This window comes from Promicromonospora sp. NPDC059942 (genome assembly GCF_042731755.1).
In the GTDB taxonomy this organism is placed as follows: Bacteria; Actinomycetota; Actinomycetes; order Actinomycetales; family Cellulomonadaceae; genus Promicromonospora.
This window is the reverse complement of sequence record NZ_JBHWLR010000006.1, coordinates 1593-91170: the sequence shown is the minus strand read 5'-3', so window position 1 is coordinate 91170 and position 89578 is coordinate 1593. Positions and strand designations below refer to the sequence as shown.

The following is an 89578-nucleotide window of genomic DNA, read 5'->3' as shown; positions in this document are numbered from 1 at the left end:
GGGGGGGGGGGGGGGGGGAGGGTCGAGCGCGCTTCGTGGATCACTTTGGAGTCTTGTTTTTTTTCGTTGAGAGGGAACCAAAAGAGAAGAAACCCGGGCCTCAAAGGGAATCGGGTTACTCCGGGACGGCGGAACGCTCCGGGATCAGGATGAGGGCGCCCAGTGGCGGGATCCGCATGGGCGCCGACCACGCGCGGCCGTGGTGCGGGACCGGCTCGGCCTGGACGCTGCCCATGTTGCCCACGCCCGAGCCGCCGTACACCGTGGCGTCGGTGTTCAGCACCTCGCGCCAGACGGGTCCGGTGCCGCGCTTGACGGCGTCGACCAGCGGTCCCGTCGCGGCGAGGCCCGGCCGGAGCGCCGTCTCGACCGGCTCGGCGGGCGGCAGGGTCTCGACCGCGCCTCCGGCCCCGCCCGCCGGAGCGGCCCCTCCCGCCTCAGCGGCCCCGTCCGCCCACGGCACCTCCGGCAGCGGCAGGCGGTACCCCTCGTGCGGCACCCCCGCGAAGTTCACGACCACGACCACCGGGTCCCCGGAGCGCGACCGGCGCACGTAGGCGAGCACGTTGTGGTCGGCGTCGTCGGACTCGAGCCACTCGAAGCCCGCCGGGTCGAAGTCGAGCTCCCAGAGCGCGGGCGTCGCGCGGTAGAGCGCGTTCAGGTCCCGGACGAGGTGTTGCACGCCGGAGTGCCCGGAGTCGCCGAGCAGGTCCCAGCGCAGGCCCTCGGACTCGGCCCACTCCGTGTCCTGCGCGAACTCGCACCCCATGAACAGCAGCTGCTTGCCGGGGTGGCTCCACTGGTAGGCCAGGAACGAGCGGACGCCGGCGAGCTGCTGCCACCGGTCGCCGGGCATCTTGCGCAGCAGCGACCCCTTGCCGTGCACCACCTCGTCGTGGCTGATCGGCAGCACGAACTGCTCCGTGAACGCGTACACCAGCGAGAACGTCAGCTCGCCGTGGTGGTAGCGCCGGTTGTACGGGTCCTCCGCGAGGTAGCGCAGGGTGTCGTTCATCCAGCCCATGTTCCACTTCAGGCCGAAGCCCAGCCCGCCGCTCGACGTCGGTCCGGTGACCTGCGGGAACGCCGTGGACTCCTCGGCGATCATCATCACGCCGGGCGTGCGCCGGTACGCGGTCGCGTTCGCCTCCTGGAGGAACGCGATGGCCTCCAGGTTCTCCCGCCCGCCGTGCACGTTGGGCGACCACTCGCCCTCCTTGCGCGAGTAGTCGAGGTAGAGCATCGAGGCGACGGCGTCCACGCGCAGCGCGTCGACGTGGAACTCCTCGAACCAGTACGTGGCGTTGGCGACCAGGAAGTTGCGCACCTCGCGGCGGCCGAAGTCGAAGATCAGCGTGCCCCAGTCCTGCTGCTCGCCGCGCCGCGGGTCGGGGTGCTCGTACAGGGGCGTCCCGTCGAACCGGGCCAGGGCGAACTCGTCGCGCGGGAAGTGCGCGGGCACCCAGTCCAGCACGATGCCGACGCCGGCCTGGTGCAGCCGGTCGACCAGGTACCGGAAGTCGTCGGGCGAGCCGAACCGCGACGTCGGCGCGTAGTAGCTGGTGACCTGGTAGCCCCACGACCCGCCGTACGGGTGCTCGGCGACGGGCAGCAGCTCCACGTGCGTGAAGCCCTGCTCCACGACGTACGCGGTGAGCTGCTCCGCGAGCTCCCGGTAGCCCAGACCCGGGCGCCACGAGCCCAGGTGCACCTCGTACACGCTCAGCGGCGCGGAGTGCGGGTCGGTGGCCGACCGGGCGGCGAGCCAGGCGTCGTCCTGCCACTCGTACGTCGAGGTGGTCACGACGCTCGCGGTCGCGGGCGGCTGCTCCGTCGCCTTGGCGAGCGGGTCGGCCTTGGCGCGCCAGACGCCGTCGGCGCCCAGGATCTCGAACTTGTACCGCAGGCCGGGGCCGACGTCGGGGACGAACAGCTCCCAGACGCCCGTGGCGCCGAGCGACCGCATGGGGTGCGTGCCGCCCCAGCCGTTGTGGTCGCCCACGAGCCGCACGCCGCGCGCGTTCGGCGCCCACACCGCGAAGGCGACGCCGGCGATGTCGCCGGCCGAGCTCGGGTACCGGTGCACGTTGGCGCCGAGCACCTGCCAGAGCTGCTCGTGCCGGCCCTCGCCGATCAGGTGCAGGTCCACCTCGCCGAGGGTGGGCAGGAACCGGTACGGGTCGTCGGACTCCCAGGTGTCCGTGCCGGAGCGGGTGCGGATCCGGTAGTCGGGGGCGTGCCGGGAGCCGTCCTCCTCCTCGGCGGCGGGGACGACGGCGGCCCACACGCCCGCACCCTGGTGCGTGGCGGACACCTCGGCGCTCGCCGTGACGACGACCACCTCGTCGGCGAGCGGGCGCAGGGCGCGCACCACGGTCCAGGGCCCGTCCAGCAGGTGCGGGCCGAGCACGGTGTGCGGGTCGTGGTGGGTTCCGGACGCGACAGCGGTCAGGACCTCGAGGTCGACGTCGGGCAGGTCAGCCATGGGTTTACCTTTCCACGTCGGGCGCGTGACGTGCGACACGTACCCGGCGCGTACCGATGCCCAGGTCACGAGCCGAGCACGCGCTCCACGGCGGCGAGCGGGATGTGCGTCCACGCCGGGCGGTGCCGGAACTCGTAGACCACCTCGTACAGCGCCTTGTCCACGGTCAGGGAACGCAGCAGGAGCTCGGCGGTGCCGACGTCGAGCGGGCTGCCCGTCGACGTCGCGCCGTCGACCGGGCGCACGGTCTCGCCCGGCGCCTCGCCGCTGGCCTGCCGGTACCCCTCTGTAACTTCTGGTCGGGGCACCGCTGCGTTCCGTTCCGGGCGGGTGCCTCGTTCCTCGGCCCCCACCCTGCTCTGCACTTCGCGGTACCCCTCTGTAACTTCTGGTCGGGGCACCGCTGCGTTCCGTTCCGGGCGGGTGCCTCGTTCCTCGGCCCCCACCCTGCTCTGCACTTCGCGGTACCCCTCGAGGAAACTCACCTGCGCGTGCGACACCCAGTGCGGGTCCGTGGCCTGCCCGACGGCGGCGGCGTAGTCCAGCGACCGGAGCAGCCCGGCGACGTCACGCAGCGGCAGGTCGGGCGCCGTGCGCTCGGACACGGGACGCTGCGGCTCGCCCTCGAAGTCGAGGACCTTCCAGCCGTCCGGCGACCAGAGCGCCTGCCCGAGGTGCAGGTCGCCGTGGATCGGCTGCAGCGGCACGACGTCGCCGCGCTCGACGACCGTCGCCAGCCGTGCGCTCAGCGCGTCGTACAGGGCGGCGACGCCCGCGCGGTGCGGGGCCAAGGCAGGGACGTCCGCGAAGGCCTCGGCGGCCCGGCGGCGCAGCACGCCCATGAACCCGGCCGGTTCGAGCGCCGGCCCGGGGCCCAGGGCCTCGCGCAGGGCGGCGTGCAGGTGCGCGACGACGGCACCCAGCTCGGCGGCCCGCTCCCCGAAGTCCTCGTCCCGGGCGGCGTACCCGCAGGCCAGCTCGAACCCGTCGGTCCCCTCGTGCACGAGCTCGGAGAGCACCGCGAGGTGCGCCACGGGCCCGGCGTCGCCGTCGCGCGCCGCACCGCGCGGGCCGGCCTGCCCGGCGCCAGGGGCGGGCAGCTCCACCGCGCCGAGGAAGCGGGGCACGCCGTCCCAGCCGGCCCGCGTCAGGGCCTCCGGGATCACGACGTCGGGGTGCGGCCCCAGGGCGACCGTCCGCAGGATCTTGAGCATCCCGCCGCGCCCGGTCGCGTGCGGCAGGGCCGGGAGCACCACCGACGTGTTCGACTGCTCCCCGGAGATGCGCCGCGCGTCGCGGAGCTCGGCGCAGTCCTCCGGCTCGCACGCGGCGGGCAGGGCGGCGGTGAAGTAGGCGTGCCAGGCCGCGGGGTGGACCCCGCCGTCGTGCACGGTCGCGGTGCCCGACGCCGTGGTGACCGTCCCGATGAGGCCGGCCGCCTCGGTGTCGGCGGTGTCCGCCTCCGGCTCCGCCGTGGGGGTCAGGACCAGCGGGACCTGGATCACCAGCGACTCGTCGCCCGCCGCCAGTCCCGGGCCGACCAGCCGCAGGAGTGCGACCACGACGTCGGCCACGCCGCCGAACGTGACCGTGAGCCACGGCTCGTGCGTCACGCCCTCGGCGGGCACCGGGTACCAGCGCTGCGCGGGCAGCCACGTGTCCAGGAGCCGCAGCACCTCCGGTGGGAGGTGTGCGGCGCCTGGGGAGACGTGGACGGGACGCGCCGGGCTCACCCCTCTCGCGCCTGCCCGACGGGTTCGCTCGTGCCCGTGGAGCTGTTCGTCCCGGCCGGCACGGGCGGGGCCAGCACCAGCCAGTAGAAGTCGCGGGCGCCCCACGTCATCGTCAGGATGCCGTCGTCGCCGACGCCCGGGAACGCGGCGCCGCCGAACACGTCCGTCAGCGTCCAGCCGGCGTACCCCGGCAGCTTGATCGTGGACGAGCGCGCCGTGGCCGACAGGTTCGCGGCGATCAGCAGCGTCTCCTCGGCGGACGACCGGGTGAACGCGATGACCGACTCGTCGTTGCAGTCGAGCGCCGTGAAGTCGCCCGTCCCGAACGTGGGGTGCAGGCGCCGGAACGCCAGCATGTTGTGCATCCAGTGCAGCAGCGACGTCGGCTGCGCGAGCTGGGCCTCCACGTTGGTGTGCTGGTAGTGGTGCACGAGCGACTGCACGAGCGGCAGGTACAGCTTGCCCGGGTCGGCCGTGGAGAAGCCCGCGTTGCGGTCCGGCGTCCACTGCATCGGGGTGCGCACCGCGTCGCGGTCGGGCAGCCAGATGTTGTCGCCCATGCCGATCTCGTCGCCGTAGTAGAGGCACGGCGTGCCGGGCATCGACAGCAGGAGCGCGTTGGCCAGCTCGATCTCCTTGCGGGCGTTGTCCAGCAGCGGCGCCAGCCGCCGCCGGATGCCCACGTTGGCCCGCATCCGCGGGTCGGGCGCGTACCAGCCGTACATGCTGGCGCGCTCCTCGGTCGAGACCATCTCCAGCGTGAGCTCGTCGTGGTTGCGCAGGAACGTGCTCCACTGCCCGCTCGCTGGGATCGCGGGGGTGTCCGCGAGGATCTCCAGGAGCTGGCGGGCCCGCTGGTCGCGGATCGCGTAGAAGATGCGGGGCATCACGGGGAAGTGGAAGCACATGTGGCACTCGGGGTCGTCGTCCGTGCCGAAGTACTCCACGACGTCCGCCGGCCACTGGTTGGCCTCGGCCAGCATGATGCGGCCCGGGAACTCGGTGTCCAGCATGCGGCGCACCTTGCGCAGGAACCCGTGCGTCTCGGGCAGGTTCTCGCAGTTGGTGCCCTCGGCCTCGAACAGGTACGGCACGGCGTCGAGCCGGAACCCGTCCACGCCGAGCTGCAGCCAGAACCGGGCGACGTCGAGCATGGCCTCCACGACGCGCGGGTTCTCGAAGTTGAGGTCGGGCTGGTGGCTGAAGAACCGGTGCCAGAAGTACTGGCGCCGCACCGGGTCGAACGTCCAGTTCGACGTCTCGGTGTCCACGAAGATGATGCGCGCGTCCTGGTACTGCGTGGCGTCGTCGCTCCACACGTAGAAGTCGCCGTACGGGCCGTCCGGGTCGGCGCGCGACGCCTGGAACCAGGGGTGCGCGTCGCTCGTGTGGTTCATGACCAGGTCGATCACCACGCGGATGCCGCGCTCGTGCGCGGCGGCGACCAGGTCGCTGAAGTCCGACATCGTGCCGAACTGCGGCGAGACGGCGGTGAAGTCGGCCACGTCGTACCCGCCGTCGCGCAGCGGCGACGGGAAGAACGGCGGCAGCCACAGGCAGTCGATGCCGAGCCACTCCAGGTAGTCGAGCCGCTCCACGAGGCCGCGCAGGTCGCCCGACCCGCCGTCGCCCGAGTCGGAGAACGACCGGATCATCACCTCGTAGAAGACGGCCTTCTTGTACCACTCCGGGTCGTCCGACAGCCCCTTGCGGCGGGCGTCCAGGCGCGGCTGCCGACGCGGCGGCAGGGCCTGGACGGGCACCGGCACCGACGGCGGGTTGGGCACGTTCACGGACGGACGGGCCGGCGTCGGCTCCGGCCCGGCCGGCGGCGTCGGCTGTGCGGGGTATCCCTCGGGCGGCCCGACGGCGGGGCCACCCGGCCCGAACGTCGTCATGCCGGACCCACCTGGAGGACGTGGGCCACCCGGACCTGGGGGTCGAGCCGCACCCAGGGATGAGCTCCCCAGCCGTAGGTCTCACCGGACAGCAGGTCGTGTGCCACGTAGAACGGGGCGTTGTCGTCGCCGTCGGGGGCACTGAGGCCGAGGGCGGAGAGATCCAGGTGCACTACAGACTCCTGCACGTTCCGGGGGTCCAGGTTCAGCACGACCACGATCACGTCGTCGTGCCGCGGGGCACGCCGATCGTTACCCCCTGCTCTCATGGTGCGGCCCGGTGGCGTCGGTGTCGCGCGCGACGCGTGATCGGCGCCGATCCGGCGCGAGTACGCGACCACCTGGTCGTTCGTCGTGGGGTGCACGGTCAGGTTGCGCAGCTGCTGCAGGGCCGGGTGCGCGCGGCGGATCGCGTTCAGCTCGCCCAGCAGCAGGGCGATCCCGTAGTCGTCCGCCCGCGACCAGTCCCGCGGCCGGTACTCGTACTTCTCGTTGTCGATCTGCTCCTCGACGCCGGGGCGGGGGACGTTCTCCACCAGCTCGTAGCCGGAGTAGATGCCCCACGTCGGCGAGCCCGTGGCGGCCAGCACGGCCCGCACCGCGAACGCCGAGACGCCGCCCTCGATGAGGTAGGGCGGGAGGATGTCGTGCGTGGTGGGCCAGAACGACGGGCGGAGCACCGAGCCCTGCGGCCCGCTCACCTCGGCCAGGTACTCCTCGACCTCCTCCTTGGTGTTGCGCCAGGTGAAGTAGGTGTACGACTGGTGGAAGCCGATCCGGGCCAGCGTCAGCATCATCGCGGGCTTGGTGAACGCCTCCGACAGGAAGATGACCTCCGGGTTCGTCGCGTGGACCTCCGCCAGCAGCCACTCCCAGAAGTCCAGGGGCTTGGTGTGCGGGTTGTCCACGCGGAACAGGGTGACGCCCCGGTCGATCCACGTGCGGATCACCCCGAGCACGGCCTCGTACAGCCCGTCGGGGTCGGTGTCGAAGCTGAGCGGGTAGATGTCCTGGTACTTCTTGGGCGGGTTCTCCGCGTACGCGATCGAACCGTCCGCGCGCACCACGAACCACTCGGGGTGCTCCGTGACCCAGGGGTGGTCCGGCGAGCACTGCAGGGCGATGTCGAGCGCGACCTCCAGCCCTTCAGCCCGGGCGGCGGCGACGAAGTCCCGGAAGTCCGCCTCCGTGCCCAGGTCGGGGTGGATCGCGTCGTGCCCGCCGTCCGCCGACCCGATGGCGTACGGGCTGCCCGGGTCGCCGGGCGCCGCCTCCAGCGTGTTGTTGCGGCCCTTGCGGAACGTCGTCCCGATGGGGGAGACCGGCGTCAGGTAGACGACGTCGAACCCCATCGCCGCGATGCCCGGCAGGCGCTTCGCCGCCGTCGCGAACGTGCCCGACACCCAGGTGCCGTCCTTCTTCTGGTACGCGCCCTCCGACCGGGGGAACATCTCGTACCAGGACCCCGCCAGCGCGAGCTTCCGCGAGACCCGGAGCGGGTACGTGTCCGACGCCGAGACCAGCTCGCGCAGCGGCGCGCGGCGCAGGGCCTCGACCACCTCGGGCGACGTCGCCGCCGCGAACCGCGCCGGGGCCGGACGGCGGGTGTCGGCCAGCGCCTTGGCGGCCGCCGTCAGCACCCGCGCGTCGCGCGCCGTCCGGCCGGCGGCGACCAGCGGGTCGCCCGGCACCAGGCGGCAGATCTTGTCGAAGAGGCGCACCCCCTCGGCGAGCATGAGCTCGGTGTCGATGTCCGCGGCGATCTTGATCCCCGCGTCGTGCGTCCACGTGGCGTACGGGTCCGACCACCCCTCGACACGGAAGGACCAGTCGCCCTCGGCGTCGGGCTGCAGCTCGCCGCGGAAGTGGTCCAGGCCGGGCGCGACGTCGACCATGGGCGCCCACGAGTGGTCCGTCCCGTCCGGGGCGACGAGCACGGCCGTCGCGCCCACGGCGTCGTGCCCCTCGCGGAAGACCGTGGCCTCGACGGGCACGACCTCGCCGACCACCGCCTTCGCAGGCCAGCGGCCGCCCTCGACGACGGGAGCGACCTCGAGGACGGGGATGCGGCCGATCCGGCCGGGACTCGTGTGCGGGCTCACCGGAACACGCTATCGACCCTCGTGGGGGACTCGCCTGTGGGGCGCGCCGAGGTCCGGTGAACGTCGTCGGACGGGTCCGTGAAGCCGCGGGCAACAGGTGTGCTCGCCCCCACATGTGCGTAGTGTTCTGCCGGTGAGAGCGATCCGCAGATTCACCGTCCGCACGGTCCTCCCCGAGCAGCTCGCGGCGCTCGACGAGCTGGCCCAGAACCTCCGCTGGTCCTGGCACGCGCCGACGCGCGAGCTGTTCGCGAGCATCGACCCCGACCTCTGGTCCGACGTCCGGGGCGACCCCGTCGCCCTGCTCGCGGCGCTCGGCTCCGACCGCCTCGCGGCGCTCGCGGCCGACGAGGAGTTCACGGGCCGCGTGCGGGCGGCGTCCGACGACCTGCACCGCTACCTGCGGGACCCGCAGTGGTACCAGGGCCAGACCACGACGTCGGGCGGCGAGCTGCCGCACGCGATCGCCTACTTCTCGCCGGAGTTCGGCATCACCTCGGTGCTGCCGCAGTACTCGGGCGGCCTCGGCATCCTGGCGGGCGACCACCTCAAGAGCGCGTCCGACATGGGCGTGCCCATCGTGGGCGTGGGCCTGCTGTACGGCGCCGGCTACTTCCGGCAGTCCCTGACGCGGGACGCCTGGCAGGTCGAGACCTACCCGCTGCTCGACCCGGACGGCCTGCCGCTGGCGGTCCTGCGCGAGGAGGACGGCACGCCCGCCGTCATCTCGCTGGCCCTGCCGGGCGGGCGCAGCCTGCACGCGCACGTGTGGGTCGCCGCCGTCGGCCGGGTGCCGCTGCTGCTGCTCGACTCGAACGTGCCGGAGAACGACGACGCGGCCCGCAAGGTCACGGACCGCCTGTACGGCGGCGGGGGTGAGCACCGCCTGCAGCAGGAGCTGCTGCTCGGCGTGGGCGGCGTGCGCGCGCTGCGCGCCTGGTCGCGCCTCACCGGCGCGCCGGAGCCCGAGGTCTACCACACCAACGAGGGCCACGCGGGCTTCCTCGGCGTGGAGCGCATCCGCGAGCTCGTGGGGTCGGGGCTCAGCGTGGGCGAGGCCCACGAGGCCGTGCGCGCGGCCACCGTCTTCACCACGCACACGCCGGTGCCCGCGGGCATCGACCGGTTCCCGAAGGAGCTGGTCAGCGCCTACTTCGGCGGCGACAACACGATGCCCGGCGTGCCGGTCGAGACCGTGCTCGCGCTCGGCGCGGAGGACTACGACGGCGGCGACCCCACCGTGTTCAACATGGCGGTGATGGGCCTGCGGCTCGGCGGCCGGGCGAACGGTGTCTCGCTGCTGCACGGCCAGGTCTCCCGCGAGATGTTCGAGGGCCTGTGGCCCGGGTTCGACTCGCGCGAGGTGCCGATCACGTCGGTCACCAACGGCGTGCACTCGCCCACCTGGGTGGCGCCGCGGCTGGCCGCCGTCGAGGCGGAGCGCATGGGCCTGGACGAGATCACGGCGCCCGAGGCGTCGGCCGGCTGGCTGGACGCGAGCAAGGTGTCGGACGCCGAGCTGTGGGCCCTGCGCGGCGAGATGCGCGGCGAGCTGGTGGCCGAGGCCCGGCGCCGGGTGCGCAAGTCCTGGCGCGAGCGCGGGGCGTCCCCGGCGGAGCTCGGCTGGGTGGACGACGTGCTGTCGCCCGACGTGCTCACCATCGGCTTCGCGCGGCGCGTGCCCACCTACAAGCGGCTCACGCTCATGCTGCGCGACCAGGAGCGGCTCAAGGCGCTCCTGCTGCACCCCGAGCGGCCCGTGCAGCTCATCGTGGCCGGCAAGTCGCACCCGGCCGACGACTCCGGCAAGCGGCTCATCCAGCAGCTCGTCCGGTTCGCCGACGACCCCGAGGTGCGGCACCGCATCGTGTTCCTGCCGAACTACGACATCGGCATGGCGCAGTCGCTGTACCCGGGCTGCGACGTCTGGCTGAACAACCCGCTGCGGCCCCTGGAGGCGTCCGGCACCTCCGGGATGAAGAGCGCGCTCAACGGCGGCCTGAACCTCTCGATCGAGGACGGCTGGTGGGCCGAGTGGTACGACGGCGAGAACGGCTGGGGCATCCCCACGGCCGACGGCGTCGAGGACGCCGACCGCCGTGACGACCTGGAGGCCGCCGCACTCTACGACCTGGTGGAGTCCCAGGTGGCGCCCGCCTTCTACAACCGGTCCGCCGACGGCGTGCCGAGCCGCTGGCTGGAGCTGGTGCGGCACACGCTGGCCACGCTCGGCCCCAAGGTGCAGGCCACGCGGATGGTCTCCGAGTACGTGCACGGGCTGTACGCGCCCGCGGCGCAGGCCGGGCGCGTGCTCGCCGCCGACGGGTTCGCCGCGGCCAAGGACCTCGCGGGCTGGAAGGCCCACGTGCGCGGCTCGTGGCCGCAGGTGCGCGTGGACCACGTCGAGTCGGCGGGCATCGGCGAGGCGGTGCGGGTCGGGGACCGGTTGACGGTGCGCGCCTACGTCTCGCTCGGGCCGCTGTCGCCGGACGACGTGGACGTGCAGGTGGTGCACGGGCGGGTCACCGAGGCCGACGTCATCGACGAGTTCACCGCCGAGTCCCTCGCGCTGGTGGAGTCCTACGAGGCGGGGCGGCACGCGTTCGGCGGGGAGGTGGGCCTGGACACCTCCGGGCCGTTCGGTTACACCGTCCGGATCGTGCCGCGCCACCAGCACCTGGCGAGCGTGGCGGAGCTGGGCCTGGTCGCCAACGCCTGAGTAACCGGACACCCTTGTCCGATTCACCCGGACCGGTATTGGATGGGCGGGACACAACCCCCTCAGCCAACCGGAGGACAACATGTCTGACCTGCTCGATTACCCCATCCCGTCGGATCGAGCGATCGAGCCGCCACCGGAGTGGGCCGAGCTGCGCCAGCAGTGCCCCGTGGCCAGGGTGCGCCTCGCCAGCGGCGGCGAGGCCACCCTGCTGACCCGGTACGACGACGTCCGCGCCATGCTCACCGACGGCCGGTTCGGCCGCGTCATCCCGGCGGGCGGCACGGGCGTGGGCTCCCAGGACGACGGCGGCACGTTCAGCAACGACCCGACCGGGGTCATGGCGGACGAGGAGCAGCACCAGGCCTGGCGGCGGCTCGTCAACGCGACGTTCACTGCCAAGCGGGTGCAGGCGATGGCTCCCGGCATCGAGGCGAAGGCCGAGCAGCTCATCGACGACATGCTGGCCGCCGGCACGAGCGCGGACCTGGTCCCGTCCGTCGCCTTCCCGCTGCCCGTGTGGGCGATCTGCGAGCTGCTGGGCGTGCCGGAGGACGAGCGGGAGCGGTTCCCGTACTGGTCGGACACCGCGCTGAGCACCACGCGGTACACGCAGGAGGAGATCTCGGCGGCGCGCCAGGAGTTCGGCGCGTACATGGCCGGCCTGGTCGAGGCCAAGCGGGCGGACCCGGGCCAGGACCTGATCTCCGAGCTCATCGCGCTCGTGGACCAGAACGACCCGCGGCTGACGGCGCAGACCGTGATCGGCACCAGCATGGCGCTGCTCGTGGCCGGCCACGAGACCACCGCGAGCCACATCGCCAAGATGATGGCGCTGTTCCTGGGCGACCGCTCCCGGTGGGAGCAGCTCGTCGCCGACCCGTCGCTGGTCCGCAGCGCGGTCGAGGAGTCGCTGCGGTTCGACCCGAACGCGGGCTTCGGCATGGTGCGCTGGGTGGACGAGGAGATCGAGATCGCGGGCGAGACCGTGCCCGCGGGCACGACCGTGGTGTGCAGCCTCGCGGCGGCGAACCGGGACGAGGGCACGTTCGAGGGCGCGGACGAGATGGACCTCGGACGACGTCCGAACCCCCACCTCTCGTTCGGCGCGGGCTCCTACTCGTGCCTCGGCCAGTCGCTGGCGCGCACCGAGCTGCAGATCGTGCTCGCCGCCCTGGTGCGCAAGGTGCCGGGCCTCCGGCTGGCGGTACCCGTCGAGACGGTGCCGCGCAAGGAGGGCCTGCTCGTGGCCGGATTCGACGAACTACCCGTCGAGTGGGGAGAGTGACCCCCATGAAGATCAACGTGGACCGCGACGCCTGCTGCGGCGCCGGCCAGTGCGTCCTGCTCGCACCCGACGTGTTCGACCAGGACGAGGAGGGCATCGTCGTGCTGCTCGACGAGCGGCCCTCGGCCGAGCACGACTTCGCGGTGCAGGAGGCCGTGAGCATGTGCCCGACCGGCGTCATCTGGGTGGACCAGAAGGCCTGACGGGTCGCGGGGGGATCGGCTTGGCGGCCTCGATGTCGGCGGCCGCCACGTCGACCTCCTGCGGCTCGCCGCGGCCCGGGACGGGGTCGGTGCGCAGCCGCAGGCCGGCGTCGGACACCTCGACGACGAAGCCGATCAGGTCCGTCCAGCGGTGCTCCGTGCCGCCGTCCGACACCACGCGGCCGGCGGGCGCCAGGCGGCGCCGGACCACCACCCGGGTGCCGGGGCGCAGGCCCCGCCACCCTCCGGGCGCGGCCGGTGTAGCGAATGTCACGTCGGTTCTCCTTCCGCTGCGTGAGACCGGTGGGGATCAGGGGGCGTCCCGAGAGATACTAGGATCGCCCCGCCGGGTCGTACCGCGGTCGGCATCGTGCATGATCCTCAGTCCGGAAGTGGAAGGACACCCTCCAAGTGACCTACGTGATCGCTCAGCCGTGCGTCGACGTCAAGGACCGGGCGTGCATCGAGGAGTGTCCCGTGGACTGCATCTACGAGGGCAGCCGCTCCCTGTACATCCACCCGGACGAGTGCGTGGACTGCGGCGCCTGCGAGCCGGTCTGCCCGGTCGAGGCCATCTACTACGAGGACGACGTCCCCGACGAGTGGAAGGACTACTACCGCGCGAACGTGGAGTTCTTCGACGACCTGGGCTCGCCCGGCGGCGCCGCGAAGATGGGCGTCATCCAGAAGGACGACCCGATGATCGCGGCCCTTCCGCCCCAGGCCTGACGTGGGGTTGCACGACCTCTCGGACCTCCCCTTCGCCTGGGACTCGATCGACGGCATCACCGCCACGGCGAAGGCCCACCCGGGCGGGCTGATCGATCTCTCCATGGGCACGCCCGTGGACCCGACGCCCGAGGTCGTGCGGCGGGCGCTCGAGGCCGCGTCGAACGCGCCGGGCTACCCGATGACCGCGGGCACGCCCGCGCTGCGCCGGGCCGTCTCCGACTGGTTCGCCCGGCGCCGCGGGGTGCCGGGCCTCGACCCGGCGGCCGTGGTCCCGACCGTCGGCTCCAAGGAGCTGGTGGGCCTGCTGCCCTCCCTGCTGCACCTGGGCCCCGGCGACGTGGTGGTGCACCCCGCCGTCGCCTACCCCACCTACCTCGCGGGCATCCGCGCGGCCGGTGCCACGCCGCTCGCGACGGACGACGTCGCCGACTGGGCCGGCCGCGACGACGTGAAGATGGTCTGGGTCAACAGCCCCGGCAACCCGACGGGACGGGTGCTGGGCGTCGAGGCGCTGCGCGCCGTGGTCGACGCCGCCCGCGCGATCGGCGCCGTCGTCGTCTCCGACGAGTGCTACGCCGAGCTGGTGTGGGATTCCCCCTACGACGCCGCGACGGGCACGGGCGGCGTCCCCTCGATCCTCGACCCGCGCGTGTGCGGCGGGTCGCACGAGGGCCTGCTCGCCGCGTACTCCCTCTCCAAGCAGTCCAGCATCGCGGGCTACCGCGCCGCCTTCCTCGCGGGCGACGGCGCCCTGGTCGCCGGCCTCACGCAGACCCGCAAGCACCTGGGCCTCATCGTGCCCGCGCCGGTGCAGGCCGCCATGACGGCGGCCCTGTCGGACGACGCGCACGTCGCCGCCCAGCGTGCGGCCTACGGCGCGCGGCGCCGGGCGCTGGCCGCCGCGGTCGTCGAGGCCGGGTTCGTCATCGACGGGTCGGAGGCCGGGCTGTACCTCTGGGTGGCGGCGCCGGACGGCCGCCCGGGCCTGGCGGTCGCGGAGTGGTTCGCGGCCCGGGGCATCCTGACCGCGCCGGGGCACCTGTACGGCGACGGCACGCACACGCGGGTGGCGCTGACCTCGACTGACGCGCAGATTGCCGATGCTGTGACACGCATCACGCAGCCTTGACCGATGGATTGGAAAAACTAAAGCAGGGCGCGATACTGTCGTGCCCCAGGTCGACGCTGTCCCGACACCTTTCTTTCACAGCAGCGTCCCTCGTGCGCCACTCAGGAAGGAAGACATGACCTCCACACCGCTGGACGGCTCGAGCCGCGTCGAGCTCGCCGTCGACGGAACCACTCACACCCTGCCTGTCGTCGCCGCCAGCGAGGGCAACGACGGCATCGTCGTGTCGTCGCTGCTCAAGGACACGGGTCTGGTCACGGTCGACCCCGGTTTCATGAACACGGCGTCGTGCGAGTCCTCGATCACCTACATCGACGGCGACGCCGGCATCCTGCGCTACCGCGGTTACCCCATCGACCAGCTCGCCGAGTCCTCCGGCTTCCTCGAGGTGGCCTACCTCCTCATCTACGGCGAGCTGCCGAGCCCCACGGAGCTGGACGCGTTCACGGAGCGTGTCAACCGGCACACGCTGGTGCACGAGGACTTCCGCACGTTCATGGGAACGTTCCCGCGCAACGCGCACCCGATGGCGGTGCTCGCCTCCGCGGTGAACGCGCTGTCCACGTTCTACCCGGAGTCGCTCGACCCGGCGGACGACGAGCAGGTCGACCTGGCCACCGTGCTGCTGCTCGCCAAGACGCGCACCATCACGTCCTACCTGCACCGGCGTCGGGTGGGCGAGCCCCTGCTGTACCCGGACTACTCGCGCGGCTACGTCGAGGACTTCCTGCGCATGACGTTCGCGACGCCGTACGAGGCATACGAGGCCGACCCGGTGATCGTGGACGCGCTGGAGAAGCTGCTCGTGCTGCACGCGGACCACGAGCAGAACTGCTCCACGTCCACGGTGCGGGTGGTCGGCTCGTCCAACGCGACCCTGTACGCCTCGGTGGCCGCGGGCGTGAACGCGCTCTCGGGCCCGGCGCACGGCGGGGCCAACGAGGCCGTGCTGACCATGCTGGAGAAGATCCGCTCGGGCGGCGAGACCGTCGAGACCTTCATGGAGAAGGTCAAGAACAAGCAGGACGGCGTGCGCCTGATGGGCTTCGGCCACCGCGTGTACAAGTCCTACGACCCGCGCGCCGCGATCGTGAAGAAGTCCGCGGACGAGGTGCTCGACAAGCTCGGCGCCAAGGACGAGCTGCTCGACATCGCGCGCGGCCTGGAGGAGATCGCCCTCTCGGACGACTACTTCGTGGAGCGCAAGCTCTACCCGAACGTCGACTTCTACACCGGCCTCATCTACAAGGCCATGGGCTTCGAGCCGGCCATGTTCACGCCGCTGTTCGCGCTGGGCCGGATGCCCGGCTGGATCGCCCAGTGGCGCGAGATGATCAAGGACCCGCAGACCAAGATCGGGCGCCCGCGCCAGGTCTACACGGGCGCCACGGAGCGCCCGTACGTCCCCGCGAACCAGCGCTGAGTCTGAGGCTGGCCTTCCAGTTCGGTCGGTTGTTCTGAGATCGGTCGGTCGACCGACCGGTCTCAGAGCAACCGACCGAACTCGTTGACAGGACCGCAGGGCGGCGTGACCGGATCGTTGCCCGGGGCGCCCCTAGTTTCGTCGTGCGTGTCACAGGGCCGGGCTACCTTGGCCCCGTGAGTCGAGCCACCCTCCTTGCCCGCCGGTCCACGGCGCACCGTGGGCTGCTCGCGCTCGTCTGGCTGCTGGTGGCCGTGCTGACCGGCGCCCTCGGCGTGACGGTCGGCTGGACGCAGGCCGCGGCGACCGCGGGAGCGCGCGACGGTCTGGCCGCGGCCGAGCCCTCGGGGCGGGCGGTACAGCTCGCCACCCGGCTCGCGGACGGCGCCGCGGCCGACGCCCAGGACGCGCGCGTGCAGGAGGTGCTCGCCGACCTGCTCGACGGCGTGCCGCACCGGGTCACCTACGACGTGCGGACCGAGGCGCAGTACACGACGGACGCCGACGGGCAGGACCTCGGCCGCTGGTCGGTGGCGCTCCTGCCCGCGCCCTCGCGGCAGGAGGCCCTGTCGGGCGCGGGCGCGAGCGGCGTCACCCTGGTCGACGGCGCCTGGCCGGCCGCCACGGACGAGGCGGCGGTCCAGGCGGACGCCGCCGAGGCCGCCGGGCTGGCGGTCGGCGACCGGGTCCGGCTCGGCGTCGACCCCGAGGACCCCGCGGGCACCGGTACGGCGGTCACGATCGCCGCGACCTGGCGCGTCACCGACCCCGACGACGCGGGCTGGCTCGGTGACCCGAGCGTGCTCACCGGGTCGGACGGCGCGTACCTCGGCCCCGTCGTGGTGAGCCAGGAGGTGCTCGCCGGGCTGGACACCGACCCGTTCGCGCGCTGGACGGTGGTGCCCGACGGCGCCGCGCTCACCCCCGAGGACCTCCCCGCCCTGGCGGCGCTGACGCCCGCGGTCGACCGCATCCTCGGCGAGGACCCGGACGTCGCGCCCCGCGGGCTGACCGTCACCGGGACGCTCGACGTGATCGCCGCCGACCTGGCGGCCGCGCTGCGTGCCGCGGACGCCGTCGCGCTCGTCCCGCTGTGCCTGCTGGCCCTCGTCGGCCTGGTCGCGCTGGTCCAGGTGGCCCGGCTGCTGGCGGCCACCCGGGAGGGCGAGGTCGCCCTCCTGGTCTCCCGCGGCGCCGCGCCCGGCACCGTGACGGCCGCGGCCGCCGTGGAGGGCGCGCTGCTCGCGCTGACCGCCGCCGCGGCGGGCGGGGCCGCCGCGTGGGGCGCCCTGCGCGCGGTCGTCGGCTCCGAGGCGGGCGCGGCGGTCTCCGTCGGGACGCCGCTGGCCGTGGCCCTCGCGGTCGCCGTGGCGGCCACCGCGACGCTCGTGCTGGTGGCGGCGCTGCAGGTGCAGGCAGCGGTGCGGCGCCAGGTGACCGACCGCTCGGGGCGCGTGCGCCAGGTCGCCGCGCTCGGCACCGTGGTGCTGACCGTGGCTGCCGCCGCGGTCAGCGTGACCCAGCTGCTGCGCTACGGGTCGCCGCTCGTGGCCACGCCCGGCGGCCTGCGCACCGACCCGGCCGCGGCCGCCGCACCCGCGCTCGCGCTGGCGGCGCTCGCCGTCGCGGCGATGGCGGTGCTCGGCCCGGCCACGCGGCTGTGGGCGGGGCTGGCCGGGCGGTCGCGCGGCGTCGTCGGGCCGCTGGCCGCCCGGCAGGTGGCCCGCCGGATCGTCGTCTACGTGGTGCCCGTGGTCCTGCTCGTGCTCGCGGGCGGGGCCGCGACCCTCGCCGGCGGCTACACGGGCACCGCGGAGCGCCTGCGCGCCGACGTCGACGTGCTCGCCAACGGCGCCGACGTGCGCGTCAAGCCACCCGAGAGCGGGCGCCTCGACCCGGCGCCGTTCCTGCCGGGCGCGACGGGTCCGGGCAGCACCGCCCGCGCCGCGGCGCCCGTGCTGTCCGGGACGGCCTACTCCGACGGCCTGCCCGTCGCGATGCTGGCGCTGCCCGCCGCGGCAGTCCCGAAGGTGGTGCGCGCGCCCGAGGAGGTGCTCGACACCGCGGCGCTCGCCGACGACCTGGCGAACGACGCCTTCGCCGACGCGCCCGCCCTGGCGGGCGACGCCCGCGACCTCGGCGTCACCGTGCGCGGCCGGATCCACGAGACCGTCGAGACCAACCTGGAGAGCTGGGCGCCGCGGCACCAGCTCGACCTGTCGGTCGTGCTCGCCGCCGCCGACGGGACCCTGGCCACCGTCGACCTCGGGCGGCTCACGGAGGGGGACGGCAGCGACGGCACCCTCGGCGAGCACGAGGTCGCGCAGGAGCTGCGGGGCGAGGTCCCCGCGCCGCCGCCCGGCCAGACGTGGCGGATCGCGGCCCTGGACGTGGACACCCGGCCCGGCTGGTCCATGGCGGAGGTGACGCTGGCCGTCGACGGCATCACGGCGGGCGGGCTGCGCGTCGACCAGCCGGTGTGGACGCCGTCCGAGACCTTCGACGGCCCGACGGGCCTGGAGCTGACCGAGGGGGAGGCCGCGTTCAGCATGACCCTCGGTGACGGCGTCTCCGGCGCGAACCGGCTGCGTCTCCTGACCACGCCGGCCGCCGGACCCGTCCCGCTGCTGGCCTCGTCCTCGCTGGCCGACTCGCTCGGCGTCACCACGGGTGACACCTTCGAGCTCACCCTCGGCGCGACGCGCCTGCCCGTCGAGGTCGTGGCGTCGTCCGGCACCGTGCCCGGCGCGCTCGAACCGTACGCCGTCCTGGTCGACCGCGCGGCGCTCGCCGCCGTGCTCGTGCGCGACGTCAACGACCCCGCGCTCACGAACGAGGTCTGGCTCGCCGCCGGGCCGCCCGGCGCCGCCGCGCCGGCGGGGGCCGTGGCAGATCTCGCCCGGCAGGCGACGGAGGCCGCGGAGGCCGCCGGCCTCAGCAGCCAGGAACGGCCCACCGTGACGACGCCGGGCTACGGCTCCACCGACACGGCCGTGCCGGTGCGCGTCTCGTTCTGGCTCGCCGCGGCCGGCGCGACCGTGCTCGCGCTGGCGGGCGTGCTCGCCGTCGCCGTGGCCACCCTCCGGGAGCGGCGCGGCGAGGTCATCGTCCTGCGCGCCGTAGGGCTCGGCCCCGCAGCACAGGGCCGGGCCCGGGCCGCGGAGCTCGTCACCGTCGGGATCGTGGCGCTCGCCGTCGGCGCGGTCGCCGGCTGGGGCGTGGCGCGTCTGGCCGCGGGCGGCCTGGCCGCCGCGACCCTGACGGGGATCGACGCGGCGCCGCCCGCGCAGTTCCTCCTCGCCACCGGGGCCACCGGCCTGGTGCTCGCCGCCGCCGTGGCGGGGCTGGTCCTGGTCGCGATCGGGGTGGGCGGGCGAGTCACCGCGCAGGCCCGCGACACCACCTACCGCGAGGAGGTCCGCTGATGGGGGCACTGTCCGGGCTGGGCCTGCTGGCGCGGCGACAGCTGCGCACCTCCTGGGGCGCGACGGCCGCGCTGGGCGTGGTCGCGTTCCTCGCCGCCGGCGTGCTGTCGACCGCGCCGCGCGCCGTCGCGACCATGCACGCGGACCAGGTGGTCTACGAGACCGCCACGGCCTCGGGCCCGGCCCGGGACGTGATCTCGGTGGTGGATTCGATCCCCGGCCGGGCACCGAACGGGGGCTTCTACGACCCGGGCAGCGTCGGGAGCGGCGTGCCGGACGAGCCGGACTGGGCCCCGTTCGTCGAGAACCTGGACGCCGTGCGCGCCGAGTCCCCCGAGCCGCTGCGCTCCGTGATGGGTGCTCCGCTCTTCCACGTGACCTCGACGGACCCCGCGTACACCGCGCCGGAACGCAGCTCCGACCTGGCCGAGGCCAAGGTCTTGCTCCGGACGGCGCCTGACCTGGCCGAGCACGCCGAGCTGGTCGAGGGGCGCTGGCCCACCGCGACCGCCGGGCCCGTGTTCGTGGGGGACGAGCAGTCGATCAGCCAGCCCGCGGAACGGGCGCCGGCGTTCGAGGTCGCCGTGTCGCGCGCCGTCGCCGAGACGTACGGGTGGGAGCTCGGCGGCCGGTACGACAACCTCTCCGGCTCGGGCATCATCGCCCTGGCCGGCCGGTACCCGTCCCTCGTCGTGACCGGGATCTTCGAGACCGGCGACCCCGACGCCGACTACTGGCTGCACCACGCCCTGGGGGCCAGGGCCTCCGTGATCGCCGACCCGAACCGCGGCCTGCTCGGCACCGCGACGGCCTACGTGGACCCGGCCATGATCACGCCGCTGACCCTCGGCGTGGCCGAGACCCGCATCTGGTACCCGGTGAGCACCGACGGCCTGACCGCCGCCGACGTGCCCCTGCTGCTGGCCCAGATGAACGGCCAGTCGGCGCGGACCTTCCTCGTCCCGGCCGGCCCCGACGACCCCACGCCGCTCCAGCTGCGGCCCACCAGCCGGCTCACCGAGATCCTGGAGAGCCTGCTCGCGCAGCGCACCGGGGTCGACGCGATCGTCGCCGTCCTCGCCGTCGGACCGCTCGGCGCCACCGTCGCCGTGCTGGCCCTGGGCGCGCGGCTCGTCGTCGACCGGCGGCGGTCCGCGCTCGCGCTCCTGCGCGCCCGTGGCGCGTCCGGCACCCAGGTGCGCCTGCTCATGGGCGGCGAGGGCCTCGTCGTCGGGCTCGGCTCGGCGGCCGTCGGGTTCGCCGCGGGCCTCGTGCTCTCGGCCGCCGTCGGCGTCGACGCCCCGGTCACCCTCGCCCAGGTGCTGCTCGCCGTGGCCGCGGGCCTCGCCCCGGCGGTCGCCCTCGCGCTCGCCACGTCGCCCGCCGGCCTGCGGACCACACGCTCGGACCTCGCGCCCCGCTCACGGAGCCGGGTGCGCTGGGTGCTGGAGGTGCTCGTCGTCGCGGGCGCCGCGCTCGCCGCCTGGCTGCTGCTGTCGCGCGGGGTCGTCGCCGGCTCGGGCGCCGGCTCCGGTAGCGGCGTCGACCCGCTCGTCGCCGCGGCACCCCTGCTGGTCTCCCTGGCGCTCACGCTGCTCGCCGTCCGCGCCTACCCCTGGCTCGCGCTCGCGGCCGAGCGGGCGCTCGCACCGCGGCGCGACCTCGTCCCGTTCCTCGGGGCGGCCCGCGCCACGCGCGACCCCGCCGGCGGCCCCGTCCCGGCGGTCGCGCTCGTGCTCGCGGTCGCCGTCGCGGCGACGTCGGCCGTGCTGTACTCCACGGTCTCCGGCGGCGTGGTCCGCGAGGCCTGGCGGGCGACCGGCGCGGACCTGCGCGTCTCCGGCCCCGTCGTCGACGAGCCGGTCGCGGACCAGATCGCCGCGTTCGACGGCGTCGCCGCCGTGTCGCCGGTGGGCGACGTCGGCGACGGCCTGCTGCAGGGCGTGGGTTCCTCACCCCGGGTCGAGGTGTGGACGGCGGACGCGGCGGAGCTGGTCCTGGCGCAGCAGGACGTCGAGGGCGCGCCCGAGACGCTGGACGGCCTGGCCGGGCCGGGCGGCGCGGGCGACGGGGCGCTGCCCGTGATCCTCACGCCTGGCGCGGCGGGCCCGGGGGTCGGGCCGGGCACCACCGGGATCACGCTCACGACGCAGGAGGGCGACGTGCCCGTCCGGGTCGTCGACGTGGTCGACGAGCTCCCTGGCCTGCCCGCGGGCCGCTCGCTCGTGCTCGCCGACGCCGACCGCCTCGCCGAGGCCACGGGCGACGTCAGCTACCCGCGCCTCGCGCTCGTGGGCCTGACCGACGACGCCGACCGCGCCGCCGTGACGGCCGAGATCTCGCGGCTGCTGCCGTCGTCCGTCGTGGAGGACCCGGACCAGGAGGCCGACGCCGTGCTGGCGGCGCCCGTCTCCGGGGGGCTGGCCGTCGCGTTCGTGCTGGCCGTGCTCCTCGCAGGGCTGCTGTGCGCGGGGGCCGTGGTGATGACGCTGATGCTCGCCGCCCCCGCGCGGGCCCGGCTGCTCGCCGTGCTGCAGACCCTCGGCCTCTCGCCCCGCCTCGGCCGCGGGCTGGTCGGCTGGGAGATCGGACCCTGGGCGGTGGTCGCGCTCGTGGTGGGCGCCGTCCTCGGCGTGGTGGTGCCGGAGCTGGTGCTGGCCGCGGTGGACGTCACCGCCCTGACCGGCGGTCCCACCCAGCCCGACGCGAGGTACGACCCGCTGCTGCTGGGCGCGGCCGCCGCCGGGTTCGTGGTGGTGGTGCTGGCCGCGGTCGGCGTGGCGGCGGCGCTGAGCCGCCGCGGCGAGGTGGCGGCCCAGCTCCGGATGGGGAGCAACGACTGACATGAGGGAGACCCGATGAGCACGACCATCGAGCTGACGGACGGCGGCGCGCCGGCCTCGGCGGGGCCCGCCGGCGGCGGCGAGATCCGCTGCGCCGACCTGGTGCGCATCTTCGCCACCGACGGCGTGGAGGTGCAGGCGCTGCAGGGCCTCACGCTGACCGTCGAGCCGGGTGAGATCGTCGCCGTCGTGGGCGCGTCCGGGTCGGGCAAGTCCACGCTGCTGACCATTCTCTCGGGCCTGGACACGCCGACCGGCGGGTCCGCCGTGGTGGCAGGCACCGACCTGCTGACGATGGGCCACGCCGAGCGGGTGCGGTACCAGCGCTCCACGGTCGGCTTCGTGTGGCAGCAGACGTCGCGCAACCTGCTGCCGTACCTCACGGCGAGCGAGAACGTGCGCCTCCCGCTGGAGCTGGCCGGCGCGCTCCCACGGCGGGAGCGCGCGCGCCGCGTGTCTGACCTGCTCGACCTGCTGGAGGTCGGCCACGTGGCCGGGCGGCGGCCCGGTGAGATGTCCGGCGGCGAGCAGCAGCGCACCGCCATCGCGGTGGCCGTGGCGAACAACCCGCGCGTGCTGCTGGCCGACGAGCCCACCGGCGAGCTCGACGAGACCACTTCGGTCGAGGTGCTGGAGGCGCTGCGGGGCGTGAACCGGGAGACGGGCGTGACGACGCTGATCGTGACGCACGACCCGACGGTGTCCGAGCACGTCGCGCGCACCGTCCAGATCCGGGACGGCCGCACGTCGACGGAGACGCTGCGGCGTACGGAGGTCGACGAGCACGGCGCCGAGCGGCACGTCGCGGAGGAGTTCGCGGTGGTCGACCGGGTCGGCCGGCTGCAGCTACCCCAGGACTTCGTGCACGCGCTCGACCTGCGCGACCGCGTGCGGCTGGCGCTGGAGCCGGACCACGTGGGCGTGTGGCCGGCGGCACCCGGCCAGGCCGCGGAGCCGGCCGAGCCCACCGGGCCGGCCGCGCCCGCCGCCCCGTCGGCCCAACCGCAGGCCCCCACCGAGGAGGACCGATGACCACCACGACCCCGGCCCGCACCGTGCTGCGCGCCCAGGCCCTCACCCGGGTGTTCGGCACCGGCGCCGGCGAGGTGCGCGCCCTGTCGGACGCGACCCTGGAGGTCGCGGCGGGCGAGCTGCTGGTGGTGCGCGGCCCCTCCGGTTCGGGCAAGACGACGCTGCTGAACCTGCTCGGCGGGCTGGACCGGCCGACGTCGGGCAGCGTGTGGCTCGGCGACGCCGAGCTGACCGCGCTGGGGGAGCGGGCGGTGCTCGCGGCCCGGCGCGACCGGATCGGCTACGTGTTCCAGTCGTTCGGGCTGGTGCCCGTGCTGTCCGCGGCCGAGAACGTCGAGGTACCCCTGCGCCTGCGGCGCACCCCGCAGGGCGAGCGGTCACGGCGGGTGGCGGAGGCGCTGGACGCCGTCGGCCTGAGCGGGCACGCGAAGCAGCGGCCGTACGAGCTCTCGGGCGGGCAGCAGCAGCGGGTGGGTATCGCCCGCGCGCTCGTGGCCGACCCGGAGGTGCTGCTCGCGGACGAGCCCACGGGGCAGCTCGACTCGGGCACGGCGGCCGTGGTGATGGACCTGCTGGCCCGGGTGGTGCACGAGCGCGGCGTGGCCGCCGTCGTCTCCACCCACGACCCGGAGCTCATGGCCCGCGCGGACCGCGTGGTGGAGCTGCGCGACGGACAGGTCGTCGCCCAGGCGTCCTAGCGACGATGTACAGGTTCTCGCGCGGCGGTGCTCGGCCCCTCGGGCGGCCGGGCACCGCTTCGTCCCGCGTCGGGCAGGTTCGTCCCGAGACGTGCTCCGCGAGGCGTCTCGGGCGCAAGGCCTGGTCGAGCGGGTCATCGCCCCGGGCAACGGGTGAATTTCCTGCTCCGGGCCCTCACGCAGGTCGTGTTACGGCTGTGAGAACCACCTGGTCAGAACTGTTACTCGGTGTTACCCGTGTATACCGAGATGGTCACAACTCGGTGGAGTTTCTCGGGTGGTGGTCATCGGCACGTCCAGGGAGCGGTTACGTTATTCCGTGATACCACGGGGCGCAACGAAGCGTCCGCATCGCTCCGGACGGCACCCGCCGTGCCGGGGTGTACTGCTACCCAGGAGGACACGTGACACCTCGTAAGCGACTTGTGGGGCTGGGCGCTTTCGCGCTCGCCTCGTCGCTCGTGCTGACCGCTTGTGGCGGTGGCAACAGCGGCGACGACGCGACCGGCGATGGCGCCAGCACCGGGATCGTGACGATCAGCAACGGTGAGCCCCAGAACCCGCTCGTCGGGTCGATGACCAACGAGACCGAGGGTGGGCTCGTCGTCCAGCAGCTCTACTCGGGCCTCGTCTACTACGACGCCGAGGGTGTCGTGCACAACGAGATCGCCGACTCGATCGAGTCGGATGACAACCAGACCTGGAACATCACCATCCAGGACGGCTGGGAGTGGTCCGACGGCACGCCGGTCACCGCGGCCAACTTCGTGGACGCGTGGAACTGGGCGGGCTACGGCCCCAACGGTGCCAAGGGCGCCGGCTTCTTCGAGCCCATCGAGGGCTTCGCCGAGGCGCAGGGTGTCCCCGAGTTCGACGAGGAGGGCAACGTCTCCGGCATGGCCGAGGAGCCGACCGCGGAGACGCTGTCCGGCCTCGAGGTCGTCAGCGACACCGAGTTCACGGTCAAGCTGACCCAGCCGGAGTCCGACTTCCCGATCCGCCTGGGCTACTCGGCGTACTTCCCGCTGCCCGACGCGTACTACGACGACCCCGCGGCGTTCGGCGAGCAGCCGATCACCAACGGTCCGTACGTGCTGGAGAGCTGGGAGCACGAGTCCGAGATCAACCTGGTCCCGAACGAGGCCTACAACGGCCCGCGCAAGGCCCAGAACGGTGGCCTGGACTTCATCGTCTACACCGACGAGAACACCTCGTACGCCGACCTGCAGGGCGGGAACCTCGACATCCTCGAGAACGTCCCGACCTCGGCGATGAGCACCTTCGAGGAGGACCTGGGCGACGGCGCCATCAGCCAGCCGTCGGCCAGCTTCGCGGCCATGACCGTGCCCGAGTGGCTCCCCGAGTTCCAGGGCGACGCCGGCCTCAAGCGCCGTCAGGCCCTCTCCATGGCGATCAACCGTGAGCAGATCACGGAGACGATCTTCGCCGGCACGCGTATCCCGGCCACCGACTTCACGTCGCCGGTCATCGCCGGCTGGACCGGTGAGATCCCGGGCAACGAGGTCACCACGTACAACGCGGAAGAGGCCAAGAAGCTCTGGGACGAGGCCAACGCCGAGGACCCGCTGCCGGACGACTACGTCCTGACGATCAGCACCAACACCGACTCCGACCACCAGACGTGGGTCGAGGCCGTGTGCAACGGGTACATCAACGACCTCGGCATCAAGTGCGAGATGACCGGTTACCCGACGTTCGACGAGGTCCTCAACGAGCGCGACAAGGGCCCGGACGGCAAGGTCGACGGTCTGTTCCGTGCCGGCTGGTCGGCTGACTACCCGTCGCTGCAGAACTACCTCGGCCCGCTCTACAGCAAGGCCGCGCTGGCCGGCTCGAACGACGGCCGGTACGAGAGCGACGAGTTCGACGCCGCCCTCAAGGAGGCCGCGGCCGCGCCCTCGCTGGACGAGGCCAACGTGCTCTACAACAAGGCGCAGGAGATCCTGTTCAAGGACCTTCCGGGCATTCCGCTGTGGTACTACTCCACGACGGCCGGGCACTCCGAGAACGTGGACAACGTGGAGTTCGGCTGGGACAGCATGCCGCTGCTGTACGAGGTCACCAAGTCGGAGTGACTGTGATCACGTCCGGTCTGCCGGCGTGACTCATCACCCCAGGTGACGGGCGGGGCGCGTGAACCACGCGCCCCGCCCTCCACTGTGCGGAGCCAGAACACCGGGTGATGTCCGGGAGAATGTTCCGCAGCCATCAACCAAGGAGACCTACGAATGCTCTGGTACATCGGACGCCGGCTGCTGCAGGTGATCCCCGTGTTCCTCGGCGCCACGCTGTTGCTGTACGGGCTGGTGTTCCTGCGCCCCGGCGATCCCGTGGCCGCGCTGGGCGGCGAACGTGGCCTGTCACCAGCTGCCGAGCTCGCCATCCGCGAGGCGTACCACCTGGATCAGCCGTTCTTCATGCAGTACCTCTACTTCCTCAAGGGTGTCTTCACCTTCGACATGGGCGTCACGTTCACCGGCCGTCCGGTCGTCGACGTGATCGCCCAGGCTTTCCCGGTGACCTTCCAGCTCGCCCTCATGGCGATCGTCATCGAGACGGTCTTCGGCATCGGCTTCGGGCTCTGGGCCGGCGTCCGCAAGGGCAAGCTGTTCGACTCGACCGTGCTGCTCTGGAGCCTCGTGCTCATCTCGGTGCCGACGTTCGTGATCGGCTTCGTGATGCAGGCCGTCGTGGGCGTGCAGCTCGGCTGGCTGCCGATCACCGCCGGCCGTGACCCTGATTTCATCAGCCTGCTGATGCCAGCGATCGTGCTCGCCACGACCTCCTTCGCCTACATCCTGCGACTGACACGGACGTCGGTCGTGGAGAACATCACGGCGGACTTCGTGCGGACCGCCCGGGCCAAGGGCCTGCCCCGGGACAAGGTGATGTCGCGCCACGTGCTGCGCAACTCGCTGATCCCGGTGGTCACCTTCATCGGCATCGACCTGGGCAACCTCATGGCCGGCTCGATCGTGACCGAGGGCATCTTCAACATCAACGGCGTCGGCGGAACCCTCTACCAGGCGATCATCCGCGGCGAGAACGTGACGGTGGTGTCGCTGGCCACGGTGCTCGTCGTCGTCTACATCTTCGCCAACCTGATCGTGGACGTGTTCTACGCCGTCCTGGACCCGAGGATCCGTTATGCCTGAGAACCGCTACGAGAAGACTCCCCGCCCGGGGCAGGAGCACTTCGTCGCGCCGCCGGAAGAGGTCAAGGTCGGCGTGATCGACGCCGTCAACACGTCCGAGGCGCCGAGCAGCCTCTGGTCCGAGGCCTGGCGCGACATGCGTCACCGGGCGCTGTTCTGGGTGTCCGCGGCACTGATCGTGTTCGTCGTCCTCATGGCGGTGTTCCCGGGGCTGTTCACCTCGACCAGCCCCACGTCATGCCACCTGGAGGACTCGCTGGGCGCGCCCACCGCGGGCCACATCTTCGGGTTCGACCAGCAGGGCTGCGACATCTACGCCCGGGCGGTCTACGGGGCGCGCGCGTCGGTCACGGTGGGCATCCTGTCCACGCTGTTCGTCGTGGTGATCGGCACCCTCGTCGGTGCGATCGCCGGCTACTTCGGCGGCCTGCTCGACACCCTCCTGTCGCGGTTCACGGACATCTTCTTCGCCGTGCCGTTCGTGCTCGCCGCGATCGTCATCATGAGCCTGCTCGACGACCGCAACGCGATCGTGGTCGCGGTCGTGCTGGCGGTGTTCGGGTGGACGTCGATCGCTCGGATCACGCGCGGTGCGGTGCTCGGGGTGAAGAACAACGAGTTCGTCACCGCCGCCAAGGCGCTGGGCATGGGCCGGGGCGCGATCCTCGGCAAGCACGTGCTGCCCAACTCGGCCGCGCCGATCATCGTCTACGCGACGGTCGCGCTCGGTACGTTCATCGTCGCGGAGGCCACGCTGAGCTTCCTCGGCATCGGTCTGCCGACGTCGACCGTCTCCTGGGGCGGTGACCTCGCCAAGGCGCAGCAGTCGATCCGGGTCGCCCCGGAGATCATGATCTACCCGGCGACCGCGCTCGCGCTGACCGTGCTGAGCTTCATCATGATGGGCGACGTCGTGCGCGACGCCCTCGACCCGAAGGCGAGGAAGCGATGAGCACCACGATCACCCTCACCGACGGGACCACCGAGGACGCCCCGGTGCCCGTCGAGAAGCACGACGACACCACCCCGCTGCTCGAGATCAAGGACCTGCAGATCTCGTTCACCACGGCGACCGGCACGGTCGAGGCCGTCCGCGGCGTGGACCTGACGATCTACCCGGGGCAGTCCGTGGCGATCGTGGGCGAGTCGGGTTCCGGCAAGTCCACGACGGCGCACGCGATCATCGACCTGCTGCCGGGCACCGGCAAGGTGACCGGCGGGTCCATCTCGTTCGGCGGGCGCGAGCTCGTCGGGCTGGGGCGCAAGCAGGTCGAGGACCTGCGCGGCCGGGAGATCGGCCTGGTGCCCCAGGACCCGATGTCCAACCTGAACCCGGTGTGGCGCATCGGCGCGCAGATCGACGAGGCGCTGGTGGCCAACGGCTTCCAGGGCGGCAAGGCGGAGCGCACCGCGCGCGTCGCCGAGCTGCTCAGCGAGGCCGGCCTGCCCGACGCGGAGCGGCGTGCGCGCCAGTTCCCGCACGAGTTCTCGGGCGGCATGCGCCAGCGCGCGCTCATCGCGATCGGCCTGGCCTCGCGGCCCAAGCTGCTCATCGCGGACGAGCCGACGTCGGCCCTCGACGTCACGGTCCAGAAGAAGATCCTGGACCACCTCGAAGGGCTGACGGCGGAGCTCGGTACGGCCGTCCTGTTCATCACGCACGACCTGGGCCTGGCCGCCGAGCGCGCCGAGCACCTCATCGTGATGTACAAGGGTCGCGTCGTGGAGTCCGGCCCGGCGGCGCAGATCCTCAAGGACCCGCAGCACGAGTACACCAAGCGGCTCGTGTCCTCGGCCCCGTCGCTGGCCTCCCGCCGCATCCAGTCCGCGCACGAGCGCGGGCAGGAGTCGGACGACCTGCTCGCCGAGCACGCCGACGAGGCCGAGACGACGGCGCCCGACGTCGTCGTGGCGAAGGACCTGACCAAGGTGTTCCACATCCGTGGCTCCCGGCCGGGTTCGCACACCGACTTCACCGCGGTGGACGGCATCAACTTCACGCTGCCCAAGGGCCACACCCTGGCGCTCGTGGGGGAGTCGGGCTCCGGCAAGTCCACGGCGGCCAACATGGTGCTGGGACTGCTCGACCCGACGTCGGGCAGCGTGCTGTACGACGGCAAGGACGTCTCGAAGATGTCCGCGAAGGAGCAGTTCTCGCTGCGCCGCCGCGTGCAGCCGGTGTTCCAGAACCCGTACGGGTCGCTGGACCCGACCTACTCGATCTTCCGGTCGATCGAGGAGCCGCTCGTCCTGCACAAGGTGGGCGACCGCAAGTCCCGCGAGGCGCGGGTGCGCGAGCTGCTCGACATGGTGTCGCTGCCGCAGGCGACGATGCGCCGGTTCCCGAACGAGCTGTCGGGCGGGCAGCGGCAGCGCATCGCCATCGCGCGAGCGCTGGCGCTCAAGCCCGAGGTGCTCGTGCTCGACGAGGCCGTCTCGGCGCTCGACGTGCTGGTCCAGGCGCAGATCCTGACGCTGCTCAACGACCTGCAGGCCGAGCTGGGGCTGTCCTTCCTGTTCATCACGCACGACCTGGCCGTGGTCCGGCAGATCGCCGACCTGGTGGCCGTGATGAAGGACGGCAGCATCGTGGAGCACGCGACCACCGACGAGGTGTTCGACAACCCGCAGCAGGAGTACACGCGGGACCTCCTGGCGGCGATCCCGGGCGCGAGCCTGGAGATCGGCGGCTGATCCCGCTCCTCCCACGCACGTGTCAGACGCTCAGGTCACCCCGGTGACCTGAGCGTCTGACACGTTCCGGGGGGTGTGCACCGCATCCGGGGGTGTTCACCGCACAGTGACACGGTCGACACCTGGGGATTTCGATTCGCGGGTAAGATGGGTGGTGCTGCGAGACCGGTCCCCTTCGGACCAGAGTCCGCGCCCCTGACCTCCCTTCTGGAAATGAGTGCTTCGTGACCGTGCCTGCAACCGCGCCGACCTCGGCCCGTGCGACCCGTTCCGACCTGCGTAACGTCGCGATCGTGGCGCACGTCGACCACGGCAAGACCACGCTCGTGGACGCCATGCTCAGGCAGTCCGGATCCTTCGGTGCCCGTCAGCACCTCGAGGACCGCGTCATGGACTCGGGTGACCTGGAGCGCGAGAAGGGCATCACGATCCTCGCCAAGAACACCGCGATCCGGTACTCCGGTCCCGCGGCGGCGGCGAACGGTGAGGCCGACGGCATCACCATCAACGTCATCGACACCCCGGGCCACGCCGACTTCGGCGGCGAGGTCGAGCGCGGCCTGTCGATGGTCGACGGCGTCGTGCTGCTCGTCGACGCGTCCGAGGGCCCGCTGCCCCAGACGCGCTTCGTGCTGCGCAAGGCCCTGGCCGCGAAGCTGCCCGTCATCGTCGTCGTGAACAAGGTCGACCGCCCCGACGCGCGCATCACCGAGGTGGTCGCCGAGACCACCGACCTGCTGCTCGGCCTCGCCGGTGACCTGTCGGACGAGGTCGAGGACCTCGACCTGGACGCCATCCTCGACGTGCCCGTCGTCTACGCGTCGGCCAAGGCCGGCCGCGCCTCCACCGACCAGCCCGCCGACGGCGGCCTGCCGGACAACGAGGACCTCGAGCCGCTGTTCGCGACCATCCTCGAGAAGATCCCGGCCCCGACCTACGAGGAGGGCGTGCCGCTGCAGGCGCACGTGACCAACCTCGACGCGTCGCCGTTCCTCGGCCGCCTCGCGCTGCTGCGCATCCACAACGGCACCCTGTCCAAGGGCCAGAGCGTCGCGTGGGCCCGGCACGACGGCACCCTGCAGAGCGTCAAGATCACCGAGCTGCTCGAGACCAAGGCGCTCGACCGCGTGCCGACCGACAAGGCCGGCCCCGGCGAGATCGTCGCCGTCGCGGGTATCGCCGACATCATGATCGGCGAGACCCTCACCGACATCGACGACCCGCGTCCGCTGCCGCTCATCACGGTCGACGACCCCGCGATCTCGATGACCATCGGTATCAACACCTCCCCGCTCGCGGGCAAGGGCGGCAAGGGCCACAAGGTCACCGCCCGCCAGGTCAAGGACCGCCTCGACGCCGAGCTCATCGGTAACGTCTCGCTCAAGGTGCTCCCGACCGAGCGTCCGGACGCCTGGGAGGTGCAGGGCCGTGGCGAGCTGGCCCTGGCCATCCTCGTGGAGCAGATGCGCCGCGAGGGCTTCGAGCTCACGGTCGGCAAGCCGCAGGTCGTCACCAAGCAGATCGACGGCAAGCTCCACGAGCCCATGGAGCGCATGACCATCGACGTGCCCGAGGAGTACCTCGGCGCCATCACGCAGCTCCTCGCGCAGCGCAAGGGCCGCATGGAGACCATGACGAACCACGGCACCGGCTGGGTCCGCATGGAGTTCATGGTCCCGGCGCGCGGCCTGATCGGCTTCCGCACCCAGTTCCTCACGGACACCCGCGGTACCGGTATCGCGGCCTCGATCTCCGAGGGCTACGAGCCCTGGAACGGCCCGATCGAGTCGCGGATGACGGGCTCGCTCGTCGCGGACCGCGCCGGCAAGGTGACGCCGTTCGCCATGATCAACCTGCAGGAGCGCGGCTCCTTCTTCGTGGACCCCACGCAGGAGGTGTACGAGGGCATGATCGTCGGCGAGAACTCGCGGAACGAGGACATGGACGTCAACATCACCAAGGAGAAGAAGCTGACGAACATGCGGTCCGCCACCGCTGACAACTTCGAGAACCTGATCCCGCCGCGCAAGCTCACGCTCGAGGAGTCGCTCGAGTTCGCGCAGGAGGACGAGTGCGTCGAGGTGACCCCCGAGGTCGTCCGCATCCGCAAGGTGATCCTGAACGCCACGGACCGCGCCCGCGCCACGGCTCGCGCCAAGCGCGGCTGACGCTCCCGCGTCGCTGAGTGCTGGATCTTCGCCCATGAACACGCGTTCCGTGGGCGAAGATCCAGCACTCAGTGCTTTTTCCGGGGCTTTCGCGGGCGGCGTGCTGGCCGTGCACGCGCACCCCGACGACGAGACCCTGTCGACCGGGGGGCTGCTGGCGGCCTTCGCCGCCGCCGGGCTGCCTGCCCGCGTGGTGACCTGCACGCGCGGGGAGCGCGGCGAGGTCATCGCCCTGGCCGGTACGACGTCGGAGGGCCGGGCCGGCCTCGAGGGCGACGGTCCCGCGCTGGGCGCCTACCGGGAGACCGAGCTGGCCCGCGCGCTCGTCGCGCTGGGCGGCGGGGTGGCCGGCGCGGTCGAGCAGACCTTTCTCGACACCCTCCCGCCGGTATCTGCGCAGGTGAACAGGGTTGTGGGCGCGGGCTCCGCGCCCGCGGACCCGGTCCGGTACGAGGACTCCGGCATGACCTGGGTGGCGCCCGGCGTCGCGGGGCCGGCGCCGGACTCCCCGCCGACGGCGTTCGCGCGGGTTCCGCTCGACGAGCCGGCCGGGCGGCTCGCGGTGCTGATCCGCACGACGCGCCCCGCCGTCGTCGCGACGTACGAGCCCGGCGGAGGGTACGGGCATCCCGACCACGTCCGCGCGCACGAGGTGACGGTCCGCGCGCTGCGCCTCGCGGCCGACCCGGCGTGGCGGCCGGGCGGCGGGCCGGCGTCGGGCGAGCAGCAGCGCGACGGCGGTGAGCCGGTGCGCGGGGGCGAGGCCGGGGGCGGCGTCGGACGGCGGGACGAGCCCTGGGCCGGTGCCGAGCTGTGGCAGGCGGTCGCCCCGGCGGCCGAGGTCCGCACGGCGCGGGCGACGCTCGCCGGCCTGCCGGCGGCGACCGCGCTCGCCGCCGCCGAGGGCCTGACCCTGGCGGACCCGGCGGAGCCGCTCCCGCCGTTCGCGAAGGATGACCTGCCCGGGTGGTCGGCGGGACGTCAGGTGATCGGCACCTCGGACGACCGGTCACCCGACGAGCTACCGATCACCTCTGCGGGCCGCGGGGGCTCCGGGAGCGGCGGGAGCGGCGGGAGCGGCGGGGGCCGCGGGGAGCGGGTCGTGCGGGTGGACGTCGCGGGCGTGCTCGGGCGGGTCGTCGCGGCGATGCGGGCTCATGCGACGCAGGTGCAGCACGCGACGGCGCTCGCGCGGCCCGAGGGCCCGGTCGCCGGCTGGTACGCGCTGTCCAACGGGGTGCTGGCGCCTATCCTCACGACCGAGACCTACGTCGTCGTCGACCCCCTCACCTGACGGGCATGAGCACGCCGTGTGTCCACGACACCTTTGAGGCCCGGGTTTCTTCGCATTGAGCACGCTCAATGCGAAGAAACCCGGGCCTCAAAGGTGATGGGTGGCGAGGGTGCGCCCAAGGCGCGTCCCGGTCAGCGCTCCTGGAGGGCGTCCAGGCCGATCGCCATCGCGGTCACGAGCCGGCGGTCGAGCCGCGGGTCCTGGATGTTCACGACGTACCGGTCGCGCAGGCCCCACTTCTTCTCCACGGTGAACGCGGGCCGCCCCTCGATCGTGAAGTCGAAGTGGTACGGCAGCCAGGCGATCTCGGCGAGCCGCCGGATGATGGCGACGCCGAGGCTCCGCTCGGTCCCCGTGACCACACCGAGGCCGGGCTGCTCGACGTGCCAGGTGCTGCGCAGCAGCGACTTGGCGAAGTCCTTGCGGAACGTGCCGATCGGGGTGTCGCCCGCGTCGACGACGTCGTAGGTGGCGCCGAGGTCGACCACCTGGCGGGCCTTGAAGCCGAGCACCGACTCCTGCTTGGTGTCGTCGGTGTAGAGCGTGACCTGCTCACGGAAGGCCATGCGCTTCTGCTGGGCGAACGCGTAGAGGTCACCCTCGGAGCCGTCCGGCAGGGCGCCGCGTACCTCGTACTGGTTGACCAGCATGCGGATCCGCTGTCGAACGATGAGCTGCGTCTGATCCTGGAGCGTATTCACCCGCGGAGTGTTCCACACATGCAGAGTCCTCCCAGGTGGATGCTGGAGAATGCTCGGGTGAACTCCTCCCGACGCCCGCTCGGACGAACGATCGTGCGCACTCTTCTGGCCGTCGCGCTCGGCGTCGTGATGGGCGCTCTCGGGACGGTGGTGCACCGGTACGGGGCCGATTCCCTGTACCTCGGGCTGATCCTCGCGTTCGGTCTGACGGCGGCGGCCGGCGTGCTCGCGCGCGCCTGGGCCGGTTACGGCACGCTGCTCGGGTTCGGCGTGGGCTGGGTCGGCATCGTGCAGGCCCTGTCGCTGCCGGGCTCCGGGGGCGATGTCGTGGTGCCGGCCGGCGTGCTCGGCATGGTCTGGTCGTACGCGGGGGTGGCGATCCTCGCCGTCGTCGCGTTCCTGCCGTCCTCGTGGTTCGCCGAGGTTCCGGCCCGCCGGGATCGGTCCGCTGCCTGACCTCTGCGGTTCTTCGCAGGGTGCTTCAGGATGGTGGGCAGGATTGATACGAAACCTCCACCTCGGGGCGTCCAGTACGCGGCCTTGGGCAGGATTCTCGCTGGATAGGATGCCCGGCAGGGCGACTCCGTCCAGCGGATTCGCCGCGGGTCAGGTGCGCCCTGGGGGACGCGGAGAGCCCGCGTCTCGGGTAGTTGCACGGAGCGTGCCGATGGGTCAGCCGACCGAGCGTGACGAACCGCTCGAGCCGACATCAGACGAGAACGCCGGGGCTCAACCTGCCCCGGCCGTACCGCCTCGCTTGTACCAGAAACGCCCTGGCAGCGTGCCGCGACCGACGTCGCAACCCCCGGCACGTCCGTCGGCCGCCCAGGCCGCGCAGCCCGCAGCACCGGCCGGTCAACCGACCGTTCAGCCGGTTCCCCGATCCGCAGACAAGGTCGAACCTGTGACCGCTCCGGAACAGTCCGAGCCCACCAAGGCCCCGTCCGTCCCTGCCGCACCGCCGGCGGGGGTCCCCTCCACGCCCGCCGACGCCGTGCCCGACACCACTCCGAGCGAAGCCTCGGACGTCGAGGCGCCCGCCGTCGGCGCTGCCGAGCCCGCCGGAACGCCGGCTGCGCAGGCTGAGCCCGCGCCGGCTCGGCCTGCCCCGGCCGCGCCCGCTTCGGCCGCGCCCGCTTCGGTCGCGCCTGTCTCGGCGAACGCGTCCGGCCCCGCGAACGCGCAGAACCCGGCGAGCACGCCGAGCTCTGAGCCGTCGTCGGCTGGTCGCACGGGAGGCGCTGCGGGTGAGCCCGTGTCCCCGGCGGCCGCCCCGATCGCGCCCGACGTCGAGAAGCCGGCCGCGGTCCCGCCCGTCGTGCCGCCCGCGACTCCGTCCGGTGGCGCTCCTGCCGGCGCAGTGCCGCCCGCCGCGGTCCCGCCCGCCGCGGTCCCGCCGGTCGAGCCGGTCCCGTCCGCGGGCGCGAGCACGCCCGTGTCCGACGCCGCGAACCGGCCTGCCGCCCCGGCGGCTGCAATCCCGAGCGCGTCCGCCGCGCGTACGCCCGGCGGCCCCGCGTCCGACGGCGCGGCCCCCGCACCTGCCGGCACGCCGGAGGCGGGGCGCGTGCCCGAGGCCTCGTCCGCCGCCGCGAGCCAGCCTGCCGCGCGCCAGTCCGCCGCCGAGGACAAGCCCGTCACCGCGCGCGCCTCGGACGCCGCGACCACGCCCGCCGCTCAGACGGGCTCCGCCGCTCAGGCGGGCTCCGCCGCTCCGGCGCAGCCGCCCGTTCCGGCACGGCCGGCCGCTCCGACGCAGCCGGTTGCTCCGGCCCAGCCCGTCGCTCAGCCTCAGCCTGCTGCTCAGGGCGCGCCGGACGCTTCGGCCAAGCCCGCGACGCCGGCCACGTCCGGCGCCGCGGCCGGGCCCGCCGGTCAGAACGCGCCGGATGCCGCGGCCAGGCCCGCAGCTCCGAGCAACCCCGCCGCTGCGGCCGGTGCCGCCGCGGCCGGTGCCGCCGCGACCAGCGCCAACGCTTCCACGAAGCCCTCTGCCACGAACCCCGCCGCCACGAACCCCGCGGCCACGAAGCCCGACGCCGCACAGGCCGACATCGCCAAGCCCGGCGCCCCGAAGGCCGACGCCGCGAAGCCCGACGCCGCGACCAAGCCCGGCGCGCAGGCCGAGCCCGCCGCGGCGGACGCCGACGGCACCGACCAGGTCGCCGTGCTGCAGACCGTCGTCGCGGAGCTCGCGACGCCGCCGACCAAGGCCGCCAAGCCGCGCAGCGGGTACACCCCGCGCGTCTTCGCGTTCGACCGCCCGCCCAAGACCGGCGCCGCCGCTGCGGCTGCCGCGGCGGCAGGAACAGCAGCAGCGGGCACGCCGGCCGCCGCACCCGACGCAAGGACGGACGCCACGACCAGCACCGAGTCGGGCACCACGTCGGCCTCCGCGCCGCCGTCGGTCCCGCCGTTCGCCCCGCGCCCCGGCGCGGCGCCGTCGGACCCGGGCGCCGTGCCCACGGCCGAATCCAGCCAGATCCCGTTCCTCAAGCCGCTGACCGGCGCGATCCAGCGCGTCGCGCGCCCGTGGGCGCCGGTGCGCCCCGACGCGGCGCCGCTCGCGGCGTCCGCCCCCCAGGGTCCTGGCGGTCCGGGCGCGCCCGGCGGCCCCAACGGCCCCGCGGGTCCGAACGGCCCGGGCGCAGCGGGTCAGGACGGCTTCTTCGGTCTCGCCGGCGACGGCGCGCCGAGCCGCGGCCCCAAGATCGCCCTGCTCTCGGTGCTCGGTGCCGTCGTGCTGTTCGCGATCTACGCCTTCGCGGCGTGGGGCGTGAGCGACACGGTGCCCAAGGAGACCACCGTGGCCGGCGTGAACGTCGGCGGCATGACGCAGGCGGAGGCGGCGTCCGCGCTGACGGAGCAGCTCGGCCCGCGGCTCAAGGAGCCGATCGACCTCACGGCGGGCGAGGGCAAGGCCCAGCTCTCCCCGGAGCCCAGCGGCCTGGCGATCGACGCCGAGGCGACGACGGCGGGGCTCACGGGCTTCTCGCTGAGCCCGGCGCGCATGTGGGCGCACGCGTTCGGCGGTGACGAGCAGGAGCTGGTCCTGGCCATCGACTCGGAGAAGTTCGACGCCGCGGTCGCGGGCCTGGAGGAGTCGCTCGCGGTGGAGCCCGTGGACGGCACCGTCGCGTTCGTCGACGGGCAGGCGGTCAAGACGGACGCGAAGGACGGCTCGCGCATCGTCGCGAGCGAGACCGCGCGGATCATCAAGGCGCGCTGGCTGCACCAGGACGGGCCGTTCGACCTGCCGGTCGAGCCGGTCGACCCGGTGATCACCCAGGCGCAGACCGACAAGCAGTTCGCGGTCGCACAGAAGATCGTCTCGGCGCCGGTCACGGTCTCGGTGGGCGGCCAGCAGCCGCAGCTCTCGCCGCAGGTGCTCTCCGGGCTGATCCGGTTCGAGCAGAAGGACGACCAGCTCGTCACCATCGTGGACCGGGAGGCGACCGTCGCGGCGATCGTCGACGCCACCACCAACCTGCTCGAGGTCCCGTCCGACGCCCACTTCGAGTTCGCGGGCGGCAAGCCGACCGTGGTCGCGGGCAAGACCGGCACCACGCTCGACCCCGCCGAGGCGGGCAAGGCGGTGCGGATCGCCGCGACGGGTGACGACCGCGAGACGTCGGTCGAGCTCGTCGAGCAGGACCCCAAGGACACCGTCGAGTCGCTGGAGGCCCTGGGCGTCAAGGAGGTCGTCTCCGAGTTCAGCACGCCGCTGACGAACGAGCAGGTGCGCACCCAGAACCTGGTGCGCGGCGCGCAGATGGTCACGGGCAACCTCATCAAGCCGGGCGAGACCTTCTCGCTGCTGGAGGCGCTCGCCCCGATCACGCTGGAGAACGGGTACTTCGACGCGGGCGTCGTCGAGAACGGTGAGCACGTCGAGGCGGTGGGCGGCGGTCTGTCGCAGATGGCCACGACGTCGTTCAACGCGGGCTTCTTCGCCGGGTACGAGGACGTCGAGCACCACGCGCACTCCTACTGGTTCCCGCGCTACCCCGCGGGCCGCGAGGCCACGATCTACGTGGGCGCCAAGGACATGAAGTTCACGAACGACACCCCGTACGGCGCGGTCATGCAGGCCTACGTGTCGGGCAACCAGCTCACGGTCCGGATCTGGAGCACCAAGTACTACACGGTGCAGGAGAACACGAGCGCGAAGCGGAACATCGTGCCCAAGACGACGATCCACGACTCGTCGGCCGACTGCCAGGCCTACCCGGGCGGCGAGGACGGCTTCTCCGTGACCATCTCGCGCAAGGTGCTCCACGACGGCAAGGTCGTCAAGGAGAACTCGTTCAACCACTCCTACAACCCCGACAACCCCGTCGTGTGCGACTGACGGTGCGGCTCTGAGGCCTCCGCGGCGGTAGGTTCGGCACATGCTTGGACGTAGCGAGCGGGAGTCTCCCGCGCACGCGGTGCTGGCCGCGCGGATGGCGGGATGGAACGACCCGGTCGAGCTGCTCGACCTCGGGACCACGGCGGACACCCTCGCCACGGTCGCGAGCATCGAGGCCCTGGCGGCCGTGGTGCACCTGGGACACCCGGAGCACCCGGCGCCGGGCCTCGAGCGCGCCCTCCTGGAGGGCGCGCCGTCGCTGATCGTGACGTCGGCGGTGGCCGTGCCCGGCCAGTGGGTCTGGGTCGGGGCGAACGCCACGGTGGGTCAGGTCGTGATCGACGAGGCGGGCATGCGGGACTGCGCGGGCGTGCTGCGCGGCCTCGGGGTGAGCCCGCGCCTGGTGCCGACCCGCACCAGCGTCGAGGAGCGCGTCGCGCTCGCCGGCGAGGGCGGGTCCCTGGTGATCGAGCGCACCCGGGTGCCCGCGGGCTTCGCGGAGCTCCCGGACAGCGCGGCCCTCGCAGAGGGCGGCCCCGTCTGGTACGGCCTGCTGGAGTCCCGCGACGACTGGCCCCCGTTCACCGAGCCGGCCCAGGTGTGGCTCGCGTTCGGCCCGGCCGACGACCACCTCGGCTCGCTGCAGCCCACCCTTGCGGTCATCGCGGACGCCGGGCTCGACCTCGACCACCTGCGCAGCCAGCCGTCGTCGGGCGGGCCGCACGTGTTCTTCGCGTCGTTCTCCTGCCCCACGTCGCAGACGCTGAGCGTGCTGGTCGAGTCGCTGACCGAGCGCGGCGTCGCGCACCGCACGCTGGCCGTGCTGCCGGGCGAGACGTTCGTGCCCGGACCGGACGCGCTGACCCCCCGATGGGCATGACGGCGCCGGGCGGCCGCCCGGCGGGCGGCACCCGGGTGGCCTACCTGGGCCCGGAGGGTACCTTCACGCACCAGGCGGCCCTGGAGTGGGCGCGGCGGCCCGCGCCCTCGGGCGCCTCTGCGGGGAGTGTCGACGACGACGTGGCTGCCGAACCCCTGGACACCGTCAAGGACGTGCACGACGTCGTGGCGGCCGGCGGCGCCGACGTCGGCGTGGTCGCGATCGAGTCCTCCGTGGAGGGCTACGTGGTGCCGTCCCTGGACGCGCTGCTGTCCAGCGCGGACGTCGTGGCCGTCGACGAGGTGGCGATCGACGTGTCGTTCGACGCGTTCGTGCGGCCGGACCACGGCGACCTGACGGAGGTGTCCGCGCACCCGCACGGGCTGGCGCAGTGCTCCGGCTTCGTGACGGGCACGGGGCTGGCGACCGCCCCGGCGTCGTCCAACGCGGCGGCCTGCCGCGACGCCGGACCGGGGACGATCGCCCTGGGGCCTACGATCTGCGGCGAGCTGTACGGGCTGCAGACGTACGCGAAGGCGGTGGAGGACTTCCGGGGCGGCCGCACCCGGTTCCTCGTGCTGACCCGGCGCAGCGCGGCCGCCGCGCACCTCGCGCGGTCGCGGGACGCGGGCGCCACGGAGTGGAAGACGATGCTGGCGATCACCCCGTCGGTGACCGGTCCGGGCGTGCTGGCGCGGATCACCGCGGCGTTCGGCGACCGGGGCGTGAACATGTCGAGCCTGATCACCCGGCCGGTCAAGGCCCAGGAGAGCAAGTACGCGTTCGTGGTGACCTTCGACGAGGCGCCGTGGGACCGGGGCGCGCGGGAGATGCTGAGCGACCTGCTGGCCGCCGGCGACTCCCTCAAGACGCTCGGCCTGTTCCCGGCGGGCGCGGGCTTCCGGGCGCTCGACGGCGTGCTCGACCCGGACCACGCGCCGGTCGGCTCCGTGTCGGCGAACGACTCCGCCGAGGACCGCGAGCGGGGCCTGCTGTGGTGAGCGTCGGCGTCGTCGGGCTGGGGCTGGTCGGGGGCTCGCTCGCCCGCGCCCTGCAGGCGGCGGGCGTGCCCGTGGTCGCGACGGACCCCGCCTCGGGCGGCGAGGCACGCGCGGCGGGCCTCACGATCGCCGACGACGTCGCGCACCTGGCCGCGAACCGGCCCGACGTCGTGGTGCTCGCCGCGCCGCTGCGCGCCATGCGGTCGGTGGCGGCGGAGCTCGCCGAGGCGCTGGCGGACGAGCCGGGCTGGGACCCGACGGTGACCGACGTCGGATCCGTGAAGGGGCCCGTGCGGGACGCGGTGACCGAGGCCGGGCTGGGGGAGCGGTACGTCGGAGCGCACCCCATGTCGGGGACGGAGCAGAGCGGCTTCGCGGCGTCGTCGGCGGAGCTGATGCAGGGCGTCCCGTGGGCGGTGACCGTGACCCCGGCGACCGACCCGGACCGGCTGCTGCAGGTGCTGCGGCTGGTCACGGGCCCGCTGGGCGGGACCGCCGCGGTGCTGACCGACGACCTGCACGACGAGGCCGTCGCGCTCGTTTCCCACGTGCCGCACGTGCTGGCCAACCAGCTTCTCGGCGCCGTCGCGGGCGCGCCCGTCCGGGACGTCGCGCTGCGGCTGGCCGCGGGCTCGTTCCGCGACGGGACCCGGGTGGGGTTCACCGACCCGCGGCGCACCGAGGCGATGGTGACCGAGAACGCCGCCTGGGTGGCCCCCGCGCTGCGGCTGGCGGCCCGCGACCTGGAACGGCTCGCGGACGCGCTGGACTCCAACGCGCCGACGCACGCGTTCTTCGACCGCCCCGAGCCGCTCCGGGAGCGGCTGGGCCGCGGCGGGACGGCGCGCGTGACGGGCCTGCGCCCGGGCGACGGCGCGGACGGGGCCGGCCGGACGGACACCGGGGCCGGCGGAGACGTCGAGACGGTGCCGCTCACGGACGGCTGGCCCGCGGACCTGCTCGCGCGCTGCGCGCAGGGCGCGGTGGTCATCGCCGTCACCCCGGAGTCGGCCCTGCTCCGCTAGCTGTACCTCCCGGAAGGTATGTCACCACCCCACTGACTCGACCGGATGAATCTGCCGAGTCAGCCGGGTGGTCGGACCAGCCGGCTGACTCGGCGGTTCAGGTTTGCCGAGTCAGCCGGCTGGTCACAGCGTGGCAGCCAGGGCGCGGCCCGTCGTCCGGCCCGTGAACAGGCAGCCGCCCAGGAACGTGCCCTCCAGCGCGCGGTGCCCGTGGGCCCCGCCGCCGCCGAAGCCCGCGGCCTCGCCCACGGCCCACAGGCCCTCCAGCACTTTGCCGTCCGGCGTCAGCGCCCGGCCCGTCTCGTCGCACCACAGGCCCCCGAGGGTCTTGCGGGTCAGCACCGACAGCCGCACGGCGAGCAGCGGCCCGTCCTGCGGGTCGGTGAGCGCGCGCGGCGGCGACACCCGGATGGCCTTGTCCACGATGAAGTGACGGGCGGCCGACGTCGCCACGACCTGCGGGTCCTTGCCGAGCCCGGTGGCGACCTGGGCGTCGCGGGCCGCGATCAGCGCGGCCAGGGATGCCCCGTTGACGTGCCCGCTCGACCCGTCGGTGGCCTCCGTCAGCGCGTTCATCTTCGCGGCGAGCTCGAAGGCGTCGTCCGCCCAGAGGAACTCCTCCGACTGCTCCGCGAAGGTGCGCACCGGCACCGAGCGCCCGCGCACCCGCTCCAGGAGGAGCGGCACGGACTTGCCGGTCAGGTCGGGGTTCTGCTCGGAGCCCGACAGCGCGAACTCCTTCTCCATGATCGTCTTGTTCAGCACGAACCAGGAGTGGTCGTCACCGCGGGTGGTCACGTGCTGCAGCGCCCCGAGCGCGTCGAACCCGGGGAAGAGCGGGCCGGGCAGCCGGTTGCCGTCGGCGTCGAGCCACAGCGACGACGGGCCGGGCAGGATCCGGATGCCGTGCTGGGTCCAGACCGGCGAGTGGTTCGCGATGCCCTCCGGGTAGTGCCACATGCGGTCCTCGTGCACCAGGGCCGCGCCGGAGTCGGCGGCGACGCCCAGCATGAGCCCGTCCGTGGAGTCCGGCACGCCCGAGAGCATCCGTCCGGGGAGGTGTCCGGCGTCGGCGGACCAGCGAGCGCGCGCCAGGTCGTGGTTGGCGCCGATGCCGCCGCTCGCGACCACGACGGCCTGCGCGGACAGCTCCACCTCGCCGGTCACCGTGCGGCCCGACGGCTCGCCGCGGCCGGCGTCGTCGTCGGCCAGGATCTCCGCGCGGACGCCGGTGACGCGGCCGTCGGTGACGACCAGGGACGTGACCCGGTGCCGGAAGCGCAGGTCGAGCAGCCCGGCCCGGTTGGCCTCGTGCGCCGCGGCGACGAACGGCTCGACGACGGCGGGGCCGGTGCCCCACGTGACGTGGAAGCGCGGCACCGAGTTGCCGTGCCCGCCGGCGGGGTACCCCCCGCGCTCCGCCCACTGCACCAGCGGGAACCAGCGCACGCCCTTGGCGTGCAGCCAGGGCCGCAGGTCGCCCGCGGCGAACTCGACGAACCCCTGGGCCCAGCGGTACCCGAACCGGTCCCGGCCCTCGCCGCGCTCGGCGCCGGGATCGAACTGCGCGGAGCCCAGCCAGTCGGAGAACGCCAGCTCGGCGGAGTCGCGCACCTTGAGCCGCCGCTGCTCCGGGGAGTCGACCAGGAACAGCCCGCCGAACGACCACCAGGCCTGCCCGCCCAGTGACGCGGCGGGCTCCTGGTCGAGCAGGACGACGCGCTTGCCCGCGGCGGTCAGCTCGGTCGCGGTGACGAGCCCGGACAGGCCCGCACCGATGACGATGACGTCGGTGTTCCCCGTGGTGCCAACGGCGTTGTTGTGGACGGAGTCAGTCATGTGCGCACCTTAGCCAGGACCGTCCGCCCGTGGCGTCACCCGCCTGTCATTCCACGGGTGAAACACCCCGCGACAGCAGCACGTTGATGTTCAGCGCCTCCAGGGTCACCGACGTCCGGGGCCCGGTCTCGTCGTCGGGCACCACGGGCGCGTCCCACGCGGAGTCCCAGACCAGCTCCCACGGCGCGGCGCCGTCACGCGGCGGCAGCGTCACCTCGACGTCGTCCAGGCCGCCGTTGATCACCAGCAGCACGTCCGCATCACCCACCGCCGGGCCGGGCCGCAGCATCTGCAGCACGCGCCGGCCGGGCTGGTTCCACGTGTCGACCTCCATGGCCGCGCCGGTCTCGGAGAACCACAGCAGGTCGGTGTCGGTCTCGTGCGGCCGGGGCGAACCCAGGAAGAACGAGTCGGCACGGAGCGCCGGGTGCTCGCGCCGCAGCGCCAGCAGGTAGCGCGTGGTCTCCAGGAGATCGGTCCCGGCGTCGTCCACGGCCCACCGGATCCACGACGTCTCGTTGTCCTGGACGTAGGCGTTGTTGTTGCCGCCCTGGGTGCGGCCCAGCTCGTCGCCCGCGGTGAGCATGGGCGTGCCGGCGGCCAGCAGCAGGGTGCCCAGCAGGTTGCGCTGCGACTTGCGGCGCGGCGGCACGATCGCCTGCCACGGCTCCGTCGTCGCGTCGTCGCCCGAGCTGGTGTGCCCCTCCAGCCCGTGGTTCCACGACAGGTTGTTGTCCGACCCGTCTCGGTTGTCCTCGCCGTTGGCCTCGTTGTGCTTGTGGTCGTAGGCGACCAGGTCGGCGAGCGTGAAGCCGTCGTGCGCCGTCACGTAGTTGACCGACGCGACCGGACCACGCACCAGCGGCGGGTCGCCGGGCCCGAACAGGTCGGCGCTCCCGGCCAGCCGCGTGGCCAGGTCCCGCAGGCCGCGCATCTCCTGCCCGCGCACGCCCTGCTTGGGCGCGTCCAGCCAGAACCCGCGCGCGGCGTCGCGGAACCGGTCGTTCCACTCCGCCATGGGCGGCGGGAACGAGCCCGTCTGCCAGCCGCCCGGCCCCACGTCCCAGGGCTCCGCCACGAGCTTGAGCCCCGACAGCACCGGGTCCGTCTGCAGCGCCACCAGGAACGGGTGGTCGGGGTCGAACCCGACGTTGCCGCGGCCCAGCGTCACCGCGAGGTCGAACCGGTACCCGTCCACGCCCACGGTCTCGGCCCAGTAGCGCAGCGAGTCCAGGGCGAGCTGGATCACCCGCGGCCGCCGGAAGTCCAGCGAGTTGCCCGTGCCCGTCACGTCCGCGAGCGCGGCCGGCGAGGCGCCGTCGTGCAGGTAGTAGACCGGGTTGTCGAGGCCGCGCCAGGCCAGGTGCAGGCTGTCGTCGCCGCCCTCGCAGGTGTGGTTGTAGACCACGTCGAGCAGCACCTCGATGCCCGCCTCGTGCAGCAGGTGCACCATGCCGCGCACCTCGTCGAGCACCGCCTCCGCGCCCTGCTCCTGCGCCGCCCGGGTCGCGTAGTCAGCGTTGGGCGCGAAGAATCCGAGCGTGTTGTAGCCCCAGTAGTTCGACAGCCCGTGCGCGGCGAGCCGCGGCTCGGCCACGCTCTTGTGGATGGGCAGCAGCTCCAGCGTCGTGACGCCGAGGCTCTTCAGGTGCTCGACGACGGCCGGGTGCGCCGCGCCCGCGTACGTGCCGCGCAGCTCCTCGGGGATGTCCTCGCGCAGCATCGTCAGCCCGCGCACGTGCGCCTCGTAGACCACGGTCTCGGCCCAGGGCACACGCGGCCGGGACAGGGGAGCGGGCGGCGGCAGCGGCGCGACGACGACGGAGTGCGGCACGTACGCCAGGGAGTCGGTCGCGTCGGGCGGGCCGTACGGGTCGCTGAGCCACCAGCCGTCCTCGCGCTCCGTGCTCACCGCGCCGACCACCTCGGGCCCGTAGCGCAGCCGGCCCGCGAACCCGCGGGCGTACGGGTCGACCAGCAGCTTGGCCGGGTTGTGCCGCAGCCCCGCGCGCGGGTCCCACGGGCCGTACACGCGGAAGCCGTAGCGCTGACCTGGTGCGACGTCCGGGACGTGGGTGTGCCACACGCCGTACACCGGCCCCACCATCTCGAACCGGCGCTCGGTGTACCGGCCCGGGTCGTGCTCGTCCAGGGTCGGGTCCGTGACGTCGATGAGGCACAGGTCCACCGCCGTCGCGTGGGACGCCAGCACGGCCGCGTCGATCCCGCCGTCGGGCGTCACGTACACGCCCAGCGGCGGCACGTGGCTGCGGCGGGCCGACGGCCGGATGAGCGGCCGGACGACCGGGCGGGGCACCGGGTCGCCCGGCGCCCGCTGCGGTTCTGCTCGTCGTGACTGCGCCATATGCCCCATCGTCTCAGGCCCGCTGGTGGACCCGATCCGTCCCACGCCGCCCGACGTCGTACGGTTACCCCATGCGCATCGTGGTCACCGCCAAGTACGTCCCGGACATCAACACGGAGCGTGGCTTCTCCGACGGCCGGGTCGTGCGCACGGCCGGGGAGGGCACCCTCAACGAGCTGGACGAGAACGCGATCGAGGCGGCCCTGCGGATCGTCGAGGCCGAGCGCGCCGCCGGCCGGATCGGGGCGGCCGAGGGCGAGGTGGTCGTGGTCACCATGGCCGGGCCCGACGGCGACGTCGCGCTGCGCAAGGCGTTCCAGCTCGGCGTGGACCGGGGCATCCGGGTGTCCGACGACGCCCTGGCCGGCTCCGACTACTTCGGCACCGCCGCGGTGCTCGCCGCCGCCGTCCGCAAGCTGGGCGACGAGGCGCCGGTGGACCTCGTCGTGACCGGCATGGCCGCCCTGGACGGACTGGGCTCCGTGGTGCCGACGCTGCTCGGCGCCGAGCTCGGCCTGCCCACGCTGAACCTCGCCAAGAAGGTCTCGCTCGGCGACCCGGACGGCTCCGGGCAGCGCGTGCTGACGATCACCCGCGAGATCGACGACGTCACCGAGTCCCTGACCGCGCCGCTGCCCGCGCTCCTGTCCGTGACGGACGGCGCCAACCAGCCGCGGTTCCCGGGCTTCAAGCTGATCATGGCGGCCCGCAGCAAGGAGATCGAGGTGTGGTCCCCGGCCGACCTCGGCCTCGACCCCGCCGTGGCGGGCAGCGCGGGCGCCCGCACCGAGACGCTGTCGGCGGCCCCGCGCCCCGCACGCCCCGAGGTGGAGCTCGTCACCGACAAGGGCGAGGGCGGCGTGGCGCTGGCCGACTTCCTGATCCGCAACGACCTGGTCTGAGCCGGAGGTGAGGCGAAGGGTGGGGGCCGAGGAACGAGGCACGCGCCCGCAGCCGAACCGCAGGCTCAGACCAGCAAAGACAGAGCTTGAGCGCTCCGAGGAGAATTGATGACCAACCGCACCGTCCTGGTCCTGCTCGACCCCGCTACCGAGGTCCGCACCAGCACGCTGGAGCTGCTCACCATCGCCCGCGGCCTCGGCCGGGTCGAGGCAGTCGCCCTGGAGGCACCCACCGTCGAGGTGCTGGCGCAGCTCGGCGCGTACGGCGTCGAGACCGTGCACCAGGCGGAGCCCGCCCGGGACGGCGCCTGCGTGAGCGGTGACGAGCGGCACCTGCCCGCGGTCGTCGCCGCGGCGCTCGCGGCCGCCGTCCGGCTGACCGACGCCGACGTGGTGCTGCTGCCCACGTCGTTCGCCGCCAAGGAGGCCGCCGCCCTGGCCGCCCACGACCTGGGCGCGGGCCTGGTCATCGACGCCTCCTCGCTGCGCGACGTGCACGGCCGTGTCGTGGCCGGCAAGCGCGTCTTCGCGGGCTCGTGGGACACCGAGTGCGCCGTGACTGCCGACGTCGCCGTGGTGACCGTCCGGGCGAACTCCGCCGTCGCGCAGCCCGCGCCGGCCGCCGTCGAACCGGTGACGGAGGGGTACGCCGTCGAGGTGCCGGCGTCGCCCGTGGCGCTGCTGTCCCGTGAGGTCAAGGCAGACACGAGCGGCCGCCCTCCGCTGGACCAGGCGGCCGTGGTGGTCGCCGGGGGCCGCGGCACCGACGGCGACTTCGGCCCCGTGGAGGACCTCGCGGACGCCCTCGGCGCGGCCGTGGGCGCGTCCCGCGACGCCGCGTTCGAGGGCTGGTGGGACTCCTACGTGGGGCAGACCGGCGTGACGATCGCCCCGCGCGTCTACATCGGCGCCGGCATCTCGGGCGCGCCGCACCACCGCGGGGGCATGCAGGCGTCGCAGGTGATCGTCGCCGTGAACAGCGACCCGGAGGCACCGATCTTCGAGATCTGCGACTTCGCCGTCGTGGGGCAGCTCGCCGACGTGCTCCCGCAGGCCGCGGCGGAGATCCGCAAGCGCAAGGGCTGAGGCCGGCTGGGCCGACGTCGTATGGGCTGAGGTCTGCCGGGCTGAGGCCGGCTTGCGCCGAGGTCGAACGGGCCGAGGTCGGACGGCCGGCGCCGCACCTCCCCCTTGAGGCCCGGGTTTCTTCGCTTTCGGCCAGCTCAAAGCGAAGAAACCCGGGCCTCAAAGGGGAGGGTGGCGCCAGGACCTCGCCCGAGGTGGTGGAATGACGTGATGGAGCCGTTCGTGAACCCCGCAGGCGGGCTCGGGCCCGCCGAGCGCCGCCGGGCCGCGCGGCACCTCCTGCTCGACGGCTTCGGCCTGGCCGCGCAGGAGCGCCTCGCCGCGTCGCGGGTCGTCGTGGTCGGCGCGGGCGGCCTCGGGTCGCCGGTGCTCCAGTACCTCGCGGCGGCGGGCGTGGGCATGCTCGGCATCATCGACGACGACGTCGTGGAGGCCTCCAACCTGCAGCGCCAGGTGCTGCACTCGGTCGCCGACGTCGGACGTGCCAAGCCGGACTCGGCGGCCGACACGCTGCGCGGGCTCGCCCCCGAGGTCGAGGTGATCGCGCACCGTGAGCGGCTGACCAGGGACAACGCCGCCGCGATCCTGGCCGGGTACCACCTGGTGGTCGACGGTTCCGACACGTTCGAGACGCGCTACGCCGTGTCCGACGCCGCGGCGCGGCTGGGGCTGCCCGTCGTCTGGGGCACGGTCCTGGGCTGGGACGGCCAGGTGAGCGTCTTCTGGTCGGCGGCGCCGGAGGGACGCGCGATCACCTACCCGGACGTGTTCGGCCCGCAGCCGCCCGAGGGGGAGTCGTGCGCGACGGTCGGCGTGCTCAGCCCGGCGTGCGGCGTGGTGGGCTCGACCATGGCGGTCGAGGCGGTCAAGGTCCTGACCGGGACGGGCGACCCGGCGCTGGGCCGCCTGCTCGCGTACGACGCGCGCACCTCCGGGTGGGACACGATCGAGCTGGCGGCGGCGCCGTCGGGCGAGCCGGTGTCGTCGTCCGCGGAGACCGTCGGGACGCCGTCGGAAGAGGCCCTCGGGACGCTGCCGGGCGAGTCCGCCGGGACGCCGTCGGCGAGCGGGACCGGTACGACGGCGTCGAGCGCGGTCGTCGTGACGGCGTCCGCCGAGAGCACTGCGACGTCGGCCGAGGCAGCGGAGACGCCGTCGGGCGACGCCGGCGTCCTGGTGCTCGACGTCGGGCTGCGCCCAGGCGGCGTACCCGGCGCCGTCTTCGCGCGGCTGGAAGACCTGGCCGCCGGGACCTTCCCGCCCGAGCTGCTGGACCACCCGGCCGACCGGCCGGTCGTCGTGGTGTGCGAGCGCGGCCTGCGCTCGCGCGGCGCCGAGCAGCTGCTGCGCGCGGAGGGCTGGCGGGACGTCACGAGCCGCGCGCTCGTCGGCTGAGGAATCGGGGTAAGTGACTTCGGTCGCCTGCATCGAGACCGGTCCGTCGTGGGACCGGTCTCGATGCAGCCGACCGAACTCGACGCGCTCCGGGCCCCGGGGGAGGACCCACCTGCTGGACACGTCCCGTTCACCTGGGCGTACCGGACCTTTCGTGGGGCAGACATCGCCTCCTCCTAGGTTGACGAGCGTCCTACCCCCCTTTTCGGACCGGAGAGCCTCCGATGACGATCGCCCCTGAGAACCGCCCGCTGCTGACGGTGCACACGCATGCGCGTGGCAAGCGCAGCCCCGTCACCTGTCGCCTCAAGTGCAATGACGCGTGCCTTCACCCCGCGCCGAACGAGAGCGCCAACGAGTACTTCAAGGACGTCGTGAGCTCGGTGCTGTCGCGCCGCGCGATGCTCGGCACGCTGGCCGTCGCGGCCGGCGCCGTGGTGATCGGCGCGCAGGGCGCGACCGCGCCGTCGGCGGCCGCCGCCACGCTGCCCGAGGGCCGTTTCCCCGGGACCGGCCACGGCCAGGGTCTCGCCTTCGGCGCCGTCGACCCGCAGCCCGTCGACGTCGACGCGCTGGTGGTCCCCGAGGGCTACACCTGGGACCCGATCATCCGCTGGGGCGACCCGATCCTGCCGGGCGGCCGCACCTTCGACCCGAACAACCAGTCGCCGGAGCAGCAGGCCAAGCAGTTCGGCTACAACTGCGACTACCTCGACATCCTGCCGATCCAGCCCGGCGACAAGCACCGCGGGACGCGCGGCATCCTGGTCTCCAACCTGGAGTACACCAACGCCGAGATCATGTTCCCGCCCACGGAGAAGTACTGGGACGTCGCCGCGGACGGCAGCCGCACCAAGAACGCCTACTCCCGCGCGATCGAGCGGGCGGCGCACGGCATGGCCGTCGTCGAGGTGCGCCGCCGCGCCACGGGCAAGCCGTGGGACTACCAGCGCATCAGCGTCCTGAACCGCCGCATCCACCTGGACACCGAGTTCGTGCTCGACGGCCCGGCCGCCGGCTCGGACCTGCTCAAGACCGCCGCAGACCGCACCGGCCGGCGCGTGCTGGGCACCATGAACAACTGCGCCGGCGGCACCACGCCGTGGGGCACCGTCCTGTCGGGCGAGGAGAACTTCAACGGCTACTTCGTGGCCGCCGGGGTCAACCCGACCGCCGACGCCCGCTACGGCATCGGCGCCTCCACCAGCTACGGCTGGGAGGCCGACGAGCCGCGCTTCGCGCAGTCCGCGGGCTACGAGAACGAGTCCAACCGCTTCGGCTGGATCGTCGAGCTCGACCCGTACGACCCGGCCGCCAAGCCGGTCAAGCACACCGCGATGGGCCGGTTCAAGCACGAGGGCGCCAACGTCACGCTGTCGAGCAAGGGCCACGCCGTCGCGTACATGGGCGACGACCAGGCGTTCGACTACGTCTACAAGTTCGTCTCCAAGGACCGCGTGGCCAAGGGCGACTCCCGCGGGGCGCGCGCCCACAACAAGACGCTCCTGTCCGAGGGCGACCTGTTCGTCGCCAAGTTCACCGGCGACTCGCCGGCCGCCCAGATCGACGGCTCGGGCGCGGTCCCGGCCGACGGCGCGTTCGACGGCACCGGCGAGTGGCTGCCGCTCGTGAAGGACGGCCGCAGCAAGGTGCCGGGCATGTCGGTCGAGGAGGTGCTGATCTACACGCGCCTCGCGGCGGACAAGGTCGGCGCCACCAAGATGGACCGCCCCGAGGACGTCGAGATCAGCCCCGTCACGGGCCGGATCTACGTGGCCTGCACCAACAACTCGGGCCGTACCCCGGGCAACGCGACCGAGGGCGCCACGGAGGCCAACCCGCGCACCCACAAGGTCGTCGGCGGCGTGACCACCAACGGCAACCGGGACGGCCACGTGGTCGAGATCATCCCGTCGGGCGACCAGACCTCGACGCGGTTCACGTGGAACCTGCTGCTCGTGGCCGGCGACCCCGCCGTCGAGGGCACGTACTTCTCGGGCTACCCGAAGGACCGGGTCTCGCCCATCTCCTGCCCCGACAACCTCGCGTTCGACGCCGAGGGCAACCTCTGGATCTCGACGGACGGCCAGCCCAGCTCGTCGGCGATCGCCCGGTGCGACGGCCTGTTCAAGGTGCCGGTCGCGGGCCGCGAGCGGGGCCACGTCCAGCAGTTCCTCTCGGTGCCCGCCGGCGCGGAGACCTGCGGGCCGCTGGTCGACTCCCGCGACGGCATGGTCTACGTGAACGTGCAGCACCCGGGCGAGAACGGCTCGTTCGAGGCGCCGGACTCGTACTTCCCGGACTACGTCGCGGCGGGCGCCACCGTCGAGGCGGGCGACTTCCGCGGCCCGCGCCCCACGGTGGTCCAGGTCTACCGCGACCGCCACTGACCCGACCTGCCCGACCCACTGACCCGACCCGCTGAGTGCGGGGTATTTGCGCTTCCAGCCCGTCCGGGAGCGCAAATACCCCGCACCCAACATTTGTGGGCGGGTAACGGTTCGACATCTTGCCGGTCGGTATGTGCCCTGGTCGCGCTAGGTTGCGGTCGTGTCGCATACCGAGCCGTGGCTGAGCATCGTCGAGGACGCCCGCAACTACCCGTCCCCCCACAACTCGCAGCCCATCAAGCTGCGGCCCGTGGACGAGGCCACCGCCGAGCTGTACTACGACCTCGACCTCGGGCTGCCCGCCGAGTCGTTCGGCATCCCGTTCGGGCACGTCTGCGCCGGCGTCTTCCTGGAGTCGCTCCGCACGGTCGCCGAGGGGCTCGGGTACGGGGTCGAGGAGAGCCTCGACCACGGCGACATGGACTTCGGCGGCACCGACCGCCTGCACCACCTGGGGACGCTGCGGCTGGTCCCGCGCCCCGTGTCCGACGCCGCCCGCGCGCGGCTCGCGCTGTTCCGGTCCCGCCAGACGTCGCGCCGTCCGTACGACGCCCGGCTCGTGCCCGACGACGTCGTGGCCGCCGCGACCGAGGTGGCGAGCGCCGCCGGCCACGTGTTCCGCACGACCGCCGACCGCGGCGTCGTGCGCCGGCTGGTGCACATCAACCAGGCCACGCTGTTCTCCGACCTGCGCAACGACGCCGTCTACGAGGAGATCATGACCTGGTTGCGCTTCAGCAAGGACGACGCCCGCTCCCGGGCCGACGGCCTGAGCGCCGAGGCCATGCTGATGCCTGGCGGTCTGCTGAAGTTCGCCATGGGCCACCGCGGCCTGTGGGACGCGCCGGTCATCGGCGGGGCGATCCGCGCGATGTACCTGAACACCATGCGCGGGGTGCGGCAGCTCGGCTGGCTGGAGGGCCCGTTCGCGCGGCCGGCCGACCACGTCGAGGCGGGCCGCACCTTCATGCGCCTCTGGCTGGAGCTCACCGCCCACGGCGTGCGCCTGCACCCGTTCGGCACCGTGATCACCAACCCCGGCTCGCACGAGGCCTTCGCCCGGGAGGTGGCCGCCGACGAGGGCGGCGACCGCATGGCCTGGATGCTGTTCCGGTTCGGGTACAGCAAGACCCCGCCGGTGGCGCACCGCCGTCCGGCCACCTCGATGCTGATCGGAGCGACCGCATGAGGCGCCTGCTCGCCTTCTCCCTCGTCGGCCTGGTGGACGCCGTCGTGCGCCCCCTGACCTACAGCGTGCACACGCACAAGCTGCTGCTCGGGCCGGGCATCGAGCCGCTGCGCTGGTGGCTCGGCCGGCTGCGCGCCTGGCGCACCTTCGACCTCGCGGCCCGCGAGGTGCCCGCCTACCGCGCGTTCCTCGCCGAGCACGGCCGCGACAGCCGGCTGCGCCACACGGGCAAGCTGGCCGAGACGTTCCGGGGGATCCCGGAGATGGACAAGGAGTCCTACGTCAAGCGGTGGAGCATCCCCGAGCGCTGCATCGGGGGAGCGCTGCCGCGGCGCGGCGTCGTCGTCGACGAGTCCTCCGGAAGCTCCGGGACGCCCACGAGCTGGGTACGCGGCCACGAGGAGCGCGCGGCCACCCGCCAGCTCCTCCAGGTCGGCTTCGCGCGGACGGCGTCGTCCCTGCGCAAGAAGCCGTTCGTGCTCAACGCGTTCTCGCTCGGGGCGTGGGCCACCGGCATGAACGTCACGGCCTCGCTCACCGAGGTCACGATGATCAAGTCCTGCGGGCCCGACAAGGACAAGATCATCGCCACGATGCAGGAGTTCGGGACCGACTACACGTACATCATCACCAGCTACCCGCCGTTCCTGAAGTCCCTGTTCGAGGACGACCGGCTGGACTGGGCGCAGTACGACATCGTCGCGGCGTTCGGCGGCGAGGGCATCAGCGAGAACATGCGCTCGCACATCCTGAAGTACGCCCACAGCGTCTTCGGCTCCTACGGGGCCAGCGACCTGGAGATCAACCTCAGCATCGAGACAGACTTCACCGTCGCCCTGCGCCGCGCCATCAGCGCGGACCCGCGCCTGTCCGAGCGGCTGACGCGGACCGGCGAGTACGGCGTGCTGCCGATGATCTTCCAGTTCAACCCGTTCGACTACCTGCTGGAGACCAACGACGACGGCGAGCTCGTCGTCACCATCGCCCGCGACCGGAACATCAACCCCCGCGTGCGCTACAACATCCACGACCGCGGCCACGTGACGCGCGTGCGCGACGTCCTGCCGGTGCTCAAGGAGCTCGGCCACCACGAGGTCGTGGCCGAGAAGTTCCTTGACCTGCCGCTGCTGTTCCACTACGGGCGCTCCGACCTGTCCGTCGACTACAACGGCGCCGTCATCGGGCCGGACGCGCTGCGCGACGTGGTGCACAGCGACCCGGAGCTGCTGGAGGCGGTCGAGAACCACCGCCTGATCAGCTACGAGGACGACCGCGGCGACCGGCAGCTGCACATCGCGCTCCAGCTCGGCGCGACCGCGACCGAGGCGGGCACCCTGGACCAGGACCGGCTGCGCGTCTTCGTCGTCGACGAGCTGCGGCGCCGCAACGGGGACTTCAACAACGGCGTCCGCACCGCGCCGGACGGCACTCTGCCCACCATCGCGTTCTACGCCCACCGCACCGGACCGTTCGCCACGGACAGCGGCAAGCTCAAGAACGAGTACGTCTGGCAGCTCCCCGCGGGCGCCCTGGACCGGTGGGAGACGGACCTGACCCACGTGTTCCCCCGGGAGTGACCATCGCGCGGCTCACACCCCGGGAAGCGTTCCCGGCCCGGATGCGTTCGTAGACTTGATGATCGTGACCACTCCGCCCCCTGGCCCGGCGCGCACGCCCCTGACGGCGAGCGGCGCCCACGGCGAGCCCACCCGCGAGCCCGACGGGGCGTACCTCGACCACGCCGCGACCACGCCGATGTCGGCCGCGGCGCTCGCGGCGTACGTCGCGGAGGCGCAGCGCACGGGCAACGCGTCGTCCCTGCATTCGGCGGGCCGCACGTCGCGGCGCGCCGTCGAGGAGGCGCGGGAGACGCTGGCGAAGGCCCTGGGCGCGCGGCCCAGCGAGGTCATCTTCACGTCGGGCGGCACCGAGTCGGACAACCTGGCGATCAAGGGCATCTTCTGGGGGCGCCGGGCGCAGGACACGCGCCGCACCCGCGTGCTCGTCTCCGCCGTCGAGCACCACGCGGTGCTCGACCCCGCGTTCTGGCTGGCGGGCCACGCGGGCGCGGAGATCGTGCTGCTGCCCGTCGACGCCGAGGGCCGGCTCGACCTGGACGCCCTGCGCGCCGAGCTCGCCGCCCACGCCGCCGAGACGGCGCTGATCAGCGTCATGTGGGCCAACAACGAGGTGGGCACCCTCCAGCCGGTCCGCGACGTGGTGCGCGCCGCGCGCCCCTACGGCATCCCCGTGCACACCGACGCCGTGCAGGCGGTCGGCCAGTCCGCGGTGGACTTCGCGGAGTCCGGCGTGGACGCCATGACCGTCTCCGCCCACAAGCTGGGCGGCCCCGTCGGCGTGGGCGCGCTGCTCGCCCGCCGCGACCTCGCGCTCGACGCCGTGCTGCACGGCGGCGGGCAGGAGCGCGGCGTGCGCTCCGGCACGCTCGATGCCGCCTCGATCGCGGCCTTCGGCGTCGCCGCGCGCCACGCCGTCGAGTGCCTGCCCCAGCGGGCCGCGCGCCTGCGCGCGCTGCGCGACGAGCTCGTCGCCCGGGTGAGCGTCGCCGCGCCGTCCGCTGTCCTGCGTGGCCCGGACCCGGCGTCGGGCGACCGGCTGCCCGGGAACGCGCACTTCACGTTCCCCGGCGCCGAGGGCGACTCGCTGTTGTACCTGCTGGACTCCGCGGGCGTGCAGGCGTCCACCGGCTCGGCCTGCCAGGCGGGCGTGCCGCAGCCGTCGCACGTGCTGCTCGCGATGGGCGTGCCCGAGGCCGAGGCCCGCGGCGCGCTGCGCTTCACGCTCGGGGCGACGTCCACCGAGTCCGACGTCGACCGCCTCGTGGCTGCGCTGCCGCAGGTCGTCGCCCGGGCGCAGGCCGCCGGCCTGGTGTCGGGCCGCGCGCTGGGCGGTGCGTCGTGAGGGTGCTGGCCGCCATGTCGGGCGGCGTGGACTCCGCGGTCGCCGCCGCGCTCGCCGTCGAGGCGGGGCACGACGTCGTGGGCGTGCACATGGCGCTGTCCCGCAACCGGGACCAGTTCCGCACGGGCTCGCGTGGCTGCTGCTCCATCGAGGACGCCGGCGACGCCCGCCGGGCCGCCGACGTGCTCGGCATCCCGTACTACGTGTGGGACCTGTCCGAGCGGTTCGAGGACACGGTCGTCGCCGACTTCCTGTCGGAGTACGAGGCCGGGCGCACCCCCAACCCGTGCGTGCGCTGCAACGAGCACATCAAGTTCGAGGCCCTGCTCGACAAGGCGACGGCCCTCGGGTTCGACGCCGTCGCCACGGGCCACTACGCGCAGATCGTCACCCGGGAGGTCCCGGTGTCGGGCACGGAGGCGGACGGCGGCGCGCGCACCGTGCGCGAACTGCACCGCTCGCCGAACGACGCCAAGGACCAGTCCTACGTGCTGGCCGTCGCCGGCCCGGAGCGGCTGGCGCGGGCGATGTTCCCGCTGGGCGGGTTCGCGTCCAAGGACGAGGTGCGGGCCGAGGCCGCGCGCCGCGGCCTGTCGGTCTCCGCGAAGCCCGACTCCTACGACATCTGCTTCGTGGCCGACGGCGACACCCGCGGCTTCCTCCAGTCCCGCCTGGGGTCGCGCCCGGGCGAGGTGGTGGACGTCGACGGTGAGGTGGTGGGCGAGCACGACGGCGCCTACGCGTTCACGGTGGGCCAGCGGCGCGGGCTGGCCCTCGGCCGCCCCGCCGCCGACGGGAAGGCGCGGTACGTCGTGGACGTGCAGCCCGCGACGAACACCGTGGTCGTGGGGCCGGCGGAGCTGCTGAGCGTGGACCGGATCGCGGGGGAGAAGGCCCTGTGGTTCGACGGCGTGCTGGAGCACGAGCCGGACGGGTGGTTCGACGCCGAGGTGCAGGTGCGCGCGCACGGGGCGCCGGTCCCGGCGCGGGTGCGGGCGGTCGAGAGCGGGCTGGGTGCCTCTGGCGCGGATGGCTCCGGACCGGAGGACGCGCCCGGAGCGGACGGTTCCGGACCGGACGTCTCCGCCCCGGCGCTGGAGGTCGAGCTGACCGGCACGCCCCTGCGCGGGGTCGCGGCCGGCCAGTCGATCGTGGTCTACCGCGGCACACGGGTGCTGGGTCAGGCGACCGTCTCGCGCGCCTGGCGCGCGGCCGCGGCTCGATAGCAGCCGGGCCGTCGTCCGGGAGGTACCCCGCACGGCGTCTCGTCCGGGAGAATCGGCACCACGGCGGACTGCGGCGCGGCGACGCGCCCCGGCCGCGGCCCGGCGTCGGACGACGCCGGGACCACCCCTGAACGAGGAGAGCCGATGACTGCGGTGAGCGGGCACGGGCCCTGGCCCGGCGGCGAGCGCGACGTGCTCGAGGCGCAGCTGACGGCGCTGGGCGAGCTCGCGGAGCTCCCGACCGGCGTCGACGCGGTGCCGTTCCTGACGCAGCTCACGCAGCGCGGCCCGGGCGCGGACCCGCTGGGGCACACGGCGTCGCTCCTGACCGAGATGCCCGTCGAGCTCGGCCCGCACGGCTGGAAGCTCACGGAGCGCCCCGGCGCGGACGCGCGGCGTGCGGAGGGGTTCTGGCGCGAGGACCTCGGCGCGCTCGCCATCGCGGCGCACGGTTACACCGGAGCGTTCACGGTCGAGGTGCTGGGGCCGTGGACGCTGGCGGCCCAGCTCTGGTCGGCCCGCGGGGACCGCGTCCTGGCGGACACCGGGGCCCGCGCCGACCTGGCGCTCGGGCTCGCCGACGGCCTGCGCACGCTGGTGTCCGACATCGTGTCCCAGGTGCCCGGCGCCGAGGTGACGGTGCAGCTCGCGGAACCGCTGCTCGGCCAGGTGCACGCGGGCGTGCTGCCCACGTTCTCCGGGTTCTCGCGCCTGCGGGCCGTGGCGGGGCCCGAGATCGTGGGCGGGCTGGAGCCGGTGCTCGCGGCGGTGCGCGACGTCGGCGCCCGCTCCGTGGTGCACCTCGGCAGCACCTGGGTGGGGGTACCGCCGGTCGTGCTCGCCGGGGCGGACGCGCTGGGGCTCGACCTGGCCGACGTCGGCCCGGGCGGCTGGAACGAGAAGGCCTGGGAGCTGATCGCCCGCGCCGTCGAGCGGGGCACCGGGCTGTGGGCGGGGCTGCCGCCCGCGCAGGTCTCGCAGTGCGCGGGTCCGGCGCTCGGCGAGCTGGCCGACGTGGTCGGGGTGCCGTGGCGCCGCATCGGCCTGCCTGCCCCGCAGCTTGCCGACGTCACGCTGCTGGCCGCCCCGCGCCGGCAGCTCGGCTCGACGGACGCGCACCGCACGGAGCTGGCCAACCTGGGCCGCGTCGCGGAGGCCCTGGCAGAAAAAGCCGAGGCCTGACGGCCCCACCACCCCGCAGACCACCCGACACCACCACGCTGACCCACCTCCCCTTCGAGGCCCGGGTTTTTCCCCTTTTGGGGGAGTCCCCGCGGAGAAAGACGGGGCTCCAAAGGGGGGGCAGACAAGAGGGTTTGTGCCCTACAAGCGGTTTCCCAGGAGCGTCCCGTGTGTTTTCGTCATGTACGCCGCCTGCGCGTTGTCGGCCGCGCCGCCGTGGCCGCCCTCGATGTTCTCGTAGTACGTCACGTCCTTGCCCGCGGCCAGCATGAGTGCCGCCATCTTGCGGGCGTGCCCCGGGTGCACGCGGTCGTCCTTGGTCGACGTCGTGAACAGCACCGGCGGGTACTCCCGCGCGGCGTCGAACAGGTGGTACGGCGAGAACGTCCGCACGAACTCCCAGTCCGCGGTGTCCGGGTCGCCGTACTCGGCCATCCACGACGCGCCCGCCAGCAGGTGCGAGTACCGCTTCATGTCCAGCAGCGGCACGCCCACGATGATGGCGCCGAACAGCTCCGGGTACTGCGTGAGCATGTTGCCCGCCAGCAGCCCGCCGTTGGAGCGCCCCTCCATCCCCAGCCGCTCGGGCGTGGTGATGCCGCGTGCCACCAGGTCGCGCGCCACGGCCGCGAAGTCCTCGTAGGCCCGGTGCCGGTCGGCCTTCAGCGCGGCCTGGTGCCAGGCCGGGCCGTACTCGCCGCCGCCGCGGATGTTCGCCACGGCGTACACCCCGCCGCGGTCCAGCCACGCCCGCCCGATCGTGCCCGAGTACCCGGGCAGGATCGCGTGCTCGAACCCGCCGTAGCCCCACAGCAGCGTCGGGGCGGGACCGGCCTCGCCCGAGACCAGGTCCGCCCGGCCGACGACGAAGTACGGGACGCGCGTGCCGTCGTCCGACACCGTGAACTCCTGGCGCACCTCCAGGCCCGCCGCCTCGAAGTACGACGGCGCCGACTTCAGCACCTCCGGCGCGTCCAGCGCCGCGCCCACGGTGGTCAGGCCCAGCGTCGACGGCGTCAGGTACCCCGTGGTGACCACCCAGACGTCGTCGGAGTCGACGACGTCCACCGCGCCTACGCCCACCGTGAGCAGCTCGCCGCCCACCGGGAGGTCGGAGCGCACCCACGGCTCCCCGGCCGAGCCCCCGCCGACGACAGCGGGCGGCGTCAGCACGTGCACCAGGTTCTTCACGTCGTCGAGCACGTTGACCACGAGGTGGTGGCGCGTCCAGGTGGTCCCGGCGAGCGACGTCGTCGGCGTCGGCTCGAACAGGACCGTCAGGTCGCGGGATCCCGCCATGAAGTCGTCGAACGGGGCGGCGAGCAGGGACCCGGCGCGGTACGTCGTGCCGGACGGCGTCCAGTCGTCGCGCAGCCGCACCAGCATCCACTCGCGGTGCAGGCCGACGTTCGCGGAGTCCGGGACGTCGATCTTCGTGAGGGTCTGCTCGTCCGTGCCGACGCCGGTGGCCAGGTACGTCTCGTTGGCGTAGAACCGCAGCGCGCGGTGCACCAGGTCGCGCTCGAAGCCCGGGGTGTGCGAGCGGGAGGCGCTGATGTACATGTCCTGCTCGGTGCCCTCGTACACGAGGGTCGCCTCGGCGAGCGGGGTGCCGCGCGTCCACCGCTTCACCTGCCGCGGGTAGCCCGACGGCGTCATGGTGCCGGCCCCGAAGTCCGTGAACACGTAGACCGTGTCCGCGTCGACCCAGGACAGTCCGCCCTTCGCCTCGGCCCGGACGAACCCGCCGTCCTCGGGCGCCACGAACTGCTTGGTCACCAGGTCGAACTCGCGCGTCACGTCGGAGTCGGAGCCGCCGGGCGACAGGTCGACGAGCGCGTGCCGGCGGGGCTCGCCCGCGGCGAGCTGCTCCGGCGTCGGGCGCAGCACGCTGGCGCCGTGCCAGACCCAGCTCTCGCCCTCCTGCTCGCCGAGCGCGTCGAGGTCGAGCACCGTCTCCCACTCGGGGTCGTCGGTGCGGTAGGAGTCGAGCGTGGTGCGGCGCCACAGGCCGCGCTGGTGCTCGGCGTCCTGCCAGAAGTTGTAGTAGTGCTCGCCGACCTTCGAGACGTGCGGGATCTTGTCGTCCGAGTCGAGGACCTCGCGGACCTCGCCCTGGACCGTCGTGAAGAGGTCGCCGCCGAGCACGGCCGCGCTGTGCGCGTTGCGCTCGCGGACCCAGTCCAGGGCGGTCTCGCCCTCAACGTCCTCGAGCCACGCGAACGGGTCGGTCGCGGGGTCCAGGGGAGTGTCGGGGAGAGCGGTTCGGGGGTCGGTCTGGGTGTGCTCGGCGCTCATGACGAGCACCCTACGCGGCCGGTCGCGGGCGTCGTCGGCGGAGAGCCCGCTTGCCGTACGCCAGAAGCGAATGCGCCCGTTTTTTGCTGGTTTGGGGGGTTACCCGGCCATGGGCTCTCCCCATTCCTCACTGGCACATATTTTCGCAGTTCGCACCACGGCCGTGCCCTTCCACGTGTGGGACGCCCTGTGGTAGAAACTGCACTCCAGGGGGTTGTTCGCCCTCTTCAGCCGAGTTCGACGTCCAGGTCGCGGTATCCGCCCTGTCCGGACCACCCGAACTCTGACGACACAACTACTAGGGGGATCGGCTCGGTGAGCTCGATGTCTTCTTCTCCTCCGCCCAGCAGGCTGCGCCAGGTCGCGCCCTGGGTGTGCGTCGCCGGTGTGCTCGCCTACGTCCTCGTGGCACCCGTCCTGTTCACCGCCACCGGGGCCAGCTCCACGTGGCCCGCCTGGCTCGTCGGCGTCGCTGCCGTCGGGCTCGCCGTGGCGGCAGCGCTGATCGCCGCGCGGTCCTCCCGTGACGACCTCGCCTCCCACGAGGACCTGCTCCTCGCCTACCGCCGGGCCGAGGAGCGCGCCGACGCGGCTTCCGCGGCCCTCGACGCCCTGGCGAAGGAGCAGCTCCCGGCGTTCCTCGACAGCGAGCCCGCCCCGCCCCTGCCGCACCTGCCGGGCGACGCCCGGGCCCAGGCGCGCCTGGACGAGGCGGCCGGCATGCTGGCCCGCGTCCAGGAGGAGCGGGTGGCCCGCCGCGACGCGGTCCAGGTCGCCGTCGTGGCCCTGAGCCGCAAGGTCCAGGCCGCCGCGCACCGCATCCAGGAGGAGGCGGCGCGCATGGTGCAGCGCCACCCCACCGACGCGGACATCCTGCAGACCTCCATGCGCGTCGACCACGCGGCGGCCCAGCAGGCCCGCCAGGCCCAGAGCCTCGCGGCCCTGTGCGGCGAGTGGCCGGGCCAGCAGTGGAGCGAGCCGCTCCCGCTGCCCGACGTCGTCAAGGGCGCCGCCAGCCGCATCACCGCGTTCCACCGGGTCGAGGTGTCGGGCGACCCCGGCGTCGCCGTCTCGGCGCGCATCGTGGAGCCGCTCATCCACCTCGTGGCCGAGCTGCTGTCCAACGCCACGCAGTCCTCGCCGCCCACCACGCAGGTCCTCGTCGCCCTGCGCCAGGTGCAGCGCGGCGCGGTCGTCGAGATCGACGACTGCGGTGTGGGCCTCGACCTCAAGCAGCTCGAGCAGGCGCGCGACATCGCCTCCGGCAAGCGCGAGATCAGCATCACCGAGCTGGGCGAGATCCCGCAGACGGGCCTCGCGGTGGTCGGCACCTACGCCCGCCGCCACGGCTTCCGCGTGGACGTCACCGAGTCCGTGTACGGCGGCCTGCGCGCGATCGTCATGATCCCGGCCGAGCTCACCGAGGCCGTGGTGCCGTCGGGCATGCTGACGCCCGCCGCCACGCTGCCGAGCGCCAACGTCCCGTCCACCGGCGTCGCGGCGCTCGCGTCGAGCCGAGCCGCCACCGCCGTCGTGGAGGCGCCGCTCCCGCGCGAGCTGCCCACGGCGAAGCCCGCCGAGGACGACGAGTGGCCAGCCCCTGCGGCGCCCGACGCCGCGACCGTGCTACCCGTCGAGCCGCTGAGCGTGCCCGGCGACGTGGTCGAGGACGAGGAGGAGACGCCCGTGGCCGGTGCTCACGTGAAGGCCCCCGGTGAGCTTCCCCTACGCCCTGGGCGAGCCCGCCCTGAGGATGACGAGTTCCCCGAGCCGGCTGCGCTCCCGCAGCGGCGGTCACGCCGTGGAGAGGCTGACGTGCCCACCGACCGGGCCGAGCCCAGGCCGGAGCCTCGTACCGAGGACACCGGTCCTGCCCAGACGGCCGAGGAGGCCGGTGAGTGGATGGGCGCCTTCTTCAGCTCCAGCGAGGCGCGGTTCGGGGACTCACCAGACAGCAGCGAACCGCCGGCTGGCGCCGGCGGAACTTCGGAGGACCGATGACTACGCAGGCCGACGGCATGACGAGCACCGACGGCAACAGCTGGATGCTCGAGCTCATCAGTGGTGTACGGGGGGTCAAGCATGTAGTCGTGCTCACCTCCGACGGGCTGATGAAGGTTCGGACCGACCAGACCCCGCTCGACGTGGCCGACAAGGTCTCGGCGGCTTGCGCCGGACTGGCGGCGCTGGGGATCGGAATGAGCCGGGAGTTCGGGAACAGCGACACGATCCGCCAGGTGATGGTGGAGTTCGACGGCGGCTTCCTGTTCGTCCGAGGGGCCGGCGACGGCTCCCGCCTGGCGGTCATCACGGACACGGTGATCGACCCGGCGCTGATTGCCCAGCAGATGCAGGCCCAGGTGCTCATGATCGGGGAGCGCACGCTGGGCACGGAGCGGATCAACAGCTGATCCCGCCTCCGGCGTCGTCATGGAAAGCAGTACCCGGGCCCACCGCGGCCCGGCCGTTTCAAGCACCACCAGCTCGACCGATACCTGACCGACCAACAGGGGGCGAGGGGATGGACTCCGAGGAGTACCGCGATCACCCGGTGCGCTCGTACGTGCTCACCTCGGGACGTGCACACCCGTCGCGCAACACGCTGCGACCGGAGACGCTCGTCCGCGCCGTCGAGAGCCGGCCCGTGCTCTCGACGGCGGGCCGGCTGGAGCGTGAGCTGGTGCAGCTGTGCCACGGCACGCTCGCGCTGGCCGAGGTGGCGGCGTACCTGCAGCTACCGGTAAGTCTCGTGGCGGTCATGGTCTCGGACCTGGTCGACACGGGAAACCTGACTATTCGTTCCAACCATCAAGCGCACGTCCTGCCCGGCAAGGACATCCTGGAGAAGATTCTCGATGGACTCCGCAAGCTCTGACCGCACCGTGCCCGGACAGCACCTTGCACCGACTGTCGCACGGTCGGTCAAGATCCTTGTCGTGGGTGCCTTCGGGGTGGGCAAGACGACGCTGATCGGCGCGGTCAGCGAGATCGAGCCGCTGCGTACCGAGGAACGCATCACGACGGCGAGCGTGGGCATCGACCCGGGGCAGCCGAACAAGGAGACGACGACGGTCGCGATGGACTTCGGTCGTATCACCGTGACCGAGGACATCGCGCTCTACCTGTTCGGCACCCCGGGCCAGCGCCGCTTCTGGGACCTGTGGTCCGGTCTGGCGGACGGCGCCGTCGGCGCGCTCGTCATGATCGACACCCGGCACCTCGAGGACAGCTTCGAGGTGCTGGACCAGCTGGAGCTGCGCACCAAGATCCCGTTCGCGGTGGTCGTCAACCAGTTCCCGGACTCGCCGGACTACCCGCTGGAGCGGGTCCGCGCGGCGCTGGACCTGCTGCCGGAGACGCCCATCGTCGAGTGCGACGCGCGGGACCGGCAGTCGGCAGTGCTGACCCTGATCACCCTGGTCGAGCACGCGATGACCTTCCCGGTCTTCCAGAAGGTCAACGCGTGACGTTGGCCAACAGACTGCATCGGCGGCTGGAAGACATTCCGGACCGGATGCAGCTGTCGGACATCACGACCGCGCGCGACCCGCACAAGCTCTACGAGCGGCTGCGGGACGAATGGGGCCCGGTGGCGCCCATGGACCTGGAGCCGGGGGTGCCCGCCTGGCTCGTCCTCGGGTACGACGAGGCGAGCAGCGTGATGCGCAACGAGCTGCTGTTCTCGCGCAACTCGCGCAACTGGCGGTACGTCCAGGAGCGTTCCCTGCCCGCTGACTCGGGCGTGTTCGCGGCGCTGGCGCCCCGCGAGAACGCGTACTTCCTGGACGGGATGCAGCAGCGTCGGCTGCGCGCCCCGCTCGACGACGCGCTCGGCGGCGTCGACGAGAAGCGCCTGGCCCGTACGGTCGCGGTGACGTGCGAGGCGATCATCGACCGCCTCATGCCGCGTGGCGAGGCGGACCTGGTGAAGGACTACGCGGTGGCGGTCCCCGTCATGGTCATGACCGAGATGTTCGGCATGAGCCTGTCCGACGGGAACAAGATGCACGAGCTCACCGAGGCCCTGTACGCGGGCAAGGAGAAGGCCCGTGCGGCGGCGATGGAGCAGGAGTCGCTGCTCGCGGTGCTCGTGGCGACCCACCGGGCCGAACCCGGCGAGGACCTGACCACGGCCCTGGTGAACCACCCGAACCACGCGAACGACGTCGAGGTCATGGCCTCGATCGGCGTGATGTTCAGCCTGGGGCACGACGCCGAGATCGCCTGGATCGCGAGCACCCTGCACATGATCCTGACCGACCCGGCGTTCGCGGCCCGCGTGCGTCGTGGTCGGCTCGACCTCGACGACGCGCTGGACGAGGTCTCGCGGCGTCATCCGCCGGCGCCGCACGTCCTGCCCCGCTTCGCGCGGCAGGACTGCGAGCTGGGCGGACGCCGGATCGCGCTCGGCGACGCCCTCGTCCCCGCGGTGGCCGCGGCGAACGCCGACCGGGCCATCCGCACGGACGACCCGTGGGAGGAGCTGGGCAGCCGGTTCCACCTCACGTGGGGCGCGGGCGCGCACTCCTGCCCGGCCCACCGCATCGGCCCGCTCATCGGCCGCATCGCCGTGGACACCCTGCTGCGCCGCATCCTCGACATGGAGCTGACGGTGGCCTACGACTCGATCCAGATGTCGGTCTCGCCGTGGTCGCGCTACCCGCGCAGGCTGCCGGTGCGGTTCACGTCGCCCATGACCGTCTGAGACGACCGTCTGACGGCGCCGTACGCGGCGTCGGACACCGTCTGACACACCGCGGGCCCGGCCGGATCTCCCGGCCGGGCCCGCGGTGCGTCCTGACTGTGTCGCAGAAGGACGGCCTGAGGGTGGAGGTGGTGGTCAGCCCACGGACGAGTCCGAGCCGACGCGGTCCTTGGGCGCCTGGGCGCGGATCTTCTCCTTCAGGCGCGGCACAACGTTCTTGTAGACGGACGGGTCGATCGGCAGGAGCCACTGGACCGCCTGGGCGCGCTGGCTGATGTTCACGCCGGCCTCGTCCAGGGTCTCGTCGATCTGGTGCATCGAGAACGGGATGACGTTGGTGCCGCGGGCGTGCTTGCCGCCCGTGCGCTGCTCCATCCAGGCCACGCGCTCGGCGACGTGCTTGCGCCGCTCCTCGATCGAGGGCAGCTTGACGACGCCGCCCAGGTACGCGGCGATCCAGATCGCGCCGGCCTCGGCGGACAGCGGCGAGAACAGCGACGAGTTGTAGCCCGCGAAGGTCAGGTTCGGCACGCCGTCGGGCAGGATCTGGCGGTAGAGCTTGTAGTTGCCGTCCTCGTCCAGCAGACGGGCGGACACGGCGTCGTCCAGGAACGGCACGCGCTGGTGGAAGCCGGTGCCGCAGACGACGAGGTCGGCGGGGATCCGGGCGCCGTCGCTGAGGACCGCGACCGGGCGGTCGCCGTCGGCCTCGAAGCGCTGGATCTCGGTGTCGCGGTGCACCTTGATGGCGCCGCTCGCGACCTGCTCGTAGAACCCGTCCGTGGAGAGCGACACGGTGCTGTTGGCGATGTCGGCGAACTCGCCCCGGGGCACGAGCCCGAGCTTCTTGAGCTTGAACTGCCAGGTCGCGACCGACCCGATGCTCGACAGCATGCTCGCGCGCACCTTGTCGCCGGGGCCGTGCAGGAACCGCTCCATGCCGTTGTCCAGCTCCTGGTACTTGAACAGGGCCTCGCCGAGGCGCGACAGCAGCAGGTACTTCATGTTCAGGGAGTTGGCGATGCGCTTGGGCATCTTCCACAGCAGACGCCGGGCGACGACGGTGGTGGACTCGGCGACCACGCCGATCTCGGCGGCGACGTCGCACGCCGACTTGCCGTAGCCGACCACCACGACGTTCTTGCCGCGGGCGTCCTCCAGGTTGTTGAGCTGGCTGGAGGCCACGAGCTTGCCGCCCGCGCGGACCAGGTCGGCGTAGCCCTCGTACTGCGGGAAGACCGGGTCGGAGAAGATGCCGTTGGCGACCACGAGGTGGTCGAACCGCTCGGGCGACGAGACGGGGGCGCCGATGCGGCGCGCCGTCACCATCCAGCCGTCCTCGGCGTCGGTGAGCTCGGCGCGCACGACCTCGGTCGCGAGTCGCAGGTGGGGGCGCAGCTCGAACTTCGCGACGTACCGCTCCAGGTAGGCCTGGACCTGCTCGCCGGTGGGCCACTCCGGGTAGTCGCGGGGCATCGGCAGGTCCGAGAAAGCGTACGAATCCTTGTTGTTCTGCGTCCGGAGGCCGGAGTACCGACGGGTCGCGCTCCACACCCCGCCGACGTCCGGCGCCTTTTCGAAGACGGTGACCTCGTGGTCGAACTCGCGGAGGGTTTTCGCGGTGGCGAGACCTGCGAACCCGGCACCGACGACGGCGATCTTCAAGGGACCCCTGCTCTCAGTAGATTTGCGGCATTTTGCTCGAATGGTAGCGGGACCCGCTCGTGCGCGATAGGGGGCGGATCCTGGTGAATGGCCAGGTCGGCAGCATCTTCGGCGCAGGCGTCCACAGGTCACCGCTCGGATGTCAGTGGTTCAAGCCATGATTGTGTCCGTGAGCGAGACGACAGGCATCCCGGGACCGGCCGACGCAGGCGACGAGGCGGCGGCGCAGCGCCGATGGGCGGAGCTGGTCGCCCAGATCGAGGAGGATCGCAGGGCCTACTTCGAGGACGACGCGCCCGTGTCGTCCGACGCCGAGTACGACGTGCGGATGCGCGAGCTGCAGGCCCTCGAGGCCGCGCACCCCGCGCTGGTGACGCCGGAGTCACCCACGCAGAGCGTCGGCGGCGCCGCGACGGCGGGGTTCGCCACCGTCGAGCACATCGAGCGCATGCTGTCGCTCGACAACGCCTTCAGCACGGAGGAGCTCGGGGTCTGGGCCGACAAGGTGCACCGCGACCTCGGCACCGACACCCCCGGCCTGCTGTGCGAGGTCAAGATCGACGGTCTGGCCATCTCCCTGGTGTACGAGAAGGGGAGGCTGGTCCGCGGCGTGACCCGCGGTGACGGCCGCGCGGGCGAGGACGTCACGGCGAACGTGCGCACCATCGCGTCGATCCCGCAGCAGCTCGCCGGTGACCCCGCCGACCACCCCGATCTCATCGAGGTGCGCGGCGAGGTCTTCATGGCCACCGCCGACTTCGCGGTGCTCAACGAGAAGCTCGTCGCGGCGGGCCTGGACCCGTACGCCAACCCACGCAACACCGCCGCCGGCTCGCTGCGCCAGAAGGACCCGTCGGTCACCGCGAGCCGCAATCTGCGCATGTACGCGCACGGGGTGGGCGCCCTCCAGTGGCAGGCCGGCGAGCACACCGAGCTGGAGCGGCAGTCCGACGCGTACACGCTGTTCGACCGGTGGGGCATCGCCGTGTCCCCGCACAACCGCGTGATCCCCGGCCTGGACGGCGCGCTCGAGATGATCGAGTACTTCCGCGAGCACCGGCACGACATCGAGCACGAGCTCGACGGCATCGTGCTCAAGGTCGACGCCCTGGAGCAGCAGCGCAAGCTGGGCTCGACCAGCCGCGCGCCCCGCTGGGCGATCGCCTTCAAGTACCCGCCGGAGGAGGTCAACACCCGGCTGCTCGCCATCCAGGTCGGCGTGGGCCGCACCGGCCGGGCCACCCCGTACGCCGTGATGGAGCCGGTCAAGGTCGCCGGTTCCACGGTGCGCCAGGCCACGCTGCACAACCAGGATGTCGTGAAGGCCAAGGGCGTGCGCATCGGCGACGTCGTGGTGCTGCGCAAGGCGGGCGACGTCATCCCCGAGATCCTCGGGCCGGTGACGGCCCTGGCGAACGACGGCTACCCGCGCGAGGACTTCGTCATGCCGGCGAACTGCCCCGAGTGCGGCACGCCCCTGCGCCCCATGAAGGAGGCTGACGTCGACCTGCGCTGCCCCAACGCGGAGTCCTGCCCCGCGCAGGTGCGCGGGCGGGTCGAGCACATCGGGTCGCGCGGCGGCCTCGACATCGAGGCCCTCGGCGAGGTGACCGCCGCGGCGCTCACCCACCCCGACGTGCCCGAGACGCCGCCGCTGGTCACCGAGGCCGAGCTGTTCTCGCTCACGCTCGACCAGCTCCTGCCCATCGAGGCCGTGGTGCGGGACTCCGAGACGGGCCTGCCCAAGATGGACGACGACGGCGTGGTGCGCCGCCGTGCCCCGTTCCGCCGCAAGTTGTCGTACGGCAAGACGCAGCGGGCCGCCGCCGAGGAGGCGGGCGAGACCCTGCCCGAGTGGGCTCCGTCGGCCAACGCGACCAAGCTCCTGGACGAGCTCGAGCGCGCCAAGACCAAGGACCTGTGGCGCATGCTCGTCTCGCTGAACATCCGGCACGTCGGGCCGGTCGCGGCCCGGGCGCTCGCGGGCTGGTTCGGCTCGGTGGACGCGATCGAGGCGGCGTCGGAGGAGGAGCTCGCGGCCGTCGAGGGCGTGGGACCCGTGATCGCCGCCGAGATCAAGGCCTGGCTCGCGGTGGAGTGGCACCAGGGGATCCTCGCGGCCTGGCGCGCGGCCGGCGTGCGGCTCGAGACGCCGGGGCACCCGGGGCCGGCGGCGATGGCCGAGGCCGACACGGAGCCCACCGGCCCGCTGGCGGGCCTCACGGTCGTGGTGACCGGCTCGCTGGTGGACTTCACGCGCGACGGCGCCAAGGAGGCCATCATCGCCGCGGGCGGCAAGGCCTCCGGTTCGGTCTCCAAGAAGACCGACTACGTGGTGCTGGGGGAGAACGCCGGCACCAAGGCGGCCAAGGCCGAGGCCCTGGAGATCCCGACCCTGGACGAGGACGGGTTCAAGGCGCTGCTGGAGGGCGGCCCGGGAGCGCTGTAGGCCGGTGGTCTCCTGACCTCCATGCCGGCCGGGTCGACGGCGCCCCGGCCGGCGCGGAGGTGCGCCTGCGCATACCCGAAAGAAGGCGATATCCCGGTAACGCTGAACACCTGACAACTTTTGCTTGACGCCCGACAGAAGTCCTCGTAGGTTCTAGCCGCAAGGTCAACGCCGACCGAGGAGAGCTCATGCGTCAACGTGGAACCAGAATCCGCACGAGACAGGCCGCCGCAGCCGCGGCGGCCGTGGCACTGACAGCGGTAACGCTCGCGGGGACGGTCCCCGCCGCGACGGCGGCGGTCGACGACCTCCCGCCCCAGGAGCCGGGCGTCACGCTGCGGACCTACGACCTGGCCCGCGACATCAGCGAGCTGTGCACGCTCCGCTCGGGCCAGACGCCGAACGTCGACCAGCTCAAGCCCACGATCGACTACTCGACCGAGGCCGACTTCGGGATGAGCGAGCGCTTCATCGCGCACGCCCTGGCCAACCTGAACGTGCCGGCCGACGGCAACTACGAGTTCCGCCTCACGAGCGACGACGGCTCGCGCCTGGTGATCGACGACGCCGTCGTCGTCGACCACGACGGCCTGCACGGGGAGTCCGCCAAGGAGGGCACCGTCGCGCTCACCACCGGGTACCACGACCTGCGCGTGGAGTACTTCGACAACACGAACGACAACGTCCTGAAGCTGGAGTGGCGCACGCCGGGCACCGCCGACTTCGTCGTCGTGCCGTCCAGCGTGCTGAGCACCGAGGCCGACGTCGTGCGCGTGACGGCCCCCGGCACCAAGTACTGCGAGGGCCAGGGCGACACCGCGGGCGACGGCATGCGCCTCGACTCCGTGTACCCGGGCTACACCCTGACCGACCTGCGCCCCGACGGCTTCGAGCCCATGGTCTCGGGCCTCGACTGGACCGACGACGACCGCCTCGCCGTGGTCACGGCCGGCTCGGTGAGCCCCGGCGGCTGGGTCGAGGACCCGGAGCCCGGCGAGGTCTTCCTGCTCGACAACGTGACCGGCGCGACCTCGAAGGACCAGGTCACGTACGAGAAGGTCGCCACCGACCTGTTCAACCCGATGGGCGTGGCCGTGATCGGGGAGTCGATCTACGTCTCGGAGCGGGACAAGCTCACCGAGCTCACCGACCCGGACGGCGACGGCTTCTACGACGACCACCGCACCGTGGCCGAGTGGCCGTTCGGCGGCAACTTCCACGAGTTCGCCTTCGGCCTGCTGTACGACGACGAGAGCTTCTACGTGAACCTCTCCGTGGCCATCAACAACGGCGGCGCCACCACGGACCCGCAGCCCGCCCAGAACCGCGGCACAGCGATCAAGGTGGACCGCGAGACCGGCGAGGTCGAGTTCGTCGCGGGCGGCCTGCGCACGCCGAACGGCATGGTCAAGGGCCCGGACGGCGAGCTGTTCGTCATGGACAACCAGGGCGCCTGGCTGCCCAGCTCCAAGCTGGTGCACATCGAGCAGGGCAAGTTCTTCAACCACTTCACCAACCCGTCCGGCCCGTACGACGCCCAGCCCGTCTCCGCCCCGGCGCTGTGGGTGCCGCAGAACGAGATCGGCAACTCGCCGAGCTCCCCGGTGCAGCTCACCGAGGGCCCGTACGCGGGTCAGCTCGTGTTCGGCGACGTCACCTACGGCGGGCTGCAGCGCGGCTTCCTGGAGAAGGTCGACGGCGAGTACCAGGGTGCGGTCTTCCGGCACTCGGCGGGTCTGGAGGCGGGCGTCAACCGCACCGTCGTCGGGCCCGACGGCGCCCTGTACGTGGGCGGCATCGGCGAGGGCGGCAACTGGAGCGAGCCGGGCAAGCTGCGCTACGGCCTGCAGAAGCTGACGCCCAACGGCGAGGACGCCTTCGACATGACCGAGATGCGGGTCACGAAGAAGGGCTTCGAGGTCGAGTACACCCAGCCGCTGTCGCAGGAGACGGTGGACAAGATCGCCGAGAACCCGAACGCCGCGTTCCGCATGGACCACTGGCGCTACGTGCCGACGCGCGCCTACGGCGGGCCGAAGGTCGACGAGCAGCAGCTGTTCGTCTCGGGCGCCACGGTGTCCCGGGACCGCAGGAAGGTCACACTCACCGTGGACGGGCGCCAGCCCGGCTACGTGGTGCACCTGCGCAGCCCGCGCCCGTTCGCGGACGCCGACGGCCGGGAGCTGTGGAACACGGAGGCCTGGTACACGCTCAACTCGATCCCGGGCTATAAGGCGCCGGCGGGGTTCCAGGAGGCGGAGGAGGCGACGCTCCGCGGCAGCGCGAACGTGGCCAACGAGCACAGCGGCTACTCCGGCTCCGGGTTCGCGGCCGGCTTCGGTCAGGTCGGCGCGTCCGCGACCTTCACCACCACCGTCAAGCGCGCGGGCACCCAGCCCGTGAGCCTGCGCTACTCGAACGGTCCCAACCCGTTCCAGGGCACCAAGGAGGTGTCGGTGCTGGTCAACGGCCAGGAGGTCGAGCCGTGGGCGCTGGAGTCCACGGGAGACTGGAAGACCTGGGCGACGGCGACCCGGTCGCTCGACCTGCGCAAGGGGGTCAACACCATCACCCTGCGGTACGACGAGGACGATGACGGCAACGTCAACCTCGACTTCCTCAAGGTCGGTGGCGGGGCCGCCGACATCTGCGAGCCGAAGCGGTACGAGCGGGGCTACACCGCGCTGTTCGACGGCACGCTGGCCTCGCTGGACGGCTGGAACATGGCCGGCCCGGGCTCGTTCGGCCGCCAGGCCGACTGCACGATCCGCGGGAGCGGTGGCATGGGTCTGCTCTGGCACTCCACGGAGCTGCACGAGTACAGCCTGAAGCTCGACTGGAAGCTCAAGAAGGACGACAACGGCGGCGTCTTCGTCGGCTTCCCGGACCCGGGCAACGACCCGTGGATCGCCGTCAACCAGGGGTACGAGATCCAGATCGACGCCACCGACGAGCCGGACCGCACCACGGGCGCGATCTACACCTTCCAGGGCGCGGACCCGGAGGTCGTGGAGCGGGCGCTGAAGCCGGTCGGGTCCTGGAACTCCTACGAGATCCGGGTGGAGGGGCAGACGATCAAGGTCTTCCTCAACGGTGAGCTGGTGAACGACTTCGTCAGCACCGACCCCGCGCGCGACCTCGCCCAGGGCTTCATCGGCCTGCAGAACCACGGTCAGGGCGAGGCGGTGAGCTACCGCGACGTCCGGGTCAAGGACCTGAGCTAGCCCCGCAGACGTCAGACGCTCAGGTCCCCGGAGGGGCCTGAGCGTCTGACACGTTGCGGGGGGAGTGGGGTCACGCCACCAGGCGGTCCACGGCCTCCGAGGAGAGCGCCTGGTCCACCGCCATGGCGCTCGCGCCGAGCACGCCCGCCTGTGTGCCGGTGCGGGCCGTGACGATCCGCAGGTGCTGCGTCGCCAGGGGCAGGGACCGCTGGTAGACGACCTCGCGGATGCCGGCCACGATGTGCTCGCCGGCGTCGGCCAGGATGCCGCCGATCACGATCATCGACGGGTTCAGCAGGCTGACGCTGGTGGCGAGCACCGCGCCGATGTCCCGGCCGGCCTGGCGCACGGCCTGGCTCGCGGCCACGTCGCCCGCCCGGACCAGGGCGACGACGTCGGCGGGCGTGACCGCGCCCTCCAGGCGGCTCGCCACGGCCTGCCCGCTGGCGATGGCCTCCAGGCAGCCGACGTTGCCGCAGCGGCACACGATGTCGGTCACCCCGGGCACGGCGACGTGCCCGATGTCGCCCGCGGAGCCCTGCGCGCCGCGCCGCAGCGCGCCGTCGGCGATGATGCCGGCGCCGATGCCGGTGGCGACCTTGACGAACAGCAGGTCGGCCACGTCGGGCCAGGCCGCGCGGTGCTCGCCCAGCGCCATGATGTTCACGTCGTTGTCCACGAGCACGGGCGCGTGGAACCGGGCGCCCAGGATCGCCGGCACGTCCGCGTTGTCCCAGCCCGGCATGATCGGCGGGTTGTTCGGCTTGCCGGTCGCGTGCTCAACGGGGCCCGGCAGGCCCACGCCGACGCCGGCGAGCTCGCCGGTGGTCCGGCCCGCCTCGCGCAGCAGCTCGGCGCCGGTCTCGGCCACGCGGTCGAGCACGAGGTCCGGCCCGTCCGTGATGAGCAGCGGCAGGTCGCGCTGCGCCAGGATCGTCGAGGCGAGGTCGGTCAGGGCGAGCCGCGCGTGCGTCGCACCGAGGTCCACCCCCAGCACCACGCGGGCGGACGGGGCGAACGCGAAGGTCGCGGGCGGGCGTCCGCCGGTCGACGTCGCCTCGCCCGCGGGCGCGATGAGTCCCGCCGTCATCAGCAGGTCGATGCGCGCCGCGACGGTCGACCGCGCCTGCCCGGTGACGGCCGCCAGATCCGCCCGGGTTCGGGGCCGGCCGTCGCGCAGGAGCTGGAACATGTCCCCGGCTCCTGACACCTTGGGTACCTGCTGAAACACTTCCCGTGCCACTTCCACCATGTGCCTAGTCAATCATGGCGGGCGAAGTCTCGACTTTTGCTTGACCGTCGCCAAAAGTCCAACTACGTTCGATACATGGTCGACGCGGACCCCCAACCGACAGAGCAGCCGGCGCAGCAGCCCCTGCTGCGGATGCGCGGCATCGTGAAGGAATTCCCTGGCGCGCGTGCGCTCGACGGCGTGGACCTCGAGGTCCGTCCCGGCGAGGTGCACTGCCTGCTGGGCCAGAACGGGGCGGGCAAGTCCACCCTGATCAAGACGTTGGCCGGAGCCCACCAGCCCACGGCGGGCGAGATCCTGATCGACGAGGAGCCGGTCGTCATCGCGAACCCCGTCGCCGCCCTGCGGCTCGGCATCGCGACGATCTACCAGGAGCTCGACGTCGTGGACGGTCTGACCGTCGCCGAGAACATCTACCTGGGGCACGAGCTCGCGACGGGCGGCGTCACGCGCCGGTCCGAGGCGGCCCGCAACACCCGGAAGATCCTCGACCGGCTGGGCCACAAGGAGATCTCCCCGCACCGTGATGTGGGCTCGCTGCCCGCCGCGGGCAAGCAGATCGTGCAGCTCGCCCGGGCGCTGTCCCGCGACGCGCGCGTGGTCATCATGGACGAGCCGTCCGCCGTGCTGGACTCCGAGGAGGTCGGCAACCTCCACCGCATCGTGCGCGAGCTCACCGCCGACGGCGTCGCCGTGGTCTACATCTCGCACCGGCTGGAGGAGATCCGCCAGCTCGGCGACCGGATCACCGTGCTCAAGGACGGCCGCACGGTCGCGGAGAGCCTGGTCGTGGCAGACACCCCGACGAAGGAGCTGATCCAGCTCATGACCGGCCGGTCGGTCGAGTACGCGTTCCCCGACCGCCCCGGCGTAGCCGAGGACGCGGACCCCGTGCTGGAGGTCGAGGGCCTCGGGCTCGGCGACGTCTTCGCCGACGTCTCCCTGACCGTCCGCGCCGGCGAGATCGTCGGCCTGGCGGGCCTGGTCGGCTCGGGTCGCTCCGAGATCTTGGAGACGATCTACGGCGCCCGGCGCGCGACGTCGGGCACGGTGCGCGTGGGCGGCAAGCGCCTGCGCGCCGGGGCGGTGGACGCCGCCGTGACCGCGGGCATCGGCCTGTGCCCCGAGGAGCGCAAGAGCCAGGGCCTGCTCCTGGACGAGCCCGTCTACCGCAACATCACCCTGTCGACCTTCTCGCGCATGGCGCGCGGCGGGCTGCTCGACGAGGGCGCCGAGCGCACTGCGGCGCGCGAGCAGGTCGAGGCCCTCGACCTGCGGCCCGCCGGGGTGGAGCGGAGCGCCCGCACGCTGTCCGGCGGCAACCAGCAGAAGGCGCTGCTGGCGCGCTGGCTCGTGCACGGCTGCCGCGTCCTCCTGCTCGACGAGCCCACCCGGGGCGTCGACGTCGGCGCGCGCTCCGAGATCTACAACCTGATCCGCCGCCTGGCCGACGACGGCGCCGCCGTGATCGTCGTGTCCAGCGAGATCCCGGAGGTGCTCGGCCTCGCGGACCGCGTGCTGGTCATCTCCGACGGCAAGGCGGTCCACGAGGGTCCCGCCCGCGAAATCGACGAGCACGCCGTGCTCGACCTGGTCATGGAAGGAAGTGTGGCGTGAGCCAACGATCGGCCCTCATGGGTCCCGCCCTGCGGATGGGCGGCCTGGTGCTGGCACTCGTCCTGCTCGTCGTCGTGGGTGTGGCGACCGCCGGCGAGCGGTTCTGGAGCACCGGCAACCTCATCACCGTGCTGAGCCTCGCGGCCGTGACCGGCGTGGTCAGCATCGGCATGACGTTCGTCATCACCTCCGGCGGCATCGACCTGTCGGTCGGTGCCGTGGTCGGCCTGGCATCCGTATGGGCCTCGACCCTGGCGACCCAGTACGCGGCCGAGGACTACGGCTGGTGGGTCATCGTGGTGACCGCGCTGGCCGTCGGCCTGGTGGCCGGCCTGATCAACGGCCTGCTGGTCGCCTACGGCAAGATGCCCGCGTTCATGGCGACGCTGGCGATGCTTGCGGCGGCGCGCGGGCTCGCGGAGATCATCGCGGGCCGGCAGACCCAGATCGTCACGGTCGAGCCCTTCTTCGACGTCTTCCAGGCGCGGCCGCTCGGCGTGCCGACGATCGTGTGGATCTTCGTCGTGGTCGCGGCGGCGGGCTGGTTCCTGCTGAACCGAACGACGTTCGGCCGCCGCACCGTCGCGGTGGGCGGCAACCCGGAGGCGTCCCGCCTGGCGGGCATCAAGATCAAGCGGCACACCCTGTACCTCTACGGGCTCGCCGGCCTGACTGCGGGCATCGGCGCCGTGATCCTGCTGGCCCGCACCACGGCTGGCTCCTCGACCCACGGCACGCTGCTGGAGCTGGACACCATCGCGGCGGTCGTCGTGGGCGGCACGCTGCTGGCCGGCGGCCGCGGCACCATCACCGGCACCGTGCTGGGCGTGCTCATCTTCTCGACGCTCACCAACGTCTTCGTCCTCAACAACCTCGACAGCTCGGTCCAGGCGATCGCCAAGGGCGCGATCATCGTGGGCGCCGTGCTGCTGCAGCAGTGGTTCGCCTCGCGCGAGCGCGTCTCGACGACCTAGTCACTCCACAAGCCAACCCAGCATTTCCACCCCGGATCAAGGGAGATCACGATGACCTCGTCCATTGTTCGCACACGCCGGGTCTCCGGCGTCGTCGTCGCCGCGGCCTGCGCGGCGCTCGTCGTCGCCGGCTGCACCAGCAACGAGCCTCGCGAGAGCGAGGAGACCGCCACGGGTCCCGTCACGGTGACCGAGAACGACGAGCCCGGCGACCAGGTCGTCATCGGCTTCTCCGCCCCCGCCGCCGACCACGGCTGGATGGGTGCCATCACCAGCGCCGCCAAGGCCGAGGCGGAGAAGTACGAGGACGTCGACCTCCAGGTCGCCGAGGGCACCAACGACGTCAACGTGCAGATCAGCCAGATCGAGGGCTTCATCGACCAGGGCGTCGACGCGATCGTGCTCCTGCCGTTCGACGGCGCCGCCCTGACCGACGTGGCCCTGGACGCCATGGAGGCCGGCATCCCGGTCATCAACGTGGACCGCGAGTTCAGCAGCCCGTTCGCCGCTCGCGCCACGGTGCTCGGCGACAACTACGGCATGGGCGTCAGCGCCGGCACCTACATCTGCGAGCAGCTCGGGGACAACCCCGACGCCGTGGTCGCGGAGATCGCCGGCATCGACTCGCTGCCCCTGACCCAGGACCGCAGCAAGGGCTTCAAGGACGCCCTCGACGACTGCGGGCTCGACGTCGACGCGCGCGTCGCGGCCGAGTTCACCGTCGAGTCCGGCGAGGAGCAGACGGCCAACCTGCTGTCCGCCGAGCCGAAGATCGACGCCATCTGGAACCACGACGACGACCAGGGCATCGGCGTCCTGGCCGCCATCGAGAACGCGGGCCGCGACGAGTTCTTCCTGGTCGGCGGCGCCGGCTCCAACAACATGATGGAGCAGATCCAGGACCCGGACAGCGTCGTCAAGGCGACGGTCATCTACCCGTCGACCCAGGCCGCCGACGGCGTCAAGTTCGCCCGCCTGATCGCCCAGAACAAGACGGTCAGCGACCTCGCCTCGATCGGCGTCCCCCGCACCGTGCAGCTCTACGCGCCCGTCGTCACGGCGGACAACGTCGAGGAGTACCTGCCCATCGGCTTCGACTCCTGACGCTGTGACTCATCGGGACGACGCCCGCTCGGGCGTGCAACACGGCGGGGAGACCACAGTGGGGGGAGGCGCGGTATGAGTACAGGAACGAGCGAGCTCGGCGTCGGCATGGTCGGCTACGCGTTCATGGGTGCGGCGCACTCGCAGGCCTGGCGCACGGCGCCGCGGTTCTTCGACCTGCCCATCGTGCCGCGCATGCGCGCGGTCGCGGGGCGGGACGGGGCCGCGGTCCGTGCGGCGGCCGACCGGCTGGGCTGGGACGACGCCGTCGTCGGGTGGCAGGACCTGCTGACCCGGGACGACGTCGGGCTGGTCGACGTCTGCACGCCGGGCGACACCCACGTGGAGATCGCGGTCGCCGCTCTGGAGGCCGGCAAGCACGTCCTGTGCGAGAAGCCGCTGGCGAACACCGTGGCCGAGGCGGAGGCGATGACCGCCGCCGCCGAGGCCGCGGCCGAGCACGGCGTGCGCGCGATGGTGGGGTTCACCTACCGTCGCGTGCCCGCCGTGGCGCTGGCCCGGCAGCTCGTGCAGGAGGGCCGGATCGGCGAGGTGCGGCACGTGCGCGCGCAGTACCTCCAGGACTGGCTGGCGGACCCGCAGGCGCCGATGTCGTGGCGCCTCGACAAGCAGAAGGCGGGCTCGGGCGCCCTGGGTGACATCGGCGCCCACGTGGTGGACCTGGCGCAGTTCGTCACGGGCGAGTCGCTCACCGGGGTGAGCGGCCTGCTCGAGACGTTCGTCCACGAGCGCCCGGAGGCGGTGTCGTCCTCGGGCCTGTCGGCAGTGGCCGACGCCGGCCGCACGGGCCAGGTCACGGTGGACGACGCCGCGGTGTTCCTGGGTCGGCTGTCGGGCGGCGGGCTGGCGACCTTCGAGGCGACGCGCTTCGCCTGGGGCCGCAAGAACGCGATCCGGCTGGAGGTCAACGGGTCGAAGGGCTCCCTGGCCTTCGACTTCGAGGACATGAACCTGCTGCACTACTACGACGCGACGGACGAGTCGGCGATCGCGGGCTTCCGCCGCATCGTCGTCACCGAGCCGGAGCACCCGTACGTCGCCGCGTGGTGGCCGCCGGGGCACGGTCTCGGGTACGAGCACGCGTTCACGCACCAGGTCGTGGACCTGATGGGTGACCTGGCCGCCGGGCGGCAGCCGACGCCGTCGTTCGCCGACGGCCTGCGTGTCCAGCGGGTGCTGGACGCCGTCGAGCGCAGCGCCGCCGGCGGAGGGGGGTGGGTCCCGCTGGTCTGACCGGTGGGATCGGACCGCGCCGCGGACCGGCTCGAGCGGGTGGCTCGGGCCGGTCCCGTACGAGACCTGTGCACGAGCAGTACCGCAAGGCACTAGTACTGACCCGACTCAATGAGGAGCTCCAGGTGAGAAACGTGCTACGAACCCGCCGCGTGCTGCGGTCGGTGGTCGCGGCAGCAGCCGTGACCGCGCTCGGCGTCCCCGCCCTGGTGGCCGCCGCCGCGCCCTCGGTCGCGTCCCCAGGCGTGCCGGCCGAGGCCGCCGCCGGGACGTCGGCCGCCGTGACAGCGGCAGATGCGGCCGCGGCAGAACCCTTCGACGCCCTGGTGTTCTCCAGGACGGCCGGCTTCCGGCACGGCTCGATCCCCGCGGGGATCGAGGCGATCACCCAGCTCGGTGCGGCGAACGACTTCACGGTCACCGCCACCGAGGACGCGAGCGTCTTCTCCGACGAGGGGCTGGCCGACTACGAGGTCGTGGTCTTCCTGTCCACCACCGGCGACGTCCTGGACGAGGAGCAGCAGGCCGCGTTCGAGCGCTACATCCAGGGCGGTGGCGGCTACGCCGGCATCCACGCGGCGTCCGACACGGAGTACGACTGGCCGTGGTACGGCGACCTGGTGGGTGCCTACTTCAACTCCCACCCGGCCAACCAGGACGCCACCGTCAAGGTCGAGGACCAGGCCCACGCCTCCACGGCCCACCTGCCGCAGCGGTGGGAGCGGCACGACGAGTGGTACAACTTCCGCACCAACCCGCGCGACAAGGTGCACGTCCTCGCCTCCCTGGACGAGACCACGTACGACGCCGGGACGGGTGCGATGGGGGCCGAGCACCCGACCGCCTGGTGCCAGGTCTACGACGGCGGCAGGTCCTGGTACACCGGCGGCGGCCACACCGACGCCTCGTACGCCGAACCCGAGTTCCTCGAGCACCTGCTGGGCGGGCTGCAGACCGCGGCCGGGGTCGTCGACTCCGACTGCGCCGCGACCCAGAGCGCCAGCTACGAGATGGTGCCCCTCGACGAGGACACCGCGAACCCGATGATGCTGGACGTGGCCGACGACGGCACCGTCTTCTACGTCGAGCGGGACGGGCGGGTCCAGCTGATCGACCCGGAGTCGAACACCACCAGCACCGCGATGACGCTGCCGGTCACGCAGTCCAACGAGGACGGCCTCACCGGCGTCGTCCTCGACCCGGACTTCGCGACCAACGGGTGGGTCTACCTGTTCTGGTCGCCGGAGGACGTCGGTGACGACGGACCGCACAACCGCGTCTCCCGCTTCGACTACGACGCCGGCACCGGCACGATCGACCAGGCGTCCGAGGAGACCGTCCTGATCATCCCGACGCAGCGCCAGACGTGCTGCCACGCGGGCGGTGACATGGCCTTCGACGGCGACGGCAACCTGTACGTGGCCACCGGCGACAACACGAACCCGTTCGAGTCGCAGGGGTACGCACCGCTGGACGAGCGGTCGGGGCGGGCGAACTTCGACTCCCAGCGCACGTCGGCCAACAGCAACGACCTGCGCGGCAAGGTCCTGCGGATCACGCCGCAGGACGACGGCTCGTACACGATCCCGGACGGCAACCTGTTCGCGCCGGGTACCGAGGACACGCTGCCCGAGATCTACGCGATGGGCTTCCGCAACCCGTTCCGGATCGGCGTCGACCCGGCGACCGACAACGTGCTCGTGGCCGACTACGGCCCCGACGCCGGCGCGGCGAGCGCGGACCGCGGCCCGGCCGGGACCGTCGAGTGGAACGTCGTGAGCGAGCCGGGGTTCTACGGCTGGCCGTACTGCACGGGCGCGAACAACGCCTACCGTGCCTACGACTTCGCCACGGGCCAGTCGGGCGCGGCGTACGACTGCGCCGGCGGCGCCGTGAACGACTCGCCGAACAACACCGGCATCACGCAGCTGCCGCCCGCGGTGGAGGCCGAGGTCTGGTACGGCTACGGGACCAACCCGCTGTTCCCCGAGATCGGGGGCGGTGGCGCGCCGATGGGCGGCGCCGTCTACGACTACGACCCGGAGCTGGAGTCCGACACCAAGTGGCCGGCCTACTGGGACGGCAAGGCGCTGTTCGGCGAGTGGAACCAGGGCCGGATGTACTCGTTCCAGCTCGCGGGCGAGCAGCGGGACGACCTCGTGGACATCAACCGGGTCCTGCCCGGGGTCTTCGACCCGAGCGCCGGGTTCGACCGGCCGATGGACTTCGACTTCGGCCCCGACGGTGCGCTGTACGTCGTGGACTGGGGCTCCGGCTTCGGCGGCAACAACGACACCTCGGGCGTGTACCGGGTCGACTACGTGGAAGGCGACCCGGCGCCCATCGCCCGGGCGTCCGCCGACGTGACCAACGGTCTGGCGCCGCTGACCGTGCAGTTCTCCTCGGAGGGCACCCGGCACCCCGCCGGGGAGCCGCTCACCCTGCAGTGGACCTTCGGCGACGGCTCGGCGCCGAGCACCGAGGCCAACCCGACCCACACCTACACCGAGAACGGCCGCTACACCGCCCAGCTCGTCGCCACCGACCCGGCCGGGCAGACCGGCGTGGCGAACGTGACGATCGTGGTGGGCAACATCGCTCCCGAGGTGTCGATCACGTTCCCGGAGAACGGCGGGTTCTTCGAGTGGGGCGACCAGGTGCGCTACGAGATCGCGGTCGACGACCCCGACGGCGAGGTGAGCTGTGACGACGTCACGCTGTTCACGTCGCTCGGCCACGACTCCCACGCCCACCCGTTCGAGGAGCTGACCGGCTGCTCGGGTGTCATCCAGACCGCCCGGGACGAGGGCCACGGCATCGAGTCGAACATCTTCTGGGTGATCGAGGGCTTCTACACGGACGACGGCGGCGCCGCCGGCGCACCCCTGACGGCGACCGACCTGCAGGTGCTGCAGCCCAAGCTGGTCCAGTCGGAGTTCTTCACCGGCACGGGCCGCGTGGACGGCATCGGTGACGGCGCCGGCGACCCCGGCGTCCAGATCGAGCAGACGGGCGACTCCGCCGGCGGCGGCCAGAACATCGGCTTCATCGAGCCCGGCGACTACTGGGCGCACGAGCCGGTGAGCCTGGCCCAGGTCGACTCGATCTCCCTGCGCGCCGCCTCGGAGGGTGGTGGCGGCGAGGTGTCGCTGCGCTGGGACGCCCCGGACGGTCCGGAGATCGGCCGGATCACGGTGCCCGGCACCGGCGGCTGGCAGCAGTACGTCGACGTCGGGACCGAGCTGCACGACGTGCCCTCGGGCTCGGGCTCGCTGCACTTCGTCCTGCTGTCGGGCGGCATCAACGCCAACTGGATGGAGATCGAGGGGCGCGGCGTCACCGACAACCAGCGGCCGGAGGTGGAGCTCACGGTCGACCCGGTCGCGGGTGACGCCCCGCTCACGGTGACGGCGTCCGCCACGGCCACGGACCCCGACGGGACCGGGGACCTCACCTACGCCTGGGACGCCGGTCTCGGTGACGGGTTCGTCGACGGGACGCCGGCGTTCGAGCACACCTACGAGGAGCCGGGGACCTACCGCCTCCAGGTGCGGGTCACCGACGAGGGCGGCGCCTACGCCGTGGAGTACGTCATGGTGGAGGTCACCGGGACCGTCACTGAGCCCGCGCTGTGCCTGTCGGGGCGGTCGGACGACTTCCTCGGTGACGAGATCGACCCGGACCGCTGGACCGTGCTGGACCGCAACCAGGACCTGCGGGTCGCCGACGGGGTGCTCACCGTCCCGGCGACCGTCACGGACTTCTACGGGACGGGCAACTCCACCGTGCCGAACCTCGTGCTGCAGGACCTGCCGGACGGCCCGTTCACGGCGACGGCCAAGGTCACCGTCCCGGCCTACGCGCAGTACCAGCAGGCCGGACTGCTGATCTACGGCGACGCGGACAACTACGCCAAGATGGTGATCGAGGGGCGTTCGGCACCCGCCGACCCGGCCACGCGCATCTTCCAGTACATCCGTGAGGAGGCCGGCGTGCCGAACGAGGTCGGTGACTCCAACACCGCCGCCCTCGGACAGGCGTACCCGGACACGGTGTACGTGCGCCTGTCCAGCAGCGACGGCGTGGACCTGACGGCGGCGTACTCGGACGACGGCGTGGACTTCACGGCCATGCCGCAGACCAAGTCGCTGTCGGGCATCGACGACCCGCAGATCGGGCTCTTCGCGCTCGCGGGCAGCGGTTCGGCGGCGGAGGTCGTGGACGCGCAGTTCGACTGGTTCCACATCACCCCGGACGACACGGCCGAGGCCCCCGGGCCGGGGGACGAGTTCGACGGGGACGCGCTGGACGCCTGCCGCTGGGACGTCGTCCGCGACGACCCGACGGGTTACCGGGTGAGCGGTGGCGCGCTGGAGATCGACACGACCCCCACGGACATCTACACCGGCTCCAACACCGGCACGCCAAACATCGTCGTGCAGGACCTGCCGGAGGACGACTGGACGGTCGAGACGCTGGTCGACGGCTCGGACTTCGACCAGCAGTACCAGCAGGGCGGTCTCATCGTCTACGGCGACGACGACAACTACGTCAAGCTCGACCTCGTGACCGACAACGCGGTGGGCAGCCCCGTCGCGCAGCGCCTGGAGCTGCGCAGCGAGGTCGACGCGGTGGTGCAGGACCCGCAGCCGAACGTGAACGGTCTCACCTCGGGCACGTGGCACCTGCGGCTGTCGAAGGAGGGTCCGACCTTCACCGGCGCCTACAGCGCCGACGGTGAGGAGTGGACCGCGTTCGACGAGTCCGTGACCCACGACGGGCTGCAGGACGCCCGGGTGGGCCTGTACGCGCTCGGTGCCTCCCAGCAGTCGGTCGCCACGGCGTCGTTCGACCACTTCCGGGTGGTCGGCGCCGCCGAGCCGCTCGCGGTGAGCGGCACCGTGTCACCGGCCGAGCCGGACGGCCCGGACGGGCAGTGGCTCGGACCGGTCACGGTCACCGTGGCGGCCACGGGCGGTCCGGCCGGAGCCACGGTGTACCGGGAGGTCAACGTCGACGACGGCGGCTGGACCGAGTACACGGCGCCGGTGGAGGTCTCGGCCTCCGGCGCCCACACCGTCCAGGTGCGGGCGACGGCGGACGGCGACACGGTCGTCGGCGAGACGCTTCGGTTCACGATCGCCGCGCCCGCGGCCGAGGAGGCGACGCCGGCGGTCGAGATCGTCCAGCCGACGTGCTCCTACGACCGGTCGGGCAACGAGGTCGTCACCGGCGGCGCGCTGGTCACCGCTGAGGTGGAGGGTGTCCGGTCCTACGTCGTGCGGGAGTGGGTCGACGGCGCGGCGGGTGACGTCGTGACCGACCTGGGCGACCTCGCCCCGGGCAGGTACCGGGTCGCGGCCCGGCCGGCCGACGGGTACGTCCTCGTCGCGGAGGGGAACTGGAGGCTCAACGCCGGCGGGCTCGCCGTGCTCTTCGTGACGCTCGACGAGCCCGAGTGCCCCGACCCGAACACGCCGGACGTCGTGGTGAAGGCGGCGACGTGCGACGCCGGCGGGTCGATCGACCCGGTCGAGCTTCCCGGGGTGCGCAGCTACGTCGTGCACAACTGGGTCGACGGCAAGGCGGACGGCAAGCCGCGTGACCTGGCGAACCTGGCCCCGGGCGACTACCGCGTGATCGCCACGCCGGAACCTCGGACGAAGCTGACCGTCGCCGGGGACTGGCAGCTCAGCCCCTCCGGCAAGGCATTCGTCGTGGTGACGGTCGAGGACGGGTGCGCGACGAACCAGGGGGCCGTGTGAGGACGTTCCTGCGCCTCGGTACGGCGCTGGCGCTGGGGCTGGGGCTCGCCGTCGGGCCCCTCGCCGCGGCGCCGGCGTCGGCCCACGGGGGAAAGATCGACATCGAGCTCGGCACGGACGGCGCCGGCGGCATCTCCGCCGCACTCGTCTGGGCCGGCGACAAGCACCCGGTCGAGGAGTCGGCCGTGGTGGAGGTCCGGGCGGTCTCCGACGCCGGTGACGAGGTGGGCCCGATCACCCTGGTCTCGGCGTCCGAGGGCGTCGGCTGGTACCGCTCGGAACCCGCGGTGCTCGACGAGGGGCACTGGACGGTGACCGCCCGGGTCAAGGAGCCGGCCAAGGCGAAGGTCGAGACCGAGGTCGACGTGGTGGCCCCGCCCGCCGCTGAGGAGGCAGAGCCCGAGGAGGCAGAGCCCGGAGCCGAGGAGAGCAGCTCGCCGCCGGCCGAGAACACCACCGGGGCGGACGGGGCAGGCACGGCAGCACGGGCGGACGACGTCTCCACGGCGTCGAGCGGCCTGCCGGGCTGGGCCGGCTGGGTGCTGGGCGCGCTCGTCGTCGCGGGAGCGGCGACGGCCCTGCTCCGGCGCAGACGTACCCCGTGACCGAAGACCGAAGGGCACGACCGGCGACGCCGGATCGTCACGCACAGGAGGAAACCATGGCACGACCGATCACCCTCTTCACCGGCCAGTGGGCCGACCTGCCGCTCGAGGAGGTGGCACGCCTCGCGTCGGAGTGGGGGTACGACGGGCTGGAGCTCGCCTGCTGGGGCGACCACCTGGACCCGTGGCGGTGGGACGACGACGAGTACGTCGCCGGTCGCCTCGAGCTGCTGGAGCGGCACGGCCTCAAGGTGTGGGCGATCTCCAACCACCTCAAGGGCCAGGCCGTCTGCGACGACCCGATCGACCAGCGCCACCGCGACATCGTCTCCGACCGCGTCTGGGGCGACGGCGACCCCGAGGGCGTCCGGCAGCGCGCCGCGGAGGAGATGAAGAACACCGCGCGGCTGGCCGCGAAGCTCGGCGTCAAGACCGTCATCGGGTTCACCGGCTCCGCCATCTGGAAGTACGTGGCGATGTTCCCGCCGGTCTCCGACGCCGCGATCGAGGCCGGCTACCAGGACTTCGCCGACCGCTGGAACCCCATCCTCGACGTGTTCGACGAGGTGGGGGTCAAGTTCGCCCACGAGGTGCACCCCAGCGAGATCGCCTACGACTACTGGACCACCGTCCGCACGCTCGAGGCGATCGGCCACCGCGAGGCGTTCGGCCTCAACTGGGACCCCAGCCACATGGTGTGGCAGGACCTGGACCCGGTCAGCTTCCTCTGGGACTTCAAGGACCGGATCTACCACGTGGACTGCAAGGACACGAAGAAGCGCATGACGAACGGCCGCAACGGCCGCCTGTCGTCGCACCTGCCGTGGGCCGACCCGCGCCGCGGCTGGGACTTCGTCTCCACCGGGCACGGCGACGTCCCCTGGGAGGACGCGTTCCGGATGCTCAACACGATCGGCTACGACGGCCCGATCTCCGTGGAGTGGGAGGACGCCGGCATGGACCGCCTCGTCGGCGCCCCCGAGGCGCTCCAGTTCGTGCGCTCGCGCGCGTACGACGCGCCCGACGCGGCGTTCGACGCCGCGTTCTCGACGCGCTGACGCCGTTCACGCGCTGACGTCCTCGACCCGCTGACACACCGCTGACAGGGAGGTACGACCAGGAACGACGAGCACGACCCGGCGTCGCCGTACGGCGCCGGGGCAGCAAGGACCGGGTCCCGGACGAATGGGATGCGCACGAGACCCGGCCGGCGTGACCAACTCGACGAGGAGCTGCATCACGAATGAAGAGTATCGAGACACGCGCCCACGCGCGCCCAAAGAGAACGCTCGCGGCGCTCGCGGCCGCGGCGCTGGTCGGCACGGCGCTCGCGGCCTCGCCGACGGCGTTCGCGCACGACGGCCACGACACCACCGGCACCGCCGACGCGGCGGCCGCAGCCGACACCGACTGGGGCAACTACGAGAAGATCCTGCTCACCAAGGACGTCGGTGAGCCCATCGACATGGCGGTGCTGCCCGACCAGCGGGTGCTCCACACGGCCCGCAACGGCGACGTCCGGCTGACCGACCCGGCCACGGGCGTCACGCGGGTCGTCAACACCCTGGACGTGTACGCGAACTCGGAGGACGGCCTGCAGGGCATCGCCCTGGCGCCCGACTTCGCGCAGAGCAACCAGGTCTACCTCGTGTACGCGCCGCGCGACGCGGACGGCGACGGCGCGGCGGACACCCCGGCGGGCAACGCGCCCAACACGCTGCCGGCGGGCGAGGACGCGAGCTACTGGGACCAGTGGGTCGGCGTGAACCGCCTGGCCAGGTACACGTGGACGGGCGACGCGCTCGACCTCGACTCGGAGCAGGCGATCCTCGACATCGAGGTGCAGCGCGGCCAGTGCTGCCACGTCGGCGCCGACATCGACTTCGACGGCGAGGGCAACCTCTACCTGTCGACCGGCGACAACACCCCGGCCGGGACGCCGGGCGCCAACGGCTACGCCCCGAACAACGACGCCCCGAACATGAACCCGGGCTTCGACTCGCGGCGCGGGGCGGGCAACACGAACGACCTGCGGGGCAAGATCCTGCGGATCGACGTGAAGGACGAGATCCCCGCCGGCACGGCGCCGGGCGAGGGCAGCACCTACGACGTCCCCGCGGGCAACCTGTTCGCCCCCGGCACGGAGAACACCCGTCCGGAGATCTTCGTGATGGGCGTGCGCAACCCGTTCCGCATCGAGGTGGACCCGGAGACCAACTCCCTGACCTGGGGCGACTACGGGCCCGACGCCGGCGCCGCGAACGCGGACCGCGGGCCGATGGGCTACGTGGAGTGGAACGCCGTGGGCCTCGACGACCCGCACAACGCCGGCTGGCCGTACTGCCACGGACCGAACGCGGCGTACAACGAGTGGAATTTCGAGACGGCCACGCCGCGCGAGTTCTTCGACTGCGCCGCGCCCGTCAACAACTCCCGCTGGAACACGGGCCTGACCGACCTGCCCCCGTCGCGGGCGGCCACCCTCTACTACGGCGACGCGGCGGGCCAGCAGCCCCGGGACGAGCTCGTGAGCTTCGGCTCGGGCAGCGGCCAGGCGCCGATGGGCGGCCCGGTCTACCACTACGACGCCGACAGCACGGCGCCCGGGAAGTTCCCCGAGTACTGGGACGGCAAGGCGTTCTTCGGCGAGTTCTCCCAGGACTACTACGCCGCGTTCAGCGTGGACTGGTCCACTTTCGAGGTCGGCGAGATCGAGGACTTCTTCCCGAACTCGGCGCTCACCGCCGCGGGCATGCCGATCAACGACAACCCGATCGACCTCGAGTTCGGCCCGGACGGCTCGCTGTACGTCCTGGAGTACGGCGACGGGTTCTTCCGCCAGAACCCGGACTCCGGGCTCTACCGCATCGATCACGCCGAGGGGAACAAGGCGCCGCAGGCGCAGTTCACCTCCACGCCGGAGTCGTCCCCGTCCGCGCCCGTCGAGGTCGCCTTCGACGCGTCGGGCTCCAGCGACCCCGACGGCGACGCGCTCACCTACGAGTGGGACGTCGACGGCGACGGCACCTTCGACCTGACCGGCCCCGAGGTCACGCACACCTACACCGAGCTCGGCGTCTACACCGCGCGCCTGCGGGTCACCGACGGCAGCGGCAAGCGCACGCTCACCTCGACGTCGATCAGCGTCGGCAACGAGGCGCCCGAGGTCACCGTCGACTTCCCGGCCGACGGCGGCTTCTTCGACTGGGGCGACGACGTCGCCTTCCAGGTGACCACGAACGACACCGAGGACGGCACCGAGACCGCCTGCGAGCGGGTCGCCTGGTCGTACGGCCTCGGCCACGACGAGCACGCGCACCCCGAGGTGTCGGGCACCGGCTGCACCGGCGTCTTCCCGACCGACCCCAACTCCCCGGAGCACGGCGCGGGCGCGCACCTGTACGGCGCCGTCGTCATCACCTACACCGACAACGGGGCCAACGGCCTGCCGCCCGCCGCCGGCGAGGCGACGCTGCGCCTGAACCCCAAGCTGCAGCAGGCGGAGCACGCGACCCTCAAGGGCGTCGAGGTGGTCCAGGACGAGGCGGCCTCGGCCGGCGCGTACGTGGCCGGCCTCGGCAACAAGGACTCGCTCGCCCTGGAGCGCGTGAGCCTGTCCGGGATCGACAGCGTGACCGCGACGGTGCGCGGCAAGGGGCAGCTCCAGCTTCGCTGGGGCTCGCCCACGGCCAAGCCGTTCGCGACCGCGAAGGTGAACGCGCGCACGTGGAAGGACGTCAGCCTGTCGTTCCGCGACCGCGACCAGACGGGGACGCTCTACGTCACGACGACGGGCGGCACCCTCGACGTGGACGCACTGACGATGGTCGGCGAGGGCGTCGGGACGCCCCCGGCGGCCGCACAGAACTCGGCCGGCCCGTCCGGGGCCGCTCGGACCGAAGGAGAGCAGTGATGGAATCACGCACTGACGTCAACCGCAGGAACTTTCTGAGGCTGGCCGGCGGCACCGTGGCCGTGGGTGCGGCAACGCTGGCCGGTGCCGGTCTCGCGGGCAGCGCCGCCGCGGCGACGCTCGCCCCGGCCGCTCCCGCGGCAGCCGCCGCGGGCAAGGGCGGGGGCCGCGTGCTCGTGCCCGCGGGCCACATCGGCATCCAGCTGTACTCGATCAGGGACAAGGTCTCCTCGCTCGGCTTCCGCACCGTGTTCGAGCGGCTCGCCGACATGGGCTACGCCGAGGTCGAGTTCGCCGGCTACACGCAGGGCCAGGTCGGGGCGATCACGCCCCAGGAGATCCGTCAGCTGCTCGACGACAACGGCCTGAAGGCCGTGGGCTCCCACCGCGGGATCTCCGACTTCGCCAACAACATGGAGCTGGAGCTCGACATCGCCGAGACCCTCGGCATGGAGCACGTGGGCACCGCGCAGGCGCCCACCAGCAACCGCACGGTCGCCGGCTACCTCGCCGCCGCCGAGCAGTTCAACGGCTTCGGCGCGGCGGCACGTGCCCGCGGCCTGAAGTTCTACCAGCACAACCACGACGGGGAGTTCGGCTTCGCCACCGACAACCCCGACGTGCGGCTCTACGACGTCTTCTACGACAACACCGACCCGAGGAAGGTCTTCCTCGAGATGGACGTCTACTGGGCGTTCGTGGGGCAGCACCGCTACCCGGGCTTCGAGCCGGTGGACTACGTCAAGCGCAACCCGCACCGCTACCCGCTCCTGCACCTCAAGGACGGCGACGCCAACCCGGCCAACACCGGTGGGTACGACATCGTGGAGTTCGGCGCCGGCGACCTGCCGTACACCGAGTTCCTGTCGGCGCTCGCGGGCTCGGGCCAACGGCACGGCATCTGGGAGCAGGACAACGCCGCCTCGGTGGCCGCGCCTGGCTACCCGGTGGACTCGTTCGGCAACGCCGAGCGGTCGTACGTCGAGATCCGCTCGCTGCGGGCCAAGCGCTGCTGACCCGGCGCTCGCGGCAGGGTTCGCCGCGGGTTTCGCAGCAGGGTTCGCTGCGGGGTAGGTGAGGTGGGGGGGGGAGCGAAGGGAGGAGGGAAAAAACCTCCCTCCCGGGGGGACAGCCGGATTGCAAGATCTTCCCCCATCCGCCACCAACCCAAAGCTCTCCTGGCCCCCCCCCCCCCCCCCCCCTTTTCTTCCCACCCCCCTCCTCTTCCCCCAACTCCCACTCTCTTTTGGAAAACCC

57 protein-coding genes are annotated in these 89578 nt (G+C 72.7%); 46 read left to right on the top strand and 11 right to left on the bottom strand.

Features of this window, described 5'->3' with window-relative positions; genetic code table 11:
* Nucleotides 1-115: 115 nt before the first annotated feature.
* The 4 genes from glgB to ACFV9Q_RS11695 all read right to left on the bottom strand — a co-directional run bounded on the left by glgB (nt 116) and on the right by ACFV9Q_RS11695 (nt 8218).
* Nucleotides 116-2485, bottom strand: coding sequence for a 1,4-alpha-glucan branching protein GlgB (gene glgB / locus ACFV9Q_RS11710; RefSeq protein WP_377234565.1), 2370 nt, complete (start codon nt 2483-2485; stop codon nt 116-118).
* A 65-nt stretch (nt 2486-2550) separates the two neighbouring features.
* Nucleotides 2551-4218, bottom strand: a complete 1668-nt coding sequence (locus tag ACFV9Q_RS11705) for an aminoglycoside phosphotransferase (protein WP_377234564.1) — start codon at nt 4216-4218, stop codon at nt 2551-2553.
* Nucleotides 4215-6116, bottom strand: coding sequence for a maltose alpha-D-glucosyltransferase (gene treS / locus ACFV9Q_RS11700; RefSeq protein ID WP_377234563.1), 1902 nt, complete (start codon nt 6114-6116; stop codon nt 4215-4217). The genes ACFV9Q_RS11705 and treS overlap by 4 nt, the downstream gene beginning before the upstream one ends.
* Nucleotides 6113-8218: an alpha-1,4-glucan--maltose-1-phosphate maltosyltransferase gene (locus ACFV9Q_RS11695; protein WP_377234562.1), complete on the bottom strand. Its 2106-nt coding sequence runs from the start codon at nt 8216-8218 to the stop codon at nt 6113-6115. Before ACFV9Q_RS11695 ends, treS begins: the two co-directional genes overlap by 4 nt.
* A 133-nt stretch (nt 8219-8351) precedes the next feature.
* Here ACFV9Q_RS11695 and glgP point away from each other — a divergent pair, with 133 nt between their 5' ends.
* From glgP to ACFV9Q_RS11680, 3 genes are all read left to right on the top strand, one after another.
* Entirely contained in the window at nt 8352-10937 is a 2586-nt protein-coding gene (glgP, locus tag ACFV9Q_RS11690) for an alpha-glucan family phosphorylase (protein WP_377234561.1), read from the top strand.
* Between the two features lie 82 nt (nt 10938-11019).
* A complete protein-coding gene (locus ACFV9Q_RS11685) occupies nt 11020-12225 on the top strand; it encodes a cytochrome P450 (RefSeq protein WP_377230185.1) in 1206 nt (401 codons plus the stop codon).
* Between the two features lie 5 nt (nt 12226-12230).
* The gene (locus tag ACFV9Q_RS11680) at nt 12231-12428 is read left to right on the top strand and encodes a ferredoxin (RefSeq protein ID WP_377230186.1); all 198 of its coding nucleotides are present in this window, start codon (nt 12231-12233) and stop codon (nt 12426-12428) included.
* Here the strand turns inward: ACFV9Q_RS11680 and ACFV9Q_RS11675 are convergent.
* Complete coding sequence (locus ACFV9Q_RS11675; RefSeq protein WP_377230187.1) at nt 12403-12702, bottom strand: DUF6725 family protein; 300 nt, start codon at nt 12700-12702, stop codon at nt 12403-12405. The two genes, ACFV9Q_RS11680 and ACFV9Q_RS11675, sit on opposite strands and share 26 nt — an antisense overlap.
* A 137-nt stretch (nt 12703-12839) precedes the next feature.
* Between ACFV9Q_RS11675 and fdxA the strand changes: the two genes are divergently transcribed.
* The 13 genes from fdxA (at nt 12840) to ACFV9Q_RS11610 (ending at nt 33042) form a co-directional block, all read left to right on the top strand.
* On the top strand, nt 12840-13157 hold the full coding sequence (gene fdxA / locus ACFV9Q_RS11670; RefSeq protein WP_182619077.1) for a ferredoxin: 318 nt from the start codon (nt 12840-12842) through the stop codon (nt 13155-13157).
* A 1-nt stretch (nt 13158) separates the two neighbouring features.
* Entirely contained in the window at nt 13159-14289 is a 1131-nt protein-coding gene (gene dapC / locus ACFV9Q_RS11665) for a succinyldiaminopimelate transaminase (protein ID WP_377234560.1), read from the top strand.
* A 115-nt stretch (nt 14290-14404) separates the two neighbouring features.
* A complete protein-coding gene (locus ACFV9Q_RS11660; protein ID WP_377230189.1) occupies nt 14405-15712 on the top strand; it encodes a citrate synthase in 1308 nt (435 codons plus the stop codon).
* A gap of 176 nt (nt 15713-15888) precedes the next feature.
* Nucleotides 15889-19137 carry an FtsX-like permease family protein gene (locus ACFV9Q_RS11655; protein ID WP_377234559.1) on the top strand — a complete coding sequence of 1083 codons (3249 nt, stop codon included), beginning with the start codon at nt 15889-15891 and terminating at the stop codon, nt 19135-19137.
* On the top strand, nt 19137-21980 hold the full coding sequence (locus ACFV9Q_RS11650; protein WP_377234558.1) for an FtsX-like permease family protein: 2844 nt from the start codon (nt 19137-19139) through the stop codon (nt 21978-21980). Before ACFV9Q_RS11655 ends, ACFV9Q_RS11650 begins: the two co-directional genes overlap by 1 nt.
* A 15-nt stretch (nt 21981-21995) precedes the next feature.
* A complete protein-coding gene (locus ACFV9Q_RS11645) occupies nt 21996-23012 on the top strand; it encodes an ABC transporter ATP-binding protein (protein WP_377234557.1) in 1017 nt (338 codons plus the stop codon).
* A complete protein-coding gene (locus ACFV9Q_RS11640) occupies nt 23009-23710 on the top strand; it encodes an ABC transporter ATP-binding protein (RefSeq protein WP_377234556.1) in 702 nt (233 codons plus the stop codon). Before ACFV9Q_RS11645 ends, ACFV9Q_RS11640 begins: the two co-directional genes overlap by 4 nt.
* Nucleotides 23711-24114: 404 nt before the next feature.
* Complete coding sequence (locus tag ACFV9Q_RS11635) at nt 24115-25806, top strand: ABC transporter substrate-binding protein (RefSeq protein ID WP_377234555.1); 1692 nt, start codon at nt 24115-24117, stop codon at nt 25804-25806.
* Nucleotides 25807-25959: 153 nt separating this feature from the next.
* Nucleotides 25960-26886, top strand: a complete 927-nt coding sequence (locus tag ACFV9Q_RS11630; RefSeq protein WP_377234554.1) for an ABC transporter permease — start codon at nt 25960-25962, stop codon at nt 26884-26886.
* Nucleotides 26879-27838: an ABC transporter permease gene (locus tag ACFV9Q_RS11625; RefSeq protein WP_377234553.1), complete on the top strand. Its 960-nt coding sequence runs from the start codon at nt 26879-26881 to the stop codon at nt 27836-27838. Before ACFV9Q_RS11630 ends, ACFV9Q_RS11625 begins: the two co-directional genes overlap by 8 nt.
* Nucleotides 27835-29580 (top strand): dipeptide ABC transporter ATP-binding protein, encoded by a 1746-nt coding sequence (locus ACFV9Q_RS11620; RefSeq protein WP_377234552.1) that lies wholly within the window; start codon nt 27835-27837, stop codon nt 29578-29580. Before ACFV9Q_RS11625 ends, ACFV9Q_RS11620 begins: the two co-directional genes overlap by 4 nt.
* Before the next feature lie 224 nt (nt 29581-29804).
* A complete protein-coding gene (typA, locus tag ACFV9Q_RS11615; protein WP_377234551.1) occupies nt 29805-31748 on the top strand; it encodes a translational GTPase TypA in 1944 nt (647 codons plus the stop codon).
* Between the two features lie 34 nt (nt 31749-31782).
* Nucleotides 31783-33042, top strand: coding sequence for a PIG-L family deacetylase (locus ACFV9Q_RS11610; RefSeq protein ID WP_377234550.1), 1260 nt, complete (start codon nt 31783-31785; stop codon nt 33040-33042).
* 131 nt (nt 33043-33173) lie between these two features.
* Here the strand turns inward: ACFV9Q_RS11610 and ACFV9Q_RS11605 are convergent, their stop codons facing one another.
* Nucleotides 33174-33743, bottom strand: a complete 570-nt coding sequence (locus tag ACFV9Q_RS11605; protein WP_377231800.1) for a hypothetical protein — start codon at nt 33741-33743, stop codon at nt 33174-33176.
* Between the two features lie 93 nt (nt 33744-33836).
* On the opposite strand from ACFV9Q_RS11605, the gene ACFV9Q_RS11600 reads away from it, so the two are divergent.
* The 5 genes from ACFV9Q_RS11600 to ACFV9Q_RS11580 all read left to right on the top strand — a co-directional run bounded on the left by ACFV9Q_RS11600 (nt 33837) and on the right by ACFV9Q_RS11580 (nt 41000).
* On the top strand, nt 33837-34199 hold the full coding sequence (locus ACFV9Q_RS11600; protein WP_377231799.1) for a hypothetical protein: 363 nt from the start codon (nt 33837-33839) through the stop codon (nt 34197-34199).
* 448 nt (nt 34200-34647) lie between these two features.
* Nucleotides 34648-38094, top strand: coding sequence for a VanW family protein (locus tag ACFV9Q_RS11595; RefSeq protein ID WP_377234549.1), 3447 nt, complete (start codon nt 34648-34650; stop codon nt 38092-38094).
* Between the two features lie 40 nt (nt 38095-38134).
* The gene (locus tag ACFV9Q_RS11590) at nt 38135-38974 is read left to right on the top strand and encodes a hypothetical protein (protein WP_377234548.1); all 840 of its coding nucleotides are present in this window, start codon (nt 38135-38137) and stop codon (nt 38972-38974) included.
* Complete coding sequence (locus ACFV9Q_RS11585; RefSeq protein WP_377234547.1) at nt 38971-39975, top strand: prephenate dehydratase; 1005 nt, start codon at nt 38971-38973, stop codon at nt 39973-39975. The genes ACFV9Q_RS11590 and ACFV9Q_RS11585 overlap by 4 nt, the downstream gene beginning before the upstream one ends.
* Nucleotides 39969-41000, top strand: a complete 1032-nt coding sequence (locus ACFV9Q_RS11580) for a prephenate dehydrogenase (protein ID WP_377234546.1) — start codon at nt 39969-39971, stop codon at nt 40998-41000. The genes ACFV9Q_RS11585 and ACFV9Q_RS11580 overlap by 7 nt, the downstream gene beginning before the upstream one ends.
* A 123-nt stretch (nt 41001-41123) precedes the next feature.
* Here the strand turns inward: ACFV9Q_RS11580 and ACFV9Q_RS11575 are convergent, their stop codons facing one another.
* A complete protein-coding gene (locus tag ACFV9Q_RS11575) occupies nt 41124-42839 on the bottom strand; it encodes an FAD-binding dehydrogenase (protein ID WP_377234545.1) in 1716 nt (571 codons plus the stop codon).
* Nucleotides 42840-42885: 46 nt separating this feature from the next.
* A complete protein-coding gene (glgX, locus tag ACFV9Q_RS11570; RefSeq protein ID WP_377234544.1) occupies nt 42886-45204 on the bottom strand; it encodes a glycogen debranching protein GlgX in 2319 nt (772 codons plus the stop codon).
* Between the two features lie 71 nt (nt 45205-45275).
* Here glgX and ACFV9Q_RS11565 point away from each other — a divergent pair, with 71 nt between their 5' ends.
* The 9 genes from ACFV9Q_RS11565 to ACFV9Q_RS11525 all read left to right on the top strand — a co-directional run bounded on the left by ACFV9Q_RS11565 (nt 45276) and on the right by ACFV9Q_RS11525 (nt 57496).
* Nucleotides 45276-46106: an electron transfer flavoprotein subunit beta/FixA family protein gene (locus tag ACFV9Q_RS11565; protein WP_377234543.1), complete on the top strand. Its 831-nt coding sequence runs from the start codon at nt 45276-45278 to the stop codon at nt 46104-46106.
* A gap of 108 nt (nt 46107-46214) precedes the next feature.
* Complete coding sequence (locus ACFV9Q_RS11560) at nt 46215-47192, top strand: electron transfer flavoprotein subunit alpha/FixB family protein (RefSeq protein WP_377234542.1); 978 nt, start codon at nt 46215-46217, stop codon at nt 47190-47192.
* Nucleotides 47193-47414: 222 nt separating this feature from the next.
* Entirely contained in the window at nt 47415-48587 is a 1173-nt protein-coding gene (locus tag ACFV9Q_RS11555; RefSeq protein WP_377234541.1) for a ThiF family adenylyltransferase, read from the top strand.
* Nucleotides 48588-48811: 224 nt separating this feature from the next.
* Nucleotides 48812-50977 carry a PhoX family protein gene (locus tag ACFV9Q_RS11550; RefSeq protein ID WP_377234540.1) on the top strand — a complete coding sequence of 722 codons (2166 nt, stop codon included), beginning with the start codon at nt 48812-48814 and terminating at the stop codon, nt 50975-50977.
* 160 nt (nt 50978-51137) lie between these two features.
* Nucleotides 51138-52166, top strand: coding sequence for a hypothetical protein (locus ACFV9Q_RS11545; RefSeq protein WP_377234539.1), 1029 nt, complete (start codon nt 51138-51140; stop codon nt 52164-52166).
* Nucleotides 52163-53743, top strand: a complete 1581-nt coding sequence (locus ACFV9Q_RS11540) for a CoF synthetase (RefSeq protein ID WP_377234538.1) — start codon at nt 52163-52165, stop codon at nt 53741-53743. Before ACFV9Q_RS11545 ends, ACFV9Q_RS11540 begins: the two co-directional genes overlap by 4 nt.
* A gap of 58 nt (nt 53744-53801) precedes the next feature.
* Nucleotides 53802-55088 carry a cysteine desulfurase family protein gene (locus tag ACFV9Q_RS11535; protein WP_377234537.1) on the top strand — a complete coding sequence of 429 codons (1287 nt, stop codon included), beginning with the start codon at nt 53802-53804 and terminating at the stop codon, nt 55086-55088.
* A complete protein-coding gene (gene mnmA, locus ACFV9Q_RS11530) occupies nt 55085-56314 on the top strand; it encodes a tRNA 2-thiouridine(34) synthase MnmA (protein WP_377234536.1) in 1230 nt (409 codons plus the stop codon). Before ACFV9Q_RS11535 ends, mnmA begins: the two co-directional genes overlap by 4 nt.
* Nucleotides 56315-56458: 144 nt before the next feature.
* On the top strand, nt 56459-57496 hold the full coding sequence (locus ACFV9Q_RS11525; protein WP_377234535.1) for a hypothetical protein: 1038 nt from the start codon (nt 56459-56461) through the stop codon (nt 57494-57496).
* 141 nt (nt 57497-57637) lie between these two features.
* On the opposite strand, the gene ACFV9Q_RS11520 is transcribed toward ACFV9Q_RS11525, so the two are convergent.
* Nucleotides 57638-59794, bottom strand: a complete 2157-nt coding sequence (locus ACFV9Q_RS11520; protein WP_377234534.1) for a prolyl oligopeptidase family protein — start codon at nt 59792-59794, stop codon at nt 57638-57640.
* A gap of 324 nt (nt 59795-60118) precedes the next feature.
* Here ACFV9Q_RS11520 and ACFV9Q_RS11515 point away from each other — a divergent pair, with 324 nt between their 5' ends.
* The 5 genes from ACFV9Q_RS11515 (at nt 60119) to ACFV9Q_RS11495 (ending at nt 64499) form a co-directional block, all read left to right on the top strand.
* The gene (locus ACFV9Q_RS11515; protein WP_377230408.1) at nt 60119-61795 is read left to right on the top strand and encodes an ATP-binding protein; all 1677 of its coding nucleotides are present in this window, start codon (nt 60119-60121) and stop codon (nt 61793-61795) included.
* On the top strand, nt 61792-62205 hold the full coding sequence (locus tag ACFV9Q_RS11510) for a roadblock/LC7 domain-containing protein (RefSeq protein WP_377234533.1): 414 nt from the start codon (nt 61792-61794) through the stop codon (nt 62203-62205). The genes ACFV9Q_RS11515 and ACFV9Q_RS11510 overlap by 4 nt, the downstream gene beginning before the upstream one ends.
* A gap of 110 nt (nt 62206-62315) precedes the next feature.
* A complete protein-coding gene (locus tag ACFV9Q_RS11505; protein WP_377230406.1) occupies nt 62316-62669 on the top strand; it encodes a DUF742 domain-containing protein in 354 nt (117 codons plus the stop codon).
* A gap of 61 nt (nt 62670-62730) precedes the next feature.
* Nucleotides 62731-63261: an ATP/GTP-binding protein gene (locus ACFV9Q_RS11500; RefSeq protein WP_285107765.1), complete on the top strand. Its 531-nt coding sequence runs from the start codon at nt 62731-62733 to the stop codon at nt 63259-63261.
* Between the two features lie 47 nt (nt 63262-63308).
* Complete coding sequence (locus ACFV9Q_RS11495) at nt 63309-64499, top strand: cytochrome P450 (protein ID WP_377230405.1); 1191 nt, start codon at nt 63309-63311, stop codon at nt 64497-64499.
* A 135-nt stretch (nt 64500-64634) separates the two neighbouring features.
* Here ACFV9Q_RS11495 and ACFV9Q_RS11490 read toward each other — a convergent pair whose 3' ends face one another.
* Nucleotides 64635-66164: a flavin-containing monooxygenase gene (locus tag ACFV9Q_RS11490; RefSeq protein ID WP_377234532.1), complete on the bottom strand. Its 1530-nt coding sequence runs from the start codon at nt 66162-66164 to the stop codon at nt 64635-64637.
* Nucleotides 66165-66321: 157 nt separating this feature from the next.
* Here ACFV9Q_RS11490 and ligA point away from each other — a divergent pair, with 157 nt between their 5' ends.
* Both ligA and ACFV9Q_RS11480 read left to right on the top strand, forming a co-directional pair.
* Nucleotides 66322-68613, top strand: coding sequence for an NAD-dependent DNA ligase LigA (gene ligA, locus ACFV9Q_RS11485; protein WP_377234531.1), 2292 nt, complete (start codon nt 66322-66324; stop codon nt 68611-68613).
* A gap of 245 nt (nt 68614-68858) precedes the next feature.
* Nucleotides 68859-71837: a family 16 glycoside hydrolase gene (locus ACFV9Q_RS11480; RefSeq protein WP_377234530.1), complete on the top strand. Its 2979-nt coding sequence runs from the start codon at nt 68859-68861 to the stop codon at nt 71835-71837.
* Nucleotides 71838-71907: 70 nt separating this feature from the next.
* On the opposite strand, the gene ACFV9Q_RS11475 is transcribed toward ACFV9Q_RS11480, so the two are convergent.
* Nucleotides 71908-73029: an ROK family protein gene (locus ACFV9Q_RS11475; protein WP_377229399.1), complete on the bottom strand. Its 1122-nt coding sequence runs from the start codon at nt 73027-73029 to the stop codon at nt 71908-71910.
* Nucleotides 73030-73164: 135 nt separating this feature from the next.
* Here ACFV9Q_RS11475 and ACFV9Q_RS11470 point away from each other — a divergent pair, with 135 nt between their 5' ends.
* From ACFV9Q_RS11470 to ACFV9Q_RS11430, 9 genes are all read left to right on the top strand, one after another.
* Nucleotides 73165-74706, top strand: a complete 1542-nt coding sequence (locus tag ACFV9Q_RS11470) for a sugar ABC transporter ATP-binding protein (protein ID WP_377234529.1) — start codon at nt 73165-73167, stop codon at nt 74704-74706.
* Nucleotides 74707-74723: 17 nt separating this feature from the next.
* Entirely contained in the window at nt 74724-75680 is a 957-nt protein-coding gene (locus ACFV9Q_RS11465; protein WP_377234738.1) for an ABC transporter permease, read from the top strand.
* A 51-nt stretch (nt 75681-75731) separates the two neighbouring features.
* Nucleotides 75732-76784, top strand: coding sequence for a substrate-binding domain-containing protein (locus ACFV9Q_RS11460; RefSeq protein ID WP_377234528.1), 1053 nt, complete (start codon nt 75732-75734; stop codon nt 76782-76784).
* 75 nt (nt 76785-76859) lie between these two features.
* Nucleotides 76860-78038: a Gfo/Idh/MocA family protein gene (locus ACFV9Q_RS11455; protein WP_377229396.1), complete on the top strand. Its 1179-nt coding sequence runs from the start codon at nt 76860-76862 to the stop codon at nt 78036-78038.
* A 134-nt stretch (nt 78039-78172) separates the two neighbouring features.
* The gene (locus ACFV9Q_RS11450) at nt 78173-83803 is read left to right on the top strand and encodes a ThuA domain-containing protein (protein WP_377234527.1); all 5631 of its coding nucleotides are present in this window, start codon (nt 78173-78175) and stop codon (nt 83801-83803) included.
* On the top strand, nt 83800-84408 hold the full coding sequence (locus ACFV9Q_RS11445) for a hypothetical protein (protein WP_377234526.1): 609 nt from the start codon (nt 83800-83802) through the stop codon (nt 84406-84408). Before ACFV9Q_RS11450 ends, ACFV9Q_RS11445 begins: the two co-directional genes overlap by 4 nt.
* Before the next feature lie 56 nt (nt 84409-84464).
* Nucleotides 84465-85466, top strand: a complete 1002-nt coding sequence (locus ACFV9Q_RS11440) for a sugar phosphate isomerase/epimerase family protein (protein WP_377229393.1) — start codon at nt 84465-84467, stop codon at nt 85464-85466.
* Nucleotides 85467-85651: 185 nt separating this feature from the next.
* Entirely contained in the window at nt 85652-88321 is a 2670-nt protein-coding gene (locus ACFV9Q_RS11435; protein WP_377234525.1) for a PQQ-dependent sugar dehydrogenase, read from the top strand.
* A complete protein-coding gene (locus tag ACFV9Q_RS11430) occupies nt 88321-89337 on the top strand; it encodes a sugar phosphate isomerase/epimerase family protein (RefSeq protein WP_377234524.1) in 1017 nt (338 codons plus the stop codon). Before ACFV9Q_RS11435 ends, ACFV9Q_RS11430 begins: the two co-directional genes overlap by 1 nt.
* Nucleotides 89338-89578 lie beyond the last annotated feature (241 nt).

Coding starts and splice junctions, on each gene's coding strand:
- ACFV9Q_RS11650 (WP_377234558.1), top strand. CDS start 19,137: ATGGGGGCACTGTCCGGGCTGGGCCTGCTGGCGCGGCGACAGCTGCGC.
- glgX (WP_377234544.1), bottom strand. CDS start 45,204: ATGGCGCAGTCACGACGAGCAGAACCGCAGCGGGCGCCGGGCGACCCG.
- ACFV9Q_RS11465 (WP_377234738.1), top strand. CDS start 74,724: ATGGGTCCCGCCCTGCGGATGGGCGGCCTGGTGCTGGCACTCGTCCTG.
- ACFV9Q_RS11625 (WP_377234553.1), top strand. CDS start 26,879: ATGCCTGAGAACCGCTACGAGAAGACTCCCCGCCCGGGGCAGGAGCAC.
- ACFV9Q_RS11565 (WP_377234543.1), top strand. CDS start 45,276: ATGCGCATCGTGGTCACCGCCAAGTACGTCCCGGACATCAACACGGAG.
- ACFV9Q_RS11645 (WP_377234557.1), top strand. CDS start 21,996: ATGAGCACGACCATCGAGCTGACGGACGGCGGCGCGCCGGCCTCGGCG.
- ACFV9Q_RS11475 (WP_377229399.1), bottom strand. CDS start 73,029: ATGTTCCAGCTCCTGCGCGACGGCCGGCCCCGAACCCGGGCGGATCTG.
- ACFV9Q_RS11680 (WP_377230186.1), top strand. CDS start 12,231: ATGAAGATCAACGTGGACCGCGACGCCTGCTGCGGCGCCGGCCAGTGC.
- ACFV9Q_RS11610 (WP_377234550.1), top strand. CDS start 31,783: ATGAACACGCGTTCCGTGGGCGAAGATCCAGCACTCAGTGCTTTTTCC.
- ACFV9Q_RS11520 (WP_377234534.1), bottom strand. CDS start 59,794: ATGAGCGCCGAGCACACCCAGACCGACCCCCGAACCGCTCTCCCCGAC.
- glgB (WP_377234565.1), bottom strand. CDS start 2,485: ATGGCTGACCTGCCCGACGTCGACCTCGAGGTCCTGACCGCTGTCGCG.
- ACFV9Q_RS11495 (WP_377230405.1), top strand. CDS start 63,309: ATGCAGCTGTCGGACATCACGACCGCGCGCGACCCGCACAAGCTCTAC.
- ligA (WP_377234531.1), top strand. CDS start 66,322: ATGATTGTGTCCGTGAGCGAGACGACAGGCATCCCGGGACCGGCCGAC.
- ACFV9Q_RS11620 (WP_377234552.1), top strand. CDS start 27,835: ATGAGCACCACGATCACCCTCACCGACGGGACCACCGAGGACGCCCCG.
- ACFV9Q_RS11640 (WP_377234556.1), top strand. CDS start 23,009: ATGACCACCACGACCCCGGCCCGCACCGTGCTGCGCGCCCAGGCCCTC.
- ACFV9Q_RS11470 (WP_377234529.1), top strand. CDS start 73,165: ATGGTCGACGCGGACCCCCAACCGACAGAGCAGCCGGCGCAGCAGCCC.
- ACFV9Q_RS11550 (WP_377234540.1), top strand. CDS start 48,812: ATGACGATCGCCCCTGAGAACCGCCCGCTGCTGACGGTGCACACGCAT.
- ACFV9Q_RS11435 (WP_377234525.1), top strand. CDS start 85,652: ATGAAGAGTATCGAGACACGCGCCCACGCGCGCCCAAAGAGAACGCTC.
- ACFV9Q_RS11525 (WP_377234535.1), top strand. CDS start 56,459: ATGACTGCGGTGAGCGGGCACGGGCCCTGGCCCGGCGGCGAGCGCGAC.
- ACFV9Q_RS11440 (WP_377229393.1), top strand. CDS start 84,465: ATGGCACGACCGATCACCCTCTTCACCGGCCAGTGGGCCGACCTGCCG.
- ACFV9Q_RS11560 (WP_377234542.1), top strand. CDS start 46,215: ATGACCAACCGCACCGTCCTGGTCCTGCTCGACCCCGCTACCGAGGTC.
- ACFV9Q_RS11535 (WP_377234537.1), top strand. CDS start 53,802: ATGATCGTGACCACTCCGCCCCCTGGCCCGGCGCGCACGCCCCTGACG.
- ACFV9Q_RS11515 (WP_377230408.1), top strand. CDS start 60,119: ATGTCTTCTTCTCCTCCGCCCAGCAGGCTGCGCCAGGTCGCGCCCTGG.
- ACFV9Q_RS11575 (WP_377234545.1), bottom strand. CDS start 42,839: ATGACTGACTCCGTCCACAACAACGCCGTTGGCACCACGGGGAACACC.
- treS (WP_377234563.1), bottom strand. CDS start 6,116: ATGACGACGTTCGGGCCGGGTGGCCCCGCCGTCGGGCCGCCCGAGGGA.
- ACFV9Q_RS11510 (WP_377234533.1), top strand. CDS start 61,792: ATGACTACGCAGGCCGACGGCATGACGAGCACCGACGGCAACAGCTGG.
- ACFV9Q_RS11460 (WP_377234528.1), top strand. CDS start 75,732: ATGACCTCGTCCATTGTTCGCACACGCCGGGTCTCCGGCGTCGTCGTC.
- ACFV9Q_RS11585 (WP_377234547.1), top strand. CDS start 38,971: ATGACGGCGCCGGGCGGCCGCCCGGCGGGCGGCACCCGGGTGGCCTAC.
- ACFV9Q_RS11590 (WP_377234548.1), top strand. CDS start 38,135: ATGCTTGGACGTAGCGAGCGGGAGTCTCCCGCGCACGCGGTGCTGGCC.
- ACFV9Q_RS11455 (WP_377229396.1), top strand. CDS start 76,860: ATGAGTACAGGAACGAGCGAGCTCGGCGTCGGCATGGTCGGCTACGCG.
- ACFV9Q_RS11685 (WP_377230185.1), top strand. CDS start 11,020: ATGTCTGACCTGCTCGATTACCCCATCCCGTCGGATCGAGCGATCGAG.
- ACFV9Q_RS11430 (WP_377234524.1), top strand. CDS start 88,321: ATGGAATCACGCACTGACGTCAACCGCAGGAACTTTCTGAGGCTGGCC.
- ACFV9Q_RS11660 (WP_377230189.1), top strand. CDS start 14,405: ATGACCTCCACACCGCTGGACGGCTCGAGCCGCGTCGAGCTCGCCGTC.
- ACFV9Q_RS11540 (WP_377234538.1), top strand. CDS start 52,163: ATGAGGCGCCTGCTCGCCTTCTCCCTCGTCGGCCTGGTGGACGCCGTC.
- ACFV9Q_RS11630 (WP_377234554.1), top strand. CDS start 25,960: ATGCTCTGGTACATCGGACGCCGGCTGCTGCAGGTGATCCCCGTGTTC.
- ACFV9Q_RS11505 (WP_377230406.1), top strand. CDS start 62,316: ATGGACTCCGAGGAGTACCGCGATCACCCGGTGCGCTCGTACGTGCTC.